This window comes from Halorussus halobius, assembly GCF_004765805.1.
GTDB classification, from domain to species: domain Archaea; phylum Halobacteriota; class Halobacteria; order Halobacteriales; family Haladaptataceae; genus Halorussus; species Halorussus halobius.
The window spans coordinates 55,906-167,094 of the sequence record NZ_SBIU01000003.1; the positions used below are offsets into that span (position 1 = coordinate 55,906).

Here is a 111,189-nt window from a genome sequence, read left to right on the forward strand (position 1 = left end):
ACCGTCCGCTGGCCCCGACCGAGTTCTCCTCCGGCTCGCGCCCGAAGACATAACTCCCGGCCCATCGTCGTCGAGTCCATGGCGTTCGGACTCGGGGGACGGGTCACCGCCGACCGCGCGGCGCTGGCCGTCGTCTGGGTCGGCATGCTCGCGTTCGTCGGACTGCACAGTTTTCTCTTTCTGGAAGCGGTCGACGAGCGCACGCGGTCGCTGGTCCGGGCCGCGTGGTTCGGGGGGCTCGGACTGGTCGCGGTCCTGGCGGTCTCCGCGCTCGTTCGGGACGCGTAGGACCGCGTTCAGTGGGCGGACGCGCCCCGGAGCCGTCGGGCCGCGCGCTCGACGAGCGGAGCCACGAGTTCGTCGGAGGCGTACCGGAGCCCGGGACACGGGTCCGCGAGGTCGGCGTAGTCGAGCCGGGGGTACCGGACCAGCGACCCCAGCACGTCGGCCAGCGCGGCCGGCAGCGACGGGCGCTCGGCGAGGGGCACGTCGTCTCGCACCACGCTGAGCAGGTACGATATCTCGCCGACGAGGAGGTGGCCGCCGATGCCGACGTCGTAGCCCGGCTCGATGCGGTCGGCCCGCCCGGTCGCGACCAGCCAGTAGTACAGCGGGAAGTCGGCACCGGCCGCGACCGCGAACGGCACCGACGACCAGAAGCGCGGATTCACTTCCATGAGTTTGAACTCGCCCGTCCGGTCGTCGCGCTTGAACTCGACGTCGGCCGGGCCGTGCCAGTCCAGCGCGTCGAGCAGCGTCAGCCCCTCGGCTTCGAGGTCGGGGTCGGCCACCGACGTCCGGAACGCGCTGGTGCCCCCGCTGTAGCTGAACCCCCGGACCTGGCGGTGCTGGAACGTCGCCAGCGCCTCGCCGTGGTCGTACATGGCACAGAAGCTGTACTCGTCGGTGTCGGGGAGGTACGCCTGAACCAGCGGGACGTGGCCCGCGGCCTCGCACAGGTCGTCGACGTCCGGCCGCTCGCCCGGCGGGAGGTACGTCGTCTTCGGCGGGTCGACGAGTCCCGCCTCCGTCTCGGGTGCTTCGCCCCGAGAGCTCCCGGCACCGTCGTTTCGGACTGGCCGGTCGGTCGATTCCGCCCGGGCTGCCGGCGGCTCGCGGTAGGCGTCGGCCAGTACCGCGTACCGGCTCTTGACTATCCGGGGCTCCGACCAGTCGGTGCGCTCGGTGAGCAGTTCGGTCTCGGGAATCGGGACGCCCGCCTCCCGGGCGCGGTCGAACAGCTCCACGCGGTCGTGGACCGCCCGGAGCGTCCCGAAGTCGGGAAACGGCGTCGCGACGTGCTCGGCGAACGCCTCCTTGTATCGCGACAGAACGTAGATGTCCGCCTCCCGGACCGGGACGATGGTGCGCACGTCGTCGCGTCGGGCGAGGTCGAGGAGCGCATCCTTGTACGCGGTCGCGGCGTCGGCGGGCGAGGGGACCCGGACCGATTCGTCGCAGTACCGCGAGCAGAACGCCGGCGGCGACTCGCGCTCGGAGACAGCGACGGTGTGGACTCCGCGCCGGTGGAGCGACCGGAGCGTGACGAACGAACTCGGGACGTCCACGGCGGGCACGACGACCGACTTCATGCTATCGGTCTTCCGGGGCGAGGGCTTTGTTATTCGCCCGTTTCGACCGGCGTTCGGGCCGTAAGTCGGGGCTGAACCGGAGCTTCGGGCCGAGCTACGACGCCGCGTCCGTCGTCGTGGCGTTGGCCCGACTGCCGACGCCCCGGACGACGTACGCGTCCAGTTCCCCGTCGTCGTAGACGTGCGAGACCGACGGGTCGTCCTCCAGCCGCGCGAAGTCCTCGGGGGTGTGCCGCCAGAACTCGCGGTACTCCGGATAGAACCGCTGGTTCTTGGTTCGGCTCGGCCCGGACGTCACCAGATATCGGCGGTCGAGGGCCGCCTCGGCGGGCACGTCCTCCAGCGAGGCGTTCCCGTACGCGAAGTGCGTCGGCGGCGGCGGCGCGGCCCGCCGGACGTTCACGCCCCGGTCGGCCGTCGAGCGGTCGAAGGTGTACATCCGGTACTGGTCGAAGCCCAGTTGGTCGACGAGCAGCGACTCGTTGCGGTGTTCGAACAGCCACTCGCCGCCCTCGATTTCGGCCTCGGTCAGCTGGAGGTTGCTGTCGTTCGAGAGCGGCGAGCCGTAGAGCAGGAACACCGAGAGGAAGGCGAACACGAAAAACGAGACGTACGCCGCCGGCCGGAGGTAGCGTTCGACGGCCGACCCGCCGAGCCGCCCGAACAGCGCGTAGAACCCCGCGCCGATCAGTATCGACCCGGCGAACCGGACGTACCGGGCGAACCTGGTGAACCCGAGCGTGACGTCGACGAAGAAGGCGACGACCGACCCGACGAGGAACGTCCCGAACGTCGCGGCGAGGAACAGCTCGACGGCGTCCAGCCGCCGCCGACCGCGCAGCGAGAGGTACGCGAGGTAGGCGACGAGCGCGAGCGTCAGCCCTGTTATCGCGGCTATCAGCCCGTAGGTGTACACGCCCACGAGCGCGACGTCCGACAGCGCGGGCGACGCCCGCCCGAAGACGCTCGTGAGCTGGCCGTAGGTGCTGGCCCCTTCCGAGAGGCCGAGCACCTTGTAGACGACCGCGAGCGTGCTCCCGATGATGGAGGAAAAGGAGTAGTACCACGAGAAAAACAGCACGAACGCGATGGACGCGGTCACGAGCGGGGTGTTCCCGCGCCGGATGTTCGTCGCCTGGACGCGCCGACCGGCGACGAACGCGAGCTTCAGCAGGACGAGCATCCCGACGAAAAACACCGTCACCGCGGGGTGGTAGAACACGAGCGACACGACCGCGACGACGAACAGGAGCCGGAACCGGTCGCTGGCTTCGTCGGCGTACACCCGGAAGAGCAGGTAGAAGACGAACGGCAACAGCATGAAGGCGTACACGCTCGGGGTGAACAGCACGTTCTCGAACTCGAACAGCAACAGCGCGCCGAACGGGAGCACGAACAGCGGCTTGGCCGGGTCCTCGAACAGTGCTGTCAGGAGGTAGTACAGCGCCACCGCGTACAGCAGCGACGCCACCGGCGGCAGGTAGTTGACGACCCGGGCGGGCGCGACCCCGGTCACCTCCGAGACCGCGACCGCCAGCAGGTGGACGTTCGGGTAGTAGTTGGTCCCCGGAATCGCGCCGAGGTCGCCGATGTCGCGTATCATGCCGACGAACGTGAGCATGTCGCCCCTGAGATAGAAGTCGTAGCGCACCGCCGGGACGAAGAGCAGGACCGCGTTCACCGCCAGCATCAGGCCGAATCCGAGCTTCCAGGAGGGGCCGCGCTCGCCCGGGTCGGCGCTCTCGAACACGACCACCTGTCCGGCGAACAGCCCGCCCAGCAACAGCAGCCAGAACGCCGTCGGATACGCGTCGTAGACGCTTAGTTCGTACTCCGACGCCGACGGGTCGGCCGCGAGCAGCGCCACGGCGAGCGCCACCGCCACGGCACCGGCGGTCGCGACCAGCTTGAGCCGGCGGCGGGAGCTCACGCTCGCCGCCTCCGGTCGCGGCTGGAACCTCGTCGGGGAACTGTTGGGACCATCGTCGCTGCTACGCGATTCTATCTATCGCTCGCTTCGTCTTCCGCACGGCCTCGTAGGTGGGCGCGCCGCCGAGCGCGGGCAGACAGTGGACGTAGAAGCTCGACTCGAACGGATACAGTCCGACCGCGCGAGTGAGGAACGGCCGGCCCTCCCGGACCCGGCCCGCCAGCACGAGTTGCTTGCCGACGCGGTAGGCCGTCCACGCGCGCATCTTCCGCTCGAACATCGGGCCGTACTCGGCGGCCACGGGCGCGAACTCGTCGAGGAACAGCGGGTAGGTCTCGTCTTTCACGACGTCGAGGTCGTCGCTGACCCGCTCGTCGGCGTCGCGCCGGTAGACCAGCAGCGGCTCGGGGACGACGCCGAACCGACAGTGGCGGGACAGCCGGACGTACCATTCGAGGTCCTGCCAGCTCGGAAACCGCTCGTCGAACCCGCCGACGGCGTCGACGACCTCGCCGTCGACCATGACCGACGAACACGACCCGACGACGTTCCGACAGAGCAACCGCTTGGTCAGCTCGACTGAGTCCCCGGGCAGGCCGTCGTGCCGGGACGCTCGGAGCAACTGTCCGTTCCGGTCGAGCACCTTCGCGCCCGTGGTCACGACGCCGACCTCGCGCCGGTCGAGCAGTTCGACCTGACGCTCGACCTTCTCGGGCTCCCAGCGGTCGTCGTCGTCGAGCAGCGCCACGTAGTCGCCGTCGCTCGCCCGGATGCCCGTGTTCCGGGCGGCGCTCCCGCCCCGGTTCCGGTCGTGGCGGAGGACCTCGAACCGCTCGAACGTCCGGTCGCGGTCCCCGCATAGAACGTCCGCGACCGGGTTCGTCGAGCAGTCGTCGACGACGAGCACCTCTATCCGGTCGTAGGTCTGTGCGGCGACCGACGCGACCGCCCGCTCCACCCGGTCGGGCCTGTCGTAGGTCGGCACCACGACGCTGACTAACGGCTCCGCTCCATCCCCCATCGGTAGTGCAGTATCACCGGCGTTTCCATAAGCGTAGTGGCTTTTTCGCGACTCAGGCGGACGGGACGGACCCCACTCTTCTCACACGGGCCTCACTCGGGCGAGACCGGCCTCACTCGGGCGAGACGAAGGGGACGCGTCGGAGCGGGAGGTAGCCGACCAGTTCGTCGACCTCCTCGCGGTCGATGGCCCCGGTCGCGTACGACAGGCCCGCGAACGCGAGGAAGCCGACCGGCGGGACGACGGCGAGCGCGAGGAGGTCCGAGCCGATGGCCTCCGAGAGGCCGAAGATGGCGAGCGCGGCCGGGACCGCCGCCAGCGCGACGCGACCCAGTCGGAGGTCGGCGACGGGGTCGAAGCCGATGGTGCGGGCGCTCCGGACGTGGAGCACGACCATCGAGCCGTAGCCGATGCTCGTGGCCACCGCCGCGCCGACCGTCCCGTATATCGGTATCAGCGTGACGTTCAGTACGAGGTTGAGGAGGGCTGCGGCCCCCGTGGCGTAGATGAGGACCCGGAGCGACCCCTCGCCCTGCCCGATGGCGAGGATGGGTCGGGTGACCGCGAAGCCTATCGACCCCGGAAGCAAGAGCAACAGCGGCGTGACGGCCGGCGCGAACGACTCCCCGTAGTACAGCGGGACGAACGCGTCGGCGAGCGCCGCGAGCCCGATGGCCAGCAGCAGCGTTATCAGCAGGCTGTACCTTGTCGCACGCGAGGCGAGTTCGGTGATGCGCTCGCGGCGGTCGTTCGACCAGAGTTCGGAGGTCGAGTGCAACAACACCATCTGGAGCGCGCCCGGCCCGAACCACATGAACTCCGCGAGGACGAGCGCGGCCTTGTAGTGGCCCGTCTCGGCGCTGCCGGCCAGCAACTGGAGCAACACCACGTCGGCGTGGTACAGCGACGACAGCAGCAGGATGAGGACCACGCTCAGCGTGTTGAACGAGAGGAGTTCACGTCGCGGGAACTCCGAGGGAACCGACGCGGTCACGGACCCGGGGTCTATCTTGCGGAGGACCAGCAGGTAGCCGCCGATAGCGATTAGTATCGTCGCGGCGAGTCGGCCGGCCAGCATTCCGTCGACCGCGAAACCGAGGTACGCTAACGGCACACCGATGCACAGTACGAGCGTCAGCCGTATCAGTCGAATCGACTCGGAGAACTCCTCGAAGCCGAACCCCATCAGCGCGCCGCGAGCCACCGCCCAGAGCTGGCGGGCGACGAGGATGCCCGCGAGGAAGTAGAAGTACGACGCGAACTCCGGGCCGAACACCGCCTCGACGACGCCGGCGTAGCTCGCGGCCGCCACCAGAAGCGCGGCGGTCACCGCCAGCACGAGCCCCACCTGCAGGTAGAAGACGAACACGTCGGTCTTCCAGTTCCGAACGTCGCGGTCCTCGGCGATGTACTTGCGGATGCCGTCGAAGATGCCCGCGTTCACGATTATCCAGATGATGCTGAGGAGCGAGAGCATGGTCGCGTAGTTGCCGTAGTGCGCGTCGCCGAGGACGCGCACCACGATGGGCGTACTGACCAATCCGAGGAGCAACTTCCCCACCCGACCGCCGAAGATAGAGAGGAACCCGCGGAGGATGCTGCGGTCCATCGCTCGCGTAGTAACTGTCGGCGCGACCATAGAACTGCCGGCTCTCGGCGCGCGAACGGGGTGCTTAACGCCGGGGGAGCCTGAACGCTTTTCAGGACCGCCGTCGACACGACGTGACGAATGACCCCCCTGCGCGTCGGATTGCTCGCCGCGTTCGTCACCTCGCTCTCGCTGGCCTCGTTCGCCTACGTCCTCTATCCCGCGCTCCTCCACGTCCTCGCCCGGTTCGCGCCCTCGAACGAGGGTCAGGCGCTGTCCGACGACGACCTCCCCGCGGTCTCGCTGATAATCGCCGCGTACAACGAGGAGGCCGTGATCGCCGACAAGATAGAGAACAGCCTCGCGCTCGACTATCCCGCCGAGAAACTGGATGTCGTCGTGTTCTCGGACGCGTCGAGCGACCGGACCGACGAAATCGTGCGGTCGTACGCCGACCGGAGCGTCGAGCTCGAACGCATCGAGGGCCGGGTCGGCAAGACCGAGTGCCAGAACCGCGTCGCCGAGAGGGTCGGCGGCGAGATACTCGTGTTCTCGGACGCCAACTGCATGTACGACGCCGACGCGATTCGCCGCCTCGTCGCGCGGTTCGACGACGACGTCGGCTGCGTGGTCGGCGAACTCCGCCACACCCGGACCGAAGACGACGTGGAGGGCGAGTCGCTGTACTGGCGCTACACCCGGCTGGTCAAGCGACTGGAGAGCCGACTCGGCTCGGTCGTGAAGGGCAACGGCGCGATATACGCCGTCCGCCGCGAGGACTACGTCCCGCTGCCGGCCGACGCCATGAGCGACTTCGCCGAACCGCTCGCCGTCCGGGAGCGTGGCGGGCGAGTCGCGTACGCCCACGACGCCGTGGCGCGCGAGCGCACCGCCGGGTCGGTCGAGGCCGAACTGTCGCGCAAGACCCGCATCGCGACCCGGTCGTGGCACACGGTGGCCCAGCACCGCGGGCTGTTGAACCCCCTGCAGTACGGTCGCTACTCGCTCCAGTTGTTCACCGACACCGTCCTGTGGTGGACGACCCCGCTGCTGTTCGCGGTGGCGTTCGCCAGCGCAACTGCGCTGTGGGTCCTGACCGGCAGCGTCGTCTTCGGGCTCGTGGTGGCCGGGTTCGTTGCGCTGTTGCTCGCAGGGCTGGTCGGTCACGTTCTGAACCGGCAGGGGAGTTCGGTGCCGTCGCTGTTTCACGTCCCCCACTACTTCCTCGTCGGGAACTACAGCCTCCTCGTCGGCGTGTGGAACTTCCTCCGAGGGCACAACGTCGTGACGTGGAACACGGCGAACGAGTGACGGTCGCGGTAAACTCACCACGAGAACTGGACCGTTGGCGTACGGGACTCGTTATGAGTCCGACTCGCGGAACTATTCGAGAGGCTCCCAACCGAGTGCGTCTCGTTGCCCGCCGGAGGCGCACACGAACCCCGCGTTGGCTTTCCTCCGCTAGGGTGTGGAAGATGCATTCGGGATACTTGTCCCCAATCAACGCGCTGTACGCGTCTTGCTGGGCGATATATTATCTCGGTGTACGCTTCGGTTGCGGCGAAGAGGGACGCCGGATGTCGTCCGGCACCCCGTCGGCAGACACTACGAGAGGACGCCCGGTGAAAGCGACACGACGCTCGCCTGGAAACTGGATTCCTGAACGGCCGCGTGCGTTCGAATCCGACCAGAAACGCCGGAACGAAATAGAGAGGCGTCACCAGCCACGAGAGACAGTGCGCGATAACGAGTAGGCGGGATTGTTCAGACCGTGCAGTACTGGGACCGAATACGGCCCAAGTGACGGGTATGCGAACGGGAAGCCATCGTTCGTAAAGTAGGGAGTTGGTGCCACGACCAGTAACTTGCGGATTCACCCGCCGAGCTATTTCTAAAAGCGATCCGGCGTCGGTTCCCGGAAACGAAGCCATAGACGGTGCGTCGCGTAGACGATGGCCCTGCGACGAATGGCGAAGCGTACCAATCGACGATTGCGTTCCACTTCATATGAATTCGACGACTATATTTTCTGTATTTTCTAGAGTACCATAGAACGACTATGTATTGTTGGTAATATTGGAGGGATGGGCTCGTCGAAACTCGCTTTGTGACCTCTAACGAGATGAGCTACAGGATGTAGTTTTTGGAACTAGCGTCATGGGGGGGTAGAGCACAGCAACTTAAACCAAAAGGCTCATATTGAATGCTCCGAGCGTTCCGGATGCGCATGGCACGCGAGCAATCGAGCGCAAAAAGGCGAACAGATGAATCACTACTCAATCGTCGGTCGTACCTTCGGCTGGCTGGCAGTGCCGCGGCGGCTGCGGTAACCGGAACTGCAGGAGCGGTAGCGAGTCAGGGGTCCGACTCCTCCCCCACAATCGAGCGGTTTCGGATCTCGAAGAGCGAACAGCTCGGATCAGATCAAATGTTTTCCGTCAGGTGGACCGTGGCTGACGACGAAGAGGACCTAGATTTCGTCGAAGTGGCCGCAAACGATGGCAGTTCTAGCCTCGATTTCGCAGTGCAAGACGTCAGTGGTGGCCAGGCCTCCGGCTGGGAGCTATTTCAGTTTCCCGTCGGGAAGGAACTGGACGTTCACGTTAGAGCCACCGACTCGAACGGAGATACCTCACGAAAGACGAAAACGGTCACTCTGGGTAAAGTCGGAGAGGCCGATATTCTCATCCCGTTCGACGAGCGGTCCGATCTCGATGAATTCACTGAGATGAACCACGATGACAATCGTATCGCGTCCGCGCCGAATCGAGATGGGGACGCCTTTGAGGTCCCCATTTCGGAGGGTAGCCATTACGGAACGAGTTGTAGATCTAAATTCGAAAACGAGACTGGGAGCGAGCCGATAGAAGCATATGCTGAGTTCTACATATACTTCCCTTCGTCGTTCGAGTACGCAGACGCTGGCCCCGGTGGCACCAAACTTCCAGGGTTCGCCGGTACCTACGATAAAGCGGGTTGGGGCGGACGCTCATCCGATGGCACGAACGGCTGGTCTGCGCGAATGATGAATCACGATCCTACTGAGGGCCATTGGTCGCGAGATCACGGGCTATTATCGTACGTGTACCACGCGGATATGTCGGGCACGTACGGTGACGAACTCGAGTGGAACATCGGAGCAAACAGCGAGCAGTGGCACAAAATAAGTCAATACGTAAAGATGAATACGCCCGGCCGGAATGACGGGGTCATTCGTGGGTGGGTCGATGATGACCTTGCACTTGAGCGAGAAGAACTGATGTTCCGAGAAGAAGGATACGAGAACATTAAAATAGAGCAGTTCTGGTTCAACGTTTACCACGGCGGAAGTTGGACTGCTCCGACTGACACGGCCATCTACTTCGACGATCTAAAAATCAAGAAAAACGCCAGTTCACTGTAAATACTGTCGGATTTCTCGTTTTAGCACTGATATCGTAGACAACGTCCCCCAGAGTTTAATATCGCTAATATAGTATCGTATTATTGTTCTATTATACTCCTACTCCGATTGCCTCGCAGTCGAACGCAACTCGCCGACTAACTCTTCCTTTCGCCGCTTCCAGTGAAACCGATTCGCAATGCTGTTTCTTGCGACGTCTGCACGCCCGTTTGTTTGAAAGGCCCTCTCAATCGCTTCACGCGTCGCTTCTACGTCCCCGAACGGAACCAGAAATCCGGCGTCCCCGATAGCTGTTCGAATCCCCTGCACGTCCGCACCGACGGGCGTACAGCCACACAGCATCGCTTCGCAGAGCGAGTTCGGTAACCCCTCACGAAACGAAAGCTGACAGTATACCTGGGCGCGTTGGTACCACGAAACGAGTTCGTCCTGTGGGACCGGCTTTACGAGCGTGACATTGGGTGGCGCGTCAGCCGCCAGTCGCTCGTACGCGTCTCCGCTGACGCCGACGACGACGAATTCGGTATCGTCGAACCCCGATGCGGCTGACACGAACGTATCGAGGCCCTTCAGACGTGCTCGGTTCCACTTCGATTCCGCGGCGACGGTGAGCACTAACCGCCGTTCCGACGCCGGTTCGGGAGTGAACCGCTCCGGATCGTACCCCGTCGGAACCGTTCTGATGTGGTCTCCCGAAACGCCGAGGTTTCGCTGAGCATCCCGTTTGAGACCGTCGTCGACCGTGAGCACGGTGTCCGCGTGTTCGAGAACGTACCGTATCCTCCGTGCATCCGTCGAATCGAGAAGTCCTCCGTACTCGAACTGAGGGACGTGCGCGACCTCGAAACCCCCGACCGTAACGACTGTCGGCGTTCCGACGACCTCCGCTACTCGGAGGCCCACGTACGCGTGTAGATTTGCGAACCAGTGGTAAACGACGTCCGCTCGCGCAATCTCCAGAATCATCCGGGAAAACCCTTTGACGTCCTTGGCGAGCGTTCGGAGCTGCCGGTTGTAGTCCACTTCCACGTGCGTTACTCGGAAGTCCTTCTCGAGTAATCTCACGTCTTTTCTCACGTACGGTTGCGGAGTCCCCACCGAGAGAACTCGAATTTTGTCGGCCATCGAGGTCCCTACATTCGTATCTCTCCGAACGGACCTATACCTTGCGTCGCCACTGCTACGCTCCACCCGTCGGTACTCCGTATCGGTTCCCTGCAGCGCCTCGAGCTGGTTTCCTAGCGTGCCACGAGTGCACCCCATCGAGGACGGGAAACGGCCTCGCGAGACCAGCCAGAACAGATATAGGTCCGCTGATGTTGCAAAGGAGTAGAAATGGCTCCTTCGACCGTCTCGACGACTGAGAACGATTCGTCGGGAGACTTCCGGAGCGACGACCGGTCACTTCCGTCGGTGTCGGTCATCGTTCCAGTCTTCAACGACCCCGACGGCATCAGGCAGACGCTCGAATCACTCGTACGCCAGACCTACCCGACGGGGAAGCACGAGATCGTCGTCGTCGACAACGGCTCAACCGACGACACCCGATCGGTGGTGCGGGAGTATCAACGCGAGTGGGACCACGTGACTCTGGAAATCGAGGACGAAATTCAGGGGTCCTACGCGGCGCGAAACGCCGGTATCCGTGCTTCGGAGAGCGATATCTGTGCGTTCGTCGATGCAGACATGTTCGTCGACGAGGAGTGGCTCGAATCGGTCGTCGGCCGGTTCGCCGACACCGACGCCGAGTACATCGGTTGTAACGTCGAAATGACCGTTCCTGCCGACGGTGACACGATATTCGCCCGATACAATCGACGCGTAGGCTTTCCAGTTCGGTTCGACGTCGAACAGAAGAAGTTCGCGCCGACCTGCTGTCTGTCCGTTCGGCGGTCCGTCTTCGAGGACGTCGGGACGTTCGACGCACAGTTGCTCTCGGGCGGTGATTTGGAGTTCGGTAATCGCGTCTACGAATCGGGAAGGGAACTGTACTACGCGGAAGACGTCGTCCAGAACCACCCCGCTCGGTCGTCGTTTCGGTCGCTCGCCAAGAAGGCGGTAAGACAGGGACGGGGTGTCGGGCAGTTACAGCGACGCTACCCCGAACGGTACGGCCGTCCCGGGATTCCGCCGCGACCCGACGCTCCACTTGCCGGGGATTCTGACGGCGAATCGGCCCCGGTACGGGAACAAGTCGTGTTCCTCACACTCACAGTGCTATTCACCTTGCTCCGAGGCGCTGGCTACTATCTGGAAGTTCTCGAAAGCGTGTACGACCAGCGAATCGTACGGTCGGGGAAACGGAGTGTTCACGAATAGCCCCGTCACATTTCAGGTACGTGGAATCGTCCGGTGTCCGTCCGATGTCTTGTCCTTGTTCTGCCTTCTCAACCCGGTTCGTCTGTCACGGCGGTATTATGTTCGTTGGCGGGTCACCTGGCGCACGGTGGTCGAAACCAGCCATCACCCAACAGACGGCGAATCGACTCGGGACACGTGGGCCGCCGATAGTCGCTCGCGATCTATCGATTCGGTATCGTGTAGAATGCGTCGTCCTAGTCGAAGACCCAGGGGGGAAGGCAAAGGTAACTCGAATAAGGCTCCCATAGCCTGTCAGCGACGAAGAGGATACGAACCGGCGACGTCGTGTTTCCGTAGTCACTCACGTCGACCCTCTGGATTCGCAACCGATTCGAGCGGACGCCAAACGGACGCGGGCGTGTGACGGATTAACCGGGATTGGCTGGCTGAATTCACTCGGTCGGGATAGATTCCGTCTCCTGCAACCGCTAATCCGCGTTGTGGCAAACGCGGGTCGGCGGTGGACGGCCTCCCGTCCGTCCACAATGCCGTGAGACGAGCCGATTCAAGCCGAGTAGTGATTTGCGCCACGGTATAAGAAGTATCACAATTTTCGTTTCGTCCGGTCGCCGATTCGACCGCTCGAAACTCGGGCGCCTTCGTCCTCCGGAAGCATTCGGCTACCGACTCGTCACGGTCTGGTCCGGGCTGTCACCAGCGTCTCTATCTGCGCGTTCAGCGCGTGAAGGATTACGCCCGTAAACGAAAGCAGCGCCCCGAGGAACGTGCTGAAGAGACAGAACAACACGATGCCGACGGGGAACGTCCCGGACTGGACGTAGTTCGCCACGGCCCAGTACCCCGTGCCGACCCCGACCAGCACGGCCGCGACGCCGGGGAGCCCGACGAAGGTCAGGGGTCGCTCGCGCTCGACCGTCCGGAGGATGTTGCCCACGACCGCGACGCCGTGGACGACCGGGTTCTGCGTGCTGGTCTCCTCGCCGTCGTAGGAGATGGTCGTGTCGACCTCCGCGACGTCGTAGCCCCTGCGCCTGGCGTGGTAGAGGATGTCGGTGCTCGCGCTCATGTTCTCGCTGAGCGTGTCGTCGGCCGCGAGGCTCCGGATGGCGTCGCGGTCGAACGCCCGGAAGCCGCTCTGAGTGTCGGTCACCCACGAGCGCGCGGGCGACCCGCCGAGCGAGACGTTCGTGAGCACGTTGATGACGAACAGGCCGACCCGGCGGTAGCGCGGGACGCGGTGGCTGGCGTCGTCGTGAAACCGATTCCCCACGACCACGCTCGCGCCCGTCTCGCGCTGGGCGTCGAGCAGCTTGGGCACGTCGTCGACGTCGTGCTGGCCGTCGCCGTCGAGGGTCACGAGCGCGTCGGCGTCCCGGGCGTCGGCCGCCTCGAACGCGGACTTGAGCGCCGCGCCGTAGCCCCGGTTGGTCCCGTGTTCGACGACGGTCGCGCCCGCCCGCTCGGCCGCGGCGACCGTGTCGTCGGTGCTCCCGTCGTCGACCACCAGCACCTCGTCGACGTGCCGCCGGACGTCGGTCACCACCGACCCGATCGTCTTGCCCTCGTTGTACGCGGGAATCGCGGCGACCGTCTCGACCGCGCTGGCGTCCCCGTTCCCGACGCCGCTCCCGTCGCCGGCGTGGCCGACGTCGTCCTCCTGGCCGTCGTCGCGGTCGGCGAGCGGTGCCGGCGCGCCGTACCCTTCGGCCGCCTCGGCGGCCGCCTCGAACCGCGAGAAGTCCACGGTCGCGTCGCGGTCGACGTGGAGGACGCCGGGAAAGCCGAGTGCTCGCGCGACTCGCTCGACGGATTCGCGCCCGGCCGCCCGGTCCGACGGGTCGAGTTCGAGGACCAGAGCGCCCAGCTCGTCCGCGAGCGCACCGACCACCGAGTCGGCGTCGTCGACCACGACGAACGCGAAGACGTCGCGTTCGTCGGCCCGGAGTATCGTTCTGGCGACCGTGCCGACGTCGAGGTCGGCCGCGACGACGCTCACGGCCGGCGACGACCGCTCCTCGGCGGATATCTCGGCCGCGACGTGTTCTGTTTTCGTCTTCTCGCTCGTACTCCCCATCGACCCCCCGTAGGGCAGTCTAATTTATAGTTAGAAGCCCCGTATCCTCCGGAAACGGCGGATGGAAGGTTGGCGGGTCGCGGGCGGTCGAGCTCCACGAGTCAATACCGCCGGCCGTCGCCGGAGCCCGACGGGCGCGTTCGATTCCGCCCGGTCCGGTCGCCAGTCCCGGCTCCCGTCGGCGTCTTCGCGGCTCCGGAAACGGGCCAATACCGCGGCTCGCGCGCCGGTCACCGCCCCGTCGCGTTCACCCAGATGTGGACGCTCCGGTAGGCGGTCCCGGCCGACGGCTCGGCCGGGACGTCGTCGCGGTACAGCAGGTACTGGAGCCTGAGCCGGTCGCCGGTCGTCTCAGGGCGGACGGCGTGGCGGCGCTCGACCGTCTCGTTCGCGCCGACGGTCTCGCGGAACCGGTCGACCCGCCGGCTCTCGGCGACGGTCGCGTTCCCGCCCTCGACCGTCACGCGCTGGAGCCGGACCACCACCTCGTACGCCGTCGATTGGCCCTCGTGGTTGTCGATGCCGACGACGACCGTGGCGTTCTCGCCCGGTCCGAGCGTCTCGGGGTAGTCGTCGGCGACCAGGTCGCCCGTCTCGTTCTCGCCGAGGACGTAGAACTCGGTGAACGACTGGCCCTGCTGGGGCCCCGCGACGGCGTACGCGCCGCCGGCGACCGCGACCACGACTGCTGCAACCAGTACCCCGTCGAGGACGGCGTCGGCCCGCGAGGCCGGGTCGAGCAGCTCCGAGCGGGCCGCGTCGGCCCACTCGCGGGCGGGCACCCGGAACCGCTCGTCGGCGGGCACCCGGCGGCGGCGGACCGCCGCGACCGCGACCGCCGCCAGCGTGAGCGCGCCGAGCGAGACGGCCAGCGAGGCCAGCCCGACGTCCCACGGCGTGAAGTTGACCACGAGCGCGACCAGCGGGACGACGACGACGCTCAGCGCCACCGAGAACAGCGCGCGCTCGGGGAGCGTGACGGTCCCGCGACCCCCGAGCGACCGGAAGCCGAGCCCCGAGGCGTCCGGTGACGACGAGTCGCTGCTCGCCGGGGCGGTCGCCCCCGACTCGCGTCTCGCCCCGCCCTCCGAGTTCGACTCGCCCTCCGGACCCGCCTCGCCCGGCCCCGAGTCGGACGCCCGCGACCGCTTGGCCTCGGGGAACAGGGCGGCGGTCAGCGCGTAGCCGGGGGCGACGAGGACGAAGACCGCTCCGAGCGCGACCCGGACCATCGAGTCGCGGACGCCCGGCAGGACGACCGCGAGCGCGGTCGCGACGACGAGTCCGACGACGACCGCCAGGTCCGGCGGGAACCTGCGGACCGGTCGCGGGACGAGCAGCCATCGGTTCGTCCGTGCCATGGTGGATTACGTCGGTGCTCCCGCTTCGCGGTTGTCAGGTAAAAATAGTGGGTTCATTTGAACTCACAGGGCTCCCTCGGGGAGGAACTCCAGCACCCGGCGCACCATGAAGTAGCCAAACAGCAGGAGGCCGCCCGCGACGAGCCACCGCACCCGGGACCGCCACCGGGGCGCGAGGTTGACCGGCGCGGTCAGTTCGGTCAACACCAGCAGGCCGAGCAGCGACCCGACCACGAACAGCTCCATCGACAGCCCGCCGAGCGCCGCGAGGGCCAGCACCGTCGCGAGCATCCACGAGAGCTGCCCGTAGACGAACCGCTGGTGGCGTCGCATCGCACCGTCTTACGACGCCGCCCCACGAGAATGTACCGCCCGACCGGTTCCGTCCGGCGCGGTCAATCGCGGGATAATGCGAACCATTCTATGCGGTCGCCGTCGTAGCCCCGTCAGGATGGGGCGTCGGGGACCGAGCGCGGGGGAGCGTCGCGACCGACCGACCGTGGCGAGCGGCGTGAGCGACCGAGCGACGCCGACGATTCCGCAGGTCGCGCTCGCGGCCCTGACGCTCGCCGTGGTGGCGGCCGTCGTAGTCGCCGGCACCACCTCCTCGGCGGCGTTCGGCCCGTACAACGCCAACTGGGAGGGGACGACCGAGCTCCGGTCGGTCGCGGGCGAGGCCGGCGCAGACGTCTCGGTCGTCCGGGGGACCGCCGGCTACGCGTCGACCCCCGCCGACGGGACGGTCGCGTTCGTGCTGTCGCCCGAGTCGGCCTACAGCCCCGCGGCGGCGTCGCGAGTCGCCGACTTCGTGCGGAGCGGCGGCACGCTCGTCGTCGCCGACGACGTCGGGGGGCGCGCCAACGGCCTCCTGCGGTCGGTCAACGCCTCGGCCCGCGTCAACGGCACTCCGCTCCGCGACGCGGGGTCGAACTACCGCTCGCCCGCGATGCCGGTCGCCACGGGGGTCGCCAACCACTCGCTGGTCGCGGGCGTGGAGTCGCTGACACTCAACTACGGGACGGCGGTCGACCCGCGCGGAGCGACCCCGCTGGTCAACACCTCCGGGTCGGCGTACCTCGACGCCGACCGGGACGGCGACCTCGGGCCGAACGAGTCGCTCGCCACCTACCCGGTGGCGACCGTCGAGCGCGTCGGCGACGGCCGGGTGGTCGCGGTCGGCGACCCGAGCCTGTTCATCAACGCGATGCTCGACCGGCCGGGCAACCGCCGGTTCGTCCGCGTGCTGGCGGTCCAGCACGACCGCGCGCTGTTCGACGCCTCCCACTCGGCGAGCCTCCCGCCGCTGCGGCTCGCGCTCCTGGCCGTCCGGGAGTCGGCCCCGCTCCAGTTCGGGCTGGTCGCGCTCGCGGTCGGCGCGCTCGCGGTCTGGTCGCGTCGGCCCGACCTGTCGCTCCGGGCGCTGGCGGACGCCCGCGGGACGGCCGAATCGACCGCGTTCGAGTCGGTCGATGCGTCGGGACTGGCGGCCCACCTCGAACGCCGCAACCCCGAGTGGGACCGCGAGCGCGTCGAGCGAGTCGCCGAGTCGCTCGAACGCACGCGGAAGCGATAGGCGCTGGCGGGCCAGAACCGATAGGTTCGGGCGTACCCCAGGCGATGTGTTCGGACAAACGCGAAAGACGGTATCGAGCGGGCTCGAACGCGAAACTGGTGGGAACTCGACCGGCGACGGCGTTACTCCGGGCCTACCGACCGCGATCAACCGTTCGAGTTATCCGACTCCGGGTGGTGGCGTCCACGATGACCGAACCTGCCGCCGTCTTCGAGGACCTGCGGACGGAGATAGCGAGCGTGCTGGTCGGCAACGAGGACGCGGTGGAGGTCCTCACCGTCTCGTTGCTGACCCGGGGCCACGTCCTGATGGAGGGCGTACCCGGGGTCGCCAAGACCACTATCGCTCGGCTGTTCGCCCGCGCGACGGGGCTGGACGCCAGCCGGGTCCAGATGACCCCCGACATCCTGCCGGCCGACATCACCGGCACGCACGTCTATCGGGAGGCGACCGGCGAGTTCGAGCTCCAGCGCGGCCCGGTGTTCGCCAACCTCGTCATCGCCGACGAGATAAACCGCGCGACGCCCAAGACCCAGTCGGCGCTGCTGGAGGCGATGCAGGAGCGGGCCGTGACCATCGAGGGCGACACCCTCCAGCTCCCGGAGCCATTCCTCGTGGTGGCGACCCAGAACCCAGTGGAGATGGAGGGCACCTACGAGCTGCCGGTGGCCCAGCGGGACCGCTTCCAGTTCCGGTTCAGGGTCGAGACCCCCGACGAGGCCGACGAGCTCGCGCTGCTCGACCGGTTCGACGACGACCCCGACCTCGGCCCCGACGACGTCTCGCAGGTCGTGAGCGTCGAGGACGTGCTGTCGGCGCGCGAGGTCGTCGCGGACGTGTACGTCGCCCGCCCGGTCAAGCGGTACGTCCGGGACCTCGCGGTCGCGACCCGCGAGCGCTCGGACCTCGAATACGGCGCGAGTCCGCGCGCGGCCCTGTCGCTGCTCGACGCCGCGAAAGCCCGGGCCGCGCTCCGGGGCCGGGCGTACGTCGTCCCCGACGACGTGAAGGCCCTCGCCGTGACGGTGTTCGCCCACCGGCTGGTCCCCGGCACCGAGGCCGAACTCAGCGCCGTGACGGCCGACGAGATAGTCGCGGACGTGCTCGAGGAGGTCGAGCCGCCCGAGCGAGCGCCCGACGAGTTCCGGACCGACGACGGGACGCCCGAGGACCCGCGGTCGGGCGAGCGGCCGGACGACTCGATTCCCGAGGACCCCGCGACCAGCGAGTGACCCCTGCCGGCCGATTATTCGCCTCGACCGCCCGGTTCCGCGTCCCACTCGCAGGTGACGAGGTAGTCGGCGGCCCCATCGTCGACCGCGACCACCTCGGTCGTCACCGGCCGCCGTACGTTCGCGGCGAGGCCCACCCCGAGGAAGGAGGCGACCGGGTTGTCGAACGAGTCGACCGGGCCGTAGACGCTCCCGGCGACCGCGACCGTGACGCGGCCACCCGCCGCGTTCCGGTCCGCCGCCGCGTCCGGGCGGGCGGCTCGCTCGGCGGCCGGGGTCGCGTCGGCGCGGGCGCTGTCGACCACCTCGAACCCCTCCACGAGCGCGTCGGCGAGCTGGGTCGCGAGCGCGCCCGGGTCCGACCGGACCTCGCCCGCCATCGTCGCCTCGAACTCCCGGTAGAGCGCCCCGCCGGTCGGCGGCAGCGCGACCCCGCGCTGGCCGGACTCGTCGACGACGAACAGCGAGTCGAGCCGGTAGGGGTCGGGCACCGCGTAGTCGGGGTGCTGGGGGACGAACAGCCGCACGTCGGCGAACGACTCGTCGGTCGCCCGCGCCGGGGCGTACACCCGGTCGTCGCGCAGGCCGAGTTCGCCCACCAGCTCCCGCCCGGTCGCGGCCAGCGCGGCGTAGACGCGCTCGCCGGTCCCGGCCGCGACGAACCGCTCGGGCGTGAGCCAGTATGTCATCGCGGCCCCGAACAGCCCGGTGGCCCCGAGCGCGAACAGCACGTCCCGGGCGTCGGGGAACGCCAGCGCGCCCACCACCGCCAGCGTCCCGACCGCGAGCAGGCCGAGCGCGGTCCGGCGGTGGGTGGTCCGGCGCGCCCGAACGTACTCCTCGCGGAGCCGGCGGTTCTCCGCGGCGAGGAGGTCGACCTGCGCGGCGAGGTCCTGACGGGTCGTCTCGACATCCGGAGCCGCCCCGTCGTCGGGCTCGTCGCGGGACCCGTCCTCGCGCGCCTCCCCGGGCGCTCCGGCGCGTTCGACGCCGTCACCGCTCATCACTACCACCTCCCGGCCGCTCGGCCCCCGCCGCGAGCCCGAGCGAGACGACCTGATAGCGGTGCAGGAGGCCGGCGGCGAGCCCGGTAGCCCCCAGCAGGACGAGCGCGCCCAGCCACGGGGCCAGCCACGACCGCCCGGCCCACGCGAGCGCGCCGCCCCCGAGCGCCCACCCGACCGCGAGCGCGGCCGACCCGGCCGGGGTCGCGGGCCGGCGGTCGGGCGCGAACAGGAGCCCGAACAGGCCGGCCTCCGCGAGTGCGACGCCGGCCACCGTGGCGGTCGACGCCCCGCCCGGGAGCCCGATTCCGAGCCCGAACGGCCCGCCGTCGACCGCGAGCGCGACCGCGGCCGCCTGCCCGACCGCGAAGGTCTCGGTCGGCGCGAGCAGGAGCCACGCGATGCCGAGGACGGCCGCGCCGGCGACGCCCCGGAGCCCGCCCAGCGCGACGAGACCCAGCGCGGCCGCCAGCAGGGCGACCGCCCCGGCTCGGGTGCGCTCGCGGTCGGCCCGCTCGACCGCGCCGGCGAGGTCGCTCCGGTCGGGAGCGGGGATTCCCGCCATCGTCACCCACCCGGTCGGCCGCCGACCCGTCGCTCGCCGGCCCGGGAGCCGCCCGCGGCTGCCCGGTCGCGCGCGTCGGCCAGCAGGCGCGCCAGCCGGTCGCCAGGCCCGACCTCGAACGCCGACACCCCCTCGACGCTCGCGAGGTCGCGCCGGAACCGCTCGAAGTCGACGTACCGGTCGTAGGCGGCCTCGACGTCGGCGTCGTCCGCGAACAGCGCGGTCGGGGTCAGGAACGCCAGCACGCGGTCGACGTGGCGGGCCGCGACCGTCGCGGCCTCCCGGGTCTCGGCCCGGTTCGCGTCGTCGGTCACGACGACCGCGGTCGTCGCGCCCGCGGACTCGCGGGTCGCGGCCCTAACGCCGGCGTAGAGCGGGTCGGCTGTCGCGCGCTCGACGTACGGGTCGGCGGCCGCGAAGAACGGCCGGAGCCGGTCGGCGAACGCACTCGACTCGCCCCGGAGCGCGACCGCGCGCTCCCGTGCGACCGCCGGCGTGCCGGCCCGCGCGCCGCGAGGCGAGTCGACGCCCTCCGACCCGTCGCCCTCCGGGTCGAGCGCCCGGAGTCGGCGTTCGAGCCGGGCGTACCCCTCGGGGCTGGCGGTCGGCGGGGTCCGGTCGAGCAGCCCCTCCGCGCCGACCTCCGAGAGCGCGACGGGTTCGCCACGCTCGCGGGCGTGGCCGACCACGCCGAGCGCGAACTGGCGGGCGTACTCGAAGGCGGTCCCGCCCGGCGGGCCGACCGCCATCGACGCCCGGCGGTCGAGCACGAGCGCGGTCCCGCGCCGGGTGTCGGTCTCGAACTCGCGGACGTGGGGCTCGCCGAGTCGCGCGGTGGCGTTCCAGTCGATGGTCCGCACCGCGTCACCCGGCACGTACGCCCGGATGTCGGCGAGCTCGCTGCCAGCGCCCCGGGCCTCGCTGCTGTGTTCGCCGTACGCGGCGTCGAGCGCCTCGCCGCCCGCGCCGACGTGGAGGTCGCTGGGCTCGCGCGGGTCGACGGTCAGCCGCGCGGTCTCGCCAGCCGGGAACGACGCCCGGAAGCGCCCGGTTGCGTCGGTCGCGGTCGCAGTCGGCGGGTCGAACTCGAATTCGCCGGCGACCGGACACCGGACCCGGAACGCGGTCGTCGCGGTCCGCTCGCCGGCCGGCACGACCGCGCGACGGTCGTCGGGCGCGGCGTCGGCCGCCGGTTCGACGCCGACCGGGAGCCTCGACTCGACCGCGAGCGCGACCGGCGCGGGCTCGGCCAACTCGACCCGGAGCGCGACCGACACCTCGTCGTCGACCCTGTTCGCCTCGCTGGCGGGCGACTGGACGACCGTCAGGTCGGCGGCGACCTCGCCGACGGCCCGCACGAACGCGTACTGGCGGGCCAGCAGCCAGCCCGCGAGCCCGGCGGCCCCGACCAACAGGAGCGGTCGGGCCAACAGCGCGGCCGACCCCGCGAGCGCGACGACCAGTCCGGCCTCTCCCCAGTACCGGCGCGTAACCCCCATGGCCACTCCGACGGTACTCCGGAAGTTGAAGGTAGCGGTCGTTCGGGGCCGAATCGCGGTCGCGAAGGGTCATCCCAATCCTTTTTCTCGGTGGCGGAGAACCCACGGCCATGACCCTCGACCCGGCGCACTTCGACGGCATCGCGGGGCTGGCCGACCGCATCGACTACGACGCCGCGGACGAGGACCACCGCGACGCCGCCGAGACCGTCTGGGAGCACTACCTCGACCCGCTCCGGGACGCCGAGGGCGTCGTCCTCGAACCCCTCGACGACCTCGCGCGCCGCCGCGTCGACGCCGAGGCGGTTGCGCTCGAAGACCCGCCGTTCCCCACGACCCACGGGCTCGACGCCGGGACGCTCAACCCCCAGCCGTTCAAGAACGGGCTGGTGCTCGACGTGGCTCACGCCGCGATGTGCGCCGACCCCTCGGACCTTCCGCTCCACGACCGCCGGACCGTGGTGAAGGCCGTCCACTCGAACGACGCCTCGACGAACTTCGGCACCGAGTGGGAGCGCTACGACGAGGGGAGCAGGCGCAGAATCGTCCACACCCACCTGCCCCACGACCAGTACGAGGAGGACGTGGTCCACGCGCTCGCGCTGTATCTGGCCGAGAGCACCCACGCGCTCGACCACGCCGACCGGGTCGAGGACCTCCTCGTCCTCGACGGCCCCATCTACCCGACGGGCGTGCTCCGATGGTACTACCGGAGTCCGGCCCTGACCGACCTGTTCGAGGAGTCGGACCACGTCGCGCGCATCCTCGACAACTACGTCGAGCTGGTCGAGACGTTCGTCGACCGGGGCGTGCCGTTCGCGGGGTTCGTCAAGAACCTCTCGTCGAAGGGCGTCGTCCGGACGCTCAAGCGCGACACCGACTTCGGGCCGGTGCCGTGGGCCCACGACGCGGGCCTGTTCGCCCAGATGCTCGAACGCCGCGAGTCGGTCGACGGCGAGTTCGAGCGGTTGACCGACGAGCTGACGTTCACCAACTGGTTCGCCTCCACGGGCGGGATGGACCGCTTTTTCAGCGACGCCGGCAACCCGCACCTCGACCGCGACCTCGCGCCCGAGCAGTACGAGGTCACGTTCTGCGTCGTCTACGACCCGCGCCGGGACCTCGTGTTCAAGGTCGAAGCCCCGAGGGCGTTCACCGACGACCCGGACGTCCGCGAGCGAATCGAGCGGGGGATTCTGCGGGAGGTGGCGGTCCAGCGCGGCCCGCCCCGCGCCGTCGCGAAGGCCGACGAACTCGCGGCCATCGACCACGGGAGCGCCGAATCGCTCGTGAAGTCGTTCGAGCGCTCGCTGGACACCGAACTCGACGACAACTACAACGCGGTCCGGTGGGGCCGGAACTACTGACCGCGACGGGGTTGTTCGTCGGTGAAAAGGCCGACGGCGAGGCGGCGACTCGCCGAGTCGCCACCCCACCCTCGGTGAAACGCCTCGCTTCGCTCGGCGTACAGTTCCCATCCGTCGTGGGCGACAGCGCGACCGGAAACGTCGGCTACTGCGGTTCGGCGGTCTCGGCTTCCTGCTTCTCGACGGTTATCTCGACGTCCTCGGCGTCGACGCCGATGCGGGCGAACTGCGTCCGGACGTGTTCGTTCGCGGCGGCGAGCGCCTGCTCTTTGGTGTCGAACCCCCGTGGCATCGGCGACTCGAAGGCGACGTTGACCTCCTCGCCGTCGACCTTCTGGACCGTCCCGCCGCTCTCGACCGCGTAGAACTCGTCGCAGACCCACACGTAGGGGGCGTCCTCGTCGGGCGCGCCCTTGAACCGGGGCGCTCGCTCGCCACGCTCGTACAGCGTGCCCGTCAGAGTGGTACCCCCGGCTTCGCCACGGATGAGTAGCATAGAGCGGTGGTACGTGACGCGAAGGTAAAAGGGCCGCGTTGGGCAGTGTTCGAATGTACGGCTGTGACCGCGAACAGCTCCTCGAACGCCCTCGGCGCGCACTGACTCGATTTTCCACGTCGGCGCGCGCTGGCGCGAGTTCATCTCGCGCCAACATGCGCGAGGGAGGGGCGCTCTCGTGCGCCCCGAGGCTGGGGAGGCGTGAGGCCCGCCGTCGCGGTGTGGGGCCGTACGGGCGCGGTGCGGGGCGGCGCGGTACGGGGCGGCGCGGCGCGGTGCGGGGCGGCGCGGTCGCCTTGGCGTCTGGGCAAGCGAAGCGCGCGCAGGCTCGGCAGACGCGGTTTGTCTGCCGGCGGACTGAAACGGCGAGCGCGCCGAGGGCTTTCGAGGTCGTGGTTGCAGGCCGAGGGCTTTCGAGGCTGTGGTTGCAGTTCCAGCGTTGTCGCAGAGCGCGGCGAGGGCGTTCGGGGACACGATTGCGATTCCAGCGTCGTCGCAACGACCCCACGTCTCTGAACGCTGGGGCCGCGTTGGAGGGAAACCTGTTTGTCGGATGCGTTCGTTGCCGGGGAACGATGGACGATTCCGACTCCAGTCTCGGCGACTTCGGGACCGGTACGTCCGGGAGCAGTGCGCGCGACGACGACCGGTTCGACGCGGTCGAGGCCGACCCCGTCGGGAACGACCGGGGCGTCGGCGCGCTCTCGGCGGCCGACGGCCTCCGCATCGGCGAGCGCGAGGACGACACCCACCTGCAGGCGTACGTCACCGCCCACAACCGCGGGGACGTGCGGGTGGGCAAGTACCTGCTCGTGCCCTACCCCGACGGCGAGAAGCTGTTCTGTAAAGTCGCCGCGCTGGAGTACCGCCAGGAGTACCGCGTCGACGACGCGACCGAGATTCACGCCCGGCGCGCGATGCGCAACGACGACATCGAGGAGGCCGACTACAAACTGCTGGCCGACCTCGACCCGGTGGCGGTCCTCTACGAGGACGGCGGGGAACTGAAACGTCGGATGACCGACCGAGTGCCCAAGCCCAAGTCGGTCGTCCGCGAGGCCGACGACAAGTCCGAGATAAAGACCGGCCTCAAGATGCCCGCCGAGGGCGTCTTTCTGGGCCACCTCTCGGTCGGCGGCGAGAAAGTGAGGACGGCGGCCGAACCGCCGACCATCGACTACCGGCTGAAAGACGACTACGAGGACGGCGACCCGCTCGTCTTCCGGCACACGCTGGTCGCGGGCGGCACCGGGTCGGGCAAGACCCACGGCGCGAAGAACGTCCTCCGGCAGTTCCTCGCCGAGGACCGCCGGTACGAGATGGACGACGGCGCAAAGCGGCGGGCGGCGGTCGTCCAGTTCGACCCCCAGGACGAGTACGCCCAGATGCACGACGACAACTCGGCGGTGACAGCCGAGGACAGACGACGGTGGGAGTCCGAAGGCATCGCCCACGGCGGCCACGACGACACGCTCGTACTCGTTCCGAAGGAAGACGGCGTGTCCTACGCGGCGGACAACCACCGCGCGGAGTGCGAGCGGTTCACGATTCCGTTCTCGATGGCCGGCGACAGGCCGTGGCTCGTCGCGGGGAGTTCGCTGAACGAGAACCAGTATCCCGCGCTGAAGGAACTGCTCGGGCGGTTCTTCCGGGAGCGGCCCGACGGGACGTACCAGCAGTTCCTGTCGTTCCTCGACGACCCGGCGCTCAAAGAGGAGTTGGACGAGTCTGGGAAAGTCCACGAAGCGACGTACGACGCCGTCAAGCGTCGCGTTCGCGGGATTCCGAGCGGCGTCTTCGACCAGGACGCCGAACCGATAACCGAACTCGACCACAAACTCGTCCGCTCGGGCGGACTGACCACGATTCCGACGTATCACCTCACGTCCAGTCGGGCCAAAGAGATGTTCGTCCTCGCGGTCGCCAGCCTGCTCATCGACGACAAACTCTCGAACACGCCGTCGAGCGACCGCATCAAGGAGACGCCCCTCGTGGTCGGGATGGACGAGGCCCACAACTTCCTCACGGACGCCGACAACGTGCAGGCCCGGAAAGTCGTCGGGAAGTTCACGGACGCCGCAAAGCAGGGTCGCAAGGAGCGACTCGGCCTCTTTCTCATCACCCAGGACCCCCAGGACATCGCCGAACCCGTCTTCAAGCAGGTGAACACGACCGTCGTGTTGAACCTCGGCGACGAGGACGCCATCAAGAGCGTCAACATCCCGCCGGAGTTGGAGGGCAAGGTGCCGTACATGGAGACGGGCCAGATGGTGGTCTACTCGCCCGACAACTCCGAACCGGTCGAGATAATCGGGCTGTCGAAGTGCGTGACCAGACACGGCGACTGAACGGATAATCTCCGGCGTGCGACCGACGCCCGATTCTCACGTCGCCGGAACTGCCTGAATGTTTAAACGACGCGGGGGCGTACCCCCGGTCATGGCGAAGAACGTACTCGTTCCCACCGACGGATCGCCCCAGTCCGACGACGCGCTCGTCCACGCCCTCGAGGAGTTCGACGGCGGGACCATCACCGTCCTCCACGTCATCGACCCCATCGACGCGGGGTACAACGCGCCGGTCGGGATGCCCGGCGGCTCCGAGGAGTGGTACGAGAACGCCCAGGAGCAGAGCGAGGCGGTGTTCGCCGACGCTCAGGAGATAGCCGACGAGTACGGCGTCGAACTCGACACCAGACAGGAGATGGGCCGGCCGGCCCGAACCATCGTGGCGGTCGCCGAGGAGGACGACTTCGACCAGATAGTCATGGGTAGTCACGGTCGCTCGGGCGTCTCGCGCATCCTGCTCGGCAGCGTGGCCGAGACCGTGGTCCGGCGCTCGACGATTCCCGTGACAGTGGTGCGGTAGGGAGTTCCGGTCGACCCGTGACGGCATTTCGTCACGGCCGCCGCCGATTCTTCCGGGAAGAAATAGTTAGATATTAGAATATTGTTCGTATGGCCTCTTCCAATGATTTCGATTCGATTCAAGCGACCACGGTCGTCGGTGCCGGCGAATGTCCTAAAAGTCGGAGCAGTGGTTCTGTCTTTCTTCGGTATCGGGTCGCTCCTATCCGCAGTCGTACAGTTGTACGTCGGAATACGAGGGACGGCTGGCATCCTCGCCGCCGTCGCAATGCTACTCCCCGGCGTGGTCCTGTTCATGATGATGGAGGACCGCGACTTCGACTGGGACGCCTACCGCGAGCGCGGCGACCACCGGGTCGACGCGGTCGTGGTTCTGGCTGCGAGCGGAATCGGGACCGGAATCGGCTACCGACTCCCGGCGGCGACCGCGTTCGCCACCGACATTCAGGTGGCGACCATCTGCGGTCTCGCGGCCGCGTACGAGGTGTTCGTCTATCGGAATCGGGAACTGTTCCCGCCCCACGTCTGGCCGTGGTTCGGGAGCATCTACTTCCGGGTTCGGCTGGACGAGTGAGCGAGAAACGTCGGCGTCGGGACTGGTATCAGGTTGGACTCAGAAGATGTTGGCCTGCCGATACACGCTGATGCCCTCGTTGGTGATGGCGTAGGGCTTTATCTCCCGGGAGTGGTTGGCGTCGCGTATCTTCTGTATCTCGACCGCGAGTCGCGTCTCCCGGAAGTCGTCCGAGCCACGGATGTACTGCAGGACGAACACCGCGTCCACGAGGTACTCGATGATGCCGTGCCGGGAGGCGTAGGGCGTGTCTTGGCTGGCCTCGCTGGTGAGCATGGTCGTCACGCCCGCCTCCTTGAGGCTCTTGGTGAAGTCGTACACCTCGTTGCGTCGGGTGGCCTGGTCGTCGTACATCATCTCCAACAGCGACACCGAGTCGAGCACCAGTCGGGTCGCGCCGAACTCCTCGACGAGGCGGGGCAGGTCGTTGCTGATGGACGTGAGGCTGTTGGCCATCTCGATGGGGTCGAGGTCGATGACCGCGAGCCTGTCCTCCTCGACGTACTCGTCGAAGGCCCACCCCTTCTCCGTGGCGGTGTCGACGATGCGGTCCTTGCTCTCTTCGAGGGTGATGAACACCGCGTTCTCGTCCTGCCGAAGCGCCTCGTGGAGGAACTGAAGGCCGAACGTGGTCTTGCCGGTGCCGGCCGAGCCGATGGTGGTCATTAGCGAGCGCTCGGGGACGCCGCCCTGGACCATGCTGTCGAGGCCCTCGATGCCCACGTCGATGCGCGGGATGGACGACTCGAACTCCTCGTCGTCGAAGTCCTCCTCGAAGGAGTCGTCGGAGTCGCCGAAGCCGCCGCCGAACCCGTCGCTGGCGTCCGGGCCGAAGCCGCCGCCGCCTCCGAAGTCGTCGACCGAGCCACCGCCGTCCCCGAAGCCGCCGGGCGACTCGCCGCCAAATCCGCCCGGCGGGTCGTCGCCGCCGGGCATCGAACCGCCCGTGCCGGCCCCGCCGCCGGGCGCGTTCTCGAAGGCGCTGGCGAAGTCCTCGTCGAAGAGGTCCGCGTCGTCCGAGTCGCTGGGGTCGCCGCCGGTCGCGGCCTCCGACGACCCCGAGCCGTCCGGCGAGTCGCCGGCGTCGTACGGCTCGGCGTCGGCGAATCCCGTCGGCGACGGGTCGGCGTCCGACGCGTCGCCGCCACCGAATCCACTACGCCCGGATTCGTCGCCGCCACCGCCCCCAGGCTCGTCGTCCCCAGCGAAGCCACCGCCCTCGCTCGCATCGAACTCCGCACCGTCCGACGGAGAGTCGGGGGACCGGGCCGCCTCGGAATCCGGGTCGGCGTCCGATTCGGCGTCCTCGTCCTCGCGGAGCGCGCGCTCGAACCAGTCGTCGTCATCGGACACGGGCGTCACCTCCCGGGCGAGCGCGGTACACGTCCGGCACCTCGGACCGACCGCATTTCAATGTTTCTCGCCGCCGGTCGGCGGACTTTTGACGGCCCGACGAGAAGTGCCGACGATGAACGTCGGCATCGTCGCACAGAAGGACAACGACCGTGCGGTCGAGTTGGCCGGGCGGATGCGCGACGCGCTCGCCCCGGAGGTGGCCGTCAGGCTGGACGTCGAGACCGCCGACCGGCTCGGTTCGGAGGGGTCGCCGGTCGACGAGATGGACGCCACGGACCTCGTCGTGTCGGTGGGCGGGGACGGCACCTTCCTGTTCGCGGCGCGGGGCGCTGGGACGACGCCCGTCCTCGGCGTCAACCTCGGCGAGGTGGGCTTCCTGAACGGGGTCGCGCCGGACGACGCGGTCGAGACGGTCGAGGCGGTCGTCGCCGGTTACCGGGAGACGGACACGATTCCCTGCCGGGAGGTGTCCCGGCTCCGGGCCACCGGCGGGGGCGACTGGACCCTCCACCCGGCGATAAACGAGATCGTGGTTCAGGGCCCCCAGCGCGGCCACGGACGCGGCCTCGACTACGAGGTCTCGATCGACGGCCACCGCTTCACCGGGGGTCACGCCGACGGCGTACTGGTCGCGACGCCAACCGGGAGTACCGCGTACAACCTGAGCGAGGGCGGCCCGCTGGTCCATCCCGAGGTGGACGCGCTGGTGGTCACGGAGATGAGCGGGGCCGAGTCGATGCCGCCGCTGGCGGTCCCGCCCGACAGCCGGGTCGAGGTTCGCGCCGAGGGGGCGGCGTTCGGCTACGTCAGCGCCGACAGCACCCGCGAGCAATTCGAGATGCCCGAGCGTGTGACCGTCCGCGCTGCCGCGGAGCCGATCCGAATCGCCGAACCCGCCAGCGACTTCTTCGAGGCACTCGGGAAGCTCGACTGACTCGACGGTCACCCGTCCAGCCAGCGGGCAAGCGGACGAGTCGAGTTCTTCCTGAAGGGAAAGCCCTAATCCCGCTGCTTCGCTAGCGACTGCTAATGGACGAGCAACTGCCGGACGTACAGGCGTCCGAACCCGACGTGAGCGTCGGACTCAATCGCGTCGGCGTGACGGGCGTCAAGAAGCTGGTCGAACTCGCCCGGCCCGACAAGCGTCCCATCGTGCTGACGGCGGAGTTCGAGGTGTTCGTCGACCTGCCCAGCTGGCGGAAGGGCGCGGACATGAGCCGGAACATGGAGGTCATCGACGAGATTCTGGAGGACGCGGTGAGCGAACCCACCTACCGGGTCGAGGACGTCTGCGGCGAGGCGGCCGAGCGCCTGCTCGACAAACATGAGTACACGAGCAAGGCCGAGGTCCAGATGGAGGCCGAGTACATGCTCAAGGACCGCACGCCCGAGAGCGACCGGCCCACCCAGGCCACCGCCGACATCGTCGCCGGCGCGACCGCGACCGACGAGGGCACCCGCGAGAAGATCGGCACGCGCGTCACCGGGATGACGGTGTGTCCCTGCTCGCAGGGGATGATGGGCGCGACCGCCCGCGAGAAGCTGGAGGAACTGGGCGTCGGCGAGCGCGAGGTCCGGGAATTTCTGGAAGAAGTGCCCCAGGCCGGTCACTCCCAGCGCGGCCACGCCACGCTCACGGTCGAGAGCGGCGGCGCGCCCGAGGTGAACCTCGACGACCTCATCGAGGTGGCACGGGACTCGATGAGCGCCCGCATCTACAACCTCGCGAAACGGCCCGACGAGGACCACATGACCTTCGCGGCCCACGCCGACGCCAAGTTCGTCGAGGACTGCGTGCGCGACATGGCCGAGGGCGTGGTGGGCGAGTTCCCCGACCTGCCAGACGACGCCGTGGTGACGATGAAACAGAGCAACGACGAGTCCATCCACCAGCACAACGCCCACGCCGAGCGCGTGGCCGACGTCGGGACGCTTCGGGAGGAACTGGGCGAGGACTGAGCCCCCGCACTCCGTTCGATTCCGCTCTTCTGTCCGAACGAGCCACGCCCCCAGACTCAACTCCGTCCAGCGCGAAGTCCGACTATGAGCGTCACCGGCCTCTGCCAGATTTGCGAGACCAACGAAGCCGAACATTCGTGTTCCAACTGCGGCACGCTCGCGTGCGCGGACCACTGGGACGAGGCGCTGGGTCTGTGCGCGGAGTGCGCCGCGACCGTCGAGCGCGGTGATGATAGAGAGCGTGTCCAGCCCGACGATCTGGACGACGACGACGTGATGCGGTTCTGAATTTGCTGTTTCGGGCTTGAGAGCGTCGGGACGAACGTCTCGAAAGCCCTCGGCGTACTCTCCCACAGCAGTACAGCAAACCCGGCCTCGAAAGCCCTCGGCGCGGTCACGCGAGCGAAGCGAGTGTGACGTTGTCGGAGCTTGCCTCCGACAGAACTCGCGGTCGCTCGCCGACATATCTGACGGACGTAGTTGCGTCAGATAGGGGTCGGCGAGGCGACCACGCGATGCGCGAGCCCGCCTCGCCCTTTCAGTCCGTCAGGGAGTCAACTGTGTCACCGAGCGCGAACTTGGCCGTAGTCCACTCCCGCAGGTATCAAGAGGCCGTCGCTCCAACTCCCGGCCGTGACCGTCTCCGCCGTCGTCTTCGACTTCGACTACACGCTGACAGTTCCGGACCGCCCCCGGCAGGCGGTTCTCGACGAGGCCACTGCGGCGGTGGGCGCGCCCGACATATCCCGCGAGGCGTACCTCGACGCCCACTCGCGGCACCTCGACAGCGAGAGCCGGGTGCCCATCTTCGCCGAACTGTTGCCCGAGACCGGCGACGTCTCCCCGGAGGCGCTGACCGACGCCTACCGCGAGAAGGTCGCCGACTCCCTCGTGGCTGTCGAGGGCGTCCCCGAACTGCTCGCCGACCTCCGCGAGGAGTACGCGCTCGGCCTGCTGACCAACGGCCCGGGCGACGCCCAGCAGAGCAAGCTCGACCGGTTCGGCTGGGTCGACGCGTTCGACGCGGTGGTCATCACCGGCCACATCGAGGCCGGCAAGCCCGACGAGCGCGCGTTCCGCGCGGTGCTGGACGACCTCGGCGTCGCGCCCGACGAGGCGGTCTACGTCGGCGACGACCCCGAGGCCGACGTCGAGGGCGCGACGAACGTCGGAATGGCGGCAGTGCAGGTCGTCTTCGAGGGCGGGCCGGACCGCCACCCGGACGCGGACGCCTACGTCGAGCGCGACGCACTGGCCACCGACCTGCCGGGGATTCTGGCGACTCTATAGAGCGTTTCCGGCCGGTGGACCGACCACGAGTTCGGCCGGGTGCCAAACCGCTATCCCGGCGGACGAAAGGGCGAGGCGAGCGCGCCGAGGGCGTTCGGGAACCTGTTTGCTAGTGCAGTGTCCGAGCGGACGTTCGAGGACTCCTCGCCTCTGCAGTCGCGTTCGCAGCTACGATTCGTCCAGAACCGCCACGAAGACGTCCGTCGCGCGCTTGACCGCAGCGCCGTCCTCGACGAACACCAGCGTTCGCGGCGGTCGCACCGCCTTCGGTCGCACGCGCAGTTCGACCTCTGCAGCGGCTTCGGCCGCGGCGTCGACGCGCTCGCGGAACTCGACCCGGACGCGGTCGGGGTGGACGTACACCTCCGCGAGCGATTCGGAGTCACCCTCGCGCTCCCGACCGACCTCGTAGGCCAGGTTGCCATCCTCGGACGGTTCCGCGTCGGGGTCTGCGTTCACCACGGCGAGCGCGCCGAGGCCGGAGTCCTCGCGGCCCGAGACCTCCGAGGAGAGCAACTGAGCGATGCGCGTGCCGTCGGTGGTTCGGTCCTCGACCATACCGGACCTTCCGGGCGCGGCGGAATCAGGCTTCGGCTTTGGGCTCCTGGTCAGCCGTCGTCTCTCAGTTCCGCGCGCGCCTCTGCGGCTTCCGCGCCGACGTCGATACCCCGTCTGCGGGCGTACACCACGGCGGCGGCCTCGATGGTCACGCCGAGCCGTCCCTGGAGGTCGTTTATCTCGGCCACTGCGGTCTGTTTGTCCGTGTCCGCCGCGACCACTCTGTCGAGCAACTTCTCGAAGGTCGATTGTTCCTGCAAGATGGACTCGTCGGGGACGAAGGCTTCGGGAATCTCGACGTCCCCGGGGTCGAACGCCGCGACCACGTCGCCGTCCTCGCGGGCGAGCAGTCCCTGCCCGGCGGCCACGTCGACCAGTCGCTCGGCCTGGTCGGGCGAGAACCAGTCGCGGTCGAGCGACAGCGCGACCACGAACTCGCTCTCGGGCATCGATTCGGTCCCCTTCTGCTGGAACGGGGCGGCGACCGCACTCCGGAGGCTCATTCGGTTGGAGTGGTGCGGGAGTGGCGCGTAAAAGTGGCGGTTCCCGTCGGCGCTGTCGCTCGTGGCAGATGGCGACTTGGACCGGAAAAGATTCGAACGCCGTCGCAGTTAGCAGATCGGCGACGGACTGCCGATGCACGGGAATTCGCTGCCACCGCCGCTCCCACCGCCACCACCGCCACCGCAGAGCAGCGAGATGTCACTCTCTATCTGAACCGGACAACTGTTGTCCGACGTGACGACGTCGATCTGGGTGGCACCGTCGTTCTCGACGTCCTGTGCGGTCGGGGCGTCGGCAGCAGCCCCGGTGGCCGTGAGTCCTGCGAGCAGTACGAGCGCCGCGAGTCCGAGTTTCGCCGTTTTTCGCATCATGGTCATCGATAACTTTTGTCTTGGAAGACATCAGCTATTATCGTCTAGTGGGTAAAATACTTTTTTATTAGTATTAATACTGGAACTTCTAGTGATGTACGGTACTCCGCGCATCCGAGCCGGCCGACGGACAGGGAAGAGTCGGGTCCGATGCGGACGAGGCCCGTCGCGCGTCGCCAGCGGCCGCACCAGCCGTGAATCCAGCGAGTGCGACGAGCGCCGCGAGTCCGAACTTCGTCGTGTATCGAGTCCGGACCGAGCGACCGGGGAGAAAGCGATTTGTACCGTTCCGATAGTTAGCAGGGGATCAACGGGTCGTTACACGGGTCAGGACTGATAGGGATGTCGCCGCCACCGCCGCCACAGAGCGGCGACACGCCGCCCTGTAGCCTGAATGGACAGTCGTTGTTCGCCGTGACGACGTCGACCTGGGTGGCACCGTCGTCGGGCGTCACCTGCTGGGCGGCCTGACTGTCGGCAGCGGCCACGCCGCCGGTGATGCCCGCGAGCAACACGAATGCCGCGAGTCCGAGTTTCGCCGTTTTCCGTATCATGGTCATCGGTAACTGGTTTCTATCCAGCCACCCGACGTTGTATTCTCACACCTGAAGTATTTTTTCATAGAAATATCTACTATAATTCTACGTATAGCAGCGTGGTCGTGAGCTCCGACTCGAACCACCGAACGAAAAGGGGAGCGTGGGCTCCGTTACGTGTACTCGTCGCAGTCCCCGTAGTACTCGCCCGTACTGGGGTCGTACCGGCAGTCACAGTCGATCGGGTCGACGCAGTAGTCGAACGTGCCGACGTCGTCGGGCGTCGTCACGAGGTCGGCCCCGGCGTCGGCCGAGGTGTCGGCGACGGTCGCCCCCGCTCCGACGCCCGCGAGCAGGGTCGTGGTTGCCAGCGCCAGCAGCGTGGTGTACAGGATTGCTTTCTTCATGGTGTTCTCACGGGTGCGTGCGGCACCCAGGAAACATTATCCACGAAAACATTATTAAACTAATGGCTAGAAACGTGGAATATTATGGGGCGCGAGTCGAACGCTGTTCGACTCGCGGGAGCGACTCGCAGAGACGAGACAGCAGCCGACACCGCGAGGCGCGGACGCCTGCGGTCACGTCGGACGCCGGGAGGCGTCTCACACCACGTTCGCGGCTGGAACCTTCTACTCCCGGAGACCGTCAGGGCGAGAGCCGCTGGCGGTCCCGCGGGAACAGCACGGCCTCGCGGATGTTCTCCAAGCCCAACATCGTCATCACGAGTCGCTCGCCGCCCAGACCCCACCCGGCGTGGGGCGGCATGCCGTACTTGAACATCTTGGTGTAGTACTCGAACGCCTCGGGGTCGAGGCCCTGCTGTTCGAAGCCCTCGACGAGCCGGTCGTAGCGGTGTTCGCGCTGGCCGCCCGAGACGAGCTCCATGTTCGGAGCCATCAGGTCGAAGCCCGTCGAGAGGTCGGGGTCGTCGTCGTGGTCCTTGATGTAGAAGGGCTTGATCTCGCTGGGCCAGTCGGTGACGAAGTAGTGGCTCCCGACGTCCTCGCCGAGCGCCTTCTCGCCCTCGGTCGGCAGGTCGTCGCCCCACACCAGTTGCTCGTCGAGCGCGCCCGTCGCGTTGATGCGCTCGATGGCCTCCTCGTAGGAGAGCCGGGGGAACTCGCCCGACGGGGCCTCGAAGTCCTCGTAGCCCAGTGCTTCGAGCTGCTCCTCGCAGTTCTCGGCGACGCCCTCGTAGGCGGCCTTCACGACGGTCTCGCAGGCGTCCATGGCGTCGTGGTGGTCGTAGAAGGCGCTCTCGAAGTCGATGGAGGTCGCCTCGTTGAGGTGGCGGGGCGTGTTGTGTTCCTCGGCCCGGAAGATGGGGCCGATCTCGAACACCCGTTCGAGGCCGGAGCCGACCATCAGCTGCTTGAACAGCTGGGGCGACTGGTTCATGAACGCCTCCTGCCCGAAGTAGGTGATGGGGAACAGCTCGGTGCCGCCCTCGGTGCCCGTCGCCACGATCTTGGGCGTGTTTATCTCCGTGCAACCGAGGTCGCGGAACGCCTCGCGGGCCGACCGCAGGACCTCCGCGCGAATCTCGAAGACGGCCTTGGATTCGGCCTTCCGGAGGTCGAGGGTGCGGTTGTCCAGTCGAGTCGAGAGGTCAGCGTCGACCTTGCCCGAGGGGTCGAGCGGGAGTTCGGGGTCGGCCTCGGCGACGACCTCGACCGACTCGGGGACGATTTCGACGCCGGTCGGGGCTCGCTCCTCGGCCTCGACGTCGCCCGAGACCTGCACGACGCTCTCGCGGTTGACGTTCGTGCCGGTCTCGACGAGGTCGTCGTCCATCTCGTCTTTCTCGAACTTGACCTGAATCTTGCCGGTGGTGTCCCGGACGATGAGGAATGCGATGCCGCCGAGGTCGCGTATCTCGTGGGCCCAGCCGGCGACCGTCGCGCTGTCGCCGGGTTCGGCGTCCGCCGCGTACGTTCGGTCTTCCATACGCGTGGATTCTGTCGGGCCGGTCTTAAACGCGGTCATTTGAATCGGGCGGCCGTCGCGAGCGAGCCCCGGTCACTCTACCGGGCGTGTGCCAACTCGTCACTCGATGTCCGTCCGGCCGAACCACCACGCGCTTACCGCCACGAGGACGGCCGTTCCGGCGAGCAGGACGGCCGCGCCCGCCAGGTCGTACTCGCCCGAGACCAGCACGGCGGTCGGGTCGTAGTACCGGGTCGGGCTGACCGCGCCCAGCAACCCCACGTCGGCGGCCCCGCTGACGGTCTCCAGCAAGAAGAGACCGAAGATGGCACCGAGGCCCCCGCGCTTGGCCACGTCCGAGTCGCCGACCGCGACCGAGAGGACGAGCCCGATGGCACCGCAGGCCAGCAGGTAGGGAATCGACAGCAGGTGGACCGCCGCGAGGTCGGCGGCCGGAACCGACTCGCCGATGACGAGCACGCTGGCGTACACCACCGCACCGACCACGAGGTTGAGTGCGAGGACGCCCGGCACCAGCGAGAGGAACTTCTCGACCACGACCCGGCGGCGGGTGACGGGCGCGGCGAGCAACACGTCCATCCGGCCGCGCTCGACGTCGCCCGCGACGAGGCCGCCCGCCTGATAGGCGACGTAGACGCCCAGCATCAGCAGCCAGAAGAACTGGTAGAGCTCCACCGCCAGAAAGCCCTCGATGGTCGCGATGGAGAACGCGCCGGTCGCGCCGAACGCCGCCTGCATCGCGGGCGGCAGGCTCGCCACGTAGGCGTCGAGGTCCGCGCCCGAATTGGCGATGGAGGGGAACAGCCCGACGAACAGCACCGACATGACCGCCAGCAGGACCGCCAGCACCAGCGCGCCCGTGAGGCGGCGCTCGGCCTCGTACTCGGCGATGTCAAGCATCCCGCTCGCCTCCCGCGACCGCCGACCGCTCCGGGCCGACCGCACGGCCGTCGGAGTGCTCGCCGTAAAAGCGCATGAACACGTCTTCGAGGGGCGCTTCCTCGACGTCGAGGTCACGGACCCGGTAGTTCTGGAGGTGGTCGAGCAGCGCGTCGTACTCCCCGGTGAACATGAACGAGGCGGTACCCCGCTCGGCGTCGACGTCGAGGTCGTGGACGCCCGCGAACGCGAACTCCCCGGGGTCGAGGCTGTCCTCGACCGCGACCGAGACGTGCTTGCCGCTCCGGTCGAGCAGGTCCTCGACGCCCTCCAGCGCGGCCAGACGGCCGTCACGGACGATGCCCACGCGGTCACAGACCTTCCGGACCTCGCTCAGGATGTGACTGGAGAAGAAGACGGTGGTGCCCCGGTCCCGTTCCTCGCGGACGAACTCGTAGAGCCGTTCCTGCATCAGAGGGTCGAGTCCCGACGTGGGCTCGTCCATGATGACGAGGTCGGGGTCGTGCATGAACGTCAACACGAGCGCGAGCTTCTGGCGGTTGCCCGTGGAGTACTCGCCCACTTCGCGGTCGACCGGCGCGTCGAACAGGTCGAGGAGGTCGTCGCTGCGCTCGTCGCCCTTCAGGTCGGCGTGATACTCGACGAGCCGCCGGCCGGTCACGCCCTCGTCGAATCCGGGGTCGCTCGGGAGGTAGCCGAGCCGTCGCTTGGCCGCGACGAGCGCGGACTCGTCGGTCACGTCCCGGCCGAGCACGGTCGCCGAGCCGGCGGTCGGCGAGAGCAGCCCCAGCAGGGTCCGGATGGCCGTCGTCTTGCCCGCGCCGTTCGGCCCGAGGAAGCCGAACACCTCGCCCGACTCGACCTCGAACGAGAGACCCTCGATGCCCCGCGTGTCGCCGTAGTACTTCGTGAGCCCCGAGGTTTCTATCGCGCCCATGGGTCCAGTCTACGAACAGGGGCGGTTTCAGGTTTGGGTCCCCGTCGGTCGGCGCGCTCGCGAAAGCGAAACGGTTCTGTCTGCGGGAGCGAAATCCATCCCGTATGGGCGACGACCGTCTCGACGACCTCGACAAGTACATCATCCACGCGCTCCAGTGCGACGCCCGGAAGACCTCCACGAGCACCATCGCCGAGCACGCGGACGTGTCGGCCAGCACCGTTCGACACCGCATCCGGAAGATGGAGGACGCCGGCATCATCAGCGGCTACCACCCCTCGATCGACTACGAGAAGGCGGGGTTCCAGCTCCACACGCTCGTCGTCTGCACCGCCCAGATTCCCGAGCGCGAGGAGCTCGCCAGGCGCGCGAAGGAGGTCGAGGGCGTGGTCGCCGTCCGGGAGGTGATGACCGGCCACGAGAACATCCACGTCGAGGTCATCGGGACCGACGGCGACGACCTGCGCCGCATCGGCCAGGAGCTCGACGCGCTCGGGCTCGAAATCGAGGACGAGGACCTGATACGCGACGAGTACGAGAACCCCTACGAGGGGTTCCGGACGGTCGACGCCGACGAGGACTGCCAGGGCGGCGACGCTACGTGACCCTATTACCGATTTGTGAATAATTATGCCTTATATTGACGAACCGGGGACATAGTCGGGTCTCTTATGGTGGTCCGGCGAGAACGCTCTCGTGACGAAGACATGAATTCGAAACGCCAACAGGTACGGGTCCGACTCTCGCGGTTCGCCGGCGTCCGCGGTCGACGACGAACGTCGCGCGCTCGCCCCGACGGAGGTGAACCCGGATGTTCCGAAACGGGCGGGCCGCCGGGCTGAGCGCCGACGCGGTCCGGGCGACCGCCGGCGGGATGCGGGGGTCGAGCGCGGTCGGGAGCGCGGAGCGACCCGACCCCGCGGCCGGGAGCGGGAGGTAATCCGCCATGGGAAAGGAACTCGAACGCGACCTCGGCCTGTTCGCGGTCATCGCCATCAGCATCGGCGCGATGATCGGCAGCGGCATCTTCATCCTGCCCGCGCTCGCGCTCGAAATCGCGGGTCCGGCGGTCATCCTCGCGTACCTGGTCGCCGGGGTGCTCGTCCTCCCGGCGGCGCTGAGCAAGGCCGAGATGGCGACCGCGATGCCCGAAGCCGGCGGGACGTACATCTACATCGAGCGCGGGATGGGGCCGCTGTTGGGCACCATCGCCGGGCTCGGGACGTGGTTCTCGCTGTCGTTCAAGGGCGCGCTCGCGCTGGTCGGCGGGGTCCCGTACCTCGTCGTGCTGTTGGACCTGCCGGTGACGCCCGTGGCGCTCGGGCTGGCGGTCCTGCTCATCGGGGTGAACTTACTGGGGGCGAAGCAGACCGGCCGCCTGCAGGTCGGCATCGTCGTCGTGATGCTGGCCGCGCTGGTCTACTTCGTCGCGGGCGGCACCGGCTCCATCCAGCCCGCCCAGTACGAGGGCTTTTTCGACAAAGGGGCCGGCGGCGTGCTGGCCGCGACCGGGCTGGTGTTCGTCTCGTACGCGGGCGTGACCAAGATCGCCAGCGTCGCCGAGGAAATCGAAGACCCCGGCCGGAACATCCCGCTGGGCATCCTCGGCTCGCTGGGATTCACCACGATACTGTACGTCCTCATCGTGTCCGTGGTGGTCGGCATCGTCCCCGGCTCGGAGCTGTCGGGGTCGCTGACGCCGATGGCCGACGCCGCGCAGGTCGCGCTCGACAGCACGGGCGTAATCGTCGTGGTGGTCGCGGCGGTGCTGGCGCTGGTGAGCACTGCGAACGCCGGCCTGCTGTCGTCGTCGCGGTACCCGTTCGCCATGAGCCGCGACGGGCTGATGCCCGACTCGCTGGGCACCGTCAGCGACCGGACCAACACGCCGTCGCTGGCGATATCGCTCACCGGCGCGGTGATGCTGGTGCTCATCGCGTTCGTCCCGGTGCTGGAGATAGCGAAACTCGCCAGCGCGTTCCAGATACTCGTGTTCGTGCTGGTGAACGTCGCGCTCGTGGCGTTCCGCGAGGGCGACGTCGAGGGGTACGACCCCGAGTTCAGGTCGCCGCTGTACCCGTGGACGCAGGCGTTCGGCGCGGTCGGCGGCCTCGTCCTCCTGACCCAGATGGGGACGATACCAATCCTCGGTGCGGTCGTCATCACGCTCGGGTCGGTCGCGTGGTACTACACCTACGTCCGGGGTCGCATCGACCGCGAGGGCGTCGCCAGGGACGTCGTGCGCCGGTCGGTCGGTCGCCGGGTCGTCGAGCAGACCCGCTCGACGGTCGACGACAGCGACGACTACGAGGTCCTGGTCCCAATCACCGAGGGGACCAGCGAGCGACGCGAGTCCGCCCTCCTGGGCATCGCGGCGGGGCTCGTCGGCCAGCGCGACGGGCGGGTCCGCGTGGTCCAGTTCGACGAAGTGCCCGACCAGACGCCGCTCGAACGCGCCTCGGCCGAGCAGTCGCCGGCCGACGTGGCGTTCGAGGAGCGAACCGACCGGCTGGCGGCGGACGTGGACGTGCCGGTCGAGTACGGCGAGATCGTGAGCCACGACACCAGACACGCCATCGTCAACTTCGCCGACCACCACGGCTCGGACCTCATCGTCCTCGAACGGGACGCGACGCCCCTGCGGTTCGGGCTCGTCCGCAACGACTTCGAGTGGATAATCGACCACGCGCCCTGCGACGTCGTCGCGGTCGGCGAGGACGTGGTCGGGGCCGACGAGTACGACGTCGAGGCCGACCACGTGCTGGCGCTGGTCACCGACCGCGGCCCCTACGACCCGCTGAAGGTCGAAATCGCCGACGCGCTCGCCAGCGAGGGCGACGCGACCATCCAACTGCTCTACCCCGTCTCGCCCGACGCCAGCACGCAGCGCCGGGAGACGATTCGGGAGTACCACGACGAACTCGCGTCGGTGTGCTCGGTCCCCGTCGAGTCCGTCCTCGTCGAGTCCGATAGCGACCGATTCGAGGAACTGAGCGACGCGACCGGGGCGGTCGACCTCGTCATCGTGGGCGACGACGGCGGGCGGGTTCGCCGGACGCTGTGGCGACGCTCCCAGGACAGGCTCGCGGCCGACGCGCAGGCGGCGACGATTCAGGTCCACCCCCACGGCTCCGAGCGCCCCGGACTGCTCGGCCGAATCGTCGAGCGGCTGGCGTTCTGAACGAAACTCAGGCCTCTTTCGCGCCCTCGACGGTCTCGCGGACCGCGTCGACGCCCTCGTCGTGGACCAGGTCGCCGACGACCACGGTGTCGGCGTGCCGTCCCATCTCGCGGGCCGTCTCGTAGTCGTGGACGCCGCCGCCGTAGAACAGCGCGGACTCGTCGAGCGCGTCGGCGGCGGCCGCGACGAGTTCGGGGTCGCCGAAGGTGCCCGAGTACTCGACGTAGACGACGGGCTGGCCCAGCTGGTGCTCGGCCACCTCGGCGTAGGCCGCGACGTCCTCGGCCGAGAGGTCGCAGTCGGCCTCGGTGTACTCGGCCACGCTGGCCTCGGGGTTGAGGACGACGTACCCCTCGGCGTGGGTCCGCGACCAGTCGACGTCGTCCATCCGCACCCACTCCTTGTGCGCGCCCGCGAGCCAGAACGGGTCGCCCGCGTTCAGCACCGTGGGCACGAGGTAGCCGTCGAGTTCCTCGCGCTCGACCACGACGGCCGGGTTCGACGGCTCCTGATAGACGGGCACGTCGTAGGTGCCACAGGCAGCGATGACTCGCTCCATCTTCTCCTCGGTCATCCCGGTCGTCCCGCCGATTTCGAGCGCGTCGGTGCCGGTCTCGCAGACGTCCTCGAACGTCTCGCCCGGCGCGAGGCTCTTGTCGGGGTCCAGCTTGACGACGTGCTCCCAGTCGGCCCACGGTGTACTCATTGGCTGAGCTATCCCCGGTCGAGGCCAAAACATCTTCGAAACGAGGGGACGGTCGGCGGGCGGACGCGACTCCGCGCGGGCGTCGCGGGCCGACGGGACCGTTCGACACTTTCATGTCGGTCGTGTTCGTGCCCCCACGTATTCCAGATGAGCCAATCGACGCTCTCGCGAACGCCGTTCCGGAACTCGAATCTGTTCTCCGGCTACTATCTCGACGAGCGAATCCACGACCGCGACGAGTGGGCCGACCCCGAGGGAGTCGAAGCGGCCTTCGAGCGACTGCAGGACCTGTACGAGACCGAGCGGGAACTGGTCGAGGGCCACAAGGAGGACGCGCTGATAGACAGCTGGATAGACCCCGTCCTCGACGTGCTGGGGTACGGCGCGCGCTCGGAGGCGACCCTGCCCGACGGCGGCGGGTACGTCGACCGACTGCTGTTCGAGTCGGAGGAGACCCGGCGCGAGGCCGAGATGGAGGGGATGGACGCCGGAGCCGGGGAGATGTTCAAGCGGGCGTCGGCGGTGATGGAAGCCAAGCAGTGGGGCGCGAACTTCACCGAGCGGTTCGACGAGGACCGCCAGTACCGCGACGCCTCCCACCAGGTGAAGTTCTACCTCGAACGGACCCCCGAACCGGTCAGGTGGGGCATCCTGACGAACGGCAAGAAGTGGCGGCTGTACGGCACCAAAGACTACGAGACCCAGACCTACTACGAGGTCGACCTGCCGGAGTTGCTCGACGCCGGGAACCTCGCGGAGTTCAAGTACTTCTACCTGTTCTTCCGGCCCCAGGCGTTCGCGGAGGTCGCGGGGACGAGCTTCCTCGATTCGGTCTGGAACGAGAGCGAGACCGCGGCCCAGGAGCTCGGCGAGGACCTGCAGGACAACGTGTTCACCGCGCTGCGGGTGCTCGGCAAGGGGTTCGTCGAGACGAACGACCTCGACATCGACCCCGACGACGAGGCGGCGCTGGACGAACTCAAAGAGCAGTCGCTGGTGTTGCTCTACCGGCTGATGTTCATCCTCTACGCCGAGTCGCGCCAGCTCGTCAACCCCGACGACCCGGAGGCCGAGCGCGAGTACGACGAGAACTTCAGCCTCGACCAGCGGCGGCTGGAAATCCTCGAAACCGTCGCGGACGGCGAGACGTTCGACGAGGCGTACAGCGAGTTCTCGACGGTCATCTGGCAGCGCCTGCGGAACCTCTTCGAGCTCATCGACGAGGGCAACGACGCGCTCGGGGTCACGGCGTACAACGGCGGGCTGTTCGACGCCGACGACCACGAGTTCCTCGCCGACAACGAGGTGTCCGACCGCTACCTCGCCGAGGTTATCTACCGGCTGTCGACCACGGAGACCGACGACGGGGAGTTCGTGCTGGCGGACTACGCCGACCTCGACACGCGCCACCTCGGGTCGATATACGAGGGGCTGCTCGAACACGAGTTCCGCATCGCGCCAGAGCAGTACGCGGCGGTGGCCGAGGACGGCGGGCAGGTGTGGAAGCCCGCGACCGAGGTGTCGGTCGCCGACGCGGTCGAGACGGTCCCCGAGGGGAGCCTGTACGTCGTCAACGACGAGGGCGAGCGCAAGGCGACCGGCGCGTACTACACGCCCGACTACGTGGTGACCTACATCGTCGAGGAGACGGTCGACCCGCTAATCGAGGAGATAGAAGACGACCTCGCGGCCACCGACCTCGAACCCGGCACCGTCGAGTACGTCACGGAGTTCTGGAAGCGCGTGCGCGAGCTGCGGATTCTCGACCCCGCGATGGGGAGCGGGCACTTCCTCACGAAGGCGACGGGGTACGTCGCCGAGCAGGTGATGGCGGAGGTCCGCGAGCTGGAGACCGCGACGCTGTTCGACGAGGAGCAGATTCGCCGGGCGGTCTCGAAGGAGTGCATCTACGGCGTCGACCGCAACGGCATGGCGGTGGAACTGGCGAAGCTGTCGATGTGGCTGGAGACGCTGTCGTCGGACCAGCCGCTGGCGTTTCTCGACCACCACCTCAAGACGGGCAACTCGCTGGTGGGGTCGGACATCACCGAAATCCTGTCGACCGACGACGACGGCCCCTCGGGCCAGACCACGCTGTCGGACTGGCTGACCCAGACCCGCCGCGAGGCGCTCGAACAGGTGATGGACCGGATGCAGGACCTGCTGGCCATCGAGAACGACTCGCTGGCCGACATCAAGGAGATGGAGCAGATGTACGCCGACATCCGCGAGGACTCGCTGTTCGTCCACCTGCTGGAGATGGCGTCGGTCCACACCGCCGGCCAGTTCGGCCTCGACGTGCCCGACGACGCCGACGAGCGGATGGCGAAGGCGCTCCGGGACGACTCGTGGGCGGACGTGTCGGGAACCGACTGGTTCGAGAGCGCGCAGGCGATGGCCGCCGAGGAGCGGTTCTTCCACTGGCAACTGGAGTTCCCCGAGGTGTTCTTCTCGGAGAGTGGTGCGGTGTCCGACGAGGCAGGGTTCGACGCTGTGGTCGGGAATCCGCCATATATCCGTAGTCGAAATCTCCCAGAGAGCCAAAAGTCATTCTACAAGAGCTACTACGAATCAGCGGAAGGAGCGTTCGACATTTACATTCTCTTCCTCGAACGCTTTGGAAAGTTGTCGGGAACTAGCTCGTTCATCATTCCAAATAAGTGGACGACGACGAACTACGGTCGCGAAATCCGAAACATTCTGCTCGATGACTACAAGGTGTCCGATATTGTAGACGTGTCCAATTTGGATGTTTTCCCTGATGCGGATATCTATCCTGTCATCGTCAAATACTCCGGCTCGTATGAAAGTGATTCTATCAACATTAAATCGGTTGACCACCCTCAGAACATTACGACGATAAATAGCGTCGCGGTTCCCCACGATTTCATCGACGAATTGGGCGATAGGGTCATTCCTGTAAATTTGGAATCTTCCTTCGAGACCATCGCTCAGAAAGCACTAGATTTCCCAACGAGGCTTGCGGACCACGTGAACATGACCGAGTGTATCCACACCGGAAATGTTCGGGACAAGCTCGTTGTCGAGGAAAAACAGGGCGATGAGTGTGAAAAGCTCATTGGCGGTAACGACATTAGTCGGTACGAAATCGATTGGGATGATAGATGGGTTCGGTACGACGAGTCCCTAATTGATTCTGAGTCCGGAGACTACGGGGATTTGAGAGACAGGGATATCTTCGACCGAGAAGAAAAGTTGTTCATCAGAGACATCAGCTATCGGCCGGTCGCGGTGTACGACGACGATAGCTTCTTCGCGTTGAACACCCTTTACTCCGTAAGGAAGACCGATGAAACTGAACTTCCACTACGGTATATTCTGGGAGTGTTCAACTCCGAGTTCGTAAACAAGTTCTATCGGCAAATGTATGGAGGTAACCACGTCAGCGGCGGGTACTTGCGATTTAAGCCGATGTTCTCCTACAACATTCCGATCCCAACTGACGGGGATATCAGTGACGAATTGCAAAAGGAGCTTGAATCACAACTTGACAATACGGATAGAGATGTCCGAGAGTGGATTTCCTACCTGACAAAAAAGATGGAGAAACATAAAAAACAGATTAACAATCTCAACCTCTCCCTCCTCGACCACCTCCGAATCGACCCCGAGTCCAGCGACCTCGACGGCCCCACCATCACCGAAATCGGCTTCAGCCAACCGCCGGCGAACAGCGCGGACTCCATCCTGAACGAGACCACCGAGACCAGAACCAAACTCCAGATAGAGCGTGCGAAGGTCGAGCGCGAGAGCCCCAACTCCGTCACCGTCCACCTCACGGCGCGGTACAAGCCCGACGAGGACGAGGCCGACGAGGACGACCTCGACCAGTACGGCTACACCGAGACGGAGTTCCTGCCCGCGCTCCGCATCACCGACCTGAGCGAGACCGAGGCCGACCTCGTGGAGGCGTTCGTCCCGGTCGCGGTCGAGGAGGCCGGCGGCTTCGCGGGCTTTCGCGACAACGCGACCAAGACGAACTCGCTGCTCGACCGACTCGAAAAGCTGACGCTCCCGGCGGTCGCGGACGTCGAGCGCGGCCTCGAAAGCTACGTCGAGACGAGCGCGCGCGCCGCGGACCTGGACGAGAAAATCGAGCGCACCGACGACCTCATCGACGAAATCGTCTACGAACTGTACGGCCTGACCGACGAGGAGATCGAAATCGTCGAGGACGCGGTCGGGGAGTGAGCGTGCGGTCCGAGCGAGCGCGCGGCCCCGCCGCCGACGACTCACTCCCGAACTCGCGCGTCCTCTATCCGGTGGGCGACCGCCACGAGGTCGCTGGCGGTCTCGAGCAGTTCGGTCATCATCGCCGAGGGGTCGACCTCGCCGGCGTCTTCGCCCGCGTCGGCGTCGCGGTCCCCGTCGACGTCGGCGAGCCGGTCGAGGTCGTCGGCGAGGGCCGCGCCCTGCTCGGCGAGCGCGGCGGTCTTGTTCCGGATGGACTCGGCGAGGACCTCGGGCGGGACGCCGCCGTCGGCCGCCAGCACGTCGTGGTCGTCCGTCGCTTCGACAGTTCTTTCCTCCGCGGCTCTCGAACTGGACATCGTCGTGGGTCTCCACGACACCCGGCAGGGTGTTCGGGCACCCTGTCACTTCCCGGAGTGACGCACCGAGCGTCGTGAGTTGTGCTTGTGCCCGGCGGCCCTTAAAATTAGGGAATATAGTCGAAGTCGGGCTTGTCGGCGTTCGTAGTGTCGTTGGTGGGTTTGTGACTCGAATTGCGTCCGGACGGCTCTCGGTGTACTCTCGGAGGCGGGGATAGCACTCACGTCCTCGAACGCCCTCGGCACGCTCTGCGACGACACTGGAACTGCAACCATAGCCTCGAACGCCCTCGGCACGCTCTCAGACAACAGGACAGTAACCACAGCCTCGAAAGCCCTCGGCGCGCTCGCCACCGTCAGACGTTCCTGCTCGCTTCGCTGCGCGGGCTGCGACTGACGAGGTCTCGTTCGCTTCGCTCACGAGACGGTCGCTCTGCGGGATATCCGACGGACGTAGTTGCGACGGATACTGGCCCGTAGAGACGACCACCCGAACGCGAGCGCGCCTCGCCCTTTCAGTCTGCCAAGGGCATCCGCACCCGCAACCGCACCGCTCCGCGACCGCACGGCACCGCCCCGCAACCGCCCCGCGACGGCGGGCCTCACGCCTCCCCAGCCTCGGCGAGCGCCTGAACGCGCTCGCCTCCACCGTCAGAGGCACGCTCTGACGAGCCCTCGTTCGCATCCGCTCACGAGGACCTCGCGCGTTTCGGCGTGACCACTTGCGGGTCACGCCAGCACGCGCCAACGTGGAAGAACGTCCGCGCGCCCGGCGACCGAGCGCACCCGGAGATGCCAACTATCATACGGAAGCCGACCGAACCGACTACCGTGCGATTCCGTCACCCCGAACTCCGCTCCCTCCCGGTCGCCCTCGGCGCGCTCGTCGGCATCGCGGGCGTTCTTGCCACGCCCGCGCCGTGGCCGACCGACCCCGTCACCAGCCTCGTCACCGGCACGTACGTCGGCATCCTCGCCTGGACGGTCGTCGAGCAGGTCCCGGACGCGGTCGACCGGGCGGTCGACGCCGGCGTCCACCGGCTCGCGGGCGGACTCGGTCTCCTCGGCGTCGTCGGCCTCCTCGGGGCGGGCCTGCTCGGCGGGTCGCCGCCCGACGAGGGGGCCGTAATCCGGCTGCTGGTCTTCGCGACCGCGCTCATTCTGGTCACCAGCATGGCCGACAACCGTCGCGGGACGCTGGTTCGCGAGCGCGAGCAGGTGCGAGCGACGGTCACGGCCGTCCAGCTCCGACGGTACCGCGTCGCGCTGTCGGTCGCAGCCACCGTCGTCGTCGGGAGCGCGCTCTCGCTGACGACGGGCGAGTTCCTCGCGGTCGGGACGGTCGCCGGCGGCGTCGTCGGTTCGACGGTCGGGGTCGTCCTCACCGGCCGGGAGGAGTACGAACTCCTCGCGCTCGACGACCACCTCCTGGTCCGGCAGGTCGGCGACACGGGCGGGACCGCAGTTCGGTGGGAGCGACTCCGGGACGTGAGCGTCGAGGGCGACCGACTCCGGGTCGCTCGCGGGCTCCCGTGGCCGACCGTCTACGCGGTCGACCTCTCGGCGGTCGAGGACCGGCGCGCGGTCCTCGGCGCGTTCCGGTCGTACCCCTACCTCCACTGACGGTCGAGGCCCGGGTACGGGGCGCGGAGTCACACCGTGTAGTCACCGTTTTACCCGTCGAGGCCCACTCGGCGAGTATGACAGACCTCGCTCTCGACGTGACTCTGGTGGACGGGTACGTCGACGAACCGGCCCACTTCGGCGTACCGCCGTACATCTCGACGTATCCGCGATACACCGCCGGCGCGATAGTCGATGCGGGCGTCCCCGCGGCCAACGTCACCTACCACACCATCGACGAGCTCCGGGACGACCGCCGGAAGTGGCTCGACGTCGAGGACGCCGACCTCATGGTCTACCTCGGCGGGATGACGGTGCCGGGCAACTACGTCGGCGGCACGCCGGCCGAACCAGACGAGGTGCGAAAGCTGGCGTGGACCGCCGAGGGGACGAGCCTGATGGGCGGTCCGGTCAAGTTCGGCGTCGGCGACGAGAACGCCGGGGCGACCGAGACCGAGCGCGACGATCTGGACTTCGACTTCGTGGCGAAAGGCGACGTGGAGGCGGCCGCCTACGACCTGCTCGACAGCGGGCTGGAGGGCTTTGGCGACCGGATGCGCGACAACGCCGAAATCGACCGGTGGGCCGCGAAGGGGGCGTTCGTCGTCGAACAGCACCCCAACCACCCCGACTACCTCATCTGCGAACTGGAGACCTCCCGGGGGTGTCCCTACCGGTGTTCGTTCTGCACGGAACCGCTGTACGGCGACCCCTCGTTCCGGCGGCCCGAGTCGGTCGTCCGCGAGGTCGAGACGCTGTCCGACCGGGGCGCGCGCCACTTCCGGCTCGGCCGGCAGGCCGACATCCTCGCGTACGGCGGCGACGGCGAGAAGCCCAACCCCGACGCCCTGCGCGAGCTCTACGGCGGCATCCGCGAGGTCGCGCCCGACCTCGAAACCCTCCACCTCGACAACATGAATCCCATCACCGTGGTCGAGTGGCCCGACCTCGCCCGCGAGGGCATCCGGGTCATCGCCGAGCACAACACGCCCGGCGACACCGCCGCGTTCGGGCTCGAATCCGCCGACCCCGTGGTCCAGGAGGAAAACAACCTGAACGTCACCGCCGAGGAGTGTTTCGAGGCCGTCAAAATCGTCAACGAGGAGGCGGGCTGGCGACCCGGCGAATCGCGCGAGGACGCGCCGACTCACGGGACGGAGGCCGCCGACCGCCTCCCCAAACTCCTGCCGGGCATCAACTTGCTCCACGGACTGAAGGGCGAGCGCGCCGAGACGTTCGAGCACAACGAGGCGTTCCTGAACCGGGTGTACGACGCGGGGCTGATGCTCCGCCGGGTCAACATCCGGCAGGTGATGGCGTTCGACGGCACGGAGATGAGCGACGTGGGCGCGGACATCGCCAACGACCACAAGAAGCTGTTCAAGCAGTACAAGCGCGAGGTCCGCGAGGAGATAGACAACCCGATGCTCCAGCGGCTCGCCCCGCCGGGCACGATACTGCCGGACGTCCACCTCGAATACCACGAGGACGGCAAGACGTTCGGCCGCCAACTCGGCACCTACCCGCTGTTGGTCGGCCTGCCGGGCGAGCGCGAACTGGGCCGGACGCTCGACGTCGCGGTGGTCGACCACGGCTACCGCTCGGTGACGGGCGTGCCCTACCCGCTGGACGTCAACAGCGCGTCGATGGACGAACTCGCGGCGATTCCCGGGCTCGGAAAGCAACGCGCGGGCAACGTGGTGGTCGACCGGCCGTACGAGTCGCCCGCGGAACTGTCCGAGGACGTGCGCGTCGACCTCGCGAAGTTCGCGACCGCGGAGACGCCCGAAGGCGCTGACTGAGCGGGAAAACGGGACCGCCGCGTCGCCGGGTCAGACGACCCGCGAGACGACTTTTCTGGCGACTAGCCCGGTCGAAATCGAGCAGCCGACGTACCACGCCAGCCAGACCTGTACCGGCCCGACCAGCGTGGCGGTCCACGCGACGTGGCCGAGCATCGGCACCGCGAACGCGGCGGGCGCGATGGCCGCCGTCGGCGCGAGGAACAGCCACCGGAGGTAGAGGAACGCCGGCACCGTGACGAGCATGCTCCAGACCGCCGGCCGGAACTGGCTCTTCATCGCGGTCATCCAGTCGACCATCAGCTCCTGCTGTTCGGTCTGTAGCTCCTCGACGGCGTCGTCGTCGTCGCGCTCGCGGGCGCTCTCCATCCGGTCGCGCAGGTCGTTCATCCGGTCGCGCAACTCGTCCATCCGGTCCTGATTCCGGAGCTTGAGGTTGAGCAGCGCCGACGACAGTCCCGTGGTCCCGGCCAGCAGGAGTATCAGCACCGAGAACGGCAGGACGGTGGTCGCCGGACCCAGCAGGGCCTGCATCGCGACGCCGACCGCCTCCTGAATCGGCGTGACGTAGTACCCCGACAGCAGGGCCAGCGAGGCCAGTCCGGCGAGCTTGTCGTACCGGCTCCAGCCGCGGGATTCGGTTGCCATAGCGACACGTTCGAAACGAGGGCGTATCAATCTGTTCCCGGGGCCGGTGGGCCGGTCGGCGGGCGTGGGCGAGCCGTCGGCGACAAGCGGGGTATTCAAATGCGTCCTGTGCGTATAGGGAGCCACATGACCAAGTATTCGACGGGTGGGTCGTCGGGCGGCAGCGGCGGCGGCTCCTGTGAGCTCTGCGGGAAGTCCTCGGACTCGCTGACCGACGTCAGCGTGGCCGGAGCCCAGTTGCAGGTGTGCTCGGAGTGTGCCTCGCACAACGACGACGTCGGGGCGGACGCGAGCGACGACGAGCGCGACCGCGAGCAAGAGCGCAAGAAGACGGCCGCCCGCAACACCGCGAAGGCCAGCGGGGTCTACGACGGCGACTCGCGCCACTGGGAGGAGGAGGGCACGAACTACGACGACGACCCCCTGCCGTATCTGGTGTCCGACTACGGCGAGCGGGTCGAGACGGCCAGACGCGACGCCGGCCTCCAGCGCGACGAACTCGCCGAGGAGCTCGACCTGCCCGAGAACGACCTGCTCGCGGTCGAACAGGGCCGGGCGAACCGGGCCAACGTCGCCGGCTCGGTGGTCCGGGCGCTGGCGGAGCGGCTGGACGTGGAACTGGTCGAAGAGACCTGAGACGGGCCGCCGACCGGCGGCCGCGCGCTCGCCCAACCGTTCTACGGGAAGACGCCCGACGACCATTCTACCGGAAGCGCTCCGACCACGCATTCTCCCGACGAGCGCTCGGTCACCCATTTCGCGCGATTCCGGTCGGCGGCCGGTCCGCCAGGGCGACCGCAGGCGGGTGGGGGCTCTCTCGGGTCCCGAACTGGCGACGTATCCGCGCGGCGTTCCGAGCCGACTCCCGAAATGTTATTCACGGCGCGAGTGGTGGTTTCGGGCATGGATATCGGCGTTCACACACCGCCGCTGTACGGAGAGTCGCTGGACGACGCGCTGGCGTACCTCGACGGCATCGGGGTCGACGCCGTCGAGCCAGGCGTCGGCGGGCATCCGGGCGACGACCACCTGCCCCGCGAGGAGTACCTCGACGACGAGGCGGCCCAGTCGGAGCTGGCCGACTTGCTCGACGAGTACGACATGCGCATCTCGGCGCTGGCGACCCACAACAACCCGCTGCATCCCGACGAGGAGGTAGCCGAGCGGGCCGACGTCGAACTCCGGGAGGCGGTCGAACTCGCCGCGCAGCTCGACGTTGGGACGGTGACGTGCTTTTCCGGACTGCCGGCCGGCGGGCCGAACGACGAGGTGCCCAACTGGATTACCGCGCCGTGGCCCGACGAGCACGCCGAGGCCCACGAGTACCAGTGGGAGGCGGTGGCGATTCCGTACTGGTCGGACCTCGCGGCCCACGCCGACGAGTACGGCGTCGACCTCGCCATCGAGATGCATCCCAACATGCTGGTGTACGAGCCGACCGGGATGCTCCGCCTGCGGGAGGCGACCAACGAGCGCGTGGGCGCGAACTTCGACCCCAGCCACCTCTACTGGCAGGGCGTCGAGGTGACCGACACCATCCGGCTGCTGGGCGAGCACGACGCCATCCACCACTTCCACGCCAAGGACACGAAGGTCTACGACGCCCAGGCCCGCCACAAGGGCGTCCTCGACACCACGCCGTACGACGAGGAAGCCGACCGCTCGTGGCTGTTCCGCTCGGTGGGCTACGGCCACGGCGAGGCCCACTGGAAGGACGTCGTCTCGACCCTGCGGATGGTGGGCTACGACGGCGCGCTCTCCATCGAACACGAGGACTCGCTGACCAGTTCCAGCGAGGGACTGGAGAAGGCGGTGGCGATGCTCCAGCGCGCGGTGTTCCGCGACCAGCCCGGCGACGCGTACTGGGCCTGACTCGGCCGGTTCCGAGTTCCGAGCCAGTGACGCTCGCCTTCGTCCTCGCTCTCGCCCTCGCTTCTCCGCCTTCGCCCTTGCTCTCGGTCCCCGCCGGCGCGAAAACGGACGAACTGAGAACCCGGCGCGCGCTGGCGCGGCCCGGAGTGGCCGCGCCGACATGCGCGAGGGAGGCGAGCGCGTTCAGGCGCTCGCCGAGGCTGGGGAGGCGTGAGGCCCGCCCTCGCGGTGGCGGGTGCGGGGCGGGGCGGTCGCGGCCGCGCCGTCCCTGGTGGACTGAACGGGCGAGGCGCGGTCGCGTGCAGTTCAGTCGCCTCAGCGACCGCTATCTCGGCCGGGCGGTGCGGAGAGGCCGAGATATGTCGCTGAGCGAGCGCGAGCGCGCCGAGGGCGTTCGAGGCTGTGGTTGCGTCGTAATCGTTGTTGAGCGCGCCGAGGGCGTTCGAGGCCGTGGTTGCAGTTCCAGTGTTGTCAGAGAGCGTACTGAGGGCTTCGGGGACTCGTCACGGGTTCCGGACCAATAGTTGTCCCAGAGCGCACCGAGCGGTTCGAGAAGCCCGTAATCGACTTCCCGTATCCGAACGCGACCATCGCCGAAGCCCTCGCGTTTATGGTCGCCGGGGCGTTAGGTTCGACCATGCCCGCCACGCTCGAAGTCAAGTGTACGAACGACGAGTGCGAACTGGACATGTTCGAGATGCACTACACCTACGACATGCCCGACGACGTCGGCCTCGACGAGTTCGAGTGCCCGTACTGCGCCCGGACCGACTCGCTCAGCGAGATCGAGCTATGACGCTGCGGGAGATGGGCCGCTCGCTGGGCGGCGCGGTGCTTCGGCGCGTCGGGCGCGCGGCCGGCAAGGTCCAGGAGTCCAAGCCGCTTCCCGTCGACGTGCTCGAGGGCGAGGACGCCTACCTCGCGGTGTTCGACGCGCCGGGCGCGACCGGCAGCGACGTGCAGGTCCGGTACGCCGACGGGGCCGTGCTGGTCCGCATCGACCGCTTCCGGGACTTCCACGAGGGCTTCGAGATGGTGTTTCCCGGCCGCGGGCTCTCGCTCGACGGTCGAGCCGACCTCCCGACCGACGCCGCCGTCGACGCCGAGTCGGCGACCGCCACCCTGACCGAGCACGGCACCCTGCAGGTCCGCGTGCCGAAGGTCGTCGAGGCGAGCGAGGGGTCGGACGCCCCATCTGCCGAGGCCTGAGCGTCGCCGACCGGCTATTCTCTCGTCATCCCCTCTCGAATCTCGAACGCCTCGTCGCCGTCGAACCGCGAGGGGTCGAACTCGGGAAGAGGGTTCCCGCCCCGAATCGCCTCGGCGGCCGCCTCGCCCGTCGCGGGCGCTCGCATGAACCCGTGGCCCTGCCACCCCGCCGCGACGTAGAGTCCGTCCCGCACCTCGCCCAGCAGGGGGTCGCGGTCGGGCGTCGCCACGCACAGGCCCGCCCACGACTCCCGGACCGCGCCGAACTCGCCAAGTCGGTGGCCCAGGCGCTCGCGGGTGACCTCGCGGAACGCCCGGTCGGCGTCGCGGGCCCAGTCGTCGGGGTCGCTCTCGACCTCTTCGGTGCCGTCGCCGACCAGCAGTCCTTCGGGGTGGGGTCGGAGGTAGTAGCCGGCGGTCGCGTCGTACAGCATCGGCAGGTCGACCCGTCGGCCCTCGGCGAAGCCGGCGGTCAGCGCCTGCACGCGGTAGGGTTTGAGCGGGACCGGGACGCCGGCCCGGGCCAGCACGCGCGCGGTGTGTGGGCCCGCCGCGACGAGAACCGCGTCGAACGACTCGGACGCCTCGCGGGTCCCGGAGTCGTCGCCCTCGACTTCCAGCGCCTCGGCGTCGACGCTCGCCGCGACGCCGGTCCGGAGGGTCGCGCCCGCCGCGCGAGCCTCGTCGGCGAGCAGGTCGGCGTAGCTTCCGGGGTCGGTCCAGCCCGCGTTCTCCGCGACCGCCGCGACCGACACGTCGCGCCAGTCGACCGTGGGGAATCGCTCCCGGAGGTCTGCGGGGTCGGCGAGAGCGACGTCCCGGCCCTGCTCGCGCATGCGGTCGACCTGCTCGCGGACGACCCCGGCGCGCTCGTCGTCGCCCTCGCGGGCGAACCAGACGTATGGCGTCTCGTTGAACTCGAACTCACCCTCGCCGGAGAACTCGCGGAATCGCTCAAGCGCGCGGTCGCCGACCCGCGCGTCCTCCGGGGCGGCGTAGGCGTCGTAGAGGAGGCCTGCGGCCCGGCCGGTGCTACCGCTTCCGATTTCGTCCTTCTCGTAGAGGACCACCTGCTCGCCCGCTCGCGCGAGGTCGTAGGCCGCCGTGACCCCGACCCCGCCGCCGCCGACGATACCGATTTTCATGGTCGGGCGATGGGCGGTCGGGCACTTAGAGGGGTCGGTCGGCGCGCGCGAGGGTGGCGTTCGATTCCGAGTCGGTCGCCAGCGCGACGAGGCTCTCCGCGTCGGCGCGCGCTGGCGCGCCCCCCGTGGCGCGCCACGATGCGCGAGGGACGAGTAGCGCAGCGGAGCGAAGCGACCGAGCAACGGAGGAGGCTGGGGAGGCGTGAGGCCCGTCGTCGTGGTCGCGGGGGCGGTCGCGGTTGCGGTCCTCACTGGCTCAAGCAGTCGTCGCGGTCATTCCGGTTCGATTTAAATAGAGCGGTTGCTGTGCGGGGTCGTGCAGTCACGGTCCTCACTGGCGCAAGCAATCGGAGCGGTTACTTCCGGTTCGATTTAAACAGAGCGGTTGCGGTCCTCGGTGGCTCACGCGACAGCCGTACTCGCCGCGCGCTCGCTTCGATAGAACTGTCACTCCTCGCGCGTCTCGGCGTCGAGCAACACGTCGGTCGCGGTCGCGGTCGCCGGGCCGGGCGTCTCCTCGCGGGCGAACCGCGCGACCGCCGCCTGCGCGTCCCGGACCGAGCAGTCCCCGGTTTCGAGCGCGGCCAGCAGGCGCTGGTAGAGGCGCAACTCGGCTTCGAGCGCGGCCCGAAGCTCCTCGCGGGCGTCCCCGTAGGACTGCTCCTCGTCGAGGAACGCGTGGAGCTTGGTGCTGTACTCTCTGAGCCGGCGCTTGGTGTCCTCGGTCACGTCGGGGTGGGAGAGCAGGTCCGCCGCCGGAATCTCGTCGGGGTCCGGGTCGTCGCCCTCCGAGTTCGCCCCCGATTCGCGTATCTCGTCGCGCGCGAGCGACGTGACCGTCTCGTACTTCGAGACCAGTTCCGTCCGGGTCTCGCGGCTCCGTTCGGTCCACGACTCGAGCACGCCGACGGCGTCGCCGACCGCCTCGATGCGGGCCGACGTCCGGCGTCGGAACTCCGGGGCGTCGTCGGCCGCGACCGACTGCACCGCCTCGACGAACGTTGGCATGGGCGGGGCTACGGCCGCCCGACGGATGCGTGTTCGGGAACGCAGCGCCTGGCGACGGGGCGACAGCGAAGCGAAAGGCTTCCACCGTCCCGGCCCCTCGACTCGCCCGATGGAAACGGGTTCGATACCTGTGGCCGACCTCCCCGGCGGACTCGACCTGCAGGCGACGCTCGAGAGCGGCCAGACCTTCCGCTGGCGGCGCGACGACGGGCGAGCCTACGAGAGCGACGACCCGACCGGCGGGTCGGCCTGGTACTACACCGTCGCGGGCGGGGTCGAAAGCGGGCGCGAGTGGGGTTCGGACGACCACGAGGTCGTCCGCGTCCGCCAGCGCGACGGCCTGCTCGAATGGGAGGCGACGACCGACGCCGACCCCCTGCTGGTCGAGTGGCTCCGGCTCGACGACGACCTGCCGGCCATCTTCGAGGCGGTGCCGGACGACCCGCTTTTGGCCGACGCGCGCGAGGCCTACCGGGGCCTGCGCGTCGTGAACGACCCCTTCTTCCCGTGTCTGGTGTCGTTCATCTGCTCGGCCCAGATGCGGGTCGCGCGCATCCACGGGATGCAGACCGCGCTCGCCCGCGAGTTCGGCGAGCAGGTCGCGGTCGACGGCCGGACCTACCACGCCTTCCCGACGCCCGAGCGCCTCGCGGCCGCGACCGAATCAAAACTCCGCGAGCTGGGGCTGGGGTATCGTGCGCCCTACGTCCGGCGCTCGGCCGAACTGGTCGCCACGGGCGAGGTGACGGCGGCCGACGTGGCCGGACTCGACTACGAGGCCGCCCGCGAGGCGATGCAGGCGTTCGTCGGCGTCGGCGACAAAGTGGCCGACTGCGTGTTGCTGTTCGCGCTGGGCTACCTGGAGGCGGTGCCCCTCGACACGTGGATTCGTACGGCGGTCGCCGACCACTACCCCCACTGCGAGCGCGACTCGTACGCCGAGACCTCGCGGGCGCTCCGGGCGGAGTTCGGCGGCGAGTTCGCGGGCTACGCCCAGACGTACGTGTTCCACTACCTCAGAACGCGCGGGTGAGAACCTCCTCAGAATGCGCGGGTGAGAACCTCCTCAGAATGCGCGGGTGAGAATCGGCGCTCGCGGCCGAGCGCTCACGCGACGTCGCCAGCGCCCCGACCCGACGAATTGCGCCCGATGGTGGGAATCTCGCCCGTCTCGGCGAGGCTCTTGAACCGGTCGAGCGCGGTGCCCGCCAGCGCTTCGGGGACGACGCCCAGTGCGCTCAGGGCGGCGTCGCCGACCCGACCACCCGGCGGGTCGAACTCCAGCGTCAGGGTCACTTCCGTCCCGCGGTCGCCGGGAGCGGGCCGGAACCGGACCGACCCGGTGGCGGGCAGCGCCGCGCCCTCGACCGACTCCCAGCGCAGGCGTTCGCCCGGGCGGTCCTCGACTATCTCGGCGTCCCACTCCACGCTCCGGTCGAACGGCCCGGTCACGCGCCAGTGGTGGCGGTCCTCGCCACCGGACGTGACGGACACCGAATCCCCGAGGACGCGCGACAACTCCTCGGGGTCGCGCCAGAACTCGTGGAGTTCGTCGGCCGGCCTGCCGACCGTGACGGTTCGTTCGACCGGCGGCGCGGGCGAGTCCGGCCGGGAACGGCCGGACTCGCCGACCGCGGTGCCCGCGTCGGTCGCGGTGGCGGCGTGGCTCTCCCGGCCGGCGTCACCGCCCCCGGCGACGCCGCGATACAGGAGCCAGCCGCCGGCGAGCGCCAGCGCCACACCGGGCAGCGAGCGGCGGCGCGCTCCCAGCGTCAGGAGCGCGCCGCCGAGTGCGGTCGTGGCCAGCCGTGCCAGTCGGTTGGTGTCACCGCCCGCCGCCGGGCTCCTGACGTCGATATCGGCCGGCAGGTCGTCACTCGCCGCTGTCATGGTAGCTCCCCCGGACCGCTGGTGGTTGGTCCCCCGACTCGCGTTCCCCCCGGTAATCGGTGTCGTTCGGCGTCACGGTAGGTCCCCACCCAAGACTGGGCGGATTCGCCATTGTATCTTGTGCCCGGCGTCGCCGGCGGCCTCCCGTCGGCGTCGCCCCCGCCGAGGGGGAGCCCCCGTCGCGCCCGCCACCGATAATTAGTTCCTACTCCGACACAACCGGTGCCGGCCGGGCGAGAACGAGGATTATTTACTCGGATTCGGAATCAAAAACACGGAGACGGGAGTCGAACGGTTCGGGTAAATGGCGCATAATTATAGGTGCGGGTACGCTCTCTCCGCACGATGTCAGAATCCGGGACGACAGCGCAACCGCCCTCGACGGACCCTCCGGACCCCGTCGAGGCCGAGAACGTCGAACACGACCCGTCGCCCGAGCGCCTGCGCGAACTGTCGGCGCACCTCGAAACCACCACGGAGTTCGGGTCGCCGTCGTACGTCAGCGACCAGCGCTCGCGCAACGCCGACCGGACGAAGAACGCGGTCGACGACGGCTTCGACGCGACCGACTACGCCCGCGTCGAGGAAGCGTTCGCGCGCGCCGCCGACCGCGAGATGGTCTGTGTCGACCGCCGGATGGGACGCCACCCCGACCACTCGTACGTCTGCCGGCTCTACGTCCCGAGCGAGTACGGTCGCATCGCGCTGGCGTGGGCGAAGCTGTTCGAACCGGTCGACGGGGACGAACCGGTCGACGGAGGCGACGAAGCCGGTCCCGCGCCCGACCCCGACTTCGTGACGGTCCAGCTTCCGGACGCCGAGGAGGTCGCGGTCCGCGTCCTGCCCGACGAGGGCGTCACGGCGGTCCTCGGCAGCGACTACACCGGCGAGGCCAAGAAGTCGTTCCTCCGGCTGTTCATGTACTACGCCAAGCGGAAGGGCGGGCTGGGTCTCCACGCCGGGAGCAAGCGCGTGCGCCTCGAAACCGACGCGGGCGAGTCGGCCGAGGTCGGCCAGTTGTTCCTCGGGCTGTCGGCCACCGGCAAGTCGACGCTCACGGCCCACGGCCTCTGGCTGGACGAGGACGCGGGCGAGGACGCCGCAATGTTACAGGACGACGTGTGCGCGCTGTTGCCCGACGGCTCGGTCGCGGGCAGCGAGGGCAACGGGCTGTACATCAAGACGCTCGGCCTCGACGCCGACGAACAGCCGGCGCTCCACGACGCGGTGACCCACGAGTCGGCGGTGCTGGAGAACGTCGACGTGGCCGAGGACGGCACCGTCGACTTCGATTCGGACGAGCACACGGCCAACGGCCGGGCGGTAATCGAGCGCGACCACCTCTCGTCGGCCGACGAGGCCATCGACCTCGACGGGGTCGACCAAGTGTTCTTCATCACGCGCAACCCCGTGATGCCCCCGGTCGCGAAGCTCTCGCCCGAGGAGGCCGCCGCCGGGTTCATGCTCGGCGAGTCGGTCCAGACCAGCGCGGGCGACCCCTCGAAGGCGGGCGAGTCGATTCGCGTGGTCGGCACCAACCCCTTCATCGTCGGGTCGAAAGGCGAGGAGGGCAACCGCTTCCGGGAGCTGGCGACCCGGCTCGACCTCGATTGCTACGTCCTCAACACCGGGCATCTGGGCGGCCGGGACGTGGGCGTCGAGCAGTCGGTGACGCTCCTCAGGGAGATCGCGCGGGGCACGGTCGCGTGGACCGACGACGAGGCCACCGGGCTGACGGTGCCAAGCGAGGTGCCCGGACTGGACGTCGAGGCGTACGACGTGGCCGACAACGTCGAGAACCTCGACGAGAGGTTGGCGACGCTCCGGGCCGAGCGTCGCGCTCACCTCGACACGTTCGAGGACCTCGACGACGAGATTCGGGACGCGGTGTACTGACTCGGGCGGGTCGGACCGGACGCGGTCGGCCCGACTACGGGCCGTCCCGCGAGCAGGTGTCGATTCCGAGCAGCGCGTTCACGCCGCAGAACTGGGTCGCGGCGTTGAACAGCAGTCCCGCGCCCGCGAGCGCGGCGACCGCTCCGAGGCCGCGTCGCTGCGCGAGGACGGCGACGACCGCCACCCCGACCAGCGCCGCGCCGACGACTCCGCGAGCGATTCGGTCGAGTCCGCCGACGTTCTTTCGGAATTCCATGCCGGACGATTTCGGCCGGACGCAGTTAATTCTACCCCGGCAGTTCGCGCTCGACGGCACCTGACGCTCCGCGCTCGGTGACACCGACCACGGGAACGTGGTCGGTGACACAGACCACGGGAACGCGGTCGGTGACACAGACCACGGGAACGCGGTCGGTGACACAGACCACGGGAACGCGGTCGGTGACACAGACCACGGCAAACGCCCGACGACCCAATCGTCCGGGCGGACTGAAAGGGGCCGCCCGCTCGCGTCCATTTTAGTCGTCTCAGCGACCACTATCCGAGCGAGCGGGGGCTTTCGGGAGGTCGTTCCCGGCCGTGTTTTCTCGGGTTTGAACATCACCGAGGCATCGGACCGAGCGGGGGCTTTCGGGGGCTCGTTGCGCCGTATTGTAGCGTCTCGCAGTTCGACGACTCTGAAACGTCAGGTCGATGGAGTTGTCACAGCCAGACGAACCGACCGAACGACTGCGTGAGCCACCGAGTACCGCACCGCAACCGCCATCACAACCGCGACCGCACGACAGCCCCACACCTCGATCACGGGTCAGTTACCGACTCGTGAGCGCGCCTGACGGCTCGCTCCAGCGCGTCGCGGTCGGGCGCGAACAACAGATGCGAGCCACAGTCACAATCGGACGCGCCCAGACCCGCGACCGCTTTGCAGTCGGCGTCCGAGGAGATATCGCGACTCACCGCACACTCGGCGTCGACGCCGGCGGAGGTCACGGCCTCCGCGAACCGACTCTCGGGGTGGCCCAGCAGGTAGTCGACGTGCCAGTGGCGGACGTCGCGCTCCCCGCGAGCGAGTTCGCGATGGCGTTCGACCCGCGAGAAGCCGCCGGGCCCGAACGCGGTGCCGACGTAGGCGTACCAGCCGGCCGGGAGGTCACGTCGGCCCGCCGCGCCGAACTCGATGGCCGCGGCTTCGGGGAGTTCGATCAACAGCGTGTAGGTTCCCCGGGGCATCGCCGCCCTACAGGTCCTGGAAGGCCCCGACGAAGTCCTCGTGGTCGTTCAGTTGCGCGCGGATGTCCTCGACGTCCTTCCGGAGCACCTCGATATCGGAGCGAAGCTCGCGGTACTCCTCGGTGGCTTCGAGGGCCTCGGGGTCCTTCTCGGCTTCGAGGACCGCCTTCTTCGAGACCAGCGAGAAGTACTCCTGGAGCTGGCCGCTGTAGTCGACGCGAGTGAGCATCTGCTCGACCGTTCCCTGGAGGTCCTCCCGGGACACCGGCTTGACGAGGTAGTCGTCGAACCCCATCTCCAGGATGTCGAAGTCCGGCTTGACCGCCGTCACCATGACGACCCGACAGTCGATGTCGCGCTCGCGAATCTCCTCGAGTACCTCGTCGCCGGACTGGCCGGGCATCCGGCGGTCGAGGAGAACGACGTCTACGGACTCGTCGAGGACGTCGAGCGCCTGCTCGCCTTCGTAGGCACTCCGCACGCGATAGTCGTCCTGGAGCCACATCGCGTAGAGGTCGGCAACGTCTCGCTCGTCGTCGACGACGAGAACGGTCGATTGATCCGGGGACATAGTCGTGTCGAGCGCGACTCGTGACCGCGATTACCGAGTGAATCATGCAACAAGATAGACTTATATCTTGTGGTTGGTGAACGGAAATGATTCGACCCCGACGCTGGCACCCGATTTTCCGCCCGGTCCGGAACGCGATTCCCGGGTTCGATTGCCGGTTTTGTTCGCGCCAGACACCGCAACAACTAATTGGAGGGGTTGCGTACCCACGAGTGGCTATGTCGAAGACCAGTGATCGTTTTTGCCACGGGCAGTGACTCGGGACCGACGCCCGAGCAGCGTTTCGACCGACTCGTCGACCTGCCGCCGAGTTCGAAACTCGTCTACCGGACGCTGGACGAGGACGGCCCGCTGACACAGCGGGGGATACGACAGCGGGCGCTACTCCCCGCGAGGACGACTCGGGACGCCCTCGCCAAACTCAAGGAGGCCGACCTCGTCGAGGAGCGGATGTACGTCCCCGACGCGCGCAAGCGACTGTACGCGCCCCGGCCGGTCGTCCGACCCGACGAGGTGGACCTGAGCGCGTAAGCCGACGGGCGCGGTAGCGCTCTTCCGGACGGTACTTAAAGAAGCGCCATACCAAGCAGTACAGCTATACGAGTACCGGACCAGCATTCGGACGCCTGCAGAGGGGACGTTCGGACTCCGGTCCGACGGACCCTCCGGTTGCCGGCCGGAGGTCCCCGCCGTCGCAGGCAACCGAGTCGTACGTCAACCACTGTGCCTCTGACACCGGGCGGTCGAACGCGCCGCCCTGATTTTCCGCGGTCGTATCGGCCTCGCTCGCGTCTCGTAGCGACGCGACCCCCGCTCACGCGGTCGACAGCCCCTCGACGTTCTGCTGGAGCCGTATCGACGCCGTGACGAGGAATCCGGCGACGAGCACGACGAACACGTTCTTGACCGCCTGAACCACGACGGGGTCGACCCCGACCGCGACGCCGAGGTCCGCCACGCCGAGCACGCCCAGCGACACCAACACCGGAAGGAGGTGTCGCCGGAGGGTGTCGAGCGAGGTGCCCCGGGCCATCGCCTCCAGTTTCTCGGCGAACACCGCGCCGTACGTGGCGAACGCGACGCTCCCGAGCGCCTTGACGAGCCCGGTGACCGCCGACTGGCCGATGACCAGCACCGCGACCCACTCGACGAGGATGACGCCGACGAACGCCGCCTCCAGTCGACGCAGGGTCGCCAGCGAGTACCGCCGGTCGTCGGGCGGCGGTGCCAGCGCGGAGTTGAAGTACACCTCCCGCATCGAGAACGCGAGGAAGACGATACACAGCAGCAACGCCCCGTTGCCGAACGCGGTCAGCGCGCGCGAGTCGACGACCGCGGCCCCGACTCCGAACACGCCGTACAGACCGGCCGTCGCGGCGACCAGCCCGAGGTAGCGCCAGAACGGCCCCTGGGACGCCAGCCGGTTGAGCCGGAGGTTCAACACCACGTAGTAGCCGAACACGCCGGCGGCGGCGACCAACAACACCGACCCGAGGAAGTGGACGGCCGCGGCACTGGCGTCCCCGACGTGGGCCGTGAGCGGCGCGAGCGCCATGTCCGTCCGGGGGGAGGCGTCGAGCCCACTTAAGCGGGGTGGACCGCCGCCCCGGGATTGAAGCGTCTCGCGCCCGTGTACTCGAACGTGCAGTCGCGCGACCCCGACGAGGCGGCCTGCCCGGTGTGTGGACAGCCGTACGACCAGCGCGTCGTCGTCGAGCGGGGTGACCGATGGGCCGACGTGTTCGGCGGCCCGCCGTTCTCGACCCTGTCGAAGTACAGCCGTCGGTGCGCGAGTCGGACGGACGTCGAGGAGGAGCGCCAGCGCGGTCCGGGCGAGCAGGTGGTGTACCTCCACGACGACGGGCCGGCGGGCGGTCGGTAGTCGGTCGCGGCCCCGACGAAAGTGCAGCTCTAGGGGCCCGCTCCTCAGGGCTCCCAGTCGGTCGGGCCGTGCTCGGCGGCGACGACCTCCAGTCGCCGCCGGAGGTCCTCGGCGGTCTCGAACCGGGCGCGCTTCTCCTTGGTGAGCGCCCGCTCGACCACGTCGTCCACGGACCCGGGGAGGTCGGGCGCGAACTCGCTGGGGGTCGGCGGCGGCTCGCTCCGGACGCGCCGAGCGACGGTCGCGGGGTCGCCCGCGAACGGCGGCCGGCCGGCGAACAGGACGTAGCAGAGCGCGCCGAGCTGGTAGACGTCCGTGGCGGGGTCGGGCCGGCCGAACTCGTCGGGCGCGAGGTGTTCGGGCGCGGCGAACGCCGGCGGCACCGGCGGCGTCCGGACCGCGGCGAGCGCCTCGCCGAACCCCCAGTCGCCGACCTTGGGGACGGGCCACGCGCCAAGCGCCCGCGAGAGCCCGACCGCGCCGGGCCGGAGCGCGCCGTGGACCACGCCGCGTGCGTGAGCGTGACACACCGCGGTCGTCACGCGGTGGGCGTACCACAGCGCGCGGTCGAAACCGACGCGGCCGACGTGGTCCCGGAGCGTTCCGGCGTCGGCGAACTCGGTGGCGAGCCACGGCCGCGGAGTCCGTCCCCGGTCGAGCACCGGCAGGACGTGGTCGTGGTCGTCGACGCCCGCCCACGCGCGAAACGCCGCTTCGACGACCGACGGGTCCACGTCCGCGTCCGACCGGAGCGTCCGCACCGTCGTCACGACCCCCTGCGGGTCCTCGGCTCCGGCGGGTGCCCGGGCCTTCACGGCGGTCGTGAGCGGGTCGCCTCCGAGGTCGCCGAGCGACTGTAGCTCCGCGCGCTCGGCGTCGAACGGCGACGGCTCGGTGATGCGGTCGGGCGGGCCGAGCGACTCGACCGAGTCGCTCGGCCCGGTCGTCGCCTGCTCGTCGTCGGCGTCGGACTCCGAGCCGCCGACCCGGACGGGCGAGTCCCCGGATTGCTCGTCGTCGGTCGCCACGACCACCTCCGCGTCGTCGGGCAGGAGGTCCGCCACCTCCGAGGTGGCCGCGATGGTCTCCGGAAACCCGTTCTCGTCGAGTTGCCGGACGAGCAACTGGAGGGTTTCGGCGGCGTATTGGCGGGCCAGCCCGTCGTCGTTCCGGACGACGGCCACGAGTCGGTCCAGAGCGGGCTTGGCCGCGAACGGGAACTCGCTGGCCACGTCGGACACCGCCAGCACGGTGTTCTCGCGGACCAGCGGGTCGTCGTCGGTGAGGCTGTCGGCCAGCGCCGACACGGCGGGCCGGACGCGCTCGGGGTGGCCGTCCGCGACGGTCGCCATCGCCCACGAGGCACCCCGGCGGACCCACTGGTCGTCGTCGTCCAGCAGCGGCGCGAGCGTCGACTCCACTGGGAGCCGCCACGACCTGTCGGGGTGGTCGGTCGCGAGTTCGGCGATGTCCCACGCCGCCTCCGCCCGCTCTTCGGGGTCCTCATCGCCGAGGCGCGCGAACAGTTGGTCGAGGTGGGCCGGGTCGGGGTCCGAGTCCAGTCGGGCGTTCGCGCGAATCCGCCGGGCGCGCTCGCGGAGTCGGTCGGCGCGAGCGCTGGTGGCGTCGGCGTCGCGCTCGTCGACACCCCGTTCTCCGGCGTCGCGCTCGTCGCCAGGCATCGATACGGAACCGGTGTCGCGCCGGCGATAAAAGGATTCGCGTCGTGGCGAAACCGCGGTCGACTTCGGCGAGCGAATCGGCCGACGGCAGCGACTCAGGGCAACTCGACGTCGACGCCCGTCTGTCGGCTCGCGGCCGCGACCGTGTTGTACAGCAACATCGCGCGGGTCATCGGGCCGACGCCGCCGGGGACCGGCGTGATGGCGCTGGCTTTCTCCTCGGCGCTGTCGAACTCGACGTCGCCGACGAGTTCGTACCCCTTGTCGGTGTCGGCCTCCACGCGGTTGATGCCCACGTCCACCACGACCGCGCCCTCGGCGAGCATCGACCCGTCTATCATCTCGGGGACGCCGGCGGCCGCGACCACGACGTCCGCATCGCGGGTCTTGGCCGGGAGGTCCTCGGTCCGGGAGTGACACAGCGTCACGGTGGCGTTGCCGAGGTCGGTCTTCTGAACGAGCAGGTTGGCCAGCGGCTTGCCCACGATGTCCGACCGGCCCAAGATAGTCACGTCCGCGCCCTCGGTCTCGACGTCGGCCGCGTCGAGGAGCTTCTGGACGCCGTGGGGCGTGCAGGGCTTGAAACGGGGATTGCCGGCGACGAGTCGGCCCACGTTCTCGGGGTGGAAGCCGTCGACGTCCTTCTGCGGGTCGACTGCTCGCACGACCTCGCGGTCGTCGACGTGGTCGGGGACCGGCATCTGGACGAGGACGCCGTGGACCTCGGGGTCGGCGTTGAGGTCCGCGACGGTGTCGTAGAGTTCCTCGGCGGGCGCGTCGGGGTCTATCTCGACGTGGATGCCCTCGATGCCGACCTCCTCGCAGTCGCGCTGTTTCATCGAGACGTAGGTCTCGCTCGCGGGGTCGTCGCTCATCAGCACGGTGGCGAGCCCTGGCCGGACGCCGGCGTCGGCCAGCGTCTCGATGCTCGCTCGGAGGTCCGACCGCAGTTCGGCGGCGACGGCGTCGCCGTCGATGATGTCCGTCATTGGGAGTGAGTGGGACGCCGAGCCATTTCAACCCTCGGGTTCGTGTGTATTCTCTCGCCCCCTACACCGAACTTATGCAAATTCGTGCATTACTCTTGCTGGAGGTCCATCTCGCGGGTCGTCACCGAAACGACGCAGGAGCGCGTCTGCCCCGAAAATTCGACGGTCACTCCGACGCGCTCGGGTGCGACCCGTTTCACGCGCTCGTAGGAGACGGTCGGTTCCGAGACGAGGTCGCCCTCGCGGTCCGACATCGTCTGGTGGACGACCAAGACGGCCATCTCGCCGTCCGCTTTCGTGACGCCGGCCGAGACGCCGTCTGTCTCGCCGTCGAGTCGGTCGGCCATCACCTCGTTGACGCGGTCGGCCGCGACGCTGGCGCACTCGGTCTCGGCCCACTCGTCGAACGGGACGGTCTCGTAGACCGGTTCGCGCTCGGGCGGGGAATCGTCGCCGGAGTCCGTGCTCCGATACGCCGCGACGTACCGGACGGTGTCGTTCTCCGGAACGTACTCGACCTCGTCGCGCTCGACCGTGGCCGTCGCGTTCACCGTCGCGGGGTAGTCCGACGCGTCGGTCGTCGAGCGGGTCGAGGCTTCGGTCGTCGTCCGCGTTCGTCGGTCGGTCGGCTCGGGGGCGTCTGTCGAGGGCGGGTCGGCCGAAGGGTCCTCGGGGAACGCGCCGAGGCAGCCCGCCAGCGACGCGGCGACGCTACCGGCGGCTGCGAGGAGGCGGCGACGGGGACCGTTCACACCGAGCATCTTCGTCAGACGAAGAATAAGTTTTGTGGAGGGTTCGCGCCCGCGTTACGCCGTCCCTACTCGTACAGCGGGGTTGTCTCCCACGGCGCGTGTCCGTCCTCAGCGACTCGGCTTTCGCGTCCTCGTCGTTGAAAGCCACCTATCGTGGCTGTTTTCGTCACCGGAGCGGTGGGACGATAAGACCTAATAGCTTCTAATACAAATGAATACTACAAATGCCTATCTCCAAGGACGAATTTCGGACGCTCGACGACGACACCTCGCTTCCCGACCTCTCGCCGGACACCACGCAGGGGACGGTGTACCGATTCCTCCTCCGGCACGCCGACCAAGCGTTCCGCCAGCGCGAGATCGTCGCTGGCGCTGACGTCCCGGAGGGGAGCGTCGGTCCGACACTCCATCGACTCGAACAGCACCGTCTCGTCGAGCACCGGGGCCGGTTCTGGACGGTCGCTGACGCCGAACACGCTGTCGCCGCCGCTGGACTTCACAGTGGCGTGGCCGCCGACGCCGTCGACGATGGATTCTCCGACGACGCTATCGACGACTGGATGGAGACGGCGGTCGAACCCATCGAACGGGACGACCGCGCCGAAGACGGGGCGTGACGCCGGATGACGGACCGAGGCACCGTCGTCTGGGCACCGGACCCGTTCAAGTCGGACGAATCGAACCCTCGCCCGTGGCTGATAGTCTCCGACGAACGGATGCCGTACCCGGAAGCCGAGTCGATTGCCGTCGCGTTCACGACCCAGTCTCACCATCCCGGAAGCCTCGTGGTTCCGAGCGACGCTTGGATTCGCGGCGAACCCGCGCGACGGAGTTACGTTCTGCCGTGGACGGTGACGACGCTAAAAGACGACCTTCACGTCGTCGGTACGCAGGGGTCCATCACGGACGAGTTCACCGATGAGATTACTGCGGCCACGATTTCCTATCTGGACGACGCTTCGGCGGCGAAAACGAAGTAGCGCGGGACTAGGGCGAGACGGTCGTCGTCACTCGTACAGCGGGTTGGCCTCGCAGAGTTCCTGGACCTGCTCGGCGACCTCGCCCATCACGTCGTCGTCGTCGACGTTGTCGACCACCTCGGCGATGAGGTCGGCGACGTACCGACAGTCGTCCTCGTCGAACCCGCGCGTCGTCAGCGCCGGCGTGCCCGCGCGGATGCCGCTGGTGACGAACGGCGACCGGGTCTCGCCCGGCACGGTGTTGGCGTTCAGCACGATTCCCACGTCTTCGAGCGCCTCCTCGGCGTCCTTGCCGGTCACGTCCTCGTGGGACTCCCGGAGGTCGACCAGCACGAGGTGGGTGTCGGTGCCCTCGGAGACGAGTCCGAACCCGTGTTCCTGCAGGCGCTCGCCCAGCGCCTCGGCGTTGGCGACGGTCTGCTCGGCGTAGTCCTCGAATTCGGGGTCGAGAGCTTCCCTGAACCCGACCGCCTTGCCCGCGACGTTGTGCATCAGCGGGCCGCCCTGCATGCCGGGGATGACCGCCGAATCGACGTCGTCGGCGTACGCCTCGTCGCACATCACGATGCCGCCCCGACCCGCCCGGATGGTCTTGTGGGTCGAGCCGGTCACGAAGTCGGCGACCCCGACCGGCGAGGGGTGGACGCCGGCCGCGACGAGGCCGGTGATGTGGGCGATGTCCGCGAGGTGGTAGGCGTCGGCCGCGTCGGCGGCGTCCTGAATCCGCTCCCACTCGACTTCGCGGGGGTACGCCGAGTAGCCCGAGACCACGATGTCGGGGTCGAATTCCTCGGCGTGTTCGCGCAGCGCCTCGTAGTCGAGATAGCCCGTCTCGGGGTCGACCTCGTACTGCTCGACCTCGTAGAGCTGCCCGGTGAAGTTGGCGTGGTGGCCGTGGCTGAGGTGGCCGCCGTGGTTGAGGTCCAGCGACAGAATCCTGTCGCCGGGGTCGAGCATGGCGAAGTACACCGCCATGTTGGCCTGCGTTCCCGAGTGCGGTTGGACGTTGACGTGGTCGGCACCCCACAGCTCTTTGGCGCGCTCGATTGCGAGTTCCTCGACGGTGTCGACGTGTTCACAGCCGCCGTAGTAGCGCGCGCCCGGATAGCCCTCGGCGTACTTGTTGGTGAGGACGCTTCCCTGCGCCTCCATGACCGCTTCGCTGACGTGGTTCTCGCTGGCGATCATCTCCAGAGTCTCGCGCTGGCGGTCGCGCTCGGCTTCGAGAGCGTCTGCGACGTCGGGGTCGGACTCGCGGACGCGGTCGTAGTCCATGCCGGGAAATCGGCCCGCCCGGCGTATAAGCTTACCTTTCCCGGCTCTAACGGCGTCGACAGGAATATAAGCTCCCAGTGAGACACGTTGTACGACACCGACATGATAGCGTGGGAGGCGACCGAGGGCGGGTTGCGCGTGTTCGACCGGACCAAGACCGAGGTCTCAATCGAGGCCGACGACTGGACGACCGCCGACGCGAGCTACGAGGTCGACCGGCCGCTGGACGAGACGGTGTCGGGCTACGTTTCGGAGCTCCGGCTCCCGGCCGCGCTCGTGAAGGTACAGGACCTCGCTTCCGGCGAGGAGTACGAACACGGGAGCGACGCGGGCACGCTCGAACTCGACGACGGGGAGTACCTGTTCAACGTCAGCCTCAACATCAAGACCTACCTCCGGTTCGCCGGGTCGGCCGACGTGTGGATGACCGACGACTTCAACACGCTCCACGTCTCCTTTCGCGAATCCACGCTCGTAACCTTTGGATTCAGGAGCCATCAGGAGGTGCCCGTCGACACCGTGACGGTGCCACCGACGCCCGCGGGCGTCGCGACGGCGGTGACCTACGCCTCCGCCTCGCACAAGGTGACGGGACCCGACCGGTCGTATCCCAACCTCCGGGGCCATCCCCCGCGGGTCGAGCTGGGTCCGGAGCGGGCGATTCCCGACCCCGTCCGGGAAGAACGGTCGGACGTGGGCATCGAGTTGGTCGTCCCCGACCGGTTCGAGTACGTCTTCGTCGCCGCCCCGCTGGCGTACTACCTGCAGGCCGAACTGTCCGTCGAGCGCCGGGAGTCGGCGACGCTTCGCGCGCCCGAGGCGGGCGTCGACCACGAGTTCGGTCCGCTGCCCGGGTTCCAACACGAGGTCGCGGACGTCCTCCGTCGCGTGTTCTTCCTCGATTGTCTGGTCCGGAACGGCGGGGCGTACAGCTGGGAGCTGGCGGAGCTGTCGCTGCTCGACGAGGTCGGCCTCGACGCCGAGAGCGTCTACGACTCCGAGCCGGCCGAACAGCTCGCGACCTACCTGGACGCGCCGTACGGGCGGATAGACGACGAACTTCCCGAGTGGCACCTCGCGATGCACGTCGACCCGGTTCCGGACAACGTCGAGTCGCTCCCGTACTTCCTCGACAACCTCAGCCTCGTCTATCTCCCGGAGTCGACGGACCTCGAGAAAGAGGAGTTGCTGAACAAGTCCATCGACGACTTCTACCGGGGCGGCGTCGGGCCGCGACCGCAACGGGCTACCCCCGGCGGAATGGCGCGAAACGGCCCGGGACCGGTCGAGTCCGTCGACAGGCGCGACCCCATCCTCCACGAGGGGCAGGTCAACGGATGGCTCGCGGACGGCGTTCCCATCGACGTGTTCAAGGTCGTCCCCGAAGCGTACGAGAACCGGTTCGAGTACCTCGACCAGAGCGAGGGGGACATCGACGTGACGGTCATCCTCAACGACGCGGAGATGGCCGACGAACACAGGTCCGTCGCCAAAATCTACGAGGAACGCGCAGAACAACTCCCCATCGAAGTGACAGTCCACGAGCAGTTGCGGACCGACGAACTCGCCGCAGTGCTGGAATCCCCGCACGACTTCGTGCACTACATCGGTCACTGCGAGACCGACGGCCTGCGCTGTACGAACGGGAACCTCGCGGTCTCGGACATCGCGGAGAGCAACGTCCAGACGTTCTTCCTGAACGCGTGCGGGTCGTACTACGAGGGGCGGAACCTCGTCGAGAAGGGGAGCGTCGCGGGCGCAGTGACGTTCACCAAGGTTCTGAACAAGCAGGCCGCGAAAGTGGGCGTGGCGTTCGCCCGACTGCTGATTAACGGCTTTAACATCGACCTCGCCCTTCGCTTCGCGCGCCGTCGCATCATGATGGGCAAAGACTACTCGGTCGTCGGTGACGGGACTCACACCCTCACGCAGACGGACAACCGATTTCCGGTGTTGCTAACCGTCGAAGAAATCGGCGAGGAGACCTACGAGATGATGCATCGACAGATGTCTATCGACACCAACGGGTCGGTCTACCAGATTTACCACGACGACCACGACGAATACCACCTTCACAGCACGGAAGTCGAACTAACCTTCGACCGGTCCGACCTGCTCGAATTTCTGGACAGGGCAAAAGCGCCCGTCATCTACGACGGAGGCCTCCACTGGTCCGACGAATTGAAAGGAATTCTGTAGTACTACGGGCCGGTCGTCGCACCCGATGCGTCGTGAACCCCGATGTCCACCAGAATCGAACCGCTCATCAGCACGAAGTACGCCGCAGTCATCGCACGCGGACGCTCAGCGAACCACTGTCGGATTTTGCCTCGCATGACTTGTCCCATGGTACTACCTCGCAATACTTGAATATTCCGCATCCACCAGATATTGTAATTGACATGTTGTTTCCGGAAATGCTTCGTTGAAGTTGATTGTCTCGTGCGCGACCAGACGTCAGGGCTTCCAACTCCAGGGAATCCGGGCCGTACACCGCGAACTAGATGGTGATTCGAGTTGCAGTCCCCGTTCGGATTAGAATCACGAGCCACCCCATCGAATCATGTGCATAATCCGCGATTCCCCTCTGTTACTAACGTTAAAATTAAGTAGGGGTAAAACGTTTGTGGGTACATGGAGACCGAATCGAATTTACTGAATCAGGAAATCGCCGAAATACTCCGGACCGTCATCGACGGCGCGCCGGACGAAATGCTCGTAGTCAATCCCTCCGCGGACGCGATCGAGGAGCTCATCGACGTCGCCACGGAGTACGAAGGCGAACTCCCGACGTTCCGGATGCTCGCGGAGTCGGAGACGCTGAAGGACGTGATGGAGGACTTCATCGTCGCCAGTAACGCTGCCGACCTCATCGACGCGGACGCGTTGGCGCTACGTACCATCGACGAGGCCCCGAGCAACTCACTGCTGGTGACCGAGGACGTCGTCATCGCGCTGGTGACCGCGGACGACCGCGTGGGCGGGCTCACTGCCGACGACGAGACGTTCGTGGGCGAGGCGTACGACTACTACGCCGACCAGTTCGAGTCGGCCGACGAGTTCTCGCTCCGGACCCCGCCGCTCACACGCGTCCGAGACACCCTGAGCGACGAGATCAGCGCGGACGCCCAGCAGGACTTCGACGAGGTGCTGTCCTCGATGGAGACCGCACGCGGGGACGGCAACGGGCTCGACGAGGTGACCATCAGCCTGCTCGTCGCGGCGAAGAACGAGGCGCTGCTGTACGACATCAGCAAGTGGGGCGAGGACGTCGGCATCGCCAGCAAGGCGACCTTCTCGCGCACGAAGACCAAGCTGGAAGACATGGGCCTCATCGGGACCGAGAAGGTCCCCATCGACGTCGGTCGTCCGCGCCTGCGCCTCAAGCTGGCCAACGACGACCTCCGCAGCGCCGACACCGACCAGCTCGCGGGCGTCGCCCAGAGCCTCCTGCACTGAGCCGCCGACCCAATCGTTCTTTCGAGCGGTAGTCGTCGAGCGATAGCACCGCACTTTTGCTCCCCGCCTGCGACCGTCGAGCCATGAGTACGCCCACAGTCGGACTCGTCGGGTCGGGACCGGGGGTCGACGCGGTCGAGGCGGCGCTCGGCGACGTCGCCGCCGAGACCGTCGCGTCCGACCCCGAACGCGTCGGCGTCGCGGACTTCGCGGTCGTCGTCGCCGACGCCGGCGCGGCGGCGTTCGCCACGGCGAACGCCGCCACAATCGAGGGTGGAGTTCCGTGGCTCGCGGTCGAACTCGGGGGCGTCGGCGGCCAGACGCTCCCGGAGGTCGAGGCCGCCGTGTCGGGATTCGCTCCCGGGACCGCCTGCTACGATTGCCTCCGGGCGCGGGTTCGCGCGAATCTGGACCACGAAGACGGCGAACTGGAAGGCGACGCCGAACCGGGGTCCGGTCGGGCGGTCCAGCGGTTCGCAGGCGCGCTCGCCGGACGCGAGGCTGCCGAACTGCTCGCCGGCGGCGAATCGTCGGCTCTGGGCGGCGTGATCGAGGTGCCCCACGCCGAACGGAGCCTCCGGCCAGTACCCGGCTGTCCGACCTGCGACGACGAGGAGGGGCCGGCCGGTCACGACCGCGCCCCGTCGCTCGACCGCGAATACGCCGACGTCGACCTCGACGACGCGCTCGCGCGAGCCGAGCAGGCCGTCGACGAGCGCGTCGGTCCGGTCTCGACCGTCGGCGAGGCTGAGTCGTTCCCCGTCCCGTACTACCTCGCGACGCTGGCGGACACCGAGGGCTTCAGCGACGCCGCGGCTGCCGAGCAGGCGGCCGGAGTCGCGGTCGATTGGAACGAGGCGCTGATGAAGGCGCTCGGGGAGGGCCTGGAGCGGTACGCCGCCGGCGTCTATCGGGAGTCGACGTTCCGGACCGCTCGGGTGGCCGACCTCGACGCGGCGGTCCCGCCGGGTGGGTTCGTCGTGCCGGACGACTGGTCGACGCCCGGGCCGGACGAGCCGCTGGCGTGGGTCGACGGCGAGGACCTGCGGACGGGCGAGTCGGTTCACTTGCCGGCGGAGTTCGTCCACTTCCCGCCGCCCGACGTTCGTCACAAGCCCTCGATCACGACCGGGTTGGGTCTGGGCAACTCGACGGTCGAGGCGTTGCTGTCCGGGCTGTACGAGGTGCTCGAGCGCGACGCCACGATGCTGGCGTGGTACTCGACGTTCGCGCCGCTGGAGCTGTCGGTCGAGAGCGGCCGATTCGAAGCGCTGCGAGCGCGTTCGCGAGCACTGGACCTCGACGTGACAGCCCTGCTGGTGACCCAGGACGTGGACGTGCCGGTGGTCGCCACAGCGGTCCACCGCGAGACGGACTGGCCGAAGTTCGCCGTCGGCTCGGCCGCCGACCTCGACCCGGACGCCGCAGCCGCGTCGGCGTTGGCGGAGGCGCTCCAGAACTGGATGGAACTCCGGTCGATGGGCGAGGCCGACGCCGCCGACGCCGACGGCGCTATCGGACGGTACGCCGACTTCCCGGACCCGGCTCGGGCGTTCGTCGACGCCGAGACGACGGTGCCGAGCGCGAGCGTCGGACCGACCGACCCGCCCGTCGGCGCGGCCGAGCTCGATGCCGTCCTCGCCCGACTCGCCGACGTCGACCTCTCGGCGTACGCCGCGCGGCTCACGCCCCGCGACGTGGCCGAACTCGGCTTCGAGGCGGTCCGAGTAGTGGTACCGGCGGCCCAACCCCTGTTCACGGGCGAATCGTTCTTCGGAACGCGTGCTCGCGGGGTGCCCTCCGAACTCGGGTTCGAGTTCCGGCCCGACAGCGACCACCATCCCTACCCGTAGACGCGCTCGCGTCCGGCGGTCGACGATGTCGAGGACGGGGCGGGTGTAGCTGACAGGCGGCGCGCGTGAGGGTCGACGCGTCTCGCGGCGTCGCCCCGAGACCGCTCGCGTCGCGGAGCGACCCGCAGCCGGAACGCCGCGCGCCGCGCGACCGCGAACGCGTCCCGGCCCGACTCAGAGCACGGGCCGGTTTCGGCCCTTCCTCGTATTTGAACCTTCGTGAGCGCGCAGCATAGCGCCGCCGCGTGGCGGGCGGGGGTTGCTGTCGAACCCCGTCGTTCCTGTTACCGCATGACGGGAATCGACGCTCTCTCGGGGTCCGACGGCCCCCGTCGCGGTGGCCGTCGATAATCCCGGAGTACGATCTGTCGTGTGCGAACTGCGGCAGGTCGCTCGAGCGTCGGGACGTGGCTCCGGAATCGCCGGGAGTCTCGGCGAGTGCGCCGGTCGAGGTCGCCGAGTGTCGGAACTGTGGCAACCGGTACGTGTCCGAGACCACCGTGGACCGTCTCGACGCGGGCGGTCCCGGGCGAGGCGTCTAGACCCCGAACGTCGCCCGGAGCATGTCCCGCGTGCCGGGACCGAGTCCCACCGCGACGATGGCTACGAGCAGCAGGACGGCGTAACGCGGGCTCTCCTCGAATATCCGCTCGTCGAACACCCAGATCACGAACACCGCCGCGAGGACCTTCACGACGAGGAACGGCCACGCCGTCCCGATGAAGTGCTGGACCGCCTCGGGGAACTGCTCGCCGACGCCGATGAGCGCCGCGTTGACGGGGTGTTTCGGCACGAGGTCGGCGGGCAGACCGAGTTCCTTCGCCCAGTCGATGCCGACGACGTTGGCCACGCCGTCGACCGAGTGAGCCCACAGCACGACGATACCCATCCGCCCGGTCCCCGCGTTGATCTCGGGCGCGAATCGCTCGACGGCGGTCCACGCCAGCCACGTCACGAGCGTCGCCCCGGCGAGGACGACGATAGTGATCTGGGGATAGAAGTCGACGTAGGTCGTGGTGGCCGCGAGGACCCCGAGGTAGCCGACGGTGACCGCGAGCAGGGCGGTGCCGACCCCCGCGAGCGGATAGCCGTACTCGGAGGCGGCGTCGCGGCCGGCCAGCCAGACGCTGACCACCAGCGTCACGAGCGCCACCGCGAACATCGTGAAGTAGATGACGGGGCTGATGATGAGCGTGTTCCACGGGAACGAGACGACCGTCTCGCTGGGGTCGAGCCCGTCGAACGCGTCCTCGACGACCCGGAGCGCGCCGCCGAGGAACATGAACGGGAACAGCGCGTAGAACATGCTACGCTCCCCGCCGACGTCGAGTCGCCGGAGCAGGAACACCAGTCCGACCAGCGCCAGCAGCATCGTGAGCGCGTAACCCACCTCCGAGACCAGCGTGTACCCCGGATAGGCGACGGGCTCGGCCGCCGCGGTGCAGGCCGCAGCGTCGTAGAGGAGCCTCACCGACCCGTCGGCGTAGGCAGCACACGTCGCGCTCTGGGCGTCGGCGACCACCGGGCCCCAGAAGTAGTGCCAGACGAAGCCGTAGTAGACGCGTTCGGGGAAGACGAGCGCGCCACCGACGAGGGCGACCGCGAGTACCGCGACCACGCCGCCCCAGAGTCGTTCGGTGTCGAACTCCTCGATTGCAGTGGCCATGTAAGCCAAGGGGGAACCGGGCTGTTTTACGGTTCCGGTCTCGCGCGGGCCGGACCGCCCTCGCGGCGACGATTCGGACCTGGACTACTCCCCGTCGGGCGCGATGGGCAACTCTTCGGTCTCGTAGGGCGTGCCGAGAACGACCATGGTCTGCGAGCGGGCGAACCCCTCCATCTGGGCGACGTTCTCGAACATGAGCTCCCGGAGTCGGTCGGCGTCCTCGGCGTACACCCGCACCAGAACGTCCCACGAGCCCGTGGTGAGGTGTATCTGCTGGACCCCCGGGATGTCTTCGAGTCGGCCGAGCGTGTCCTGTTCCTGGCCCTGTTCGACCTGCAGGCCCACGACCGCAGAGATGCCGTAGTCGAGCGCCTTGGGGTCGACCTTCGCGTGGTACCCCTCGATGACCCCCGCCTCTTCCATCCGATTCACGCGGTCGTGGACCGTGGCGCTGGACATGTCGATTCGGCGCGCGATCTCGCTGAACGGCGTTCTCGCGTCTTCCTGAAGTGCTTCGAGTATCGCTCGGTCGGTATCGTCGAGTTCCATACCCCACACCAGATTCTTTCAGGCTATATATTCTTACAATTCGTCTCGCCGGGCGCGAGTTATCCTGTGCTCACGTCGGCAACACGTTCGGCTCACGCCACCGGGTCGAGGGTAGCCAGGAGTTCGTCGTGGGCCTCCCCGTTCGAGGCGACGAGGCTCCCGCTGTCGTGTCGCCACGGGTCGCCGTGTCGGTCGGTCACCGTCCCGCCGGCCCGCCGGACCATGTGGACGCCCGCCACGGTGTCCCACGGGTTGGGGTCGACGTTCGTCACCGCTCCCTCCAAGGACCCCGCCGCCACCAGGGCGAGGGTCACCTGTGCCGAGCCGAACCGGCGCACGTCGGCGAACCGCTCGACCAGTTCCCGACAGACGGCGGCGTACTCGTCCCGACGGTCGAAGTCCCACCAGATAGTCGGGGTGACGGCAAACGTCGCGGGGTCGGTCTTCTCGCTGACCGACACCGGCTCGCCGTTCCGGGTGACCTCGTCGGAACCGGCGACGAAGGTGTCTCCCAGCGCGGGGCAGTCGTTGACCGCCGCGACCGGCTCGCCGTCGCGGACCGCCGCCACGCTGGTCGCCCAGACCGGAATCGAGCGGACGTAGTTGTTGGTGCCGTCGATGGGGTCGACGACCCACGCGTCGCCCTCGTCGGGCACCGTCTTGCGTTCGTCCTCCTCCTCGCCCACGATTACGTCGTCGAACTCCTCGCGGACGACCTCGATGACCCGGCGCTGAGCCGCGCGGTCGGCCTCGGTCACCACGTCGGTCTCGCCCGATTTGGTCTCGACGTCGATGTCCCGTCGAAAGCTCCGTGCCGCGACCTCGCTGCCGGCGCGCGCGGCGCGCTCGGCGACTGCGAGGCGGCGGTCGGCGTCGTCGCTCACGCTTTCGTGGTCGAACCTGCCGGGAAAAGCGTTGTCGGTTCGGAAGCGCAGGGATTAAATCCGGAACGACGCTACGACCCGACGCGTGCGAGGGTAGCCAAGCAGGCCAACGGCGGCGGACTCAAGATCCGCTCCCGTAGGGGTCCAAGGGTTCAAATCCCTTCCCTCGCATGTCTGCGCGCGAACGAACGTGAGCGCGACTGCGTGACGGACGGATTCGAACGAGGCGGGACGCAGCCCGGACCGGCCCGCAGGGCCGCACGCCCGGACCGTCCCGACGTTGTTCAAATCCCTTCCCTCGCATGTCTGCGCGCGAACGGACGTGAGCGCGCGACTGCAGGAAGACCGCTTCGGAGCGATCTTCCCTCGCAAACTTCTGACCCGAGAACGCGACCTGACAGCCCCGGCTACGCGAACAATCGCGCCGGTTCGGCGTCGCGCGCGTCGAAGTAGTCGTCGAGGACCAGCTTCCGGTTCCGAATCTCCTCGGGGGCGTGCGAGTCCGACCCGGCGACGAATGCGACGCCGCGCTCGCGCAGGGCCGCCCGAAAGTCGGGTGCGGGGTGGAACTGGCCGTACTCGCGGCGCACGCGCCCGGCGTTGAGTTCGGGAATCGTCCGCGAGCGCCGGAAGGCGTCGGCGACCATCGCGTGGTGGTCGGTCGTGGTGTACCCCCGGAGCGGTGGCGTGCGCTCGGGCAGGTCGACGTGGGCCGCGATGGCGAACAGTTCCGAGTCCACGAGGTCCGCGAGCGCCTCGTAGTAGTCGTCGACGAAGGCGCGACGCTCGGCGTCGGACCAGTCCGCGAACGGCGTGGTGCTCTGGACGTTGACGCGGTCGACGCGGTGGACGCTCCCGATGGCGTAGTCGAAGTCGGCCTCGTCGAGGAACGCCGCTATCTCGGCCTCGTCGCCAGGCGCGTAGTCCAGTTCCACCGCGTCGAGGATGCGGAGGTCCGACCGCTCGCGCAGCGACTCGATGGCCTCCCGGCGGAGCGGATACGACCGGTCGAGGTTGATGCCGATCTCGCGCTTGGCTCGTCGGAGGTCCTCGTCGTCGGCGACGTTGCAGTGGTCGGCGAACCCGACCGCCTCCAGCCCCGCCGCCTCGGCGGCCGCGACCATCCGGGTCAGACGGTCGCCGTCCGAGTAGTTCGAGTGGACGTGGTAGTCGCGGGTGACGGGCCGACTGGCAGTCACTGCTGTTGGTCCTCGACCCGGACGAACGTCCGGTACTTCAGGTCGTCCTCCCGGAGCTCTTCGAGGATGCGCTCGACAAGCACCTCCGAGGGGTCGTGGAGGCCCGACACCCGGTCTTCGAGGTCACCGAAGCTCTCGAAGGGCTTGCGCTTTCGCTGCTCCAGCACGTTGTTCCGGAGTTTCTTGCCGATGCCCGGCAGGAGGTTGAGCTGGTGGAGCCGCAGCGTGATGGGCTGGGCGTCGTTGTAGAAGTCCACGAACCGCTGTTCGTCGGACCCAACCACGTCGCGGACGGCGTGTTCGAGTTCCGACTGGGCCGCCCCCGAGAGGTCCTCGTACTCGACCTCGCGGACGCTGGCCACGGCGTCGCTCGACCGGTCGGCGTCGAACCGGTCGGTGATGGTGAGGTTCACGTCCTCCTCGAGGGTGACCTCGAACAGCCGGAACTCCTCGACGCCGAGCGCGTACGCGACCGGCTGCTTGCGGTGCTGTGGCCTGTCGTCGTCGGCCCGACCGCGCGGGAGGAAGTCCAGGACGACCGCGGGAACCTGTTGCTCCGTCTGGTTCTGTTCGCTCATTGTCACAGGATACGCCGACGAGACACTTAAAGAGTTGGTGGGTTCAGACGTACTTCGCCACGACGTTCAGGATGTCGTCGAGTTCCTCGCCCGAGAGGGTGTATCGCTCCTGGGCGTACACCGCACGGAGCTCGTCGCGGTCCTGCGGGAGTACGTCGGCGATCTTGTACGCCGTGGGCTCGTCGACCTTCTCCAGTTCGAGCAACTGCTCGACCAGGTCCCGGGACTCCTCGACGTCGAGCGTGGCGAACCGGTTGACGTGGTCGATGGCGCGCGCGACCTCGTAGGGCATCTCGCGGTCCTCGTCGAGGGCGCGCTCCTGCTCGACATCGGCGAGGAGTTCCTTTGCCTCGGCCGTCGTGAGGTACTCCTCGTCGAGTTTCTCCTTGAAGATGGTCATGCTATTCCTGAGCCTTCAGGTGGGCGGGGACGGTGATGACGGTCTTGTCCTTGCCCCCGTCGTTGACGCTGACCTTGTAGGCCTCTCCCTGCTTGCCGACGACCTCGCCGGTCAGGCCGCCGTATCGGGGGTGGAATCGGCCTTCCTCGACGCTGGGGTCGGTCTTGAGGTGGACCTTCTGGCCCTCCTCGAACTGCTCGACGGCGCGCTGGGGCGGCGAGGTACCGCTCTCCCGGGGACTGTTCGAGAGCTTGTCGCGGGTGCTGTGGTTGGGTCCGTTCGAACTCGGCATAGTCGTACCACTCCTTTGTTCTGTCGGCGTTATAAATGGTGCGTTCCTCGGTTCTCGGGACGCGTGTGCGGGCGGGCTCGCGTAGCCGCCCCGGGGTTGCCATCAGCCCTTTCAGCGGGACCGGCATACGGCCCCCAATGGTCGACGTACTCGGACATCTCGGGATGGCGCTGATATGGCTCGGCCCCGCGTGGTACTTCGTCGAGGACCGACAGACCGCCGCAACCTTCGTCGGCGTGGGCTTCTGGTTCGGGATGTTGCCCGACGTCGACCTCTACCTCTCGGCACTTCCCGGCATCCATCACCACGGCATCTTCCACACGGTGCTGGCGGTCACCGCGATGGCGATGGTGTTCGGGCCGCTCGTCGGGTGGGCGTTCGTGAAAATCGGCGACCGGACCGACTGGTTCTCGGACCGGGGCGTCAGAAACGCCTACGAGATGGGCGTCATCGCGGTGTGGGTCACCGGTCTCGCGCACCTGTTCGCGGACATGTTGTCGGCTCCGGACGTCTCGACCCGCATCGAACCGCTCTGGCCGCTCGTGAAGGGCCCGATAGTGTACGTGGACGCGCTCTGGTACCAGTCGTGGGTCGCGACGTGGGGGCTGTTGATACTCGGCGTCGCCGTCACCGTCGGCGCGTGGTTCTGGAAGCGGACGAGTCAGGACTCCCGGAGAGCCACCGCGACGTCGGAGTGACGCGACATCGCCGGCGGTCTCGGTCGAGTGCGCCGAAAGGACAAGAGTAACCTTCGGTCCGCCCGTTGATCGGGCCATGAGTGACGACGAGCGGTTCCGCTTCGAGACGCGCTCCATCCACGCCGGACAGGACCCCGACGCCGAGACCGGGGCGCTGATGACGCCCATCCACGCCAACTCCACCTACGAACAGGACGCGCCGGGCGACCACCGGGGGTACGAGTACTCCCGCACCGGCAACCCCACGCGCACCGACCTCGAAGCCAACGTCGCCGACCTCGAAAACGGCGAGTACGGCCGCGCCTTCTCGAGCGGGATGGGCGCGATAAACACCGTCCTCAACCTGCTCGAAGCCGGCGACCACGTCGTCGCCAGCGAGGACGTCTACGGCGGCACCCACCGCATCTTCACGCAGGTCTACGAGAAGTACGACCTCCAGTTCGACTTCGTGGACATGACCGACCTCGCCGAGACCGAGGCCGCCATGCGCGAAGCGACCGAACTCGTCTGGGTCGAGACGCCCACGAACCCCCTGCTCAACGTCGTGGACATCGCGGCCACCACCGACCTCGCCGACGAATACGGCGCGCTGTCGGTCGTGGACAACACCTTCGCCACGCCGTACCTCCAGCGCCCGCTGGACCTCGGGGCGGACGCGGTGGCCCACTCGCTCACCAAGTACATGGGCGGCCACTCCGACGTGGTCGGCGGCGCGCTCGTCACGAACGACGCCGACCTCGACGAGGAGTTCGGCTTCTACCAGAACAGCGTGGGCGCGACGCCCGGTCCCCACGAGTGTTTCCTCGTCCTCCGTGGGACCAAGACCCTCCCGGTCCGGATGGACCGCCACTGCGAGAACGCCCGCGCGCTCGCCGACTGGCTCGACGGCCACGACGCGGTCAACCGGGTGTACTACCCCGGACTCGACTCGCACCCGGACCACGACCTCGCGGCCGAGCAGATGGACGACTTCGGCGGGATGGTCAGCTTCGAACTCGACGCGAGCCTCGAAGCGACCGCCGACGTGGTCAGCGAGACGGAGGTCTTCACGCTCGCGGAGAGTCTGGGCGGGGTCGAGAGCCTCATCGAGCAACCCGCGACGATGACCCACGCCGCGATTCCGAAGGCGGAGCGCGAGGCGGCGGGGCTTCGTGACGGGCTGATTCGGGCGAGCGTCGGAATCGAACACGTCGAGGACCTGCAGGCGGACCTGGCGCAGGCGTTCGAGGCGGGACTTCGGTAGGGCTCGCGGGATGTCGAGTCGTAGCGGTCGAAACGAGCCGGCCGCAATTATTTACCTCGAAACGCACAACGTACAGCCATAATGGACGGAATCGTGAAGACCGACGGCGTGATGGGCGGTCAGCCCCGAATCGACGGACGTCGAATCTCGGTGCTCCAGATTTACGAGTGGGTCAACGAGGAGGGGATGAATCCGGAGACGGTGTCCTCGGAGTTCGACGTGGCGCTCGCCGACGTCCACCTCGCGCTGTCGTACTACTACGACAACGTCGGCGAGATGGAAGACTGGCGGGAGCGTCGGAAAGCACGCATCGAGGAGAGCGAAGACGAACAGCCGTCGCCGAAGTACGCATGAAGCTTCTCGCGGACGAGAACATCAAAACGTCCATCACGAACCTTCTCGCGCAGGAAGGCCACCCCGTCGTTCGAGTGCAGGACGTCGAACTCGGAATCGAGGACGGTAAAATAGTGGACTACTGCCGGGCCGAGCGCCGCGTACTCCTCACGAACGACGACGACTTCTTCGACTTCGATTCCCATCCGGGGGTTCTCTTCCTCGCGCATCAGACGACGCCCGCACGGGACGTCGCCAACGCGGTTCGCCACATCGAACGACAGTTCTCGACTGAAGAACTGGCAGATGCCGTCTTGCACGTCCCCGACGGATGGGTCTGATCGGGAGTTCGGCCTCGAATCGAACGAGCGTCGGTATCGAACACGTCGAGGACCACAAATCGGACCTCCGGCAGGCCATCGAGCGGTCGCTGGCGTAGCTCAACGCGGCTGGCGGGTCGCGTCGTCGAGTTCTCGGTGGGCTTCGGTGCCCCGATGGTCGTCGGCCTGGCGCTCGATGGCTCGGACCTCCTCGACCAGTTCGCCGTGGTTCCGGACGACGTCGCTGCTCGTGACCATGCCGTGGAGGTCGGCCTCCGTGTCCACCGGCAGGTGTTTCACCCCGTGTTCGTCCATGAGTTCGACGGCCCTCTCTACCGTCGTCGTCGGGTCGACCGTCACCACGGGGTGGCTCATGACGTCCGTGACGGCGACCCGGTCGAACGGTTCGTCGGTCACCACGCCCGCCTCCAGCACGTCCGACTGGGTCACGAGCCCCACCGGCGACCCCGCCTGCACGACGACGATGCTTCCGACGTCGTAATCCAGCATCCGGCTCGCCGCCTGTCTCAGGGTCGCGTCGTGTTCGATGGCGATGACCCGCTCGGTCATCAGGTCTCGTACCTGCATGCTCTCACGTGCGTCCCGGCACGTACAAAAAAACTACGTCGGGGTCTCGGCGGTGAGAACGAGGGCCCGTCCGGGTGACACCGATGTTACCTGAAGCCTATTAGCGCTCGCCACCTACCGACGTCCATGTCCGACCAGCGACGACCCGCCGACGACTACGAGATCACCGCCGACCTGCCCGACAGCGCGCTCCACACCACCGGCACCGACCACATCACGCTCATCGGGAGCAACGCCGAGGACACCATCGAGTTCTACCGGGACGTGCTCGGAATGCCTCTCGTCCTTCGCCAGCCCAACCTCGACGACCCGTCTCAGACCCACCTCTTTTTCGACTCGGGCGACGGCCGCATCGTCACGTTCTTCGTGAACGAGGACCGCGACTCGGACCCTCGACCCCAGCGCACCGGCATCGGCGCGGTCCACCACATCTCCTTCAGCATCGCGCCCGAGCGGTTCGTCGAGATAAAGGAGAGCCTCGACGACATCGGCCACGGCTACAACGAGTTCGACCGCGGCATCTTCCACTCGCTGTACACCCGCGACCACAACGGGCTGACAATCGAACTCTCGACGGACAAGTGGTCGATTCCCGACGACCGTCGGGGCGAGGTGCTGGCGACGGCCCAGCGGCTCCGCGAGGAGGAGGGCGTCGACTTCGCCGAGGAGCGCCACGTCGACGCCGCGCTGGAGGAGTTGGGCATCGACGCCGAGAAGTACGAACTCCCCGACGCGCCGACCGGCGCGGGCGTCTGAGCAGGCGGTCGCGTCGCCTCCGCGACTCGTCGCCGTTCGCGGCGGGGCGCTCGGCTGGCGCGTCTTCGAGTCGGGCCTCGACCGCCGTCGCCCGGTCGCGGCGGCGTAGCCCACACCGACGTCCATCGCGGGTCCGCTCGGTCCGAGGAGTCGACACCCCGTCCATCGGAATCCGGCTCGGCTCCCCTGCAAACAGTTAAGCCCCGTGGCGTGCTATCACCTCTCGAACGAATGTACGACCGGATTCTCGTGCCGACCGACGGCTCCCCGGAGACCGAGCGCGCGGTCGCGCACGCCGCCGACCTGGCGGCCACCCACGGCGCGGACCTCCGCGCGGTGTACGTGGTCAACTCGGCGTCGTTCGCGGGGCTGCCGATGGAGACCTCGTGGGAGAACGTCGACGACGTGCTCCGCGAGGAGGGCGAGTCGGCGCTGTCGCGGGTCGAGTCGGTCGCGGCCGACCACGGCGTCGCCGTGACCACGCACCTGCTGGAGGGCTCGCCGAGCAAGCGCATCGTGGAGTTCGCCGAGAGCGAGGACTGCGACCTCGTCGTGATGGGCACGCACGGCCGGGGCGGCATCGACCGCCTGCTGCTCGGGAGCGTGACCGAGGGCGTGGTCAGGGCGTGTTCGGTCCCCGTGCTCACGGTACAGGTCGGCGACGAGAACGACGCCGAGGGCGTCGACGACGGCTCTGACGGCGAACAGGTCGCAGTCGAGTAGTCGAGCGAGCGGGTCAGGCCGGTCGCAAGTGCTCGCAGTCGCCGGCGTGGACCCGCTCGCGTCCGTCGTCGGTCTCGACGACGAGCGCGCCGGGGAACGCCACGTCCACGGCCTCGCCGACTACCGCACCGCTCGGCGTCGCCACCCGGACGCGCCGGCCCAGCGTGGCCGAGCGCTCGCGCCACGCCGCGAGCGCCGCTTCGGGGTCGCCCCGCAGTTCGTCGAACCGCTCGAGCACGCGCTGAACGAACGCCCGGCGGTCGACCCGCCCCACCTGTTCGGCGACGCTGGTCGCGTCCGGCGGGAGGGCGTCGGCCGCGACGTTGGCGTTGACGCCGACGCCCACGACGACCCACGAGACGCGGTCGGCCTCGCCCTCCATCTCGGTCAGGACGCCCGCGAGCTTTCGGCCGCCACGGTCGCCCGCCGCGGCGTCGCCCCGCCCGTCGTCCGAGCGCTCGCTCGGCTCGGTCACCAGCACGTCGTTGGGCCACGTTATCTCCGCGGGGACGCCGGCCTCGCGCGCGGCGTCCGTGACGGCGACCGCCGCCGCGAGCGTGAGCGCGGGCGCGTGAGCCGGCGGCAGGTCGGGTCGGAGCACCAGGCTCAGCCAGACGCCGCCCGGCGGCGACGACCACTCGCGGTCGAGCCGACCCCGGCCGCCGGTCTGCTCGTCGGCCAGCACCGCCACGTCGGCGGCCCCCTCGCGAGCGAGTTGTCGGGCTCGGTCGTTCGTGCTCGCGACGGCGTCGTGGTGCTCGACCGAGAACGGCGCGTCGAGGCCGAACTCGACCGCGGGGCCGCCGTACTCCGGGACGCCGTCGAGCGCGTAGCCCGCGTCGGTGCTCGCTATCTCGAACCCGGCCTCGCGGAGCGCCTCGACGTGTTTCCACACCGCGTTGCGCGAGACGCCGAGGTCGTCCGCGAGGTCGGGACCGGCGACCGGTCCGTCCGCGAGCGCACGCAGGACGTTCCGGCGCGTGTCGTTCATGGTCGAGCTAGAGGCCACGGAGACAAGAATCGCTTGCTTCCGGGCTCACGCGAAACAGTCCACCGGCTCGCTCGTCGCCCACGGGTCGGGGTCGAGCGCGTCATCGTCGTCGGGGCGACCGGTCCGGGCCGCGCGGACGAGGACCGACTCGTCGACGTAATACGACGCGAACACGGTCGGCGAGCCCCCGAACACCGCGGTTGCGCCGGGTTCCCGAACGGTCTCGACGTAGGTGTATCGGACGCGAGCAACGGCGGCAGCACAGTCGTACTCGGGCGGGGCCGACCGGCCGGCTCCCGACGAGTCCCCGCCGTTCGGGTCGGCGGAGTCGCCGAGGCAGCCGGCGAGCGGAACCGTCGCGGTGTCGGCCAGCGCGAGGACGCGGCGGCGGGAGGCTCGACCATCGAGTCGACCGACCGCCCGAAAAATGTCTTCTCGCTGCAGCGTCCGGCGGTCCGAGAACGGAGCGTGTCGAGCGTCGGACGGCGCTACTCCACGACGACCAGCACGTCGCCCATGTCGACGCTGTCGCCCTCGCCGACCGCGACCTGCGTCACGGTGCCGCCCCGCGAGGCCACCACGTCGTTCTCCATCTTCATCGCTTCGAGGACGCAGACCACGTCGCCGGCGGCCACCTCGTCGCCCTCCGAGACGTTCACGTCGAGGATGGTGCCCTGCATCTCGGCGGTGACGCTCTCGCCCTCGGCCTGGGCGGCGGAACTGCCGCCGTCGCTGTCGCCGCCCCCGCCGCCAGCCGGCTGGGGTTTCTCGCCGCCCGAACTCCCGCCCGCGTCGCCGGCCGCCGGAATCGCGGCCGCGCCGCGCTCTTCGAGGTTCACGTCGAAGCGCTTGCCGTTGACCTCGACCGTGAACTCGCGCTCGACGACCTCCTCGTCGTCGGCCGCGCCGGCCCCGCCAGCGTCGGTGCCCCACTTTTCCTGGGCCTCGTCGATGCGCTCGGGGTCGAGGTGTTCGTCGAGGTACTTCGTGGTGTGGGTGCCCGAGACGAACGCCTCGTCGGTGAGCATCAGCCGATGGAACGGGACGATGGTCGGGATGCCCTCGACGTCGTACTCGGCCAGCGCGCGCTTCGACCGGGCGATACACTCGGTGCGGTCGCTCCCGTCGACGATGAGCTTCGCCACCATCGAGTCGTAGTCGGTCACGAGGTCGTCGCCCTGCCGGAGCGCGTCGTCGACACGGACGCCGATGCCGCCCGGCGGGTCGTAGGTCGAAAGCTGGCCGCCGGTCGCGGGTGCGAACTCCTCGGCGGCGTTCTCGGCGTTGATGCGGAACTCCATGGCGTGGCCCTCCAACTCGACCTCGGACTGGTCGAAGCTTATCTCCTCGCCGGCCGCGACCCGGAGCTGTTCTTTCACGATGTCGATGCCGGTCAGCTCCTCGGTGACGGTGTGTTCGACCTGAATCCGGGTGTTGACTTCGAGGAAGTAGAAGTCGGCCTCCGGGCCGAGGAGTTCGCCGTCCTCGCGGTCGGGGTCCTCCTCGACGAGGAACTCGAACGTGCCGGCGTTGGTGTAGCCAGCCGCGTCCGCGCCCCGGCGGGCGGCCTCGGCGATCTGTTCGCGCAACTCGTCGGTCAGCGCGGGCGAGGGGCCTTCCTCGATGACCTTCTGGTGGCGACGCTGGAGCGAGCAGTCCCGCTCGCCGAGGTGGCGGACGTTGCCGCGCTCGTCGGCGACGATCTGGACCTCGATGTGGCGGGGGTTTTCGAGGTACCGCTCCAGATACACGTTGTCGTTGTCGAAGTACGCCTCGCCCTCGCGCTGGGCGGATTCGAGCTGGTCGTCGGCCTCCTCGGCGCTCCGGACGACCTTCATCCCGCGACCGCCGCCGCCGCCCTCGGCCTTGATGGCGACGGGGTAGCCGTGTTCGTCGCCGAACTCGGTGACCTCCGCCGGGTCCTCGACCGGGTCGGTCGTGCCGGGCACGATGGGGACGTCGGCCTCCCGCATCGTCTTGCGGGCGTGGGTCTTCTCGCCGAGTTGCTCCATCGCGTCGGCCGAGGGGCCGACCCACGTCACGCCGTCGGTGTCCTCGACTGTGCCCGCGAACTCGGCGTTCTCCGCGAGGAAGCCGTAGCCGGGGTGGATGGCGTCTGCGTCGGCCTTCTTGGCGGCCTCGACGACCGCGTCGTGGTCGAGGTACGAGTCGGCCGCTCGGGCCGGCCCGACGTTGTACGCCTCGTCGGCGTACCGGACGTGGCCCGAGTCCTTGTCGGCCTCGCTGTACACCGCCACGGTGTCGACGCCGAGTTCCTCGCAGGCTCGCATCACGCGGACCGCGATCTCGCCACGGTTGGCGACCAGCACCTTGTCGAACATTCTTGGCGGCAAATATACGGGTCGGTCACCTCATTCTATCGGTTCGGGACGGCCGAGACGACCGTTCGTCCACGCGCGATGGTGGAGCGGTCGACGGAACGGCGGAAACGCCATCGTCTGCGAGGCCGTCTGATGGGGTGGAATCCCGGACGCTCGGACTACGCCCCGACCACGCGACCCATCACCTTCGCCTCGGCCGTCCGAAGGAGGGTCGAGGCGGTACTCTCGGCGCAGTCGAGTCGGTCGGCCACGCGGGACAGGCCCGCGTCCTTCGGCACCTCGTAGTAGCCAAGTTGGGCCGCGACCGAGGCGGCCTCGAACTGGCGGTCGGTCAGCGACCCCGCGACCGTGCCGTGGCGGCGGTCGTACTCGCCGATCTCCTCGACGGTCGCGGTAATCGCCTCGGGGAAGTCGTCGAGCAGCGCCTGCAGGTCGTCTGACCCGCCGACGACGGTAAATCGCATGTCGCCCTCGCCGGTGTACTCGATGGGCGGGACCACGAGCAGGTGGCGGTCGGCGAACGCGGCCCGGAAGTTGCGGTCCGAGTCGCGGGACACCTGCCGGACGTAGGCGTAGAACGACCGGTCGTCGATGGGCGTCAGCGTGAACGACGCGACCGACTCGACGCCCGAGATGGCGTCCCGGTAGGGGTCGAGGTCGCCCTCGACGTAGAACAGCGCGTACTCGACGTCCTCGCCGTGGAGCAGGTTCCACGCCAGCAGTTCCTCGCGCTCGACCGCGTCGGCGTCGGCGACGAAGTTCTGCATGGGGTGCCTGCTGGCTCGCGGTTGGTCCAGCGTGAGCGTGAGGTAGTTCACGCCCGAGGCTATCGGACCGAAGTACTTAAAGAACCTAGGAAGGTCGGCAGAAGTTCCATCGACGCGCGCCCGGAAGGACGACACATGAGCGAAGCCACTCACACGAACGACGCGTCCGGCGCGCGCGACCCGCCGCGGCTCGACGGCTGGCCGCTGGTCGGCAACACCGTGGCGTTCGCCCGCGACCCGTTCGCGTTCTACGACCGGCTCGATTCGACGGGCGACGCGGTGTGCTACAGCATCGCGGGCGACGAGTTCTGCACGGTGTTCGAGCCCGAGTACGTCCAGCGGATTCTGGTCGAGGAGAACGAGCGCTACGTGAAGGCCCAGGCGTTCCGGCAGGCGGCCGCCGGGTTCGCCGAGCAGGGCCTGCTGCTGACCGAGGGCGAGGTGTGGCGCGACCAGCGCGTCCGAATCCAGCCCGCGTTCACGCCCGACCGAATCCAGCAGTACGCCGACGCGATGGTCGAGTACGCCGAGCGGACCGCCGAGGACCTCGCGAGCGAAGCCGGGGCGGCCGAAAACATCGTCGACGTCGGCGAGGCGATGTCGGAACTCACCCTCCGGATTCTGGCGAAGTCGCTGCTCGACGTCGACGTCGCCGACCGCAGGGCGGTCGTCCGCGAAGCCACCGAGGCGCTCAACGACCGGGGCGACGCCGGCGGCGCGTCGGCGTTCGTGCCCGACTGGGTGCCGACGCCGAAGAACCGCCGGTTCCGGCGCGCGATGACGGCGTTCGAGCAACTGGTCGACGACCTCGTCGACGACCGCAGGGACGCCGCCGGCGAGCACGACGACCTGCTGGCCCTGCTGCTCCACGCCGAGGGGCCGGACGGCACCACGATGTCCGAGGACGCGGTCCGCGACCAGATGGTGACGTTCCTGTTCGCGGGCCACGAGACGACGTCGCTGGCGCTCACCTACGCGTGGCACCTGCTCGGTCGCAACCCCGACGCCGCCGCGCGGCTCCGGACCGAACTCGACGACGTTCTGGGCGACCGACGCGCGACGATGGCCGACCTGCCCGACCTCGACTACACCGACCGGGTCGTCACGGAGGCCCTGCGGCTGTATCCGCCCGCCTACGTCATCTTCCGCGAGCCGACCGAGGACGTCCGGCTCGGCCCGTACCGCGTCCGGGAGGGGACCAACGTCACGCTGCCCGTGTTCAAGATTCACCGCGACGAGCGGTTCTACGACGACCCCGACGCGTTCCGACCGGAGCGCTGGACGGACGAGTTCCGGGCCGAGCTTCCGGAGTACGCCTACTTCCCCTTCGGGGGTGGCCCGCGCCACTGCATCGGGATGCGCTTTGCCAGAACCGAACTCAAGCTCGTCTTGGCGACGCTGGCCCGCGAACTCGCCTTCGAGCCGACCTACGATGGCGACCCCGACCTCACCATGGCCGCGACGCTCCGACCCGACCAGCCCATGGAGATGCGGGTCGAGCCCCGCTGAATCCCGGGTCGACGCCGGCCCGCCCGGGCCTTCGCGGGCGCGTCTCTATGTGGTGTGATACCACACCGCAGTAACGCTTATTCTCGAGTCGCCGGAACCGTCGGTTACGATGACCGACATGGACCCCCGAAACTACTACGACGAGTTCGGCGAGGACGAGTGGGAGCGGCTGGACCGCGACCCCGTGACCCGGATGGAGTTCGAGAACACCACCGACTACCTCGACGACCACCTCCCCGAGACGGCGTCGGACCCCGAGTCGTCGGTCCCCGTGCGCGTCCTCGACGTGGGCGGTGCGGCGGGCCGGTACGCCTGCTGGCTGGCCGAGCGCGGCTACGAGGTGACGCTGGTCGACCTCTCTGCCACGCAGGTCGACCTCGCCCGGGAGAACGCCGCCGCTCGCGGCGTCGCCGACCGGGTCACGGCCCGGCAAGGCGACGTGCGCGACCTCGACTTCGGGACCGACGAGTTCGACGCGGTCTGCTGTCTCGGCGGGCCGCTGAGCCACGTCGTCGACGACGCCGAGCGCGCGACCGCGATGGCCGAACTCCGGCGGGTCGCTCGGCCCGATGCACCCGTCTTCGTCTCGGTCATCGGCCGGCTGGCGATGCTCCGGGACATCCTCAAGTTCGTCGTCGAGGACTCCCACGGCCTGCTCGTTCCCGTCGCCGAGGACGGCGACTACACCCAGGCCCGCGTCGAGGAACTCGCCGACGGCGAGGGCTGGGCTGAGTGTCACGGCTTCCGGGCCGACGAGTTCGAGGCCGAACTGACGGACGCGGGGCTGACGGTCGAGACGCTGGTCGGACTGGAGAACGTGGCCAGCCGGATGAAACGCGAACTGGCCGACGCCGACGAGGCGGCGCTCGACGACGTGCACGCGGTCGTCCGACTGCTCCGGGAGGACCGGACCGCCGTGGACTGCTCCGAGCACATGCTGGCGGTCTGTCGAGCGTGAGTCGCCGACGCGGTGCCGGCGCGGGCCCGCCCGGCTCCGGACCCGTCCGAATCGACGGCGTGGCTACGGAGCGGGGTTCTCCGGACGGCTCCCGAGTTCGATGTCGACGGTCCGCCGGCTCCCGTCCCGAAGGATGGTGAGTTCGACCGTCTCGCCCGGCGCGGCCTGCAACGAGAGGTAGCTCCCGAGGTCCTCGGTGGTGGTGAGTTCGGTGCCGCCGATGGTCAGCAACACGTCGCCCCCGACCGGCATGCGAGCGCCCTCGATTAGTTCCGTCTCGCTGCCCTGGAGCACGCCCTCGCTGGGGCCGCCCGAGACGACGTTGGTCACCAACAGCCCCCGAGCCTCGTCGAGGTCGTTCGCCTCGGCCACGGTCGGCGTGACGTTGGTGAACGAGACGCCGACGTAGGCGTGGTCGTAGTCGCCGGTCTCGATCAGTGCCGGGACGACCCGCTGGGTGAGCGCGGCCGAGATGCCGAACGCGATGTTGTCCCCGCCCCCGGAGTTGATGACCGCGACGACCCGGCCGTCGAGCGACATCAGCGGGCCGCCGCTGTTGCCCGGGTTGACGGCCGCGTCGGTCTGGACCGCGTCCGGAATCCGGTAGCCGGTCTGGGCCGGAATCGACCGGTCGGTCCCGCTGACGACGCCCGTGGTCAGCGAGCCGTTCAGGTTGTACGGGTTGCCGATGGCGGCCACCTCCTGTCCGATGGTGGGTTCGCCCTCGATGAACGGAAGCGGGGTCGCCGAGGCGGGGACGTCCTCGACCGCGATGGCCGCGAGGTCGCTGTGCGGGTCGGTACCGACGACCTCGGCCTCGCTCCACTGCCCCTCGCTGAACCGGACGTCGACCGACGACGCGGAACCGACGACGTGGTCGTTCGTGACGACGTGCGAGTCGTCGAACACGAACCCGGTCCCCTGTCCCTGGGCGGCCCGGACCATGACGACCGAGTCGACGGCGTTCCGGTACAGTTCGGTGTACTCGCTCGGGGCCGACTCCGGGGCCTCGGTCGTCGGCGGCGAGTCCGAGGTAGTCGCGTCCTGGGCGGGCGCTGATGCGCCGCACCCGGCGAGTCCAGCAGCGACTGCGGTCCCGCCGAGTGCGAGGAATCGGCGACGGTCGAGCGTCGAGTCTGACATCTTACTGCGGGTTGGGACTGTACGCCCGTATATCTTGTCCGACGCGGGAAAGCGTCCGGCCGCGCGCGGGCCTCGACCGTCGTCGGCCGGAACCCTCGCGCCGGTCAGAAGCGGTCGGCCCGTCCCGAGGCGGCCCACGCGTCGGTCGGCGCGCTAGTCGGGACCCGACCGGTGCGGCCCTGCAACCCCCGGAGGCGGCCGGCGAACGACCACCGTTTGCCGTCCCACGATTCCGCCTCGCTCTCGTCGGCTGCCGCGGCGGCCGCCTGCGCCCGGAGGTGCGCGCGCACGGCGGCCGCGATGGCAGCGGCCTCCTGGTCGGTCGCGTCGGCGGGCACGTCGAGGGCCGCGTCGGCGAGCGGCGACTCGCCGCTCGCGGCCCCACCGGCGGCCGACTCCCCGTCGGCCTCCGTCTCCGCCCGGGCGTCGGTGTGGGATTTGGCCATGTCAGAGCGGGATGTTGCCGTGTTTCTTGTCGGGCTGTTCGTCGCGCTTGCTCGACAGCATCTCCAGGTCGTCTATCAGCCGCGGCCGGGTCTCGGGCGGTTCCAGCACGTCGTCGACGAAGCCACGGTCGGCCGCCGTGTACGGGTTGGCGAACTCCTCGCGGTACTCCTCGATGAGTTCCTCGCGGCGGGCCTCGGTGTCCTCGGCCGCGTCGAGTTCGTCGTCGTAGAGGATGTTGACCGCGCCCTTCGGCCCCATCACCGCGATTTCGGCGGTGGGCCACGCGTAGTTGACGTCCGCGCCGATGTGTTTCGACGCCATCACGTCGTAGGCCCCGCCGTACGCCTTCCGGGTGATGACCGTCATCAGCGGGACGGTCGCCTCGGAGTAGGCGTACAGCAGTTTCGCGCCGTGGCGGATGATGCCGCCGTGTTCCTGGTCGGTGCCGGGCATGAAGCCCGGCACGTCCACGAACGTCAGGATGGGGACGTTAAAGGAGTCACAGAAGCGGACGAAGCGCGCGCCCTTCTGGGAGGACTCGATGTCGAGCGTGCCGGCGTTGACGCGGGGCTGGTTGGCGACGATGCCGACCGACCGGCCGTCGAGGCGCGCGAAGCCGACGACGATGTTCTTGGCGTAGCCCTCCTGGACCTCGAAGAACGAATCCTCGTCGACCACGCCGTCGATGACCCGATTCATGTCGTAGGGCTTGCGGGGTTCGTCGGGCACGACCGAGGTGAGTTCGTCGTCGCGGCGCTCGGGGTCGTCGTACGGCTCGACGCGGGGCGGGTCCTCGACGTTGTTCTGCGGGACGTACGACAGCAGGCGGCGGATGTCGTCGAGCGCCTCCTTCTCGTCGGACTCCGAGAAGTGCGCCACGCCGGAGGTCGACTCGTGGGTCTTCGCGCCGCCCAGCTCCTCGAAGCTGACCTGCTCGCCCGTGACCGTCTCGATGACGTCCGGGCCGGTGATGAACATGTGGCTGGTGTCCTCGACCATGAACACGAAGTCCGTGATGGCGGGCGAGTAGACCGCGCCGCCCGCGCACGGCCCCATGATGGCCGAAACCTGGGGGATGACGCCGCTGGCCTCGGTGTTGCGCCGGAATATCTCGGCGTAGCCCGCCAGCGAGGCGACGCCCTCCTGAATCCGGGCACCGGCCGAGTCGTTCAGCCCGATTACGGGCGCGCCTACCTCCATCGCCCTGTCCATCACCTTGCAGACCTTCTCGGCGAACACCTCGCCGAGCGACCCGCCGAACACGGTGAAGTCGTGGGCGAACACGAACGTCTTCCGGCCGTTGACCTCGCCGTAGCCCGTGACCACGCCGTCGCCTTTGACCTGTTTGTCCTCCATCCCGAAGTTGTGGCTCCGGTGGGTCCGGAGCTGGTCGAACTCGTTGAAGGTGCCGTCGTCGAGGAAGTAGTCGATGCGCTCGCGCGCGGTCATCTTGCCCTTCTCGTGCTGGGCCTCGATGCGGTCCTCGCCGCCGCCCTTCAGCGCCTCCTCGCGGAGCTCCCGGAGTTCCTCTATCTTGTCGTCCATCGTCATTCGGGGTCCCTCCGATGGCCTCTCATTGGCCGAGGTGAGGGCGAGGGACCGGAAAAACGTTGCTAAAAGGGGTGGGGCGAACGCCGCCCGCTCAGTCCGTGTACGGTTTCTCGATGCCGCGGTCGACGCTGACGAGCGCGCTCATGCGCCGGGTGACGCCGTCGAACAGCGTAACCAGCGGGGAGAGCGTGCGCTCGACCAGCCGAATCGGCGACGCCACGGTCAGCGACCACTCCTCGGCGTTGCCGAGTCCGAACGCCTTCGGCACTATCTCGCCGAATATCAACACGAGGACGCTGGTGACCGCCGTCGTCACGACGACCGTGGGACCCGCCGAGAGGTATCCCGCGACGAGGACGGTCACGATGCTCGATATCATCACGTTCACCACGTTGTTCCCGACCAACAGCGTCACGAGCAGCCGGTGGGGGTCGTCGTGGAGTTCCTTCAGCACGCGCGCTCGGTCGTCGCCGGTGGTCGCCTGCTCGTCGACCCACGCCTTCGGGAGCGAGAACATCGCCGTCTCGGAACTGGAGAAGAACGCGCTACAGGCGAGCAGAACGAGAGTCGCCGCGACCCCGGCTACCGTAACTGTCGGACTTGCCATGCCCGTCGTTCGGCGAGGACGGCCAAGAAATCGTCGCCGCGCGTCGGCGCGAGCGACGGGACTAACCGCGAGTCTGCTGGATTCGGAGCGGCCGGCTCGCGACCGCCGAAGGTCACGGGGCGACTCGCTCAGAACGTCACGCCCGCCAGCGCCAGCAGGTTGGCCACGAGCGTCGCCAGCAAGAACAGCGGCAGAATCGTCCGGACCGACCAGAGCCACGCCGGCCCGACCGACCGAACGTACCGGCCCGCGCCGGTCGAGTACTCCGCGAGCGCGTCCGACCCGAGCACCCAGCCGACGAACAGCAGGAACCCGACCAGCCCGGCGGTCAACATCAGGTCGACCAGCGGCCCCGAGACCACGGTGAACAGGCCGGGCGAGAGCGCGTTCGCGCTCCCGGTGACCAAGACGAGTCCGGCGAGCGCGCCGGTGGCGGTCCGGCGCTCGATTCCGTGTTCGTCCACCAGATACGCGACCGGAATCTCCAGAATGCTGATGGCCGACGACAGCGCCGCGAGCGCCACCACGCCGAAGAAGGCGACTGCGAGGACTCGCCCGAGCGGGAGTTCGGAGAACGCGCCCGCGAGGCCGACGAACAGCGCGCCCGGCCCGCCCTCGGCCGCCGCTCCCGACACCCCGCCGACCGTCGCGAACAACAGCGGAAAGACGACCAGTCCCGCGAGGACGCCGATGGCGGTGTTGAGCACCGCGATGACGCTCCCGTCGAACGCGAGGTCGTGGTCCTCGCCCAGATACGAGGCGTAGGTTATCATGGTGCCCACGCCCAGCGAGAGGGTGAACAGCGCCTGCCCGGCGGCCGCGCCCAGCACGTCGAGGAAGTTGGCCCGGAGGTAGGCCGCGTCGAAGTCCAGATAGAACGACAGCCCCGGTCCGGCGCCCGAGCGCGTGACCGCCCACCCGGCCAGCGCGACCAGCAGGACGACGATTGCGGGCATCATCAGCGTGGTCGCGCGCTCGATGCCGTCCCGGACGCCGCCGAGGACCACCAGCGCGGTCACCCCGAGGAAGGCGACGTGAAACCCGGCGGCCGGGAGTCCGAACCCGATGGCATCGAAGTACGCGCCAGCCGAGCCGAAGTACGACCCCGTGAAGCTGGCGAAGAAGTACCGGAGAATCCACCCGCCCACGACGCTGTAGAACGACAGCATGGCGATTGCGGTCACGACGCCGAACAGCCCGACCGCGCCCCACGACTTGGACCCCGAGGAGAGCCGGTAGAGCGCGCCCGCCGGGTTGCGCTCGGAGCGTCGCCCGATGACGAACTCCGCGACCAGGCCCGGAACGCCCACCAGCAGGACGACCCCGAGATACACCACCAGAAACGCGCTCCCGCCGTTCTCGGCGGTCATCCACGGGAAGCGCCAGAGGTTGCCCAGCCCGACCGCGCTCCCGACCGCCGCGAGGATGAACCCGACCCGCGTGCCCCACGATTCGCGTGTCATTTCGAGACAATCGCCAACCGGTCCCAAAGAGCGTTTCGAACCGGCGGGCGGCGAGTTTTGCGGTCCCCGAGGGTCGGCCGACGATTTGCCGTCGTTCAGTTCCGGCCGCGAAGCGCGACGAGCGCGGCGAGCGCGACCGCGAGGAGTGTCGCCGGCGCGCCGAAACCGGGGACGGGGACGGCGCTGTCGTCTTCGAGGTCGCTCTTCTCCTGAACGTCGGGATCGCGCGGGGCGTAGTCCTCGGAGTCGACGACGCCGTCGCCGTCGCTGTCCTGCAGTCCCGAGGTGGTCGGGTCGGAGGGGCCGGACTCGGTGGCCTGATTCGACTGGGCGGTCGAGTCGGACCCGGCGGTGGTGGCCGACGTTGCGGTGTCGCTCGATCCGGTGGCGGCCTGCGTCGTCGCGGCCGTGGTCGCCTCGGTGGCCAAACTATCCGTGCCGCGCTCGATGGTTAGCGACCACTCGCCCGGCTGCTCGCCGACGGTCTGTAGCTGGAGGCAGGTCGGCTCGTCGGTGTTCGAGTAGACGTGGAACCGATTGTCACCGGTTTCGGCCCGATGGAGGTCGCTGTAGAACTCGGCCGAGGGGTTGGCGCTGAAGTCGTTGTAGTTGTCCACGGCGAACATCTCCCCGGTGTCGTACGGCAGGACCGGATAGTCGGCGCTCGACCCCATTTCGCCGAGTTCCTCGTGGTCCTCGGAGGAATCGAGTTCCCGGTCGAGGCCGCGTATCGTCGCGTCCTGGCTGTGGAAGTGCGCGGGGTCGCTGATGGTCATCGAGTCGTTGCGGGCCGAGTTAGCCCAGTCGTTGAAGACGCCGATGTACTCGTTCGGTTCGCGGTCCTCGTGGCCCTTCTGGACGACCGACCGGTTCAGGCTGAACACCCGGAGTTCGGAGTCGGACGACGACCCCGTGAACGACAGCGTGACGGTTATCCCCTCGCCGTTGGGCACGTCGAACGCCAGCGCGTCGGTGTCGCTCGGCGTGAGCGACCCCGAGTACGACCCCGGCGAGCGTATCTCGGTCCGGTCGCATCGGTCGGGAACCTCCTGTGCCACCGCCGGTTGCGGAACCGCGACCGACGCCACGACGAGCGCGACCAGCAACGCAGTTCGCTTCATGTATCCGGCTGTCGGATGTCGGTGACTTATACTATTCTGATAGCTGGAAAATTGCTTCCTGCTGTCGGAATCGCCCAGTCGGTGACAGTTCCCAACTACTTCCGTCCTACACCCACGGGACCGCCGGCATCTCGTAGAGCGTGTTCGCGCCCAGCACGAGCGTCCCCAGCACGCCGAGGAGGACGAAGGTGCGGAGCATCCAGAGCCACGCCGGGGCGGCGCGCGGGAGGCCGCCGCTCCCTTTCCGAAGCTCCTCGACGGCGACGGGACCGAGCGCCCACCCGACGAAGACGACGCCCAGCAGCACCGAGACGGGGAGGAGGACCTGATAGGCCACGGTGTCGAACCACGTGAGCCACGCGGTGTCGCCCGCCGAGAGCGTCCCGACGAGGAACAGCCCGCCGCCGAGGCCGAACGCGGTCGCCTTCCGGTCGACGCCGTAGCGGTCCACGACGTAGGAGGTGACGACTTCGAGCAGGCTGATGGCCGACGAGAGCGCCGCGACCAGCACCACGAGGAAGAACACGACCCCGACCGCCCGGCCCGCCGCGCCGAGGTCCGCGAACGCCGAGGCGACCGCGACGAACAGCGCGCTCGCGCCCCCGCCGGCCGCCGTCTCCGAGACGCCGCCCTGATGGGCGAACAACAGCGGAATCACCACGAGGCCGGCGAGCAGGCCGACCAGCGTGTTCAACACGACGATGGTGCCGCCGTCCGAGACCAGGCTCTCGTCGCCGTCGATGTACGACGAGTAGGTTATCATCGCGCCCATGCCCAGCGACAGCGAGAAGAACGCCTGGCTCACCGCGAACGGAATCACGTCGCCGGGGTTGGCGAACAGGTACTCGAAGTCGGGCGCGAGGTAGAACGCGTAGGCGTCGGCCACGCCGGGCAGGGTCGCGGCGTACATCGCCAGCCCGACGAGGATGAGGAGGATGCTGGGCACCATCAGCTTGGTCGCGCGCTCGATGCCGTCCTCGACGCCGAACGCGACGATAGCAGCCGTAAGCAGCATGAAGACGCCGTGGAGCGCGACCGCGTCGAGACCCGCCGAGACCGCGCCGAAGTAGTCGGCGGGCGCTCCGAAGTACGCGCCCGTCGCGCTGCCGAACACGTACCGGATGACCCACCCGCCCACGACGCTGTAGTACGACAGTATCCACATCCCGATGAACAGCCCGAGCGCGCCCACGACCGTCCAGTGCGGGCGGTTCAGTCGCTCGAACGCCTCGACCGCGTTGCGCTTGGCCCGGCGTCCGACGACGAACTCGGCCAGAATCGCCGGCAGGCCGATGAGGACCGCCGCGAGCAGGTAGACGAACACGAACGCCGACCCGCCGTTGGTGGCGGTCTTGAACGGGAACTGCCAGATGTTACCTAACCCCACTGCACTGCCCACGGCGGCGAGGATGAACCCGAGCCTCGTCGCCCACGTCTCTCGCTCCGTCATGTGTGACAGTGGGTAGCGACCGGACGTGAAAAGGGAACCGATTCGACGGAGGGCAGTCAATTTTACCGGTGCCGATTCGAGAATATTTCGCGGGCGAGCCGACGCCCGGCGTTCGGGAACGAGCCGGGGTCGGACGACGACCGGAAACGCCGCGTCACCGCCGGGCGACAGCTTCTTCCGACACCGCCGAGAGGTCTCCGACGAGATGCGCGAATCGTTCCGTCGCGGCCTGCCGTTCTTCCTGACGGTCGCGCTCCCGGCGGTCGGGGCCCTCGACTGGCACGCCCGGACCGGCTGTGAGAGCTGTTACGGGACCGGCTTGCCGCTGACGCTCGGCGCGTTCGCGCTCGCGCTGGCGGTCGCCGGAGCGTTCGCGGCGCTCGCGCTCGCGCTCCTCTCGCCAGCCATCGACCGCGCGCTCGACGCCCGGTTGGGTCGCGTGCTGTTCGACCCGCCGACCCGGACGCTGGCGGCGCTGGTTCCCGTGGTCGGGGTCGCGCTCGCGGCGGCTAGACCTCTGTTCGCGGGGCAACTGACCGCCGACCCGGCGGTCTGGCTCGCGCTCGCGCTCCCGTACTACCCGTTCGCGCTCGCGCTCGTTCCGCCGTTCGCGCTGCTGACCGGCGTCGAGTCGATGCACGCGGGCGGCGTCCCGCTGTTCGTCGCGCTCGCCGTCGGGCTGTTGGCCGCGAGCGCGCTCGAAGTGGCGTGGCTCTACCTGCTCTCGTCCGGCGTCGGCCGGGCGGCTCACCGGGTCGCGTCGAGCAGGAACTCCGCGAGCGAGTAGCCCGCCCAGTCGGGACGGTCGACGCTCGCGTCACCCCACTCGGAGAACGCGTAGACCGTCCGACCGTACTCGCGGGTTCGGTCCGAGTCCTCGCCCGACAGATGCGAGATACCGCATTCGAGCCGCCGGAGGTGGCCGGCGTCCCGGTCGACGACGAGGGTGAGGTTCGCCCGAAGGCCGTCCTCGCGTGCCGTCTCCGACAGGTCGGCTCCCGTCGTGATGGCGTACGCCGCGCCGGTGTCGTTCACGCGCAGGACGACCGCGCTGGCGTTCTCGCGGACGACGGTCACGTTCGCGTCCCGGACCGCACTCCAGTTAGCGTGGACGCCGTAGAAGGGGGCCGGCGACTGCGCCCCGGAGAAGCTACATCGGTCGGGCCGGCGGTCGTTCGTCTCGTCGGGTCGCCCGTCGGCGGCGTCGTCCGTCCGCACGGTCCAGCTACAGTGGTCGGTTGCGAAGGTGAGCGGTCCCGAACTCGGACGCGCGAGCAGTCGGTTCTCCGACCCCTCGACGGTGACCCGGAGGAACACCCGATAGTCGTCGGAGCCGTCGCTCGCGCCCGCCTCGTCGTTCGACTCGGCCTCGCCGTCCGACGCCGTCGGGACCCGCCACTCGACGGCGTAGTCGCGGTCGTCGAGCTGTGCGAGCGCGTCGTAGGCCACCTCGTCGGGCGGCTCGGAGAACGCGACCTCGTGGGCGTCGCCGGCGCTCGGGCGGGCGAGGTGGACGCCGACGACCCCGGCGACGCTCAGCGACGCGAGGAGGACGGCCAGCGCGACTCGACGGCGCATATCTCGGCCAATCCACGGGGACGTGATAAACCCTCAGGCCTCGCCGTACACCGGCACCGCCGCGCCGCTGGTGACCGAGGCGGCGTCCGAACACAGCGCCAGCACGGTCTCTACGATGTCGGCTGGGTCGACCCACGAGTCGTGGTCGGCGTCGGGCATCAGCTCGCGGTTGGCGGGCGTGTCGATGACGCTGGGCATGACCGCGTTGGCCCGCACCGCGCCCGTCTCCTCCTCGACGATGGTCTCGGTCAGCAGGCGCACGCCCGCCTTCGACGCCCGGTAGGGACCGTCTGCCGGTGTCCTCGTGAGCCGATGCGAACGAGGGCTCGTCAGAGCTCGCCTCCCACGGTGGAGGCGAGCGCGTTTATGCGCTCGCCGAAGCTGGGGCGGCGTGAGGCTCGCGGTCGCGGTGCGGATGCAGGTGCGGATGCAGGTGCGGGTTCGGGTTCGGGTACGGTCACTCATCGGTCTCGGCAGTAGCTAGCGTTCGGGTTCGAATCACAATGTGGAAAGCGACCGCGACCGTCTCCGGGACGGTGACCGCGTCCGGGACCGCGACCGCGTCCGGGACGGTGACCGCATTCGCTACCGCGACAGCGCGGCGAGCGATGCTTGAGCCTGTGAGGACCCCAGCCGCCACCGCAACAGCAACCCCAGCCGCCACTGCAACAGCAACCGCAGCCGCCACCGCAACAGCAACCGCAGCCGCCACTGCAACCACAACCGCCACCGCAACCACGACAGCAACGGCACAGCGAGTCACGCTTGAGCCTATGAGAACCGCAACTGCGACCGCAACAGCAACCGCAACTGCGACCGCAACAGCAACCGCATCCGCCACCGCAACAGCAACCGCATCCGCCACCGCAAACTCACCACCGACTCACTCCTCGTCGGTCGGAACCACCGTCTTGCCCGTCGCCTCCGGAATCACGGTCCGGTCGGCGTCGACCCACTCGCGGTCGAGTTCCCGGCCCTCGAACAGCCGGTCCAGGAACACCGCGAGCCCCGCCACCTCCGAGTGGGGCTGGTTGGTGACGCCGACGTTCCAGTCGGCGGCCTCGTACACGTCGAACGGCACCTTCTGGGAGCCGACCACGACCAGCAGCGGCTCGCCGGCCTCGGCGTGGGCGTCTCGAACCTCGCCGATCACGTGCTGGACGCGCTCGCCGTACATCGTGAGGTGGACGACCCGGCCGTCCCACTCGCGGACGATTGCTCGGGGACTGTCGGTGCGCTCGACCGCGAACGGGCCGCCGAACCGGTCGGTGATGTCCGCGACGGTGTCCTCGGACTTGCCGGCGTCCCCGCCCAAGATTGCGCGATCGGCCCCAAGCGCCCGCGCGGTCAGCCCGACGTGGGTCGTCATGCGCTCGTCGCGGCCGGGCCGGTGGCCGAGCCGCAGGACCGCGACCTCGGGTTCGCCTTGCATGGTCGCCACTCGGCGGCGCGGGGGTTAGGGGGTTTCGGAACGGTGCCGAGTCGTCACCGCGAGCGCGACAACAGCCCGAACACCACCAGCGCGGCGTTCGTGGAGCTGTACGGGTCCTCGAGCACGTACGAGTAGACGAACAGGAACGCGAAGTACAGCACCACGAGCAGGCCCAGCATCTTGAGCCGGAACGTCCGGAGGTCGTCGGTCTCGCCCGCGTAGGTCTCGCGGAACGCCTCGCGGCGGTCGTCGTCGAGTCGCTCCCAGTGGTCGAGCCCCTCGTGGAGCACCAGCAGTCGGTCGCTCTCCAGCGGGCGGCCACAGTACGGACACGCGGCGGGCGACTCGCCGGGGGGGACTCGCGTCTCGTAGGCTGCGCGTTCGGGACGGTCGGTGGTGTCGGAGTCGGTCATGGTGACGGAATCACTCGGTCAGACGAACGGCGGCTCCGCGCCCGGCGCGGAGACGATCCAGAGGCTGGTCATGGTGTACAGCACCATCACGACGACGAACGGGTACTGGCTCCGGACCGCCTGCAGGCGGCCGGGGAACACCTCGTACGCGCTCGCGTGGGCGACCCACACCGCCAGCAGGTGGCCCAGCAGCACGAACGCGACCGCCAGCCCGCCGAACCAGTCGGGCAGGACGAGCATCGAGGGGTTGAGCGGCGGGTTCGACGGGCTCGACAGCGCCGAGGCCAGCGCGGGCGACAGCGATAGGAAGTACCCGAGGAAGTGCGCGAGGTGGTAGCCCGCCGCGATGGGCAACAGCGACGGCGCGAACCGGCGGGCGATGGCCCCGACCGTCAGGTAGGTGTCGGCGGTCCGCCGGGCGTAGCGGGCGGCGGCCCAGTAGGCCCACAGGAACAGGCCGAAGCCCGCGACCAGCGCGACCGGGTAGACGACCATCGCGGGCACGCCCGCGTTCACCACCGGGCGGGCGACCTCGCCCCACAGCGGCGTGCCGACGAAGCCGTCGTAGGTCGTGACCCACAGCACCGCCACCACGAACGCCACCTCGTCGGCGTCGTCGACGAGTTTGGGCTCGGCCAGCGCCGCGCCGGGCGGCCGGAGCTGTAGCCCGTCGTCGGTGTACCGCAGCGGCGCGACCCGGCCGTAGTACCGGAACACCCGCGCGACGGGGTCGACGTGGCCGAACCACGGGTCGGGACCGAACGCGAGCGCGCCGGCCAGCGTGACGGCCGAGTAGCCCACGACGACCCACGCCAGCAGTCGCGGGTCGTCGGCCAGCGGGCTGATGACCTCGAGCCAGATGAGCCCGAGCAGCCCGACCACGCTGGGCCACGCGCCCAGTTTCTCGGGGTAGTCGCGGTCGAGCGAGGGCAGCCAGTCGGCCAGCGCGCGCCACGGATTGAGCGCGGGCCAGGTGTTGCCCACGAGGTAGACGGTGGCGGCGTAGCCGGCCCACCAGCCGACCCACACCACCAGCACGGCCAGGTTCCGGAGCGAGTCGTCCGGGCCGACGAAGCCGGCGGCGACCACCACCACCAGCGCCGCGACCGAGGCGAGCCGGGTCGCGGTCGTCAGCTTCGCCAGCGGCGCGCGAGCGACCCGCCGCCAGTCGTGTATCGCGCGTATCAGCGCTCGGTCGGTGACGAAGCTGGCGAGCAGGAACGACGCGCCAACGACGCCACCCCCGGTCAGCAGGAACAGCCACGTCGGCACCGACATGCTCCCGGAGGCGGCGCGCAGGCTCCCGCCGTGGGCGAGCGCGGTCCCGACGAAGCCCGTTCCTGCGGCCAGCGCCGCCGTCAGCGCGACCAGGCGGGCCCGAACGGTCGGACGTCTCATCGCCGGCTGTTGGGCCGGTCGTGACTTGTCGCTTCCGGACCGCTGGCGCGCCAGCAGCGTTTTATGGACCCGAGTGGTACGGGCCGTGGGGAGATTCAGCGTGGAACGTCAAGACAGGCCGACAGGTCCGGGAGAGCAGGGATTGGGAACCGAAGCGGCGTCCGGCCGGCACGCCGACGACATCGCGGAGATGGACATCACCGAGCCGACCGTGACGTGGCTGGAGGTGTCCCATCCCCAGCAGCCGATTCCCATCGGCGAGAACGACCGCGTGCTGGACAGCCACTTCAACGAGCAGTACGACGTGTGGGAGGTACTGCTGGTCGCGCTTCCCGGAGAAGACGACGAGGACGAGGACGACTGATTACAGCATGTCCTTTTCCTTCAGCCCCGCCAGCAGGTCGTCGACGAGTTCGTCGACGTTCTCGTAGGGGAACTCCTGAACGCCCGAGAGCTTCGTCGACAGTTCCATCGCCGTGAACTCGACGTCGCCCGCCTCGAACCGCGTGCCCGGGCCGTCGGGGAGCGCGGGAACGAGGTCCATCGGGTTGTTGACGGGGAAGTCGGCTTCCTCGAACGCTTCCGTGAACTGCTCGCGGAGCTCGGCTTCGGTTTCGTCGTCCACCATACCCGGTTGTGAGTGGCGGTTCGGGCAAAAGGGTTCCGGAACAACGTAGAATCTGTTGTCCGTTTACTCCGCGACGGCGAGGCTGCCCGTCGAATCACGGCCGTCCGCCGCGGACCGTCCGGCCGGCGTCGCCCCGGAGCGAGCCAAACAGCGGCGTCTCTCCGAATGCGGCCCAAACAGCCGCGTCGCCGTGACCAGCCGAGACAGCGTCCGAACTCGCTGTTATGGTCGGATTACCCGGCCTCGGAGCCGGGAAACCCGCGATTACCACGAAACTGCCGGTGCTTACCGGAACCCGCATCCGAGCGCAGATGATTGATAAACTGGTAATCAGACATTGAAAGCGAATCGGTGGGTTTTTGAATAAGTAATTATCCATTGAAAGACGCATGGCACGCGACAAGACGGCACGCGAACGCGACCAGAGCAGGCTATCGGTCGACAGACGTTCCTTCCTCGGAGCCGCCGGCGCAGGCGTGGCCTCCGCGCTGGGCGTCGGCGCGCTCACAGGCGGTGCGAGCGCGGCCGAGTACGAGACGGTGACGGTCTCCTCCGGGCAGACCGAGAACTTCAGTCTGGGGAGCGGTGACACCCTCGAAAACGTCCTCATCGACGTGACCGCCGACGGCGCGGGCGTCTCGATTCGGGCGAGCGGCGACGACTGGACCATCCGGAACGTCGGCGTCAAGGGCCCCAACGACTCCGGGCCCGAGAAGCTGTTCGTCCCGAGCGTCTCGGCGGGCGGCTCCGCGCTGGTCGAGAACTTCTACATCGGCGACGGCACCTCCATCATGGGCGGGAGCCGACAGGGCGGCGTCTGGGTCGCCGCCAACGACCACCGCGGCGAACTCACCTTCCGGAACGTCAACATCGGCCACTGGGCCGACAACGGCCTCTACGGTAGCGGCCCCGGCCTCCAGCTCGGCGACTCGGGCGGCGTCGTCAAGGTGGAGAACTCCATCGCCAAGAACAACAACATCGCGGGGTTCCGCCTGAGCGGCGACGGGAGCTACGTCAAGAACTCCACCATCGTCAGCACGGACGACGTCCCGTCGGCGTCGTTCGGCACGAACTCCCGGGGCATCTGGGCGAAGGACACCGGCGACGTGCTCGTGGAGAACTGCGACATCGTGATGACCGGCCCCGACGCCACGCACGCCGTCAGGGCCAGCCACGGCGCGAGCGCCACCGTCCGCAACTGCCGCGTCACGGGCGAGTACTACGGCGACGTGAGCACGGAGAACGTCACGGGCGACCCGACGACAGCCGCACCCGAGGGGTGTCCGACCACGGCCGAGGAGGCCGCCAGCGGCTCCTCGAGCGCGGGCACCGGCAGTTCGAGCGGCGTCGAGAGTTCGGACGACGCCGACGACGAGCAGACGACCACGGACCCCGACGAGGATGCGGCGGGCGCAGTGCTCGAACTGGTCTCGGGCTCGAATGCGTCGAACGCCGGCTACGAGTTCACGGTCGAGGGAAGCGTCACCAGGCGCACCTCGGCCGACGACGTGGCCGCCGAGTCGGGCGACGAGGTGGCCGAGAACGGCGACGGCACGGTGACGGTCTCGGGCGTCGCCGGCAACGGCTACGGCGACTCGTTCCTCGTGGACGGCGACGTGGTGTCGATGGACCTCGACGAGAGCCAGTGGACGCTCCGGTACGACGGCGCGGAGGTCGCGGTCGACGACCTCGTGCTCCCCAACAAGCTGGTCGTCGACGGGAGCAACCACCCCAGAGTCGCCTGCTCGTACACCTTCGAGGTCAGCGGTCAGGCTCGAAAGAGCGCCGCTCTCGGGTCGGTCAACGACTACGACACCGTCTCCGACGGCGAGATATCCGGGCGCATCATCGGGGGCACGGACGGGTACCGGTTCTCCGGCGAGATAACCGGCTTCGACCTCGACGGTCCCGCGCGGGTGCGTGTCGAGGACGGCTCCTAATCCGACCTGTCGGTCGAGCGCTTTTTCCGAGGAAGTCTAGGCCGACCGTTCCGAACCCACAATCGAGGCGTATCGTCTGGGGCGTCGGCGACTGTCAGTGGCTACCGCGGCCGAACGCGCCCCAGAACAATGGCCGGGCGCGTGCAACTGCGGCGCGCATGAGGTACCTGTTCTTCACCAACACGCCCGCCCACGTCCACCTCTACCGGAACGCGGTGGCGGAACTCGACGCGCGCGGTCACGAGGTGCTGGTGGCGGCCCGCGACTACGGCTGCACGCTCGACCTGATAGAGTACTACGACCTGCCCCACGTCGTCTACGGGGAGCTCGACACCACCAAGTTCTCGCTCGCCCGGGAGTTGCCCGCCCACTACGCCGCCCTCGTCCGGGAGGCGCGGTCGTTCGACCCCGACCGCATCTTCGGGATGGGCGCGTACGCCGCCCACGCGGGGCTGGTCACCGGCGCGTCGGTCGTGCTCGTCACCGATTCGGAGACCACTCACCTCGACCACGCGGTGTCCCGGCCCTTCGCCGACGCTTTCCTCACGCCCCACAGCTTCGAGAAGGACCTCGGCGAGAAACACCGCGTCTTTCGGGGCTTCAAGGAGTGTGCGTACCTCCACCCCGACGAGTACGAGCCCGACCCGGACGTCCGCGAGGAGCTGGGCGTTGGGCCCGACGAGGAGTACGTCGTCGTCCGGCTCAACGCCTTCGGCTCCCACCACGACGTGGGCGAGGCGGGGTTCACGCCGGAGAAGCGCCGCCGACTGCTCGAGGAACTGGCCGAGCACGCCACCGTGTTCGTCTCCGACGAGGGCGGCGAGCTGGACCTCTCGGCGGTGCCGGCCCGCCCCTACGACCTCCACCCCGCGCGCATCCACGACGCGCTGGCGGAGGCGTCGCTGCTGGTCGGCGACACCCAGACCATGGTGACCGAGGCCGCGCTGTTGGGTACGCCCGCCGTCCGGTCGAACTCCTTCGTGGGCGAGGACGACATGGGCAACTTCCGCGCGCTCGAACGCGCGGGACTGGTGTCCAACCTCGAATCCTTCGGCCCGGTGCTCGACGTCGCCGTGGACCTGCTCGAACGCGACGGCGTCGCCGACGAGTGGGCCCGCAAGCGCGAGTCGTTCCTCGCGGACAAAGTGAACCTCACTGACCTCGTGGTGCGGGTGGCGACCGACCCGACCGCGCTGGAGTCGCTCCCCCGGGGGCGTCCGGAGGGCCGGGTGACCAGCGAACCCTCCGTCTGACCAGCGATACCCCTGAACGTACCGCGAACGGGGGCGACGGCGCGGCACGAATGCCGCGCCGTCGCCCGAGCGGCCCGCGGAACCCTCGACGGAGCGCTGGCGGCGCGCCGGAGGCCTGACGACTGGTCGAGCGGTTGCCAGAGAGCCGGCCGCGCGTCTCGTCGCGCGGCCGCGACCGGACCGGGCGACAACCGCGAGTTCCGAGCCGTGGCTCGCTTCGCCCGTCGAGCCAGCACCCGGTCGTAGGTCGTATCGAAAGTATAGAGTACCCGCCACCGTAACCCCCGGGTATGAGCACGGACGGAAGCGAGTCGGCCACGCGGCGCGGCTTCCTGCGGACCGCCACGGGAGCGGCAGCCGTGAGTGCAGCGGGAACTGCATCGGCGCAGGACGACGAGGGCGGCGACGACGGCGGCGGTGGCGGCACGGAGGAGGTCGTCGTCGGTCCCGGCGGCGACCTCTCGTACGACCCGGATTCGCTGACCATCCAGCCGGGAACGACGGTGGTGTGGACGTGGGACTCGGACAACCACAACGTGGTGGCGAGCGCCCAACCCGACGACGCCGACTGGAGCGGCACGGAGGGCGGGGACAGCGAGACGTACAACACCGGCCACGAGTACGAACACACGTTCGAGGTCGAGGGCGACTACGAGTACTACTGCACGCCCCACCGACAGGCCGGCATGACCGCATCCATCACCGTTTCGGCCGACGCCGGCGGCGGGGAGCCCGCGGGGCCGGCCATCCCGTCGAGCGCCAAGATTCTGGGCGTCGCCACGACGGCCGCGATGGTGTTCACGCTCGGGCTCGCCTACTTCTTCATGAAGTACGGCGGCGACTACGCCGACGTCGGGGAGTAGGCCGGGCGCGTCCCTCTTCTACACCGAGTCGGGCGAGTCGTGCAGCGTCAGGTCCACGTCCCGACGCTCGCCTTCGAGGTCGGCGACGATGCGGGCGACCACTTTCTCGGCCTCGCTCAGGACGAGCGGTTTCACCTTCTCGACCACCCAGTCGAGCGAGACGAGCCGCGGCAGGTCGAGCATGTCCGAACTCGCCGAGTCGGCGTCGAACTCGATGACCAGCCGGACCCGCGAGGCGCCGTCGGCGTCGGCCGGCGCGGCCTCGTCGGCGGTCGCGTCGGGTGCGGACTCGACCACCCACGCGCCGTGGGCGTGGAGGTCCTCGACGATGCGCCACTCGATGCGCTCGGGCGGGGTGGTGTCGGTCACCGCCGACCGGACCACGTAGTTCAGCTTCCACCACTCCAGATGGATGTCGTACTCCGTGCCGGCGTCGCCCTCGCCGTGGCGCTCGACCCGGTCGAGGTACTCCGAGTAGCGCGCGTACCCCTCGAAGTCCACGAGGAACTCGTAGGCCGTCTCGGGCGGCACGTAGACGACGGTGCTGAGTTCGACGCTGTCCACGCTGGCGGGGTTGGTCCGAGTACGGCGTAAACCTTCCGGCAGGGCGGCGGTCCGGCCCGACGCCGGTGCGCTCGCGGGTCGACGCCGAATCCGGCGGCGACGCCGAGCAGAGAACCTTAGTGGCGCGGCCCCGAAGCGCCGGCCATGACGGAAGTCGTCGTCGCGGGCGGCGGGCTGGCGGGACTGGTCGCCGCCCGCCGTCTCGCGGACGCGGGCGCGGAGGTCCGACTGTACGAGCGCCATCCCGAACTCGGGGGCCGCGTCCGGTCGCTCGAACGGGACGGATTCGTGCTCGACCGCGGGTTCCAGGTGCTGTTCACCGCCTACCCGGCGGCGCGGCGCGAACTCGACTTCGGCGGGCTCGACCTCCGGCAGTTCAAGCCCGGCGCGGTCGTCGCCAGGCCCGGCCACCGGTCGGTGCTGGCCGACCCGTTCCGCGACGTCGACGCCGCGCTCGAAACCCTGTTCAACCGGGACGTGACCCTCCGGGACAAGCTCGCGGTCTGGCGGCTCCGCCGGGAACTGGCCGCCGAGCCCATCGGCGCGATTCTGGCGGGGCGAGACGAGCCCACCCGGGAGTACCTCCGCGAGCGGGGGTTCTCCGAGCAGTTTTTGAGCAACTTCGCCGAGCCGTTCTACGGCGGTATCACGCTCGACCGGAGCCTCGCCACCTCCCGGAAGGTCTTCGAGTTCACGTTCAAGATGCTGACGGTCGGCGAGATAGCCGTACCGGCGCGCGGGATGGGCGCGATAACCGACCAGCTGGCCGACCGCGCCCGGGACGCCGGCGTCGAGGTCGCGACCGGCCGGACGGTCACCGAGGTCGGGGCGACCGCGGAGGGCGGTGCAATCGCGGCGGCCGGCACAGCCACGGCGGCCGCCCGGAATCCCGGGGACGGCGAGGTCGCGGTCGAACTCGGGCGGGAGACGACCACCGCCGACGCCGTCGTCGTGGCGACCGACCCCAAGCAGGCCCGGGAGTTGACGGGCGTGGCGGCGATTCCGACCGACGCGAAGGGGTGTGTGACGCAGTATCTCTCGTTCGACGGGGCGGAACTCGACGCTGGCCGGCGGCTCCTGCTGAACGCTGCCGGTACCGAGCCGTCGGGCGATTCCGAGACGACGGACGCGCCCGCCCCGAACCACGTCGCCCAGTTGTCGTCGGTCGCACCCGAGTACGCGCCCGACGACCGGAACCTGCTGAGCGCGACGTATCTGGGCGTGCCCGACGCGCCCGACGAGAACCTCGTCGAGCGCACGGCCCGAACCCTCGAATCGTGGTACCCCGAGCGCCGGCTGGACCTCGACCACCGCCACACCAGCCGAATCGAGTTCGGGCAGTTCGCCCAACCGCCGGGGATTCACGACGACCTCCCGGACGTGCGCGCGCCCGGCGGTCCGGTCTACCTCGCTGGCGAGTACACCGAGGCGTCGTCGCTGAACGCCGCGATGGAGAGCGGCCGGGCGGCGGCGACGGCGGTGGTCGAGGACCTCGGGCTGGAGTGACTGTCACCGTCCGCATCGACATCAGTCCCTTCCCACGACGTCAAAATCCCCCGTGTTCGATTCCGCTTCCGCTACGTCGGCACTCTCCCGCCTCTGGGACTCTCCCGCCTTTCCACGTCGGCGCGCGCCGGCGCGGTCCTCGTGACCGCGCCGAACGCGCGAGGGAGGGGCGCGCTCGTGCGCCCCGAGGCTGGGGAGGCGTGAGGCTCCCGCTGGGCGGTCGCGGTTGCGGTTACTCATCGGTCGAGGCAGACGCTAGCTTCGTGCTGTGGTCGAGGGCGGCGACTCCAGAAGGACGACGGTCACAACAGTCGCCGAAACTCCCCGAGCGGCGGGAACGACAGCGTCTCGCCGGCCTCCTCGTCCCACACGACGGGCCGGAGCGCGTCGGCGTCGGTCACGACCGGCGACTGGAAGTCGCCAGCCCCCATCCCGTTGACCACCGCGCCGGGCGCGAGTCGGGTGAACGCCGGGAGCACGAACACGTCCGCGCCCCGGTAGGCGTTCGGGCCGTACAGCAGACAGGGCCGGCGCGCGCCCTCGATTTCGATGGTCGGGTGGTCGTGACCGACGACGTACCGCGCCACAGCGTCCGCGCCGGGGCACTGTTCATCGATTCCCTCCGAGTCGCCGCCCTCCGAGTCGCCGCGCTGCGGGTCGACGCCCGCCGGGTCGGCGTGGCCGTGGTGGACCAGGGTGTCCCCGACCCGGTAGGCCTCGCACACCGGCACCTGCGGGCCGACGACGGAATCGAGCATCGAGTCGTGGTTGCCCCGGACCGCGACCGGCTCGGCCCCCGCGTCGGCGACGGTCTCGAACGCGGCCGCGAGCGTCTCGGCGACGCCGTCCGGAACGCGCTCGAACGCGTGGAGCAGGTCGCCAGCGAGGACGACCGTCGCCGGGTCGAAGGCCGCGAGCAGGTCGGCGAGTCGGTCGAGCAGGTCCGCGCGCTCGCCGACGGGCAGTTCGAGGGGCGAGGCCGCGTCCCGGCCCACGTGGAGGTCCGCCAGAACCAGCACGTCCTCGTCGGGCAGATACAGCCCCCGGTCGCGGAACCGGGCACCCGTCGGCGCGGCGTCGGCGGCCGTCGGTTCGGCGTCGGCGTCCATCGCCGCGAGGTTGGACCGGCCGGACCTTCGGGATTGCGGTCGGCTTCGGTTCCGAACTTCGTCCGTCCCGTGAAGGGTGGACGCCGACTCGCGGCCCGTCCCCGAACGCCGAGGTTTTTAACGCCGCGCCCGAGAGTCACAATCATGGCCGACGTGCTGGAGAACAAGCGGGCCGCGACCCGATTTCGCATCCTCGCGGAGATCGCCGAGCGCCAGCCCGCCGTGAGTCAGGGCGAGATCGCGGACGCGGTCGGCGTGACGAGCCAAGCCGTCAGCGAGTACATCCGGGCGCTGGTCGAGGACGGGCTGGTCGAGAAGGAGGGCCGGTCGCGGTACACCGTCACGATGGAGGGCGTCGACTGGCTCCTCCAGGCGGCCGGGGACGTGCGTCGGTACGCCGACCACGTCACCGAGGACGTCCTCGGGAGCGTCCAGGAGGACGCCGCCATCGCGTCCGACGACGTCGCGGAGGGCGACGCCGTGACGCTCTCGCTGGACGAGGGCCTGCTCCACGCCGCGCCCGGCGGTGAGGGGCCGGCGACCGGCGTGGCGACCACGGACGCCCGCGCGGGCGAGGACGTGAGCGTGACGGGCTTCGAAGGCATCATCGACTTCGACCCCGGCACCGTGACCGTGTTCCAGGTGCCGCCGGTGCGCTCGGGCGGGGCAGGCGCGGTCGACGCCGACAGGGTCGCCGACGCCTGCGAGTCGGCCGACCTCGTGGCCGCGACCGGGGTGGAGGCCGTGGTCGCGCTCCGGCGGGCCGACTGCGAACCGGCGACGACGTTCGCGGCCGGCGCGGTCGCCACCGAGGCCGCAGGTCGGGGCCTCGACGCGGTGGTCGTCGCCACCGCCGACGTCGTCGGCCGGGTCA

General features: G+C 68.7%; 112 protein-coding genes, 1 tRNA gene and 1 pseudogene (1 of these 114 only partly in view). 49 read left to right on the top strand and 65 right to left on the bottom strand.

What is annotated here, in order from left to right; all coding sequences use genetic code 11:
* The first annotated feature begins 78 nt into the window (after positions 1–78).
* A complete protein-coding gene (locus EPL03_RS07000) occupies positions 79–288 on the top strand; it encodes a hypothetical protein (protein ID WP_135828645.1) in 210 nt (69 codons plus the stop codon).
* A gap of 8 nt (positions 289–296) precedes the next feature.
* On the opposite strand, the gene EPL03_RS07005 is transcribed toward EPL03_RS07000, so the two are convergent.
* The 4 genes from EPL03_RS07005 to EPL03_RS07020 form a co-directional block, all read right to left on the bottom strand.
* Positions 297–1,592 (bottom strand): carboxylate--amine ligase, encoded by a 1,296-nt coding sequence (locus tag EPL03_RS07005; RefSeq protein ID WP_210424929.1) that lies wholly within the window; start codon positions 1,590–1,592, stop codon positions 297–299.
* Between the two features lie 94 nt (positions 1,593–1,686).
* On the bottom strand, positions 1,687–3,522 hold the full coding sequence (locus tag EPL03_RS07010; protein WP_135828646.1) for a hypothetical protein: 1,836 nt from the start codon (positions 3,520–3,522) through the stop codon (positions 1,687–1,689).
* 61 nt (positions 3,523–3,583) lie between these two features.
* Positions 3,584–4,543, bottom strand: a complete 960-nt coding sequence (locus EPL03_RS07015) for a glycosyltransferase family 2 protein (RefSeq protein ID WP_135828647.1) — start codon at positions 4,541–4,543, stop codon at positions 3,584–3,586.
* Positions 4,544–4,655: 112 nt separating this feature from the next.
* Positions 4,656–6,152 carry a lipopolysaccharide biosynthesis protein gene (locus EPL03_RS07020; RefSeq protein ID WP_135828648.1) on the bottom strand — a complete coding sequence of 499 codons (1,497 nt, stop codon included), beginning with the start codon at positions 6,150–6,152 and terminating at the stop codon, positions 4,656–4,658.
* A 120-nt stretch (positions 6,153–6,272) separates the two neighbouring features.
* Here EPL03_RS07020 and EPL03_RS07025 point away from each other — a divergent pair, with 120 nt between their 5' ends.
* Both EPL03_RS07025 and EPL03_RS07030 read left to right on the top strand, forming a co-directional pair.
* Complete coding sequence (locus EPL03_RS07025; protein ID WP_135828649.1) at positions 6,273–7,442, top strand: glycosyltransferase family 2 protein; 1,170 nt, start codon at positions 6,273–6,275, stop codon at positions 7,440–7,442.
* 916 nt (positions 7,443–8,358) lie between these two features.
* On the top strand, positions 8,359–9,534 hold the full coding sequence (locus EPL03_RS07030; RefSeq protein WP_135828650.1) for a polysaccharide lyase: 1,176 nt from the start codon (positions 8,359–8,361) through the stop codon (positions 9,532–9,534).
* Positions 9,535–9,633: 99 nt separating this feature from the next.
* Here the strand turns inward: EPL03_RS07030 and EPL03_RS07035 are convergent, their stop codons facing one another.
* Entirely contained in the window at positions 9,634–10,797 is a 1,164-nt protein-coding gene (locus tag EPL03_RS07035) for a glycosyltransferase family 4 protein (protein ID WP_135828651.1), read from the bottom strand.
* Between the two features lie 72 nt (positions 10,798–10,869).
* Between EPL03_RS07035 and EPL03_RS07040 the strand changes: the two genes are divergently transcribed.
* Positions 10,870–11,853, top strand: coding sequence for a glycosyltransferase family 2 protein (locus tag EPL03_RS07040; RefSeq protein WP_135828652.1), 984 nt, complete (start codon positions 10,870–10,872; stop codon positions 11,851–11,853).
* Positions 11,854–12,526: 673 nt separating this feature from the next.
* Here EPL03_RS07040 and EPL03_RS07045 read toward each other — a convergent pair.
* The 3 genes from EPL03_RS07045 to EPL03_RS07055 all read right to left on the bottom strand — a co-directional run bounded on the left by EPL03_RS07045 (position 12,527) and on the right by EPL03_RS07055 (position 15,624).
* Complete coding sequence (locus EPL03_RS07045; RefSeq protein WP_135828653.1) at positions 12,527–13,930, bottom strand: glycosyltransferase family 2 protein; 1,404 nt, start codon at positions 13,928–13,930, stop codon at positions 12,527–12,529.
* A gap of 230 nt (positions 13,931–14,160) precedes the next feature.
* A complete protein-coding gene (locus tag EPL03_RS07050) occupies positions 14,161–15,291 on the bottom strand; it encodes a DUF1616 domain-containing protein (protein ID WP_135828654.1) in 1,131 nt (376 codons plus the stop codon).
* A gap of 63 nt (positions 15,292–15,354) precedes the next feature.
* On the bottom strand, positions 15,355–15,624 hold the full coding sequence (locus EPL03_RS07055) for a hypothetical protein (RefSeq protein WP_135828655.1): 270 nt from the start codon (positions 15,622–15,624) through the stop codon (positions 15,355–15,357).
* 178 nt (positions 15,625–15,802) lie between these two features.
* Here EPL03_RS07055 and EPL03_RS07060 point away from each other — a divergent pair, with 178 nt between their 5' ends.
* Positions 15,803–16,864, top strand: coding sequence for a DUF4350 domain-containing protein (locus tag EPL03_RS07060; protein ID WP_244605218.1), 1,062 nt, complete (start codon positions 15,803–15,805; stop codon positions 16,862–16,864).
* Between the two features lie 188 nt (positions 16,865–17,052).
* Positions 17,053–18,096: an AAA family ATPase gene (locus tag EPL03_RS07065; protein ID WP_135828657.1), complete on the top strand. Its 1,044-nt coding sequence runs from the start codon at positions 17,053–17,055 to the stop codon at positions 18,094–18,096.
* Between the two features lie 14 nt (positions 18,097–18,110).
* Here EPL03_RS07065 and EPL03_RS07070 read toward each other — a convergent pair whose 3' ends face one another.
* From EPL03_RS07070 to EPL03_RS07080, 3 genes are read right to left on the bottom strand one after another with little or no spacing between them, the layout of a single operon-like run.
* On the bottom strand, positions 18,111–19,100 hold the full coding sequence (locus EPL03_RS07070; RefSeq protein WP_210424930.1) for a hypothetical protein: 990 nt from the start codon (positions 19,098–19,100) through the stop codon (positions 18,111–18,113).
* Complete coding sequence (locus EPL03_RS07075; RefSeq protein WP_135828658.1) at positions 19,090–19,665, bottom strand: hypothetical protein; 576 nt, start codon at positions 19,663–19,665, stop codon at positions 19,090–19,092. The genes EPL03_RS07070 and EPL03_RS07075 overlap by 11 nt, the downstream gene beginning before the upstream one ends.
* Positions 19,666–19,667: 2 nt before the next feature.
* Positions 19,668–21,164 (bottom strand): DUF58 domain-containing protein, encoded by a 1,497-nt coding sequence (locus EPL03_RS07080; protein ID WP_135828659.1) that lies wholly within the window; start codon positions 21,162–21,164, stop codon positions 19,668–19,670.
* Between the two features lie 110 nt (positions 21,165–21,274).
* Between EPL03_RS07080 and EPL03_RS07085 the strand changes: the two genes are divergently transcribed.
* Entirely contained in the window at positions 21,275–22,531 is a 1,257-nt protein-coding gene (locus tag EPL03_RS07085) for a DNA double-strand break repair nuclease NurA (RefSeq protein WP_135828660.1), read from the top strand.
* Between the two features lie 145 nt (positions 22,532–22,676).
* Here EPL03_RS07085 and EPL03_RS07090 read toward each other — a convergent pair whose 3' ends face one another.
* Entirely contained in the window at positions 22,677–23,027 is a 351-nt protein-coding gene (locus EPL03_RS07090) for a DUF7113 family protein (protein ID WP_135828661.1), read from the bottom strand.
* Positions 23,028–23,602: 575 nt separating this feature from the next.
* Between EPL03_RS07090 and EPL03_RS07095 the strand changes: the two genes are divergently transcribed.
* The 3 genes from EPL03_RS07095 (at position 23,603) to EPL03_RS07105 (ending at position 26,468) form a co-directional block, all read left to right on the top strand.
* Positions 23,603–25,375: an ATP-binding protein gene (locus tag EPL03_RS07095; RefSeq protein WP_135828662.1), complete on the top strand. Its 1,773-nt coding sequence runs from the start codon at positions 23,603–23,605 to the stop codon at positions 25,373–25,375.
* 91 nt (positions 25,376–25,466) lie between these two features.
* Positions 25,467–25,895: a universal stress protein gene (locus EPL03_RS07100; RefSeq protein ID WP_135828663.1), complete on the top strand. Its 429-nt coding sequence runs from the start codon at positions 25,467–25,469 to the stop codon at positions 25,893–25,895.
* 267 nt (positions 25,896–26,162) lie between these two features.
* A complete protein-coding gene (locus EPL03_RS07105; RefSeq protein WP_135828664.1) occupies positions 26,163–26,468 on the top strand; it encodes a hypothetical protein in 306 nt (101 codons plus the stop codon).
* A 39-nt stretch (positions 26,469–26,507) separates the two neighbouring features.
* On the opposite strand, the gene EPL03_RS07110 is transcribed toward EPL03_RS07105, so the two are convergent.
* The gene (locus EPL03_RS07110) at positions 26,508–27,821 is read right to left on the bottom strand and encodes a KaiC domain-containing protein (RefSeq protein WP_135828665.1); all 1,314 of its coding nucleotides are present in this window, start codon (positions 27,819–27,821) and stop codon (positions 26,508–26,510) included.
* 115 nt (positions 27,822–27,936) lie between these two features.
* Here EPL03_RS07110 and EPL03_RS07115 point away from each other — a divergent pair, with 115 nt between their 5' ends.
* The 4 genes from EPL03_RS07115 to EPL03_RS07130 all read left to right on the top strand — a co-directional run bounded on the left by EPL03_RS07115 (position 27,937) and on the right by EPL03_RS07130 (position 31,073).
* The gene (locus tag EPL03_RS07115; RefSeq protein WP_135828666.1) at positions 27,937–28,758 is read left to right on the top strand and encodes an NAD(+)/NADH kinase; all 822 of its coding nucleotides are present in this window, start codon (positions 27,937–27,939) and stop codon (positions 28,756–28,758) included.
* A gap of 95 nt (positions 28,759–28,853) precedes the next feature.
* On the top strand, positions 28,854–29,783 hold the full coding sequence (gene mptA / locus EPL03_RS07120; RefSeq protein WP_135828667.1) for a GTP cyclohydrolase MptA: 930 nt from the start codon (positions 28,854–28,856) through the stop codon (positions 29,781–29,783).
* An 84-nt stretch (positions 29,784–29,867) separates the two neighbouring features.
* Entirely contained in the window at positions 29,868–30,071 is a 204-nt protein-coding gene (locus EPL03_RS07125; protein ID WP_135828668.1) for a hypothetical protein, read from the top strand.
* Positions 30,072–30,416: 345 nt separating this feature from the next.
* The gene (locus tag EPL03_RS07130) at positions 30,417–31,073 is read left to right on the top strand and encodes an HAD family hydrolase (RefSeq protein ID WP_135828669.1); all 657 of its coding nucleotides are present in this window, start codon (positions 30,417–30,419) and stop codon (positions 31,071–31,073) included.
* 168 nt (positions 31,074–31,241) lie between these two features.
* Here the strand turns inward: EPL03_RS07130 and EPL03_RS07135 are convergent, their stop codons facing one another.
* The 8 genes from EPL03_RS07135 to EPL03_RS07170 form a co-directional block, all read right to left on the bottom strand.
* Positions 31,242–31,631, bottom strand: a complete 390-nt coding sequence (locus EPL03_RS07135; protein WP_135828670.1) for a hypothetical protein — start codon at positions 31,629–31,631, stop codon at positions 31,242–31,244.
* Between the two features lie 50 nt (positions 31,632–31,681).
* Positions 31,682–32,134: a DUF2240 family protein gene (locus EPL03_RS07140; protein WP_135828671.1), complete on the bottom strand. Its 453-nt coding sequence runs from the start codon at positions 32,132–32,134 to the stop codon at positions 31,682–31,684.
* A 108-nt stretch (positions 32,135–32,242) separates the two neighbouring features.
* Positions 32,243–32,506, bottom strand: coding sequence for a hypothetical protein (locus tag EPL03_RS07145; RefSeq protein WP_135828672.1), 264 nt, complete (start codon positions 32,504–32,506; stop codon positions 32,243–32,245).
* 296 nt (positions 32,507–32,802) lie between these two features.
* A complete protein-coding gene (locus tag EPL03_RS07150) occupies positions 32,803–33,060 on the bottom strand; it encodes a hypothetical protein (RefSeq protein WP_135828673.1) in 258 nt (85 codons plus the stop codon).
* 155 nt (positions 33,061–33,215) lie between these two features.
* A complete protein-coding gene (locus tag EPL03_RS07155; RefSeq protein WP_135828674.1) occupies positions 33,216–33,449 on the bottom strand; it encodes a hypothetical protein in 234 nt (77 codons plus the stop codon).
* Positions 33,450–33,690: 241 nt separating this feature from the next.
* On the bottom strand, positions 33,691–34,992 hold the full coding sequence (aspS, locus tag EPL03_RS07160; protein WP_135828675.1) for an aspartate--tRNA(Asn) ligase: 1,302 nt from the start codon (positions 34,990–34,992) through the stop codon (positions 33,691–33,693).
* A gap of 99 nt (positions 34,993–35,091) precedes the next feature.
* Positions 35,092–35,892: an ABC transporter permease gene (locus EPL03_RS07165; RefSeq protein ID WP_135828676.1), complete on the bottom strand. Its 801-nt coding sequence runs from the start codon at positions 35,890–35,892 to the stop codon at positions 35,092–35,094.
* Positions 35,885–36,829, bottom strand: coding sequence for an ABC transporter ATP-binding protein (locus EPL03_RS07170; protein ID WP_135828677.1), 945 nt, complete (start codon positions 36,827–36,829; stop codon positions 35,885–35,887). The genes EPL03_RS07165 and EPL03_RS07170 overlap by 8 nt, the downstream gene beginning before the upstream one ends.
* 104 nt (positions 36,830–36,933) lie before the next feature.
* On the opposite strand from EPL03_RS07170, the gene EPL03_RS07175 reads away from it, so the two are divergent.
* The 3 genes from EPL03_RS07175 (at position 36,934) to EPL03_RS07180 (ending at position 40,010) form a co-directional block, all read left to right on the top strand.
* On the top strand, positions 36,934–37,434 hold the full coding sequence (locus EPL03_RS07175; protein ID WP_135828678.1) for an Lrp/AsnC family transcriptional regulator: 501 nt from the start codon (positions 36,934–36,936) through the stop codon (positions 37,432–37,434).
* A 206-nt stretch (positions 37,435–37,640) separates the two neighbouring features.
* Complete coding sequence (locus tag EPL03_RS20615; RefSeq protein ID WP_280178833.1) at positions 37,641–37,769, top strand: hypothetical protein; 129 nt, start codon at positions 37,641–37,643, stop codon at positions 37,767–37,769.
* A 6-nt stretch (positions 37,770–37,775) separates the two neighbouring features.
* Complete coding sequence (locus EPL03_RS07180; RefSeq protein WP_135828679.1) at positions 37,776–40,010, top strand: amino acid permease; 2,235 nt, start codon at positions 37,776–37,778, stop codon at positions 40,008–40,010.
* 7 nt (positions 40,011–40,017) lie between these two features.
* On the opposite strand, the gene EPL03_RS07185 is transcribed toward EPL03_RS07180, so the two are convergent.
* Complete coding sequence (locus tag EPL03_RS07185; RefSeq protein WP_135828680.1) at positions 40,018–40,716, bottom strand: phosphoglycerol geranylgeranyltransferase; 699 nt, start codon at positions 40,714–40,716, stop codon at positions 40,018–40,020.
* A gap of 147 nt (positions 40,717–40,863) precedes the next feature.
* Here EPL03_RS07185 and EPL03_RS07190 point away from each other — a divergent pair, with 147 nt between their 5' ends.
* Positions 40,864–44,928, top strand: coding sequence for an Eco57I restriction-modification methylase domain-containing protein (locus EPL03_RS07190; protein ID WP_135828681.1), 4,065 nt, complete (start codon positions 40,864–40,866; stop codon positions 44,926–44,928).
* Positions 44,929–44,969: 41 nt separating this feature from the next.
* Here the strand turns inward: EPL03_RS07190 and EPL03_RS07195 are convergent, their stop codons facing one another.
* Positions 44,970–45,287, bottom strand: a complete 318-nt coding sequence (locus EPL03_RS07195; RefSeq protein ID WP_135828682.1) for a hypothetical protein — start codon at positions 45,285–45,287, stop codon at positions 44,970–44,972.
* A gap of 831 nt (positions 45,288–46,118) precedes the next feature.
* Here EPL03_RS07195 and EPL03_RS07200 point away from each other — a divergent pair.
* The gene (locus EPL03_RS07200) at positions 46,119–46,910 is read left to right on the top strand and encodes a hypothetical protein (RefSeq protein WP_135828683.1); all 792 of its coding nucleotides are present in this window, start codon (positions 46,119–46,121) and stop codon (positions 46,908–46,910) included.
* 77 nt (positions 46,911–46,987) lie between these two features.
* Positions 46,988–48,712: a radical SAM protein gene (locus EPL03_RS07205; RefSeq protein ID WP_135828684.1), complete on the top strand. Its 1,725-nt coding sequence runs from the start codon at positions 46,988–46,990 to the stop codon at positions 48,710–48,712.
* A 30-nt stretch (positions 48,713–48,742) separates the two neighbouring features.
* On the opposite strand, the gene EPL03_RS07210 is transcribed toward EPL03_RS07205, so the two are convergent.
* On the bottom strand, positions 48,743–49,360 hold the full coding sequence (locus EPL03_RS07210) for a DUF106 domain-containing protein (RefSeq protein ID WP_135828685.1): 618 nt from the start codon (positions 49,358–49,360) through the stop codon (positions 48,743–48,745).
* 126 nt (positions 49,361–49,486) lie between these two features.
* Between EPL03_RS07210 and EPL03_RS07215 the strand changes: the two genes are divergently transcribed.
* From EPL03_RS07215 to EPL03_RS07225, 4 genes are all read left to right on the top strand, one after another.
* A complete protein-coding gene (locus tag EPL03_RS07215; RefSeq protein ID WP_135828686.1) occupies positions 49,487–49,996 on the top strand; it encodes a helix-turn-helix domain-containing protein in 510 nt (169 codons plus the stop codon).
* 267 nt (positions 49,997–50,263) lie between these two features.
* Positions 50,264–51,232 (top strand): sugar phosphate isomerase/epimerase family protein, encoded by a 969-nt coding sequence (locus EPL03_RS07220; RefSeq protein ID WP_135828687.1) that lies wholly within the window; start codon positions 50,264–50,266, stop codon positions 51,230–51,232.
* 637 nt (positions 51,233–51,869) lie between these two features.
* Complete coding sequence (locus tag EPL03_RS19875; RefSeq protein ID WP_168216206.1) at positions 51,870–52,028, top strand: DUF7559 family protein; 159 nt, start codon at positions 51,870–51,872, stop codon at positions 52,026–52,028.
* On the top strand, positions 52,025–52,441 hold the full coding sequence (locus tag EPL03_RS07225; RefSeq protein WP_135828688.1) for an Hsp20/alpha crystallin family protein: 417 nt from the start codon (positions 52,025–52,027) through the stop codon (positions 52,439–52,441). Before EPL03_RS19875 ends, EPL03_RS07225 begins: the two co-directional genes overlap by 4 nt.
* Before the next feature lie 14 nt (positions 52,442–52,455).
* Here EPL03_RS07225 and EPL03_RS07230 read toward each other — a convergent pair whose 3' ends face one another.
* Both EPL03_RS07230 and EPL03_RS07235 read right to left on the bottom strand, forming a co-directional pair.
* Positions 52,456–53,586 carry an NAD(P)/FAD-dependent oxidoreductase gene (locus EPL03_RS07230; RefSeq protein WP_135828689.1) on the bottom strand — a complete coding sequence of 377 codons (1,131 nt, stop codon included), beginning with the start codon at positions 53,584–53,586 and terminating at the stop codon, positions 52,456–52,458.
* Positions 53,587–54,033: 447 nt separating this feature from the next.
* Positions 54,034–54,594, bottom strand: a complete 561-nt coding sequence (locus tag EPL03_RS07235; protein WP_135828690.1) for a hypothetical protein — start codon at positions 54,592–54,594, stop codon at positions 54,034–54,036.
* 109 nt (positions 54,595–54,703) lie between these two features.
* Between EPL03_RS07235 and EPL03_RS07240 the strand changes: the two genes are divergently transcribed.
* Positions 54,704–55,627, top strand: a complete 924-nt coding sequence (locus tag EPL03_RS07240; protein ID WP_135828691.1) for a DNA-3-methyladenine glycosylase family protein — start codon at positions 54,704–54,706, stop codon at positions 55,625–55,627.
* Positions 55,628–55,701: 74 nt separating this feature from the next.
* On the opposite strand, the gene EPL03_RS07245 is transcribed toward EPL03_RS07240, so the two are convergent.
* Positions 55,702–56,484 (bottom strand): SRPBCC family protein, encoded by a 783-nt coding sequence (locus EPL03_RS07245; RefSeq protein WP_135828692.1) that lies wholly within the window; start codon positions 56,482–56,484, stop codon positions 55,702–55,704.
* Between the two features lie 345 nt (positions 56,485–56,829).
* Here EPL03_RS07245 and EPL03_RS07250 point away from each other — a divergent pair, with 345 nt between their 5' ends.
* Positions 56,830–58,380, top strand: coding sequence for a phosphoenolpyruvate carboxykinase (ATP) (locus EPL03_RS07250; protein WP_135828693.1), 1,551 nt, complete (start codon positions 56,830–56,832; stop codon positions 58,378–58,380).
* 34 nt (positions 58,381–58,414) lie between these two features.
* Here the strand turns inward: EPL03_RS07250 and EPL03_RS07255 are convergent, their stop codons facing one another.
* The 4 genes from EPL03_RS07255 to EPL03_RS07265 all read right to left on the bottom strand — a co-directional run bounded on the left by EPL03_RS07255 (position 58,415) and on the right by EPL03_RS07265 (position 60,181).
* Positions 58,415–58,636 (bottom strand): YgaP-like transmembrane domain, encoded by a 222-nt coding sequence (locus EPL03_RS07255; RefSeq protein WP_135828694.1) that lies wholly within the window; start codon positions 58,634–58,636, stop codon positions 58,415–58,417.
* A 31-nt stretch (positions 58,637–58,667) separates the two neighbouring features.
* Entirely contained in the window at positions 58,668–58,835 is a 168-nt protein-coding gene (locus EPL03_RS19880) for a hypothetical protein (RefSeq protein WP_168216207.1), read from the bottom strand.
* Positions 58,836–59,181: 346 nt separating this feature from the next.
* Positions 59,182–59,610, bottom strand: coding sequence for a GIY-YIG nuclease family protein (locus EPL03_RS07260; RefSeq protein ID WP_135828695.1), 429 nt, complete (start codon positions 59,608–59,610; stop codon positions 59,182–59,184).
* Positions 59,611–59,617: 7 nt separating this feature from the next.
* On the bottom strand, positions 59,618–60,181 hold the full coding sequence (locus EPL03_RS07265; protein WP_135828696.1) for a HalX domain-containing protein: 564 nt from the start codon (positions 60,179–60,181) through the stop codon (positions 59,618–59,620).
* A 231-nt stretch (positions 60,182–60,412) separates the two neighbouring features.
* On the opposite strand from EPL03_RS07265, the gene EPL03_RS07270 reads away from it, so the two are divergent.
* Positions 60,413–60,712 carry a MarR family transcriptional regulator gene (locus EPL03_RS07270; RefSeq protein WP_135828697.1) on the top strand — a complete coding sequence of 100 codons (300 nt, stop codon included), beginning with the start codon at positions 60,413–60,415 and terminating at the stop codon, positions 60,710–60,712.
* A gap of 283 nt (positions 60,713–60,995) precedes the next feature.
* On the opposite strand, the gene EPL03_RS07275 is transcribed toward EPL03_RS07270, so the two are convergent.
* Entirely contained in the window at positions 60,996–61,736 is a 741-nt protein-coding gene (locus EPL03_RS07275; protein ID WP_135828698.1) for a hypothetical protein, read from the bottom strand.
* 87 nt (positions 61,737–61,823) lie between these two features.
* Here EPL03_RS07275 and EPL03_RS07280 point away from each other — a divergent pair, with 87 nt between their 5' ends.
* Positions 61,824–62,063, top strand: coding sequence for a hypothetical protein (locus EPL03_RS07280; RefSeq protein WP_135828699.1), 240 nt, complete (start codon positions 61,824–61,826; stop codon positions 62,061–62,063).
* A gap of 44 nt (positions 62,064–62,107) precedes the next feature.
* Here EPL03_RS07280 and EPL03_RS07285 read toward each other — a convergent pair whose 3' ends face one another.
* The 3 genes from EPL03_RS07285 to EPL03_RS07295 all read right to left on the bottom strand — a co-directional run bounded on the left by EPL03_RS07285 (position 62,108) and on the right by EPL03_RS07295 (position 65,486).
* Complete coding sequence (locus EPL03_RS07285) at positions 62,108–63,745, bottom strand: HEAT repeat domain-containing protein (RefSeq protein ID WP_135828700.1); 1,638 nt, start codon at positions 63,743–63,745, stop codon at positions 62,108–62,110.
* Positions 63,746–63,840: 95 nt separating this feature from the next.
* On the bottom strand, positions 63,841–64,734 hold the full coding sequence (locus tag EPL03_RS07290; RefSeq protein WP_135828701.1) for a tetrahydrofolate dehydrogenase/cyclohydrolase catalytic domain-containing protein: 894 nt from the start codon (positions 64,732–64,734) through the stop codon (positions 63,841–63,843).
* Positions 64,735–64,823: 89 nt separating this feature from the next.
* Entirely contained in the window at positions 64,824–65,486 is a 663-nt protein-coding gene (locus tag EPL03_RS07295; protein WP_135828702.1) for a hypothetical protein, read from the bottom strand.
* 224 nt (positions 65,487–65,710) lie between these two features.
* On the opposite strand from EPL03_RS07295, the gene EPL03_RS20305 reads away from it, so the two are divergent.
* Entirely contained in the window at positions 65,711–66,103 is a 393-nt protein-coding gene (locus EPL03_RS20305) for a MarR family transcriptional regulator (RefSeq protein ID WP_210424931.1), read from the top strand.
* A gap of 6 nt (positions 66,104–66,109) precedes the next feature.
* Positions 66,110–66,466, top strand: coding sequence for a type II toxin-antitoxin system PemK/MazF family toxin (locus EPL03_RS07305; protein ID WP_210424932.1), 357 nt, complete (start codon positions 66,110–66,112; stop codon positions 66,464–66,466).
* A 27-nt stretch (positions 66,467–66,493) separates the two neighbouring features.
* Here the strand turns inward: EPL03_RS07305 and glyA are convergent, their stop codons facing one another.
* Complete coding sequence (gene glyA, locus EPL03_RS07310; protein ID WP_135828703.1) at positions 66,494–67,741, bottom strand: serine hydroxymethyltransferase; 1,248 nt, start codon at positions 67,739–67,741, stop codon at positions 66,494–66,496.
* A 102-nt stretch (positions 67,742–67,843) separates the two neighbouring features.
* Here glyA and EPL03_RS07315 point away from each other — a divergent pair, with 102 nt between their 5' ends.
* Positions 67,844–69,940 carry a hypothetical protein gene (locus tag EPL03_RS07315; protein ID WP_135828704.1) on the top strand — a complete coding sequence of 699 codons (2,097 nt, stop codon included), beginning with the start codon at positions 67,844–67,846 and terminating at the stop codon, positions 69,938–69,940.
* A gap of 2 nt (positions 69,941–69,942) precedes the next feature.
* Here the strand turns inward: EPL03_RS07315 and EPL03_RS20620 are convergent, their stop codons facing one another.
* Positions 69,943–70,077: a hypothetical protein gene (locus EPL03_RS20620; protein ID WP_280178835.1), complete on the bottom strand. Its 135-nt coding sequence runs from the start codon at positions 70,075–70,077 to the stop codon at positions 69,943–69,945.
* Between the two features lie 298 nt (positions 70,078–70,375).
* Here EPL03_RS20620 and tbsP point away from each other — a divergent pair, with 298 nt between their 5' ends.
* Together tbsP and EPL03_RS07325 are read left to right on the top strand one after the other, a co-directional pair.
* Positions 70,376–71,200 carry a transcriptional regulator TbsP gene (gene tbsP, locus EPL03_RS07320; RefSeq protein ID WP_135828705.1) on the top strand — a complete coding sequence of 275 codons (825 nt, stop codon included), beginning with the start codon at positions 70,376–70,378 and terminating at the stop codon, positions 71,198–71,200.
* An 83-nt stretch (positions 71,201–71,283) separates the two neighbouring features.
* The gene (locus EPL03_RS07325; protein WP_135828706.1) at positions 71,284–73,053 is read left to right on the top strand and encodes a YcaO-like family protein; all 1,770 of its coding nucleotides are present in this window, start codon (positions 71,284–71,286) and stop codon (positions 73,051–73,053) included.
* 538 nt (positions 73,054–73,591) lie between these two features.
* On the opposite strand, the gene EPL03_RS07335 is transcribed toward EPL03_RS07325, so the two are convergent.
* The 3 genes from EPL03_RS07335 to EPL03_RS07345 form a co-directional block, all read right to left on the bottom strand.
* The gene (locus tag EPL03_RS07335; RefSeq protein ID WP_135828707.1) at positions 73,592–74,719 is read right to left on the bottom strand and encodes a DUF63 family protein; all 1,128 of its coding nucleotides are present in this window, start codon (positions 74,717–74,719) and stop codon (positions 73,592–73,594) included.
* A gap of 84 nt (positions 74,720–74,803) precedes the next feature.
* Positions 74,804–75,268, bottom strand: coding sequence for an Lrp/AsnC family transcriptional regulator (locus EPL03_RS07340; protein ID WP_135828708.1), 465 nt, complete (start codon positions 75,266–75,268; stop codon positions 74,804–74,806).
* Between the two features lie 92 nt (positions 75,269–75,360).
* Positions 75,361–76,152, bottom strand: a complete 792-nt coding sequence (locus tag EPL03_RS07345) for an inositol monophosphatase family protein (RefSeq protein WP_135828709.1) — start codon at positions 76,150–76,152, stop codon at positions 75,361–75,363.
* Between the two features lie 87 nt (positions 76,153–76,239).
* Here EPL03_RS07345 and EPL03_RS07350 point away from each other — a divergent pair.
* Positions 76,240–76,323 (top strand) — tRNA-Leu (locus EPL03_RS07350).
* 236 nt (positions 76,324–76,559) lie between these two features.
* Here EPL03_RS07350 and EPL03_RS07355 read toward each other — a convergent pair.
* The 4 genes from EPL03_RS07355 to EPL03_RS07370 are packed head-to-tail and all read right to left on the bottom strand — an operon-like array spanning position 76,560 to position 78,621.
* Positions 76,560–77,351, bottom strand: a complete 792-nt coding sequence (locus tag EPL03_RS07355; protein ID WP_135828710.1) for a PHP domain-containing protein — start codon at positions 77,349–77,351, stop codon at positions 76,560–76,562.
* Complete coding sequence (locus EPL03_RS07360) at positions 77,348–77,929, bottom strand: DUF655 domain-containing protein (protein ID WP_135828711.1); 582 nt, start codon at positions 77,927–77,929, stop codon at positions 77,348–77,350. The genes EPL03_RS07355 and EPL03_RS07360 overlap by 4 nt, the downstream gene beginning before the upstream one ends.
* A 43-nt stretch (positions 77,930–77,972) precedes the next feature.
* Positions 77,973–78,329 (bottom strand): RNA polymerase Rpb4 family protein, encoded by a 357-nt coding sequence (locus tag EPL03_RS07365; RefSeq protein ID WP_135828712.1) that lies wholly within the window; start codon positions 78,327–78,329, stop codon positions 77,973–77,975.
* A 1-nt stretch (position 78,330) separates the two neighbouring features.
* A complete protein-coding gene (locus EPL03_RS07370) occupies positions 78,331–78,621 on the bottom strand; it encodes a 50S ribosomal protein L21e (protein ID WP_135828713.1) in 291 nt (96 codons plus the stop codon).
* Positions 78,622–78,758: 137 nt separating this feature from the next.
* Here EPL03_RS07370 and EPL03_RS07375 point away from each other — a divergent pair, with 137 nt between their 5' ends.
* The 4 genes from EPL03_RS07375 (at position 78,759) to EPL03_RS07390 (ending at position 81,236) form a co-directional block, all read left to right on the top strand.
* Complete coding sequence (locus EPL03_RS07375) at positions 78,759–79,319, top strand: metal-dependent hydrolase (RefSeq protein ID WP_135828714.1); 561 nt, start codon at positions 78,759–78,761, stop codon at positions 79,317–79,319.
* Positions 79,320–79,395: 76 nt separating this feature from the next.
* A complete protein-coding gene (locus EPL03_RS07380) occupies positions 79,396–80,562 on the top strand; it encodes a cystathionine gamma-synthase (protein ID WP_135828715.1) in 1,167 nt (388 codons plus the stop codon).
* 81 nt (positions 80,563–80,643) lie between these two features.
* Positions 80,644–80,916, top strand: a complete 273-nt coding sequence (locus EPL03_RS07385) for a DUF433 domain-containing protein (RefSeq protein ID WP_135828716.1) — start codon at positions 80,644–80,646, stop codon at positions 80,914–80,916.
* The gene (locus tag EPL03_RS07390) at positions 80,913–81,236 is read left to right on the top strand and encodes a DUF5615 family PIN-like protein (protein ID WP_135828717.1); all 324 of its coding nucleotides are present in this window, start codon (positions 80,913–80,915) and stop codon (positions 81,234–81,236) included. The genes EPL03_RS07385 and EPL03_RS07390 overlap by 4 nt, the downstream gene beginning before the upstream one ends.
* 99 nt (positions 81,237–81,335) lie before the next feature.
* Here EPL03_RS07390 and EPL03_RS07395 read toward each other — a convergent pair whose 3' ends face one another.
* A complete protein-coding gene (locus EPL03_RS07395; protein ID WP_135828718.1) occupies positions 81,336–81,803 on the bottom strand; it encodes a CBS domain-containing protein in 468 nt (155 codons plus the stop codon).
* Positions 81,804–81,929: 126 nt separating this feature from the next.
* On the opposite strand from EPL03_RS07395, the gene EPL03_RS07400 reads away from it, so the two are divergent.
* Together EPL03_RS07400 and EPL03_RS07405 are read left to right on the top strand one after the other, a co-directional pair.
* Positions 81,930–82,559, top strand: a complete 630-nt coding sequence (locus EPL03_RS07400; protein WP_135828719.1) for a VOC family protein — start codon at positions 81,930–81,932, stop codon at positions 82,557–82,559.
* A 231-nt stretch (positions 82,560–82,790) separates the two neighbouring features.
* Complete coding sequence (locus EPL03_RS07405) at positions 82,791–83,282, top strand: universal stress protein (RefSeq protein ID WP_135828720.1); 492 nt, start codon at positions 82,791–82,793, stop codon at positions 83,280–83,282.
* A gap of 13 nt (positions 83,283–83,295) precedes the next feature.
* Here EPL03_RS07405 and EPL03_RS07410 read toward each other — a convergent pair whose 3' ends face one another.
* The 4 genes from EPL03_RS07410 to EPL03_RS07420 form a co-directional block, all read right to left on the bottom strand.
* Complete coding sequence (locus tag EPL03_RS07410; protein ID WP_135828721.1) at positions 83,296–84,273, bottom strand: biotin--[acetyl-CoA-carboxylase] ligase; 978 nt, start codon at positions 84,271–84,273, stop codon at positions 83,296–83,298.
* 45 nt (positions 84,274–84,318) lie between these two features.
* Positions 84,319–84,447, bottom strand: coding sequence for a hypothetical protein (locus EPL03_RS20625; protein WP_280178836.1), 129 nt, complete (start codon positions 84,445–84,447; stop codon positions 84,319–84,321).
* Between the two features lie 314 nt (positions 84,448–84,761).
* Positions 84,762–86,615: an acetyl-CoA carboxylase biotin carboxylase subunit gene (locus tag EPL03_RS07415; RefSeq protein ID WP_135828722.1), complete on the bottom strand. Its 1,854-nt coding sequence runs from the start codon at positions 86,613–86,615 to the stop codon at positions 84,762–84,764.
* Positions 86,616–86,773: 158 nt separating this feature from the next.
* The gene (locus EPL03_RS07420) at positions 86,774–87,433 is read right to left on the bottom strand and encodes a helix-turn-helix domain-containing protein (RefSeq protein ID WP_244605219.1); all 660 of its coding nucleotides are present in this window, start codon (positions 87,431–87,433) and stop codon (positions 86,774–86,776) included.
* An 84-nt stretch (positions 87,434–87,517) separates the two neighbouring features.
* Between EPL03_RS07420 and EPL03_RS07425 the strand changes: the two genes are divergently transcribed.
* A complete protein-coding gene (locus EPL03_RS07425) occupies positions 87,518–88,891 on the top strand; it encodes a cytochrome P450 (RefSeq protein ID WP_135828723.1) in 1,374 nt (457 codons plus the stop codon).
* 109 nt (positions 88,892–89,000) lie between these two features.
* Positions 89,001–89,849 (top strand): class I SAM-dependent methyltransferase, encoded by an 849-nt coding sequence (locus tag EPL03_RS07430; protein WP_135828724.1) that lies wholly within the window; start codon positions 89,001–89,003, stop codon positions 89,847–89,849.
* Positions 89,850–89,912: 63 nt separating this feature from the next.
* On the opposite strand, the gene EPL03_RS07435 is transcribed toward EPL03_RS07430, so the two are convergent.
* From EPL03_RS07435 to EPL03_RS07465, 7 genes are all read right to left on the bottom strand, one after another.
* On the bottom strand, positions 89,913–90,992 hold the full coding sequence (locus EPL03_RS07435; RefSeq protein ID WP_135828725.1) for a S1C family serine protease: 1,080 nt from the start codon (positions 90,990–90,992) through the stop codon (positions 89,913–89,915).
* A 104-nt stretch (positions 90,993–91,096) separates the two neighbouring features.
* On the bottom strand, positions 91,097–91,438 hold the full coding sequence (locus tag EPL03_RS07440; protein WP_135828726.1) for a hypothetical protein: 342 nt from the start codon (positions 91,436–91,438) through the stop codon (positions 91,097–91,099).
* Position 91,439: 1 nt separating this feature from the next.
* Positions 91,440–92,984, bottom strand: a complete 1,545-nt coding sequence (locus EPL03_RS07445; protein ID WP_135829524.1) for an acyl-CoA carboxylase subunit beta — start codon at positions 92,982–92,984, stop codon at positions 91,440–91,442.
* Positions 92,985–93,081: 97 nt separating this feature from the next.
* Positions 93,082–93,597: a DUF21 domain-containing protein gene (locus tag EPL03_RS07450; RefSeq protein WP_135828727.1), complete on the bottom strand. Its 516-nt coding sequence runs from the start codon at positions 93,595–93,597 to the stop codon at positions 93,082–93,084.
* 128 nt (positions 93,598–93,725) lie between these two features.
* On the bottom strand, positions 93,726–95,060 hold the full coding sequence (locus EPL03_RS07455) for a sodium-dependent transporter (RefSeq protein ID WP_135828728.1): 1,335 nt from the start codon (positions 95,058–95,060) through the stop codon (positions 93,726–93,728).
* A gap of 95 nt (positions 95,061–95,155) precedes the next feature.
* Positions 95,156–96,181: a hypothetical protein gene (locus tag EPL03_RS20310; protein ID WP_210424934.1), complete on the bottom strand. Its 1,026-nt coding sequence runs from the start codon at positions 96,179–96,181 to the stop codon at positions 95,156–95,158.
* 106 nt (positions 96,182–96,287) lie between these two features.
* Positions 96,288–97,631, bottom strand: a complete 1,344-nt coding sequence (locus EPL03_RS07465) for a sodium-dependent transporter (protein WP_135828729.1) — start codon at positions 97,629–97,631, stop codon at positions 96,288–96,290.
* A gap of 205 nt (positions 97,632–97,836) precedes the next feature.
* Here EPL03_RS07465 and EPL03_RS07470 point away from each other — a divergent pair, with 205 nt between their 5' ends.
* Positions 97,837–98,418 (top strand): hypothetical protein, encoded by a 582-nt coding sequence (locus EPL03_RS07470; RefSeq protein ID WP_135828730.1) that lies wholly within the window; start codon positions 97,837–97,839, stop codon positions 98,416–98,418.
* Here EPL03_RS07470 and EPL03_RS19885 read toward each other — a convergent pair.
* The 6 genes and pseudogenes from EPL03_RS19885 to EPL03_RS07495 all read right to left on the bottom strand — a co-directional run bounded on the left by EPL03_RS19885 (position 98,379) and on the right by EPL03_RS07495 (position 102,452).
* A complete protein-coding gene (locus EPL03_RS19885) occupies positions 98,379–99,209 on the bottom strand; it encodes a hypothetical protein (RefSeq protein ID WP_168216208.1) in 831 nt (276 codons plus the stop codon). The genes EPL03_RS07470 and EPL03_RS19885 overlap by 40 nt on opposite strands.
* 33 nt (positions 99,210–99,242) lie before the next feature.
* Positions 99,243–99,503, bottom strand: a pseudogene (locus EPL03_RS07480) (SDR family oxidoreductase); the annotation flags it as partial.
* 163 nt (positions 99,504–99,666) lie between these two features.
* On the bottom strand, positions 99,667–100,074 hold the full coding sequence (locus tag EPL03_RS19890) for a hypothetical protein (RefSeq protein WP_168216209.1): 408 nt from the start codon (positions 100,072–100,074) through the stop codon (positions 99,667–99,669).
* A gap of 18 nt (positions 100,075–100,092) precedes the next feature.
* Positions 100,093–100,641, bottom strand: a complete 549-nt coding sequence (locus tag EPL03_RS07485; protein ID WP_135828731.1) for a tRNA (cytidine(56)-2'-O)-methyltransferase — start codon at positions 100,639–100,641, stop codon at positions 100,093–100,095.
* A gap of 53 nt (positions 100,642–100,694) precedes the next feature.
* Positions 100,695–101,054, bottom strand: coding sequence for a DUF7410 domain-containing protein (locus EPL03_RS07490; protein WP_244605220.1), 360 nt, complete (start codon positions 101,052–101,054; stop codon positions 100,695–100,697).
* A gap of 18 nt (positions 101,055–101,072) precedes the next feature.
* Positions 101,073–102,452 carry a hypothetical protein gene (locus EPL03_RS07495; protein ID WP_135828732.1) on the bottom strand — a complete coding sequence of 460 codons (1,380 nt, stop codon included), beginning with the start codon at positions 102,450–102,452 and terminating at the stop codon, positions 101,073–101,075.
* A gap of 142 nt (positions 102,453–102,594) precedes the next feature.
* Here EPL03_RS07495 and EPL03_RS07500 point away from each other — a divergent pair, with 142 nt between their 5' ends.
* A complete protein-coding gene (locus EPL03_RS07500; protein WP_135828733.1) occupies positions 102,595–102,816 on the top strand; it encodes a hypothetical protein in 222 nt (73 codons plus the stop codon).
* Here EPL03_RS07500 and EPL03_RS07505 read toward each other — a convergent pair whose 3' ends face one another.
* Positions 102,817–103,080: an MTH865 family protein gene (locus tag EPL03_RS07505; RefSeq protein WP_135828734.1), complete on the bottom strand. Its 264-nt coding sequence runs from the start codon at positions 103,078–103,080 to the stop codon at positions 102,817–102,819.
* A 389-nt stretch (positions 103,081–103,469) separates the two neighbouring features.
* Here EPL03_RS07505 and EPL03_RS07510 point away from each other — a divergent pair, with 389 nt between their 5' ends.
* The 3 genes from EPL03_RS07510 (at position 103,470) to EPL03_RS07520 (ending at position 107,136) form a co-directional block, all read left to right on the top strand.
* Positions 103,470–105,020 carry a right-handed parallel beta-helix repeat-containing protein gene (locus tag EPL03_RS07510; RefSeq protein ID WP_135828735.1) on the top strand — a complete coding sequence of 517 codons (1,551 nt, stop codon included), beginning with the start codon at positions 103,470–103,472 and terminating at the stop codon, positions 105,018–105,020.
* Positions 105,021–105,178: 158 nt separating this feature from the next.
* Entirely contained in the window at positions 105,179–106,273 is a 1,095-nt protein-coding gene (locus EPL03_RS07515) for a DUF354 domain-containing protein (RefSeq protein ID WP_135828736.1), read from the top strand.
* Positions 106,274–106,563: 290 nt separating this feature from the next.
* Entirely contained in the window at positions 106,564–107,136 is a 573-nt protein-coding gene (locus EPL03_RS07520; protein WP_135828737.1) for a cupredoxin domain-containing protein, read from the top strand.
* 18 nt (positions 107,137–107,154) lie between these two features.
* Here the strand turns inward: EPL03_RS07520 and EPL03_RS07525 are convergent, their stop codons facing one another.
* Positions 107,155–107,700, bottom strand: coding sequence for an SRPBCC family protein (locus tag EPL03_RS07525; RefSeq protein WP_135828738.1), 546 nt, complete (start codon positions 107,698–107,700; stop codon positions 107,155–107,157).
* Positions 107,701–107,844: 144 nt separating this feature from the next.
* On the opposite strand from EPL03_RS07525, the gene EPL03_RS07530 reads away from it, so the two are divergent.
* Positions 107,845–109,206, top strand: coding sequence for an NAD(P)/FAD-dependent oxidoreductase (locus EPL03_RS07530; RefSeq protein ID WP_135828739.1), 1,362 nt, complete (start codon positions 107,845–107,847; stop codon positions 109,204–109,206).
* A gap of 302 nt (positions 109,207–109,508) precedes the next feature.
* Here EPL03_RS07530 and EPL03_RS07535 read toward each other — a convergent pair whose 3' ends face one another.
* Entirely contained in the window at positions 109,509–110,315 is an 807-nt protein-coding gene (locus tag EPL03_RS07535; RefSeq protein ID WP_135828740.1) for a metallophosphoesterase, read from the bottom strand.
* Positions 110,316–110,459: 144 nt separating this feature from the next.
* Here EPL03_RS07535 and EPL03_RS07540 point away from each other — a divergent pair, with 144 nt between their 5' ends.
* On the top strand, positions 110,460–111,189 hold the 5' portion of the coding sequence (locus EPL03_RS07540; protein ID WP_135828741.1) for a DUF7839 domain-containing protein. Its footprint extends 53 nt past the window's final position; 730 of the gene's 783 nt are visible here — the first part of the coding sequence; its start codon is at positions 110,460–110,462; its stop codon lies off the right edge, out of view.

Bases quoted from the DNA above. Each gene is read 5' to 3' on its own strand.
- EPL03_RS07000 (WP_135828645.1), top strand. From the start codon at position 79: ATGGCGTTCGGACTCGGGGGACGGGTCACCGCCGACCGCGCGGCGCTG.
- EPL03_RS07005 (WP_210424929.1), bottom strand. From the start codon at position 1,592: ATGAAGTCGGTCGTCGTGCCCGCCGTGGACGTCCCGAGTTCGTTCGTC.
- EPL03_RS07015 (WP_135828647.1), bottom strand. From the start codon at position 4,543: ATGGGGGATGGAGCGGAGCCGTTAGTCAGCGTCGTGGTGCCGACCTAC.
- EPL03_RS07020 (WP_135828648.1), bottom strand. From the start codon at position 6,152: ATGGACCGCAGCATCCTCCGCGGGTTCCTCTCTATCTTCGGCGGTCGG.
- EPL03_RS07025 (WP_135828649.1), top strand. From the start codon at position 6,273: ATGACCCCCCTGCGCGTCGGATTGCTCGCCGCGTTCGTCACCTCGCTC.
- EPL03_RS07030 (WP_135828650.1), top strand. From the start codon at position 8,359: ATGGCACGCGAGCAATCGAGCGCAAAAAGGCGAACAGATGAATCACTA.
- EPL03_RS07035 (WP_135828651.1), bottom strand. From the start codon at position 10,797: ATGGGGTGCACTCGTGGCACGCTAGGAAACCAGCTCGAGGCGCTGCAG.
- EPL03_RS07040 (WP_135828652.1), top strand. From the start codon at position 10,870: ATGGCTCCTTCGACCGTCTCGACGACTGAGAACGATTCGTCGGGAGAC.
- EPL03_RS07045 (WP_135828653.1), bottom strand. From the start codon at position 13,930: ATGGGGAGTACGAGCGAGAAGACGAAAACAGAACACGTCGCGGCCGAG.
- EPL03_RS07050 (WP_135828654.1), bottom strand. From the start codon at position 15,291: ATGGCACGGACGAACCGATGGCTGCTCGTCCCGCGACCGGTCCGCAGG.
- EPL03_RS07055 (WP_135828655.1), bottom strand. From the start codon at position 15,624: ATGCGACGCCACCAGCGGTTCGTCTACGGGCAGCTCTCGTGGATGCTC.
- EPL03_RS07065 (WP_135828657.1), top strand. From the start codon at position 17,053: ATGACCGAACCTGCCGCCGTCTTCGAGGACCTGCGGACGGAGATAGCG.
- EPL03_RS07070 (WP_210424930.1), bottom strand. From the start codon at position 19,100: ATGAGCGGTGACGGCGTCGAACGCGCCGGAGCGCCCGGGGAGGCGCGC.
- EPL03_RS07075 (WP_135828658.1), bottom strand. From the start codon at position 19,665: ATGGCGGGAATCCCCGCTCCCGACCGGAGCGACCTCGCCGGCGCGGTC.
- EPL03_RS07080 (WP_135828659.1), bottom strand. From the start codon at position 21,164: ATGGGGGTTACGCGCCGGTACTGGGGAGAGGCCGGACTGGTCGTCGCG.
- EPL03_RS07085 (WP_135828660.1), top strand. From the start codon at position 21,275: ATGACCCTCGACCCGGCGCACTTCGACGGCATCGCGGGGCTGGCCGAC.
- EPL03_RS07090 (WP_135828661.1), bottom strand. From the start codon at position 23,027: ATGCTACTCATCCGTGGCGAAGCCGGGGGTACCACTCTGACGGGCACG.
- EPL03_RS07095 (WP_135828662.1), top strand. From the start codon at position 23,603: ATGGACGATTCCGACTCCAGTCTCGGCGACTTCGGGACCGGTACGTCC.
- EPL03_RS07100 (WP_135828663.1), top strand. From the start codon at position 25,467: ATGGCGAAGAACGTACTCGTTCCCACCGACGGATCGCCCCAGTCCGAC.
- EPL03_RS07105 (WP_135828664.1), top strand. From the start codon at position 26,163: ATGCTACTCCCCGGCGTGGTCCTGTTCATGATGATGGAGGACCGCGAC.
- EPL03_RS07115 (WP_135828666.1), top strand. From the start codon at position 27,937: ATGAACGTCGGCATCGTCGCACAGAAGGACAACGACCGTGCGGTCGAG.
- mptA (WP_135828667.1), top strand. From the start codon at position 28,854: ATGGACGAGCAACTGCCGGACGTACAGGCGTCCGAACCCGACGTGAGC.
- EPL03_RS07125 (WP_135828668.1), top strand. From the start codon at position 29,868: ATGAGCGTCACCGGCCTCTGCCAGATTTGCGAGACCAACGAAGCCGAA.
- EPL03_RS07135 (WP_135828670.1), bottom strand. From the start codon at position 31,631: ATGGTCGAGGACCGAACCACCGACGGCACGCGCATCGCTCAGTTGCTC.
- EPL03_RS07140 (WP_135828671.1), bottom strand. From the start codon at position 32,134: ATGAGCCTCCGGAGTGCGGTCGCCGCCCCGTTCCAGCAGAAGGGGACC.
- EPL03_RS07145 (WP_135828672.1), bottom strand. From the start codon at position 32,506: ATGATGCGAAAAACGGCGAAACTCGGACTCGCGGCGCTCGTACTGCTC.
- EPL03_RS07150 (WP_135828673.1), bottom strand. From the start codon at position 33,060: ATGATACGGAAAACGGCGAAACTCGGACTCGCGGCATTCGTGTTGCTC.
- EPL03_RS07155 (WP_135828674.1), bottom strand. From the start codon at position 33,449: ATGAAGAAAGCAATCCTGTACACCACGCTGCTGGCGCTGGCAACCACG.
- aspS (WP_135828675.1), bottom strand. From the start codon at position 34,992: ATGGAAGACCGAACGTACGCGGCGGACGCCGAACCCGGCGACAGCGCG.
- EPL03_RS07165 (WP_135828676.1), bottom strand. From the start codon at position 35,892: ATGCTTGACATCGCCGAGTACGAGGCCGAGCGCCGCCTCACGGGCGCG.
- EPL03_RS07170 (WP_135828677.1), bottom strand. From the start codon at position 36,829: ATGGGCGCGATAGAAACCTCGGGGCTCACGAAGTACTACGGCGACACG.
- EPL03_RS07175 (WP_135828678.1), top strand. From the start codon at position 36,934: ATGGGCGACGACCGTCTCGACGACCTCGACAAGTACATCATCCACGCG.
- EPL03_RS20615 (WP_280178833.1), top strand. From the start codon at position 37,641: ATGTTCCGAAACGGGCGGGCCGCCGGGCTGAGCGCCGACGCGGTCCGG.
- EPL03_RS07180 (WP_135828679.1), top strand. From the start codon at position 37,776: ATGGGAAAGGAACTCGAACGCGACCTCGGCCTGTTCGCGGTCATCGCC.
- EPL03_RS07185 (WP_135828680.1), bottom strand. From the start codon at position 40,716: ATGAGTACACCGTGGGCCGACTGGGAGCACGTCGTCAAGCTGGACCCC.
- EPL03_RS07190 (WP_135828681.1), top strand. From the start codon at position 40,864: ATGAGCCAATCGACGCTCTCGCGAACGCCGTTCCGGAACTCGAATCTG.
- EPL03_RS07195 (WP_135828682.1), bottom strand. From the start codon at position 45,287: ATGTCCAGTTCGAGAGCCGCGGAGGAAAGAACTGTCGAAGCGACGGAC.
- EPL03_RS07205 (WP_135828684.1), top strand. From the start codon at position 46,988: ATGACAGACCTCGCTCTCGACGTGACTCTGGTGGACGGGTACGTCGAC.
- EPL03_RS07210 (WP_135828685.1), bottom strand. From the start codon at position 49,360: ATGGCAACCGAATCCCGCGGCTGGAGCCGGTACGACAAGCTCGCCGGA.
- EPL03_RS07215 (WP_135828686.1), top strand. From the start codon at position 49,487: ATGACCAAGTATTCGACGGGTGGGTCGTCGGGCGGCAGCGGCGGCGGC.
- EPL03_RS07220 (WP_135828687.1), top strand. From the start codon at position 50,264: ATGGATATCGGCGTTCACACACCGCCGCTGTACGGAGAGTCGCTGGAC.
- EPL03_RS19875 (WP_168216206.1), top strand. From the start codon at position 51,870: ATGCCCGCCACGCTCGAAGTCAAGTGTACGAACGACGAGTGCGAACTG.
- EPL03_RS07225 (WP_135828688.1), top strand. From the start codon at position 52,025: ATGACGCTGCGGGAGATGGGCCGCTCGCTGGGCGGCGCGGTGCTTCGG.
- EPL03_RS07230 (WP_135828689.1), bottom strand. From the start codon at position 53,586: ATGAAAATCGGTATCGTCGGCGGCGGCGGGGTCGGGGTCACGGCGGCC.
- EPL03_RS07235 (WP_135828690.1), bottom strand. From the start codon at position 54,594: ATGCCAACGTTCGTCGAGGCGGTGCAGTCGGTCGCGGCCGACGACGCC.
- EPL03_RS07240 (WP_135828691.1), top strand. From the start codon at position 54,704: ATGGAAACGGGTTCGATACCTGTGGCCGACCTCCCCGGCGGACTCGAC.
- EPL03_RS07245 (WP_135828692.1), bottom strand. From the start codon at position 56,484: ATGACAGCGGCGAGTGACGACCTGCCGGCCGATATCGACGTCAGGAGC.
- EPL03_RS07250 (WP_135828693.1), top strand. From the start codon at position 56,830: ATGTCAGAATCCGGGACGACAGCGCAACCGCCCTCGACGGACCCTCCG.
- EPL03_RS07255 (WP_135828694.1), bottom strand. From the start codon at position 58,636: ATGGAATTCCGAAAGAACGTCGGCGGACTCGACCGAATCGCTCGCGGA.
- EPL03_RS07260 (WP_135828695.1), bottom strand. From the start codon at position 59,610: ATGCCCCGGGGAACCTACACGCTGTTGATCGAACTCCCCGAAGCCGCG.
- EPL03_RS07265 (WP_135828696.1), bottom strand. From the start codon at position 60,181: ATGTCCCCGGATCAATCGACCGTTCTCGTCGTCGACGACGAGCGAGAC.
- EPL03_RS07275 (WP_135828698.1), bottom strand. From the start codon at position 61,736: ATGGCGCTCGCGCCGCTCACGGCCCACGTCGGGGACGCCAGTGCCGCG.
- EPL03_RS07285 (WP_135828700.1), bottom strand. From the start codon at position 63,745: ATGCCTGGCGACGAGCGCGACGCCGGAGAACGGGGTGTCGACGAGCGC.
- EPL03_RS07290 (WP_135828701.1), bottom strand. From the start codon at position 64,734: ATGACGGACATCATCGACGGCGACGCCGTCGCCGCCGAACTGCGGTCG.
- EPL03_RS20305 (WP_210424931.1), top strand. From the start codon at position 65,711: ATGCCTATCTCCAAGGACGAATTTCGGACGCTCGACGACGACACCTCG.
- EPL03_RS07305 (WP_210424932.1), top strand. From the start codon at position 66,110: ATGACGGACCGAGGCACCGTCGTCTGGGCACCGGACCCGTTCAAGTCG.
- glyA (WP_135828703.1), bottom strand. From the start codon at position 67,741: ATGGACTACGACCGCGTCCGCGAGTCCGACCCCGACGTCGCAGACGCT.
- EPL03_RS07315 (WP_135828704.1), top strand. From the start codon at position 67,844: ATGATAGCGTGGGAGGCGACCGAGGGCGGGTTGCGCGTGTTCGACCGG.
- EPL03_RS20620 (WP_280178835.1), bottom strand. From the start codon at position 70,077: ATGCGAGGCAAAATCCGACAGTGGTTCGCTGAGCGTCCGCGTGCGATG.
- tbsP (WP_135828705.1), top strand. From the start codon at position 70,376: ATGGAGACCGAATCGAATTTACTGAATCAGGAAATCGCCGAAATACTC.
- EPL03_RS07325 (WP_135828706.1), top strand. From the start codon at position 71,284: ATGAGTACGCCCACAGTCGGACTCGTCGGGTCGGGACCGGGGGTCGAC.
- EPL03_RS07335 (WP_135828707.1), bottom strand. From the start codon at position 74,719: ATGGCCACTGCAATCGAGGAGTTCGACACCGAACGACTCTGGGGCGGC.
- EPL03_RS07340 (WP_135828708.1), bottom strand. From the start codon at position 75,268: ATGGAACTCGACGATACCGACCGAGCGATACTCGAAGCACTTCAGGAA.
- EPL03_RS07360 (WP_135828711.1), bottom strand. From the start codon at position 77,929: ATGAGCGAACAGAACCAGACGGAGCAACAGGTTCCCGCGGTCGTCCTG.
- EPL03_RS07365 (WP_135828712.1), bottom strand. From the start codon at position 78,329: ATGACCATCTTCAAGGAGAAACTCGACGAGGAGTACCTCACGACGGCC.
- EPL03_RS07370 (WP_135828713.1), bottom strand. From the start codon at position 78,621: ATGCCGAGTTCGAACGGACCCAACCACAGCACCCGCGACAAGCTCTCG.
- EPL03_RS07375 (WP_135828714.1), top strand. From the start codon at position 78,759: ATGGTCGACGTACTCGGACATCTCGGGATGGCGCTGATATGGCTCGGC.
- EPL03_RS07380 (WP_135828715.1), top strand. From the start codon at position 79,396: ATGAGTGACGACGAGCGGTTCCGCTTCGAGACGCGCTCCATCCACGCC.
- EPL03_RS07385 (WP_135828716.1), top strand. From the start codon at position 80,644: ATGGACGGAATCGTGAAGACCGACGGCGTGATGGGCGGTCAGCCCCGA.
- EPL03_RS07390 (WP_135828717.1), top strand. From the start codon at position 80,913: ATGAAGCTTCTCGCGGACGAGAACATCAAAACGTCCATCACGAACCTT.
- EPL03_RS07395 (WP_135828718.1), bottom strand. From the start codon at position 81,803: ATGCAGGTACGAGACCTGATGACCGAGCGGGTCATCGCCATCGAACAC.
- EPL03_RS07400 (WP_135828719.1), top strand. From the start codon at position 81,930: ATGTCCGACCAGCGACGACCCGCCGACGACTACGAGATCACCGCCGAC.
- EPL03_RS07405 (WP_135828720.1), top strand. From the start codon at position 82,791: ATGTACGACCGGATTCTCGTGCCGACCGACGGCTCCCCGGAGACCGAG.
- EPL03_RS07410 (WP_135828721.1), bottom strand. From the start codon at position 84,273: ATGAACGACACGCGCCGGAACGTCCTGCGTGCGCTCGCGGACGGACCG.
- EPL03_RS07415 (WP_135828722.1), bottom strand. From the start codon at position 86,615: ATGTTCGACAAGGTGCTGGTCGCCAACCGTGGCGAGATCGCGGTCCGC.
- EPL03_RS07425 (WP_135828723.1), top strand. From the start codon at position 87,518: ATGAGCGAAGCCACTCACACGAACGACGCGTCCGGCGCGCGCGACCCG.
- EPL03_RS07430 (WP_135828724.1), top strand. From the start codon at position 89,001: ATGACCGACATGGACCCCCGAAACTACTACGACGAGTTCGGCGAGGAC.
- EPL03_RS07435 (WP_135828725.1), bottom strand. From the start codon at position 90,992: ATGTCAGACTCGACGCTCGACCGTCGCCGATTCCTCGCACTCGGCGGG.
- EPL03_RS07440 (WP_135828726.1), bottom strand. From the start codon at position 91,438: ATGGCCAAATCCCACACCGACGCCCGGGCGGAGACGGAGGCCGACGGG.
- EPL03_RS07445 (WP_135829524.1), bottom strand. From the start codon at position 92,984: ATGGACGACAAGATAGAGGAACTCCGGGAGCTCCGCGAGGAGGCGCTG.
- EPL03_RS07450 (WP_135828727.1), bottom strand. From the start codon at position 93,597: ATGGCAAGTCCGACAGTTACGGTAGCCGGGGTCGCGGCGACTCTCGTT.
- EPL03_RS07455 (WP_135828728.1), bottom strand. From the start codon at position 95,060: ATGACACGCGAATCGTGGGGCACGCGGGTCGGGTTCATCCTCGCGGCG.
- EPL03_RS20310 (WP_210424934.1), bottom strand. From the start codon at position 96,181: ATGAAGCGAACTGCGTTGCTGGTCGCGCTCGTCGTGGCGTCGGTCGCG.
- EPL03_RS07465 (WP_135828729.1), bottom strand. From the start codon at position 97,631: ATGACGGAGCGAGAGACGTGGGCGACGAGGCTCGGGTTCATCCTCGCC.
- EPL03_RS07470 (WP_135828730.1), top strand. From the start codon at position 97,837: ATGCGCGAATCGTTCCGTCGCGGCCTGCCGTTCTTCCTGACGGTCGCG.
- EPL03_RS19885 (WP_168216208.1), bottom strand. From the start codon at position 99,209: ATGCGCCGTCGAGTCGCGCTGGCCGTCCTCCTCGCGTCGCTGAGCGTC.
- EPL03_RS07485 (WP_135828731.1), bottom strand. From the start codon at position 100,641: ATGCAAGGCGAACCCGAGGTCGCGGTCCTGCGGCTCGGCCACCGGCCC.
- EPL03_RS07490 (WP_244605220.1), bottom strand. From the start codon at position 101,054: ATGACCGACTCCGACACCACCGACCGTCCCGAACGCGCAGCCTACGAG.
- EPL03_RS07495 (WP_135828732.1), bottom strand. From the start codon at position 102,452: ATGAGACGTCCGACCGTTCGGGCCCGCCTGGTCGCGCTGACGGCGGCG.
- EPL03_RS07505 (WP_135828734.1), bottom strand. From the start codon at position 103,080: ATGGTGGACGACGAAACCGAAGCCGAGCTCCGCGAGCAGTTCACGGAA.
- EPL03_RS07510 (WP_135828735.1), top strand. From the start codon at position 103,470: ATGGCACGCGACAAGACGGCACGCGAACGCGACCAGAGCAGGCTATCG.
- EPL03_RS07515 (WP_135828736.1), top strand. From the start codon at position 105,179: ATGAGGTACCTGTTCTTCACCAACACGCCCGCCCACGTCCACCTCTAC.
- EPL03_RS07520 (WP_135828737.1), top strand. From the start codon at position 106,564: ATGAGCACGGACGGAAGCGAGTCGGCCACGCGGCGCGGCTTCCTGCGG.
- EPL03_RS07530 (WP_135828739.1), top strand. From the start codon at position 107,845: ATGACGGAAGTCGTCGTCGCGGGCGGCGGGCTGGCGGGACTGGTCGCC.
- EPL03_RS07535 (WP_135828740.1), bottom strand. From the start codon at position 110,315: ATGGACGCCGACGCCGAACCGACGGCCGCCGACGCCGCGCCGACGGGT.